Origin of the sequence: Bradyrhizobium aeschynomenes (genome assembly GCF_013178945.1) — a bacterium.
Classification (GTDB): domain Bacteria; phylum Pseudomonadota; class Alphaproteobacteria; order Rhizobiales; family Xanthobacteraceae; genus Bradyrhizobium; species Bradyrhizobium aeschynomenes.
Genome location: NZ_JABFDM010000002.1, coordinates 1 through 115,343 on the forward strand (window position 1 = coordinate 1; position 115,343 = coordinate 115,343).

The 115,343-nt window shown below is 65.1% G+C and carries 99 protein-coding genes and 1 pseudogene (1 of these 100 running past the window's edge); 35 read left to right on the forward strand and 65 right to left on the reverse strand.

Annotated elements, in window-relative coordinates:
• Positions 1–684: IS3 family transposase (locus tag HL666_RS04705; RefSeq protein ID WP_246741466.1), on the forward strand; the 684-nt coding region annotated here is incomplete at its 5' end.
• Between the two features lie 168 nt (positions 685–852).
• Here the strand turns inward: HL666_RS04705 and HL666_RS04710 are convergent.
• From HL666_RS04710 to HL666_RS04730, 5 genes are all read right to left on the reverse strand, one after another.
• Positions 853–1,326, reverse strand: coding sequence for a hypothetical protein (locus HL666_RS04710; protein ID WP_246741467.1), 474 nt, complete (start codon positions 1,324–1,326; stop codon positions 853–855).
• A 340-nt stretch (positions 1,327–1,666) separates the two neighbouring features.
• Positions 1,667–1,849, reverse strand: a complete 183-nt coding sequence (locus HL666_RS04715) for a helix-turn-helix domain-containing protein (RefSeq protein ID WP_172180929.1) — start codon at positions 1,847–1,849, stop codon at positions 1,667–1,669.
• Between the two features lie 251 nt (positions 1,850–2,100).
• Positions 2,101–2,589, reverse strand: a complete 489-nt coding sequence (locus HL666_RS04720) for an SEL1-like repeat protein (protein WP_172180213.1) — start codon at positions 2,587–2,589, stop codon at positions 2,101–2,103.
• Positions 2,590–2,592: 3 nt separating this feature from the next.
• Positions 2,593–6,165: an RHS repeat-associated core domain-containing protein gene (locus HL666_RS04725; protein ID WP_246741468.1), complete on the reverse strand. Its 3,573-nt coding sequence runs from the start codon at positions 6,163–6,165 to the stop codon at positions 2,593–2,595.
• A 132-nt stretch (positions 6,166–6,297) separates the two neighbouring features.
• Positions 6,298–9,150 carry an FG-GAP-like repeat-containing protein gene (locus HL666_RS04730; protein ID WP_246741469.1) on the reverse strand — a complete coding sequence of 951 codons (2,853 nt, stop codon included), beginning with the start codon at positions 9,148–9,150 and terminating at the stop codon, positions 6,298–6,300.
• A gap of 806 nt (positions 9,151–9,956) precedes the next feature.
• On the opposite strand from HL666_RS04730, the gene HL666_RS04735 reads away from it, so the two are divergent.
• Together HL666_RS04735 and HL666_RS04740 are read left to right on the forward strand one after the other, a co-directional pair.
• On the forward strand, positions 9,957–11,573 hold the full coding sequence (locus tag HL666_RS04735) for an IS1182 family transposase (protein WP_210261754.1): 1,617 nt from the start codon (positions 9,957–9,959) through the stop codon (positions 11,571–11,573).
• Positions 11,574–12,135: 562 nt separating this feature from the next.
• Entirely contained in the window at positions 12,136–12,486 is a 351-nt protein-coding gene (locus tag HL666_RS04740) for a EutQ-related cupin domain-containing protein (protein ID WP_172180933.1), read from the forward strand.
• Positions 12,487–12,893: 407 nt separating this feature from the next.
• Here HL666_RS04740 and HL666_RS04745 read toward each other — a convergent pair whose 3' ends face one another.
• The 8 genes from HL666_RS04745 to HL666_RS04780 all read right to left on the reverse strand — a co-directional run bounded on the left by HL666_RS04745 (position 12,894) and on the right by HL666_RS04780 (position 20,755).
• The gene (locus tag HL666_RS04745; RefSeq protein WP_172180215.1) at positions 12,894–13,292 is read right to left on the reverse strand and encodes a type II toxin-antitoxin system VapC family toxin; all 399 of its coding nucleotides are present in this window, start codon (positions 13,290–13,292) and stop codon (positions 12,894–12,896) included.
• On the reverse strand, positions 13,289–13,555 hold the full coding sequence (locus tag HL666_RS04750; RefSeq protein ID WP_172180216.1) for an AbrB/MazE/SpoVT family DNA-binding domain-containing protein: 267 nt from the start codon (positions 13,553–13,555) through the stop codon (positions 13,289–13,291). Before HL666_RS04750 ends, HL666_RS04745 begins: the two co-directional genes overlap by 4 nt.
• Before the next feature lie 161 nt (positions 13,556–13,716).
• Positions 13,717–15,321 (reverse strand): glutamine-hydrolyzing GMP synthase, encoded by a 1,605-nt coding sequence (gene guaA, locus HL666_RS04755; protein ID WP_172180218.1) that lies wholly within the window; start codon positions 15,319–15,321, stop codon positions 13,717–13,719.
• A 478-nt stretch (positions 15,322–15,799) separates the two neighbouring features.
• Positions 15,800–17,098: an RsmB/NOP family class I SAM-dependent RNA methyltransferase gene (locus HL666_RS04760; protein WP_172108238.1), complete on the reverse strand. Its 1,299-nt coding sequence runs from the start codon at positions 17,096–17,098 to the stop codon at positions 15,800–15,802.
• A gap of 13 nt (positions 17,099–17,111) precedes the next feature.
• Positions 17,112–17,444 carry an MAPEG family protein gene (locus HL666_RS04765; protein ID WP_172108236.1) on the reverse strand — a complete coding sequence of 111 codons (333 nt, stop codon included), beginning with the start codon at positions 17,442–17,444 and terminating at the stop codon, positions 17,112–17,114.
• Positions 17,445–17,594: 150 nt separating this feature from the next.
• On the reverse strand, positions 17,595–18,617 hold the full coding sequence (gene curA, locus HL666_RS04770) for an NADPH-dependent curcumin/dihydrocurcumin reductase (RefSeq protein WP_172180219.1): 1,023 nt from the start codon (positions 18,615–18,617) through the stop codon (positions 17,595–17,597).
• A 150-nt stretch (positions 18,618–18,767) separates the two neighbouring features.
• Complete coding sequence (gene guaB / locus HL666_RS04775; RefSeq protein WP_172180221.1) at positions 18,768–20,255, reverse strand: IMP dehydrogenase; 1,488 nt, start codon at positions 20,253–20,255, stop codon at positions 18,768–18,770.
• Between the two features lie 251 nt (positions 20,256–20,506).
• Positions 20,507–20,755: a hypothetical protein gene (locus HL666_RS04780; protein WP_172180935.1), complete on the reverse strand. Its 249-nt coding sequence runs from the start codon at positions 20,753–20,755 to the stop codon at positions 20,507–20,509.
• 135 nt (positions 20,756–20,890) lie between these two features.
• Here HL666_RS04780 and HL666_RS04785 point away from each other — a divergent pair, with 135 nt between their 5' ends.
• Entirely contained in the window at positions 20,891–22,378 is a 1,488-nt protein-coding gene (locus tag HL666_RS04785) for a DHA2 family efflux MFS transporter permease subunit (RefSeq protein WP_172180223.1), read from the forward strand.
• Positions 22,379–22,390: 12 nt separating this feature from the next.
• On the opposite strand, the gene HL666_RS04790 is transcribed toward HL666_RS04785, so the two are convergent.
• Entirely contained in the window at positions 22,391–23,581 is a 1,191-nt protein-coding gene (locus HL666_RS04790; protein ID WP_172180225.1) for a sialate O-acetylesterase, read from the reverse strand.
• 120 nt (positions 23,582–23,701) lie between these two features.
• On the opposite strand from HL666_RS04790, the gene HL666_RS04795 reads away from it, so the two are divergent.
• The gene (locus HL666_RS04795; protein ID WP_210261756.1) at positions 23,702–25,126 is read left to right on the forward strand and encodes an O-antigen ligase family protein; all 1,425 of its coding nucleotides are present in this window, start codon (positions 23,702–23,704) and stop codon (positions 25,124–25,126) included.
• On the opposite strand, the gene HL666_RS04800 is transcribed toward HL666_RS04795, so the two are convergent.
• The gene (locus HL666_RS04800) at positions 25,111–26,169 is read right to left on the reverse strand and encodes an acyltransferase family protein (RefSeq protein ID WP_172108224.1); all 1,059 of its coding nucleotides are present in this window, start codon (positions 26,167–26,169) and stop codon (positions 25,111–25,113) included. The genes HL666_RS04795 and HL666_RS04800 overlap by 16 nt on opposite strands.
• A 361-nt stretch (positions 26,170–26,530) precedes the next feature.
• Between HL666_RS04800 and HL666_RS04805 the strand changes: the two genes are divergently transcribed.
• Positions 26,531–27,064, forward strand: coding sequence for a DUF1003 domain-containing protein (locus HL666_RS04805; RefSeq protein WP_172108222.1), 534 nt, complete (start codon positions 26,531–26,533; stop codon positions 27,062–27,064).
• A 99-nt stretch (positions 27,065–27,163) separates the two neighbouring features.
• Here HL666_RS04805 and HL666_RS04810 read toward each other — a convergent pair whose 3' ends face one another.
• The 12 genes from HL666_RS04810 to HL666_RS04865 form a co-directional block, all read right to left on the reverse strand.
• Positions 27,164–29,131: a glycosyltransferase family 2 protein gene (locus tag HL666_RS04810; RefSeq protein ID WP_172180227.1), complete on the reverse strand. Its 1,968-nt coding sequence runs from the start codon at positions 29,129–29,131 to the stop codon at positions 27,164–27,166.
• Entirely contained in the window at positions 29,131–30,348 is a 1,218-nt protein-coding gene (locus HL666_RS04815) for a hypothetical protein (RefSeq protein WP_172180229.1), read from the reverse strand. Before HL666_RS04815 ends, HL666_RS04810 begins: the two co-directional genes overlap by 1 nt.
• Positions 30,345–31,817 (reverse strand): HlyD family secretion protein, encoded by a 1,473-nt coding sequence (locus HL666_RS04820; protein WP_172180231.1) that lies wholly within the window; start codon positions 31,815–31,817, stop codon positions 30,345–30,347. Before HL666_RS04820 ends, HL666_RS04815 begins: the two co-directional genes overlap by 4 nt.
• Before the next feature lie 226 nt (positions 31,818–32,043).
• Positions 32,044–32,679 carry a hypothetical protein gene (locus HL666_RS04825; protein ID WP_172130737.1) on the reverse strand — a complete coding sequence of 212 codons (636 nt, stop codon included), beginning with the start codon at positions 32,677–32,679 and terminating at the stop codon, positions 32,044–32,046.
• Positions 32,663–33,973, reverse strand: coding sequence for a hypothetical protein (locus tag HL666_RS04830; protein WP_172130739.1), 1,311 nt, complete (start codon positions 33,971–33,973; stop codon positions 32,663–32,665). Before HL666_RS04830 ends, HL666_RS04825 begins: the two co-directional genes overlap by 17 nt.
• A 408-nt stretch (positions 33,974–34,381) precedes the next feature.
• Complete coding sequence (locus HL666_RS04835; RefSeq protein ID WP_172108210.1) at positions 34,382–35,881, reverse strand: tripartite tricarboxylate transporter permease; 1,500 nt, start codon at positions 35,879–35,881, stop codon at positions 34,382–34,384.
• On the reverse strand, positions 35,881–36,369 hold the full coding sequence (locus HL666_RS04840; protein WP_172108208.1) for a tripartite tricarboxylate transporter TctB family protein: 489 nt from the start codon (positions 36,367–36,369) through the stop codon (positions 35,881–35,883). The genes HL666_RS04835 and HL666_RS04840 overlap by 1 nt, the downstream gene beginning before the upstream one ends.
• A complete protein-coding gene (locus tag HL666_RS04845) occupies positions 36,366–37,334 on the reverse strand; it encodes a Bug family tripartite tricarboxylate transporter substrate binding protein (RefSeq protein ID WP_246741470.1) in 969 nt (322 codons plus the stop codon). Before HL666_RS04845 ends, HL666_RS04840 begins: the two co-directional genes overlap by 4 nt.
• 202 nt (positions 37,335–37,536) lie before the next feature.
• Entirely contained in the window at positions 37,537–37,899 is a 363-nt protein-coding gene (locus HL666_RS04850; RefSeq protein WP_172108206.1) for a hypothetical protein, read from the reverse strand.
• A gap of 82 nt (positions 37,900–37,981) precedes the next feature.
• On the reverse strand, positions 37,982–38,260 hold the full coding sequence (locus tag HL666_RS04855; RefSeq protein WP_172130741.1) for a DUF3551 domain-containing protein: 279 nt from the start codon (positions 38,258–38,260) through the stop codon (positions 37,982–37,984).
• 102 nt (positions 38,261–38,362) lie between these two features.
• Positions 38,363–39,058, reverse strand: a complete 696-nt coding sequence (locus HL666_RS04860; protein ID WP_172108202.1) for an RlmE family RNA methyltransferase — start codon at positions 39,056–39,058, stop codon at positions 38,363–38,365.
• A 110-nt stretch (positions 39,059–39,168) separates the two neighbouring features.
• Complete coding sequence (locus HL666_RS04865) at positions 39,169–40,242, reverse strand: Ppx/GppA phosphatase family protein (RefSeq protein WP_210261757.1); 1,074 nt, start codon at positions 40,240–40,242, stop codon at positions 39,169–39,171.
• 200 nt (positions 40,243–40,442) lie between these two features.
• On the opposite strand from HL666_RS04865, the gene HL666_RS04870 reads away from it, so the two are divergent.
• The 14 genes from HL666_RS04870 to HL666_RS04935 all read left to right on the forward strand — a co-directional run bounded on the left by HL666_RS04870 (position 40,443) and on the right by HL666_RS04935 (position 53,355).
• The gene (locus HL666_RS04870) at positions 40,443–42,818 is read left to right on the forward strand and encodes a xanthine dehydrogenase family protein molybdopterin-binding subunit (protein WP_172180232.1); all 2,376 of its coding nucleotides are present in this window, start codon (positions 40,443–40,445) and stop codon (positions 42,816–42,818) included.
• Between the two features lie 536 nt (positions 42,819–43,354).
• On the forward strand, positions 43,355–43,639 hold the full coding sequence (locus tag HL666_RS04875) for a RebB family R body protein (RefSeq protein ID WP_172108198.1): 285 nt from the start codon (positions 43,355–43,357) through the stop codon (positions 43,637–43,639).
• A gap of 73 nt (positions 43,640–43,712) precedes the next feature.
• Positions 43,713–43,982 carry a RebB family R body protein gene (locus tag HL666_RS04880; RefSeq protein ID WP_172108196.1) on the forward strand — a complete coding sequence of 90 codons (270 nt, stop codon included), beginning with the start codon at positions 43,713–43,715 and terminating at the stop codon, positions 43,980–43,982.
• 70 nt (positions 43,983–44,052) lie between these two features.
• The gene (locus HL666_RS04885; protein WP_172108194.1) at positions 44,053–44,322 is read left to right on the forward strand and encodes a RebB family R body protein; all 270 of its coding nucleotides are present in this window, start codon (positions 44,053–44,055) and stop codon (positions 44,320–44,322) included.
• Between the two features lie 73 nt (positions 44,323–44,395).
• Entirely contained in the window at positions 44,396–44,668 is a 273-nt protein-coding gene (locus tag HL666_RS04890) for a RebB family R body protein (RefSeq protein ID WP_172108192.1), read from the forward strand.
• A 67-nt stretch (positions 44,669–44,735) separates the two neighbouring features.
• Positions 44,736–44,957 (forward strand): RebB family R body protein, encoded by a 222-nt coding sequence (locus HL666_RS34110; protein WP_210261758.1) that lies wholly within the window; start codon positions 44,736–44,738, stop codon positions 44,955–44,957.
• 1 nt (position 44,958) lies between these two features.
• Positions 44,959–45,591 carry a RebB family R body protein gene (locus tag HL666_RS04900; RefSeq protein ID WP_172180234.1) on the forward strand — a complete coding sequence of 211 codons (633 nt, stop codon included), beginning with the start codon at positions 44,959–44,961 and terminating at the stop codon, positions 45,589–45,591.
• Positions 45,592–45,692: 101 nt separating this feature from the next.
• Positions 45,693–46,037 (forward strand): hypothetical protein, encoded by a 345-nt coding sequence (locus HL666_RS04905; protein WP_172108188.1) that lies wholly within the window; start codon positions 45,693–45,695, stop codon positions 46,035–46,037.
• A 4-nt stretch (positions 46,038–46,041) separates the two neighbouring features.
• On the forward strand, positions 46,042–47,097 hold the full coding sequence (locus tag HL666_RS04910; RefSeq protein WP_172180236.1) for a hypothetical protein: 1,056 nt from the start codon (positions 46,042–46,044) through the stop codon (positions 47,095–47,097).
• A 20-nt stretch (positions 47,098–47,117) separates the two neighbouring features.
• Positions 47,118–47,810, forward strand: a complete 693-nt coding sequence (locus HL666_RS04915) for a hypothetical protein (RefSeq protein WP_172108184.1) — start codon at positions 47,118–47,120, stop codon at positions 47,808–47,810.
• Positions 47,811–47,841: 31 nt separating this feature from the next.
• On the forward strand, positions 47,842–50,259 hold the full coding sequence (locus HL666_RS04920) for a hypothetical protein (RefSeq protein ID WP_172180238.1): 2,418 nt from the start codon (positions 47,842–47,844) through the stop codon (positions 50,257–50,259).
• 98 nt (positions 50,260–50,357) lie between these two features.
• The gene (locus HL666_RS04925) at positions 50,358–51,671 is read left to right on the forward strand and encodes a flavin monoamine oxidase family protein (protein WP_172130747.1); all 1,314 of its coding nucleotides are present in this window, start codon (positions 50,358–50,360) and stop codon (positions 51,669–51,671) included.
• Positions 51,672–51,724: 53 nt separating this feature from the next.
• Complete coding sequence (locus tag HL666_RS04930) at positions 51,725–52,609, forward strand: hypothetical protein (RefSeq protein ID WP_172180242.1); 885 nt, start codon at positions 51,725–51,727, stop codon at positions 52,607–52,609.
• Between the two features lie 104 nt (positions 52,610–52,713).
• Positions 52,714–53,355: a hypothetical protein gene (locus HL666_RS04935; RefSeq protein ID WP_172108176.1), complete on the forward strand. Its 642-nt coding sequence runs from the start codon at positions 52,714–52,716 to the stop codon at positions 53,353–53,355.
• A 934-nt stretch (positions 53,356–54,289) separates the two neighbouring features.
• Here the strand turns inward: HL666_RS04935 and HL666_RS04940 are convergent.
• Together HL666_RS04940 and HL666_RS04945 are read right to left on the reverse strand one after the other, a co-directional pair.
• Entirely contained in the window at positions 54,290–55,882 is a 1,593-nt protein-coding gene (locus HL666_RS04940) for a helix-turn-helix domain-containing protein (protein ID WP_210261759.1), read from the reverse strand.
• Between the two features lie 341 nt (positions 55,883–56,223).
• A complete protein-coding gene (locus HL666_RS04945) occupies positions 56,224–57,018 on the reverse strand; it encodes a hypothetical protein (RefSeq protein ID WP_172130749.1) in 795 nt (264 codons plus the stop codon).
• A 123-nt stretch (positions 57,019–57,141) separates the two neighbouring features.
• Here HL666_RS04945 and HL666_RS04950 point away from each other — a divergent pair, with 123 nt between their 5' ends.
• The 3 genes from HL666_RS04950 (at position 57,142) to HL666_RS04960 (ending at position 60,769) form a co-directional block, all read left to right on the forward strand.
• Positions 57,142–57,636, forward strand: a complete 495-nt coding sequence (locus tag HL666_RS04950) for a YaiI/YqxD family protein (RefSeq protein WP_172108170.1) — start codon at positions 57,142–57,144, stop codon at positions 57,634–57,636.
• A 4-nt stretch (positions 57,637–57,640) separates the two neighbouring features.
• Complete coding sequence (locus HL666_RS04955) at positions 57,641–59,452, forward strand: ABC-F family ATP-binding cassette domain-containing protein (protein WP_172130752.1); 1,812 nt, start codon at positions 57,641–57,643, stop codon at positions 59,450–59,452.
• Positions 59,453–59,689: 237 nt separating this feature from the next.
• Complete coding sequence (locus HL666_RS04960; protein ID WP_172180246.1) at positions 59,690–60,769, forward strand: D-TA family PLP-dependent enzyme; 1,080 nt, start codon at positions 59,690–59,692, stop codon at positions 60,767–60,769.
• Between the two features lie 267 nt (positions 60,770–61,036).
• On the opposite strand, the gene HL666_RS04965 is transcribed toward HL666_RS04960, so the two are convergent.
• From HL666_RS04965 to HL666_RS05005, 9 genes are all read right to left on the reverse strand, one after another.
• On the reverse strand, positions 61,037–62,266 hold the full coding sequence (locus HL666_RS04965) for a BaiN/RdsA family NAD(P)/FAD-dependent oxidoreductase (protein WP_172180248.1): 1,230 nt from the start codon (positions 62,264–62,266) through the stop codon (positions 61,037–61,039).
• A 149-nt stretch (positions 62,267–62,415) separates the two neighbouring features.
• Positions 62,416–63,333 (reverse strand): SDR family NAD(P)-dependent oxidoreductase, encoded by a 918-nt coding sequence (locus tag HL666_RS04970; RefSeq protein ID WP_172180250.1) that lies wholly within the window; start codon positions 63,331–63,333, stop codon positions 62,416–62,418.
• Between the two features lie 136 nt (positions 63,334–63,469).
• Positions 63,470–63,946 carry a MaoC family dehydratase gene (locus HL666_RS04975; RefSeq protein WP_172180252.1) on the reverse strand — a complete coding sequence of 159 codons (477 nt, stop codon included), beginning with the start codon at positions 63,944–63,946 and terminating at the stop codon, positions 63,470–63,472.
• Between the two features lie 6 nt (positions 63,947–63,952).
• A complete protein-coding gene (locus HL666_RS04980; RefSeq protein WP_172180254.1) occupies positions 63,953–65,680 on the reverse strand; it encodes an AMP-binding protein in 1,728 nt (575 codons plus the stop codon).
• Positions 65,680–66,570: a 3-hydroxyisobutyrate dehydrogenase gene (gene mmsB, locus HL666_RS04985; protein WP_172130762.1), complete on the reverse strand. Its 891-nt coding sequence runs from the start codon at positions 66,568–66,570 to the stop codon at positions 65,680–65,682. The genes HL666_RS04980 and mmsB overlap by 1 nt, the downstream gene beginning before the upstream one ends.
• A gap of 27 nt (positions 66,571–66,597) precedes the next feature.
• Positions 66,598–67,674: an enoyl-CoA hydratase/isomerase family protein gene (locus tag HL666_RS04990; protein WP_172130764.1), complete on the reverse strand. Its 1,077-nt coding sequence runs from the start codon at positions 67,672–67,674 to the stop codon at positions 66,598–66,600.
• Positions 67,671–68,816, reverse strand: a complete 1,146-nt coding sequence (locus HL666_RS04995; RefSeq protein ID WP_172130766.1) for an isobutyryl-CoA dehydrogenase — start codon at positions 68,814–68,816, stop codon at positions 67,671–67,673. Before HL666_RS04995 ends, HL666_RS04990 begins: the two co-directional genes overlap by 4 nt.
• Before the next feature lie 169 nt (positions 68,817–68,985).
• A complete protein-coding gene (locus HL666_RS05000) occupies positions 68,986–70,482 on the reverse strand; it encodes a CoA-acylating methylmalonate-semialdehyde dehydrogenase (RefSeq protein WP_172108150.1) in 1,497 nt (498 codons plus the stop codon).
• Positions 70,483–70,647: 165 nt separating this feature from the next.
• Entirely contained in the window at positions 70,648–71,304 is a 657-nt protein-coding gene (locus HL666_RS05005) for a TetR/AcrR family transcriptional regulator (RefSeq protein ID WP_172108148.1), read from the reverse strand.
• Positions 71,305–71,455: 151 nt separating this feature from the next.
• Between HL666_RS05005 and HL666_RS05010 the strand changes: the two genes are divergently transcribed.
• From HL666_RS05010 to HL666_RS05020, 3 genes are all read left to right on the forward strand, one after another.
• Entirely contained in the window at positions 71,456–72,226 is a 771-nt protein-coding gene (locus tag HL666_RS05010; RefSeq protein WP_172130768.1) for an enoyl-CoA hydratase, read from the forward strand.
• A 139-nt stretch (positions 72,227–72,365) separates the two neighbouring features.
• Positions 72,366–73,553: a thiolase family protein gene (locus tag HL666_RS05015; protein WP_172130770.1), complete on the forward strand. Its 1,188-nt coding sequence runs from the start codon at positions 72,366–72,368 to the stop codon at positions 73,551–73,553.
• A gap of 87 nt (positions 73,554–73,640) precedes the next feature.
• Positions 73,641–74,924: an MFS transporter gene (locus tag HL666_RS05020; protein ID WP_172180256.1), complete on the forward strand. Its 1,284-nt coding sequence runs from the start codon at positions 73,641–73,643 to the stop codon at positions 74,922–74,924.
• 2 nt (positions 74,925–74,926) lie between these two features.
• Here the strand turns inward: HL666_RS05020 and HL666_RS05025 are convergent, their stop codons facing one another.
• Both HL666_RS05025 and HL666_RS05030 read right to left on the reverse strand, forming a co-directional pair.
• Positions 74,927–76,486, reverse strand: a complete 1,560-nt coding sequence (locus HL666_RS05025) for an acyl-CoA carboxylase subunit beta (RefSeq protein ID WP_172180258.1) — start codon at positions 76,484–76,486, stop codon at positions 74,927–74,929.
• Positions 76,416–77,399, reverse strand: a complete 984-nt coding sequence (locus HL666_RS05030) for an IclR family transcriptional regulator (protein WP_172108138.1) — start codon at positions 77,397–77,399, stop codon at positions 76,416–76,418. Before HL666_RS05030 ends, HL666_RS05025 begins: the two co-directional genes overlap by 71 nt.
• Positions 77,400–77,768: 369 nt before the next feature.
• Here HL666_RS05030 and glsA point away from each other — a divergent pair, with 369 nt between their 5' ends.
• Positions 77,769–79,631, forward strand: a complete 1,863-nt coding sequence (gene glsA / locus HL666_RS05035; RefSeq protein WP_172180260.1) for a glutaminase A — start codon at positions 77,769–77,771, stop codon at positions 79,629–79,631.
• 655 nt (positions 79,632–80,286) lie between these two features.
• Here glsA and HL666_RS05040 read toward each other — a convergent pair.
• The 4 genes from HL666_RS05040 to HL666_RS05055 form a co-directional block, all read right to left on the reverse strand.
• Entirely contained in the window at positions 80,287–80,643 is a 357-nt protein-coding gene (locus tag HL666_RS05040) for a Zn-ribbon domain-containing OB-fold protein (protein ID WP_172180262.1), read from the reverse strand.
• Positions 80,640–81,776 carry a thiolase family protein gene (locus HL666_RS05045; RefSeq protein WP_172180264.1) on the reverse strand — a complete coding sequence of 379 codons (1,137 nt, stop codon included), beginning with the start codon at positions 81,774–81,776 and terminating at the stop codon, positions 80,640–80,642. Before HL666_RS05045 ends, HL666_RS05040 begins: the two co-directional genes overlap by 4 nt.
• 217 nt (positions 81,777–81,993) lie before the next feature.
• A complete protein-coding gene (locus tag HL666_RS05050; RefSeq protein ID WP_172180266.1) occupies positions 81,994–83,160 on the reverse strand; it encodes an acyl-CoA dehydrogenase family protein in 1,167 nt (388 codons plus the stop codon).
• 4 nt (positions 83,161–83,164) lie between these two features.
• Positions 83,165–84,370 carry a CaiB/BaiF CoA transferase family protein gene (locus tag HL666_RS05055; RefSeq protein ID WP_172130782.1) on the reverse strand — a complete coding sequence of 402 codons (1,206 nt, stop codon included), beginning with the start codon at positions 84,368–84,370 and terminating at the stop codon, positions 83,165–83,167.
• Positions 84,371–84,634: 264 nt separating this feature from the next.
• Between HL666_RS05055 and HL666_RS05060 the strand changes: the two genes are divergently transcribed.
• A complete protein-coding gene (locus tag HL666_RS05060; RefSeq protein WP_172130784.1) occupies positions 84,635–85,060 on the forward strand; it encodes a GFA family protein in 426 nt (141 codons plus the stop codon).
• Between the two features lie 630 nt (positions 85,061–85,690).
• Here HL666_RS05060 and ybaL read toward each other — a convergent pair.
• Positions 85,691–87,433, reverse strand: a complete 1,743-nt coding sequence (gene ybaL / locus HL666_RS05065) for a YbaL family putative K(+) efflux transporter (RefSeq protein WP_172180267.1) — start codon at positions 87,431–87,433, stop codon at positions 85,691–85,693.
• A gap of 164 nt (positions 87,434–87,597) precedes the next feature.
• Between ybaL and HL666_RS05070 the strand changes: the two genes are divergently transcribed.
• Positions 87,598–88,161 (forward strand): DinB family protein, encoded by a 564-nt coding sequence (locus tag HL666_RS05070; protein ID WP_172180269.1) that lies wholly within the window; start codon positions 87,598–87,600, stop codon positions 88,159–88,161.
• 138 nt (positions 88,162–88,299) lie between these two features.
• Here HL666_RS05070 and HL666_RS05075 read toward each other — a convergent pair whose 3' ends face one another.
• Together HL666_RS05075 and HL666_RS05080 are read right to left on the reverse strand one after the other, a co-directional pair.
• Positions 88,300–88,857: a GNAT family N-acetyltransferase gene (locus tag HL666_RS05075; RefSeq protein WP_172108123.1), complete on the reverse strand. Its 558-nt coding sequence runs from the start codon at positions 88,855–88,857 to the stop codon at positions 88,300–88,302.
• Positions 88,858–88,889: 32 nt separating this feature from the next.
• Entirely contained in the window at positions 88,890–89,495 is a 606-nt protein-coding gene (locus HL666_RS05080; protein WP_172180271.1) for a CGNR zinc finger domain-containing protein, read from the reverse strand.
• Positions 89,496–89,569: 74 nt separating this feature from the next.
• Between HL666_RS05080 and HL666_RS05085 the strand changes: the two genes are divergently transcribed.
• Positions 89,570–90,475 carry an EamA family transporter gene (locus tag HL666_RS05085; protein ID WP_172180273.1) on the forward strand — a complete coding sequence of 302 codons (906 nt, stop codon included), beginning with the start codon at positions 89,570–89,572 and terminating at the stop codon, positions 90,473–90,475.
• 77 nt (positions 90,476–90,552) lie between these two features.
• Here HL666_RS05085 and HL666_RS05090 read toward each other — a convergent pair whose 3' ends face one another.
• The 6 genes from HL666_RS05090 to HL666_RS05115 all read right to left on the reverse strand — a co-directional run bounded on the left by HL666_RS05090 (position 90,553) and on the right by HL666_RS05115 (position 97,732).
• The gene (locus HL666_RS05090; protein WP_172180275.1) at positions 90,553–91,722 is read right to left on the reverse strand and encodes an acetyl-CoA acetyltransferase; all 1,170 of its coding nucleotides are present in this window, start codon (positions 91,720–91,722) and stop codon (positions 90,553–90,555) included.
• Between the two features lie 74 nt (positions 91,723–91,796).
• Positions 91,797–92,780 carry a D-erythronate dehydrogenase gene (denD, locus tag HL666_RS05095; RefSeq protein ID WP_172130791.1) on the reverse strand — a complete coding sequence of 328 codons (984 nt, stop codon included), beginning with the start codon at positions 92,778–92,780 and terminating at the stop codon, positions 91,797–91,799.
• Positions 92,781–93,050: 270 nt separating this feature from the next.
• Positions 93,051–93,959, reverse strand: coding sequence for a carbohydrate ABC transporter permease (locus HL666_RS05100; RefSeq protein ID WP_172180277.1), 909 nt, complete (start codon positions 93,957–93,959; stop codon positions 93,051–93,053).
• Entirely contained in the window at positions 93,956–94,909 is a 954-nt protein-coding gene (locus tag HL666_RS05105) for a carbohydrate ABC transporter permease (protein ID WP_172108111.1), read from the reverse strand. The genes HL666_RS05100 and HL666_RS05105 overlap by 4 nt, the downstream gene beginning before the upstream one ends.
• A 348-nt stretch (positions 94,910–95,257) precedes the next feature.
• Positions 95,258–96,580 (reverse strand): ABC transporter substrate-binding protein, encoded by a 1,323-nt coding sequence (locus HL666_RS05110; protein WP_172108109.1) that lies wholly within the window; start codon positions 96,578–96,580, stop codon positions 95,258–95,260.
• A 90-nt stretch (positions 96,581–96,670) separates the two neighbouring features.
• Complete coding sequence (locus HL666_RS05115; RefSeq protein WP_172108107.1) at positions 96,671–97,732, reverse strand: ABC transporter ATP-binding protein; 1,062 nt, start codon at positions 97,730–97,732, stop codon at positions 96,671–96,673.
• Positions 97,733–98,037: 305 nt separating this feature from the next.
• Here HL666_RS05115 and gntR point away from each other — a divergent pair, with 305 nt between their 5' ends.
• The 4 genes from gntR (at position 98,038) to HL666_RS05135 (ending at position 102,872) form a co-directional block, all read left to right on the forward strand.
• The gene (gntR, locus tag HL666_RS05120) at positions 98,038–99,117 is read left to right on the forward strand and encodes an HTH-type transcriptional regulator GntR (protein ID WP_172180279.1); all 1,080 of its coding nucleotides are present in this window, start codon (positions 98,038–98,040) and stop codon (positions 99,115–99,117) included.
• 176 nt (positions 99,118–99,293) lie between these two features.
• The gene (locus HL666_RS05125) at positions 99,294–101,117 is read left to right on the forward strand and encodes an IlvD/Edd family dehydratase (RefSeq protein WP_172180281.1); all 1,824 of its coding nucleotides are present in this window, start codon (positions 99,294–99,296) and stop codon (positions 101,115–101,117) included.
• Between the two features lie 141 nt (positions 101,118–101,258).
• Complete coding sequence (locus HL666_RS05130; RefSeq protein ID WP_172108101.1) at positions 101,259–101,993, forward strand: SDR family oxidoreductase; 735 nt, start codon at positions 101,259–101,261, stop codon at positions 101,991–101,993.
• A gap of 132 nt (positions 101,994–102,125) precedes the next feature.
• A complete protein-coding gene (locus HL666_RS05135) occupies positions 102,126–102,872 on the forward strand; it encodes an SDR family NAD(P)-dependent oxidoreductase (RefSeq protein ID WP_172130796.1) in 747 nt (248 codons plus the stop codon).
• Between the two features lie 118 nt (positions 102,873–102,990).
• Here the strand turns inward: HL666_RS05135 and HL666_RS05140 are convergent, their stop codons facing one another.
• On the reverse strand, positions 102,991–103,287 hold the full coding sequence (locus HL666_RS05140) for a hypothetical protein (RefSeq protein ID WP_172130798.1): 297 nt from the start codon (positions 103,285–103,287) through the stop codon (positions 102,991–102,993).
• Positions 103,288–103,670: 383 nt separating this feature from the next.
• On the opposite strand from HL666_RS05140, the gene HL666_RS05145 reads away from it, so the two are divergent.
• Positions 103,671–105,134 carry a hypothetical protein gene (locus tag HL666_RS05145; protein ID WP_172130800.1) on the forward strand — a complete coding sequence of 488 codons (1,464 nt, stop codon included), beginning with the start codon at positions 103,671–103,673 and terminating at the stop codon, positions 105,132–105,134.
• Between the two features lie 252 nt (positions 105,135–105,386).
• Here HL666_RS05145 and HL666_RS05150 read toward each other — a convergent pair whose 3' ends face one another.
• The 11 genes and pseudogenes from HL666_RS05150 to rpsK all read right to left on the reverse strand — a co-directional run.
• On the reverse strand, positions 105,387–106,925 hold the full coding sequence (locus HL666_RS05150) for an amidohydrolase family protein (protein ID WP_172180283.1): 1,539 nt from the start codon (positions 106,923–106,925) through the stop codon (positions 105,387–105,389).
• Between the two features lie 23 nt (positions 106,926–106,948).
• Positions 106,949–107,737 carry an ABC transporter ATP-binding protein gene (locus tag HL666_RS05155; RefSeq protein WP_172180285.1) on the reverse strand — a complete coding sequence of 263 codons (789 nt, stop codon included), beginning with the start codon at positions 107,735–107,737 and terminating at the stop codon, positions 106,949–106,951.
• Positions 107,737–108,621 (reverse strand): ABC transporter permease, encoded by an 885-nt coding sequence (locus HL666_RS05160; protein WP_172131098.1) that lies wholly within the window; start codon positions 108,619–108,621, stop codon positions 107,737–107,739. The genes HL666_RS05155 and HL666_RS05160 overlap by 1 nt, the downstream gene beginning before the upstream one ends.
• Positions 108,622–108,985: 364 nt before the next feature.
• Positions 108,986–110,041 carry an ABC transporter substrate-binding protein gene (locus tag HL666_RS05165; protein WP_172180287.1) on the reverse strand — a complete coding sequence of 352 codons (1,056 nt, stop codon included), beginning with the start codon at positions 110,039–110,041 and terminating at the stop codon, positions 108,986–108,988.
• 277 nt (positions 110,042–110,318) lie between these two features.
• Positions 110,319–111,626 carry a chloride channel protein gene (locus HL666_RS05170; protein ID WP_172108087.1) on the reverse strand — a complete coding sequence of 436 codons (1,308 nt, stop codon included), beginning with the start codon at positions 111,624–111,626 and terminating at the stop codon, positions 110,319–110,321.
• A 20-nt stretch (positions 111,627–111,646) separates the two neighbouring features.
• Positions 111,647–111,938: pseudogene (locus HL666_RS05175) on the reverse strand (DUF1330 domain-containing protein).
• 21 nt (positions 111,939–111,959) lie between these two features.
• Complete coding sequence (locus HL666_RS05180; RefSeq protein WP_172180289.1) at positions 111,960–112,754, reverse strand: SDR family NAD(P)-dependent oxidoreductase; 795 nt, start codon at positions 112,752–112,754, stop codon at positions 111,960–111,962.
• Positions 112,755–112,952: 198 nt separating this feature from the next.
• The gene (locus HL666_RS05185; RefSeq protein WP_172180291.1) at positions 112,953–113,399 is read right to left on the reverse strand and encodes a hypothetical protein; all 447 of its coding nucleotides are present in this window, start codon (positions 113,397–113,399) and stop codon (positions 112,953–112,955) included.
• Between the two features lie 168 nt (positions 113,400–113,567).
• Positions 113,568–113,981 (reverse strand): 50S ribosomal protein L17, encoded by a 414-nt coding sequence (rplQ, locus tag HL666_RS05190; RefSeq protein ID WP_006611863.1) that lies wholly within the window; start codon positions 113,979–113,981, stop codon positions 113,568–113,570.
• 163 nt (positions 113,982–114,144) lie between these two features.
• Positions 114,145–115,176 carry a DNA-directed RNA polymerase subunit alpha gene (locus tag HL666_RS05195; protein ID WP_006611862.1) on the reverse strand — a complete coding sequence of 344 codons (1,032 nt, stop codon included), beginning with the start codon at positions 115,174–115,176 and terminating at the stop codon, positions 114,145–114,147.
• Between the two features lie 120 nt (positions 115,177–115,296).
• A protein-coding gene (rpsK, locus tag HL666_RS05200) for a 30S ribosomal protein S11 (RefSeq protein WP_006611861.1) crosses the window boundary here: on the reverse strand, positions 115,297–115,343 show its 3' portion. It continues 343 nt past the right edge of the window; only the last 47 of its 390 coding nucleotides appear in the window; its start codon lies beyond the right edge, outside the window — the gene reads right to left on this strand; it ends in the stop codon at positions 115,297–115,299.

Here is a 115,343-nt window from a genome sequence, read left to right on the forward strand (position 1 = left end):
CAGAGGAGGCCGCAAGCGGGCCCTCGGCACGCGAGCGCCGATGACGCTGCCACTGCTCGCGAACGATGGCGCCACGGGCAGAACAAGACGCGTCGGGTCTATCGCGAGTTGGGCCTGCAATTACGCAGCAAGACGCCGAAGCGTCGAGTCAGGGCCAAGCTGCGGGATGATCGCAGGCCGGCGACGCGATCGAACGAGACCTGGGCGATGGACTTCGTCCACGATCAGTTGGCAACCGGACGTAAGCTTCGGGTGCTCACAATCGTCGACATCTTCTCCCGGTTCTCGCCGGCGCTGGTGCCGCGGTTCAGCTTCCGCGGTAGCGATGTCGTGGGGATACTGGAAAGAGTCTGCAATGAAGTGGGATTCCCGGCGACGATCCGTGTCGATCAAGGCACCGAGTTCGTATCGCGAGATCTCGACGTCTGGGCCTATCAACGCTGCGTCACGCTCGACTTCTCACGGCCCGGCAAGCCCACCGACAACGCGTTCATCGAGGCGTTCAACGGACGCTTCCGGGAGGAATGTCTCAATGCCCATTGGTTCCTGACGCTTGCGGATGCCGAGGAAAAGGTGGAGACTTGGCGCAGGTACTACAACGAAGAACGGCCGCACGGCGCGATCGGCAACAAGCCGCCGATTCTGCTGCAGAACCACGCTGGCGCAACCAGCCCGCCACCGTGATCAAGGGGCGCAAAACTCTAGTTCTGAGTGGTCCAAAGTCCGGCCTCACTGCAAGGGGCGCAAAACTCTACTTCTGAGTGGTCCAAAGTTCGGCCTCACTGCAAGGGGCGCAAAACTCTAGTTCTGAGTGGTCCAAAGTTCGGCCTCACTGCACAGCAGCGCAAGACTCTAGCCAAAAATGGTCCAGTTTTCCGGCCTCAGATCAACCACAGCCGCATTGTTGGCCCGCAGCGCCGCCTGGAACAGATCGATGACCGCCGCCCGCGCCACCGGCCGCGGCGTCTGGATCGTGACCCGCCCCTCGATCGCCGGATCGACCGTGTATTTGACCCCGAGAATATCCCCGAGCACAGTCTTCGCCGCCTGCGGCACCGGAACCCCGGCGAGATTGATGGTGACGCCGTCAGCGACATCCTCCGCCCCGCGCGGCACGGCCCCGGTCGGCGGCTCCCCAACAAAGCGCCCGGTGCCTTCCATCACGGTGGCAGGGCCGCCCTTGTTGTCATCGAGCAGCGGCGAGCCCGAGATTCTGCCGGCCCGAGCATTCCCCGAAGGCGCCCGCATCGCCGCCTGCGCCTGCGCCGCCGATCCCGCCTCCGCAGCACTCGTGCTCCAGGCGAACGACGACGTGCCCTCCTCCATCGTCTGGCACGCCGATAGCGCCAGCATCATCGCAAGCATCATCCACCTGCGCCTGCAAGCCTCGCTACGCACGGCTGTTCACCCCACCCCGAAGCAGTCAGGGCTGCTCAACAACTAACAGGTAGAGTCTAGAGGGTTTTGGGAGCGAGAGATATTGCTGGCAGGACACGCAAGTGAGTCATACACATGCTTTGATACACGAATTTGCGTCATATGCCACAATCTGCAATTAAAGATTGCGCCACGTCAAAAGGAGATTTCGCTCAGCCCTCACCTGCTCATCGACCACCACGAACGCCCGCAGCCGCCACCTCATCAACTAATTAAGCGCACTATCACCTTAACTCCCTACACGCTCCAGCTTGCGCGGGCCGGGCTTGCGACTGCGCTTGCGGTTCAAGCCCTCCGCCCCGTCCGCCTTCCAGGCCTTGATCCACTCGTGTAGAACCTTTTGAGCAATGCCGAGTTCCCTGGCGACCGGCAGAACGCCTTCGCCCCGCTCAACTCGCTTGATCGCCGAGATCTACAAGGAGCGGCTACACTGGGCGCTCGGATATCGATCTCCCCTTGAGTTCGAACCTGCATTCACGCAGAACAACACACGATGAACTTCACCCTCTATCAATGAAGCTATCGCGCCTCAATTGAGGGTGCAGCGCAACACTGACACCGCAATCCGAGTCGCTGGTATCTGTGCGCTATTCGGGAGCAAAACCAATGGAACAACGAGACGATCACGATCCGCTCTACGTAGCTTTTCCAGGTGACGCGCTATCAGAGTTCTTCGTCTCGAAGAATCTGCTTCGCCTCTTCGTCATTGAGCGCAGCAGCTTTCCTCACCCAATAGATAGCTCGTTCCGGATCCTTTGAGGCACCATTTAGGCCATGAGCGTAATTTACGATCATTTCCCGAATGGCCGCCAGATGACCCGCTTCCGCAACTCGCTCCTTCAACTCGAAGGCTCGAAAGTAGCGCTCCTTGGCGGTCCCAGCCCCAAGTCCGCGCCCAAGAGCCCCCGAAAGATAGAGAAGCGAATCGAAGTCCGTGGGACCGATTGCCCGTTCGGCCTTTTCCATCCAGTGCAGACTGGAAGAATTGTCCCCCTTGTTTTGCAGATACTCCGCCATCTCGATCATGGCCAAAATAGAGCCTTTTGCAATGAACTGCTCCAAATAGGCAACAGCCCTTTCCTCTTCACCTTGCCAGAGAAGCTCCCGAGCTTCTCCTACATCAAAGCCAACTGCGTCCGAGAGGATCAGCACGGGTTACTCCGTCGATTGGCCTAGACCACCGCGAATACCGCGGGTTACGCTCCGCACATTAATTCGACCATTTAGTCTCTGCTGGGCAACATAGTCCATTACCTGCCGATTAAAATCAAGCGCCTTCAATCGCTCGACGACTTCGTGGGCCTGCTCGACGTTCATTTGATTTGCTGAAGTAATGTTTTTCTCAGCGAAATAGCGCTGCACAGTCTCTCGGCCACTACTGTTGTTGTACTCATCATGCGCGTTTCCTGTTCGATAGCGATTTGGGTGTTCTCCTTCCCAAACTACATCTCCTCCAATGGTCGTTGACGAAAAAACAGCGAGAGCATCCGTACTTATAAGGTCCCTGAATTCGTGAGCCCACTGCTTTGCGAAAATATGATGCCCCTTAGCCAAAGCGTAGAGTCTCCGCAGCTCTGGCTTTTCGAGGAGATGGTTGAATAGATATCCGAAAGCACTGGTGATGGCTCCATTCTCAAACTTACCGCCACCTGCAACGGACGCGAGACCACCCGCCGTAGCTGCCACAATCGTGCCGCCAATGCGCTGGTCGATATCGGTCTGAGCATCCGGGAACAATTTACTGTTTAGGGGCGCCAAAGCTGATCCGACCGCTGCTGATAGAGCACCGGATTTGCACTCGCCGCCTGATGCGGCCGACGAGGCACAGCCAACCAGTGCATGACCGGCAACATTCTCGGCGTATTTCAGGGTACCAAAGTCAGGATTGTGAGTAGTGAGCTCCCCTACCCCGTAAAAGGCTGCGGCCGTTACGCCTGCTATGAGCCCGGCCTTTAGGACCTGACCTATATTGCCGCCAGATAATCCCGTCGCGATCATTGCGCCACCAGCGGCGGATGTAACGGCGAGGCCGAACGAGCCGGCTGCCAGCCCTAGCCCCAGCCCGGGAAGCACAGCGTTGAGCATGATCGTCGCGCCGATCTGCAAGATGGCCCTGGCAATGGCATTGGTCTGGAAGAAGTGCGTCACCGCCTTCCAGGCACCGCTCACGGCCTTGCCAATCGCATTCCAGAAGCAGCCGAGGAAGCAGTGCCCGGAGGGATCGGTGAACGTCAGCGGGTCGTTGCCGACATAGGAATAGCGGTTCCAGCCCTGGGTGCTGAACGGGCTCTCCGTGACCGTGTCAGCACTCGTGAACCGCGCCAGCAGCGGATCGTAGATCCGGCCGTTCATGTGGATCAGGCCGGCGACCGACAGCTCCTCGTGGTCGGTGAAGCCCCGCGTGGTCTGGCTGGTGATGCTGCCCGTGGTGTCATCCGTGCCGTCGACGTTGCGGCGCTTGCCCCAGGCGTCGTAGCTCAGGCGTTCGACCAGGAGGCCGTTCTGGTCCGAGATCGCCGAGATCGAGCCGAGATGATCGGTGTGGAAGTAGCGCGTGGTGACGGTCGTGCTGCCGCCAGAGGTCTGCGCCACGCGCATGCCGACGCGGGCGTTGCCGACCATCAGATAGTCGGTCCATTTCTGCGTCACGGTGCCGGGGTTCTGCACCTCGGCCGCGACGCCGAAGGCGCCGATGTAGAGCGTGGTGCCTTCCGGGGTCACCTGCTTGACGCGCTGGTGGTCGGTGTCGTCGACGAAGGAGATCGTGCGCGACCCTTGCGTGATGCTCGCCGGCTTGTTGTAGGAGGTGTAGACGATGCTGCGGCCGAGGCCAGAGGTCTGGTTGCCGTTGGCATCGTAGATGAAGCTGGCGATGATCGTGCCGGCGATGCCGGTGACGGCATGCGGCCGCGGCTGGCCGGCCGCCGGATAGGTGTAGCTGCCGACATCCGACTTGGTCAGAATGTTGCCGATCGGGCTGTAGGAGAACGTCTTGACCAGCGGCGTGGTGTCGACGTTGGTCGTCGAGGACGTCAGCCGGCTCAGCGCGTCATAGGCGAAGGTCTCGCTGAGGTTGGTGTTGGCGTCGCTGCGCGAGGTCAGATTGCCGAGCCGGTCATAGCCGAAGCTCTGGTTCTGCACGGCGCCGCTGGTGCCGGTGGCGATGCTGGTCAGCCGGCCCGTGAGCGGGTCGAAGCCCCTGGTGGTGGTGAGGCCGTTGCCCGCGGTCTGCTGGGTGAGGTGCCCGTCCGCGTCCATCGCATAGGCTGTCCAGAACGACTGGCTCGTCGCGTCGTCCTGCAGCTGGTTGGCGAAGCCGAGGCTGTTGTAGCCGAAGCGCGCGGTAAAGCCGGAGGGATAGCTGACCTTGGTGAGCCGGCTATTGGCGTCATAGGTCGCGCCTATCGTGTAGGTCGCGCCATCGATCGTGGTCGCGACCTGCAGCGGACGGCCCAAACTGTCATAGCTGACGCTGCGGGCAAAGCCGTTGCCGGAACCTAAGGTGATGCCGGTCGACGCCAGCTTGCCGATGCCGTTGGCGGCGGTGTCGTAGGTCCACACCGAGGTCATGTCCGGCTCGACCCGCTGCACCATGCGGCCGAGGATGTCGTAGCTCAGGCTGACCACCTGGCCCTTGGCGTCGGTCTGGGTGACCAGCTGCCCCAGCGTGTTGTAGGTGTAGGTCCAGACGCCGAGATCCGGATCGGAGCTCGCAACCTTGCGGCCGCGCAGATCGTAGCTCGCGGTGACGACGTTGCCGACCGGGTCGGTGGTCTGCACCATGTTGCCAACGGCGTCATAGGCCGCCGTCAACGTCTGGTTCAGCGCGTCGGTCACCGACACGACCTGGCTCTGGCTGTTCTTGACGGTCGTCCGGGTCTGGCCGAGCGGGTTGGTCTCGACCGTGGTCAGGCCGTGATAGGCCATCTGCGATACGCTGCCGTCCGGCTGCGTCGTCGAGACCACGCGGCCGAGCGTGTCGTAGGAGAACGTGGTGTAGCGCGGCGTGCCGCCGGTCGCAAAATACGGCCGGCTGGTCTGGGTGACCCGGCCCATCGCGTCGTAGCTCTTGGTCGCCTGGACGACGCTGCCGTCGAAGCCTTGCGTCTGCCGGCCGATCTCGCGCTCCAGCGCGTCGAAATACACGGTCGCCGTCGGTACGATCACCGTGCTGCCGTCAACGGCATAGGATGTCTCCTGGGTCAGATAGCTCGCCCCGGAGAGACACGTCGCAGTCCCGCCATTGACGCCGCTGCAGAACTGATAGCTCCAGCGGGTGATCGTGCCGTCCGGCCGCGTCTCCTGGATCTTGCGGCCGAACGAATCGTAGCTCCAGGTCGTCGTAAGCCCGTTCGGTCCGGTATGGCTGATCGGCTGGCCGAAGCGCGGATCATACTGGAAGCTCTCGCTCTGCCCGAGCGCATTGCTGTTGGAGGTCGCGAACTGCCCACGCGCATCATAGGCACTCGTGCTCGAGCGGCCGGCGATGTCGGCGCCGCTGACCGTCACCAACTGCTTGTGGCCGAACGCGTCGTAGACATAGTCTGTCTGCAGCCGCAGCGCCGGCGTGTCCGGCTCAACGACTTCCTGGGTCAGCAGACCCGAGGCGGCTTCATAGGCGAAGGACGAGGTGCGCGTGATGCTGCTCGCCGCCCACGCCGGCGCCGCAAGCGTCAGCGCGATGACTGCCGCCACCTGCGGCAATAGTGTTCTGATCGAGATCGTCATGGCGCCAAGCCCCCAAGTCGCCGATTGAAGCTGCTGAAATCTGGCCGGTCACCCCTGACCGGCCCTACGCAGGACACAGATTCCCCCGCGGCGTGGACGAGCCCACGCCACAAACCTTCCGCTGACGTGCTGCTAGGGCGTGACGCTGGTGACGGACGCTCGGGTGAGCCGGCCGAGATACCAGAGCGACGGATCGTTGCTGTAGGTGTTGACCGTCGTCTTGCTGTAACCGTCCGGCGTCGACACGGTGACCCGCGTCGCATTGCCATAGGCGTCATACTGGTTCGCCGTGGTCACCGTCGGCAGCGCCGAGCCGTCGAGATCCGTCCCGCTCGCCAAGTTCTGCGCCAGTGAGACGCGGTAAGGCGCACTCGACGGGCTGATGGCCGTCGTTCCCGCCGCGTTGCTGAACTGGTAGGTGTTGGTCGATTGCCCCAGCGTCTGCGTGCCCAATGTCCGCGTCGTCGATGCCACCATGCCGACATAGGGGAAGTCCTGCCGAAAATTCGTCGTGTCCGCGATCCCGGTCTGCAGATCCTTCACCGTCATCTGGCGGAAGCCGAGCATGCCGCGACCGGACAGATCCGCCTTGGCGCCGGCATAGACATAGGTCGAGCTATAGCTCCCACCGACGCCGTTCGACGTATCGACACGCGAGACGACATACAGCGGAACCTGCAGCTCAAGTGCGGGGTAGGTCGCAGTCGAGTCCTTGCTGTAGACTACACTATTCGTCATCGACGAATAGGTCACCGAGGTCTGCATGCCGAGACCACTCGTTATCCCGGTGATGACATCTCCGGGGCCGCCATTTGCGAACACGGTGTAGATGTGCGTCGACTCCATGAAAGCGAAGTCGCTACGACCGTCACCATTGTAGTCGCCTGAAAACATGAAATAATTCGTCGTCGGCGGCGCACCGAAATTCCAGCTGTTCGGCATGGCCAACGTATTGTAGTTGAACGTGCCGTCGCCCTTGCTGATGAACTCGTAGATGTATGGCCCATTGCCGCCGATTAGCGCGAAATCCGCATTGCCATCACCATTGAAGTCGCCGCCAACCGGCACGAAACCAGCTGCCGTCGGCGAACCAAAGTTCCAGATGCCGACGGGAATGGTGATGAAGTTGAACTGCCCATCTCCCTTGCTCTGAAACTCATAGAGATAGGCCCCCTGCGACATGACCAAATCGGTCTTGCCGTCGCCATTGAAATCACCCGTGATCGGCATGAAGCCGGCCGTGGGCGGGTTACCGAAGGCCCAACCATTGGAAATGGAAACGGTGTTGTAGGTGAACGAGCCGTCACCGTTGCTCAGGAACTCATAAAGATAAGTGCTGCCCATCATTATGAAGTCCGACTTTCCGTCGCCGTTGAAGTCGCCGGAGATGGGCGTAAAGTTGTCCGAGGGATGAGTTCCGAAGTTCCAGATACCGATATTAATCGTGTTCCCTGTGAAAGTGCCGTCCCCCTTGCTCATGAATTCGTAGAGATATTGTCCGCTCATCAGCAGAAAGTCGGTCCTGCCGTCACCGTCGAAATCTCCGATGACCGGCGTGTAGACCGCCTGCGGCGGGCTCCCAAAGTTCCAACCATTCGGACAAGCCACGGCGCTGCCGTTGAACGTGCCATCTCCCCTTCCGATGAAGACGTAGAGATACGCTCCACCTATCAGTACCATGTCGGACTTGCCGTCACCATTGAAGTCGCCGGAGATCAACATGTAGTTGGCAGCCGGGTTTGTGCCAAAATCCCAATTATTCGGCGTCCCCGAATTTGCGATCGTGTAAGTCCCGTCTCCGTTGCTGAGAAAGCCGAAGAGATGCGAACTGTAGAACATCATGATGTCGCTTTTGCCGTCTCCGTTGAAGTCGGCAAAAATCTGCTGGAGTCCGGGATTTCCGCTGGCCGCCCCCGGTCCTTGCGTGCCACCGCCCACCGATGCCGGCGTTCCGAAGCTCTCTCCGTTGGTGATGTACATCACCTGGCCGGAAAAGGACGCACCTCCCCCGCTTGCCCATTGAAAGCTGATCGCCGGGAGACAGGCTCCATCGGCCGCGCACACCTTGACCGAATTAATCTCGGAGACATTGCTCGTCGGGCTCTGTTGATAGGAAATCTGGTAATCTGCGACCAGGCCCGAACCGGCGTAGGTCTTCACGTTCGTGAGGCGCACCGTCGTCTGAGCCAGCGATCCCGCGTGATAACCCTTAATGGGATCCGGACGGGTCGCGTAAACGAACTGAACCGAGTTGTAGGGCGCGAGCGCGACCGAAGCATTTCCCGTATAATCGATGCGCGACGGATACACTTGGCCGTTGGTCGCGTCGTTGACATAGGAGACCGTCAGGTAGTTACCCTTACTGTCCGCCAGTTTATTCAGTCCCCAGCTCCTGGCCGTTGTCTTACCCTGCGCCAGGACCAGAGAATCGGTCGTGCGGCCAAACTCCAGCGCTTGGCCGGACTTTGTCCGGACTTCGAACCACGATGGTCCGGTGCCCGCAGACCCATGCGAAACGATTTTGGAATAGGACTCCACCTCGGTACGGTACTCGGCGCCATCGGCGCCATAGGTCCCACTCACCACGATCAGCCGCTGGCCATCGAGACAGAACCTGTCTCCAGAATCGAAGTTGACTCCGCCCAGCACACCATCCTGGGCCAGCGTCCGAGCACAACGTCCGATCGAAGGCACCCCTCCCAGCGACCATCCGGCCCCGAGCAGACCGTTTGCACCCTGGCTGCTGTAGTCCAGCGACAACGATGGGCTCAGCCCAGCCGTTGCAGGTGGAACGGCAATCGGAACGGAGTAGGTCGCCGCACCACTCTGGCTGACGGAGAAGCCGCCGGGCAACGACATTCCGCCAGCTAAACCTAAGATTGAATATGAGATCAAAAAAATGGCGCCAATGGCGAAGCGCGCAGCGCTCGCAGTTAACTTCCGCGCGCGATCGCCCTGATCGCGCCGTGTGGAATCACCGAACATCTCTGCCCCCGCAGCCTGCGTCCCATTCGAAGTACAGCAGATGTCATTCGCAGTCCGCAATCAACGTGATTCAAGCGCCCCTTCACAGCACGCTTGTGATTTCTTGCGACGTCTGCAACCAGGAAAATCGGCGTAGGTCTACGCTCCACATTTGCGAGCACAGATTCGCCGTTTTCGACGACCGGCCGTACAACGCTAGGCATTGCGGGGAACCCATCCACTTCTCATCGCGAGCAGCAGGCGCGCGAATCAGCTCTGTAATCAGCGTGGCCTCACGCGCGGTGTCTCCTCATCGACAAGAGCCTGGCGCGCGCGGGACCGTTTTTCACAGTCGTCACAATCGGATCGGCGGACATGCGACTTTTCTAAAAGGAATCCAATTTACACTTTTCCGAATTCATGCTTATCTCCATCCCATCCTGGGCCTCCGAGAGGGGTGCTTCGCGATCGTCACGAGACGTTGGGTCTGGGGATGCGGTGGCTGCAGGCTTGCTGCAGCGAGCCTGAACGGCTCGCCGACGAACAGCCGTTTGCGGACGTGAAGACGCGTGGTCCTGGCACCCCGAAGCTGGCGCCAAGCCTCGAGGGGGATGATGATCTCCTCAGGCAACGGTGGCTCTCTGTCTTGCCCCCGTCGCCAGCGGATCATCATCCCCACCAGCTTGGCATCAGCACCGCGATGCCAGGACCACACCATTTCGCCGACGGGCGCGTTGCTCCGCAGCCGGGTGTCACAGCCCGTGCCGACGAACGGAGCGAGGCGACGGCTGGGCAAGAACTCAGTGTTCACGGTAAGATTTGGGGGCATGACGAATCGGCCGTTCAAGAGCGGCGAGAGCCGCGATCAAGAGAGCCTGCTTCCGCCTCGGATTGAGGATTATGTCGGGCCGGACAATCCGGTTCGTGCGATTGACGGCTACGTCAACGCTCTCGATCTGGCCAAGCTTGGCTTCCGCCACGCCAAGCGGAGGGGATCGGGTGTCGGGCAGCCACCGCACCATCCGGCGGACCTGCTGAAGCTTTATCTCTATGGTTATCTGAACCAGATCAGATCGTCGCGCCGGCTCGAGCGTGAAGCCGGTCGCAATCTGGAGCTGATCTGGCTGTTGAGGAACCTGAAGCCCGGCTATCGGACGATTGCGAACTTCCGCAAGGAGAACTGGGCTGCCTTGAAGGCGGCGAACCGTAGCTTCGTCCTGTTGCTGCAGGAGATCGGGTTGATCGGCGGAACCATGGTCGCGGTCGACGGCGCGCTGTTCCACGGCAATGCCAGCAAAGACAGCATCTTCACGCGCGGGAAGCTCGCCAAACAGATCGCCAAGCTCGATGAGGAGATCGAGGCGTACGGCAAGTCTCTCGACACCAACGACGCGGCGGAAGCCAAGCGGCCCGGCGACGGCAAGGATGGCAACAAGGATGGCGGCGATGTCGGGGACAAGATCAAGGAGCTGATGGCCAGGCGTGAACGCGCACAGTCCGATCTGGAGAACCTGGACAAGGGCGACAAGGGACAGGTGTCGAAGACCGATTCCGATGCGCGGCTGCTGAGCAAGGGCGACCAGACGATCGCAGGCTACAATGTCCAGAGCGTCGTGGACGACAAGCATAAGCTGATCATCGCCAGCGAGGTCGTCAATCGCAGCGATACAGGACACCTTCATATGATGGCGAAGGCGGCCAAGGAGGACCTCCAGGTCGAGGCGCTGCAGATACTGGCAGATGTCGGCTATTACAACAGCGAGGATATCAAGGCTTGCGAGGATGACGGCGTCACCGCCTATGTCCCGCTGCATCACGGCAATGGCAAGAAGCACGGTCGCTTCACGCGAGGTGACTTCACCTACAATTCCGCGACCGACACCTACCAGTGTCCCGCAGACCAAGCGCTGCATGCAACAAAGAAGCTCTGGAAGAATACGAGCGGCAGGATGGAACGCCGCTACCTTGCCTCCGTGGCGACTTGCGGCATCTGCCCCCTCAAGGCGTCTTGTCTCTCTGCGAAGGAAAAAAGCCGCCGCGTCTCTCGATGGGAGCACGAAGAGGTGCTGGATCGTCACCGCCAGAGGATGGCGAGCGAACAGGCCGGCCAATTGATGCGCCGCCGCTCGGCCATCGTCGAGCACCCGTTCGGCACGCTCAAGTGCCGCGCCGGCTATCAGCACTTCCTTGTCCGCGGCTTCGACAAGGTTCGCGGGGAATGGAGCCTCATGGCGCTCTGCTACAATCTCACCCGCGCCCTCAACATTCTCGGCTTCGACGACTTCCTCGCCCGCATCGCCGAATGGGCTCTTGCAGCTCTACATGCCACTTTCGGCGAAGCGAGGGGCGCATGGGAGGCGGTTTCGCTTGCCCTGATCCGATTCTGGACCATGATGCAGTCATGGCTCGAAATTGCACCGCGCCGAGCCCTCTCACCCCCCTAATTCGGATTCTTGCCCAGCCTCGACGTGGCAAGGGATGAGTGCGCGACAAACTGGCACGACGGGCAGTTGGCGAATGCGGGGCATGCGAGGATTGCTCGTCGGGCAGATGGTCGTTCGCACAACGACCGAATGACGGTGAGTCACTTTCCTCTCTCGCCATGGTCGTGGCCGTGCTCGTCACGGCCATCCACGTCGGCGTCATTGCGAAGGACGTGGATGCCCAGGTCCTCATCGCGCGCCCGCGCCAAATGCAGCCTGCGACGGGCGGCCTCGATCGCGAAACTGATGAGTTTAATGCACTGTCAGCGTAATCCCCGGCTGTGACACGCTGTGGTCGGAGGACATGCAGCATGGCGTAGCGCTGGAGGGGAGACTACGGATCGCCAATCCGTTCGTGGCGTGCGGTATATGACAATAAAGTGCACTGTCATGTAATCGTGCGACAAACTGGCGCGACGCGCATTTTGCGCTTTGCGCCAGCCGTCGTGCCTCGAACCAAACATTCGCTTCAGCGTTGATTGCCACCGCTTCAAACCATCCGCCGGATAATGCAGGTGATGCCATGACGGTTCGCAAATTTGCCACGACCGACGCAACGTTCGAACGCTCACCTGGACAGGATGGCGACGTGTTCGCGGGCAATGTGGTCGACCAGCGACATGGTGCGCCGATCACGATCGGCTACGGGCGCTACGGACCCAATCAACGCCTTGTCGAGACGCTCGCCGTCGACGATGTCATGATCGTGCTTGAGGGCCGGCTGTCGGTCTCGACCGGCGGCGGTACCGAAACCGCCGGTTCCGGCGAGATCATCCATATGCCGAAAGGCGAGCAGGTCACGATCCGATCGCATGAGGAGGGAGCGCTGACCGCTTACGTGACTTATCCGCATTGGCAGGAGGCACAGTCCTGATTGGTCGCCAGGCGCTACCCTCGCCCTGCTTCCGATGCAGGCTCGGTTTATAGTCCAAGATCATAGGAGGGGTTTGAGTTCGCAGTTAAGTGCACTATCACCGTGATCCCGACCTCGTCGGTCGAAGAAGAGGCGCAGGGAAGACCGGGTACCGACTGATACCCGCGGTCCGCGCGCGACAAAAAGCATGCGGCAGCATAACAGGTTCAGCCCAATATCCGGCCTTCCCTGCGCGACGGTTTAACGGATTATAGGCGCTCTCCCCGGGGGATCGGCTGTCTTGCCCCCGTCGCCAACGGATCATCACCGCTGCAAAGGGCTGGCCGACCGAAGTACAGTGTGCGTTACGAATTACACGTTGACGCTGCATAAAACTCATCTCTGTGACCGCCAGCACAACAGCGAATCTAGACCAGCAACTGTGCGACCTCACCCTGCTTCGCCAACAATGCGACCGCTTTCTTGTCGAATGACACGAAGGTTTCGCCGCCCAGCCATTTGCCTTCATGCGCAATGATGGCGTCAGCGAAGTCGCCTCCCGCCTCGAGAAGCGTCAGCCCCGCTTCCACTGCGGGCCGGTTCATGGCGACGTTGCCTGCATCGAGCAGCGCCCGGATGCTGCGCGCCACGTCCTCTTTCGGCAGTCTGGCGCCCTGCCGCAGGATCCAGACCAGTTCACACAAGGTCGGGAGCGACACCGCGATCAGCGTCGCGCTCCTGAGCAGGTCCCGCGCCGTCTGGCATTGTGCCGCGTCGTCCTGCAGGATCGCGCGCGCCAGCACATTGGTATCGGCGGTGATCTTCACTGATCGTCCAGCTTGCCGGCCCAACCTGCCGCCGCGATCTCGTTCATGTCCTCGATCGTCAGTGGCTTTTTCAATTTCACTTTGCCGTCCAAGGCATGCAAAAAGCCGTCAATCGTCCCCATCGGCCGCGCGGCGCGCAGCCGCAACTCGCCGCCCGGCAGCTTTTCAAACACGATCCGTTCCCCCGGCTGGATCCCGAGGTGCTCCAGCAGGTCCCGTTTGAGCGTGACCTGCCCTTTCACAGTGACTGCTAGCGACGCCATCGCGGCCTCCATGTCTCGCCCCATCGTAATGTATATTTTCATTACCTTCAAGGACATCGCCGCGCGTCGCCTCGGACCGCAAGACCGAGATGACTGGGACAAGCCCGGCCATGACGATGTGGAGACAGCGATCTCAACCACAATTTAGTTAGTTGGCGACCTCACTCCCACTCAATCGTCCCCGGCGGCTTGCTCGTCACGTCGTACACCACCCGGTTCACGCCCTTCACCTCGTTGATGATGCGCGTGGCAACCGCGCCCAAGAACTTCATATCAAACGGATAGAAATCCGCCGTCATGCCGTCCGTCGACGTGACCGCGCGCAGGCCGACGACGTAATCGTAGGTGCGGCCGTCGCCCATGACGCCGACTGTCTTGACGGGGAGCAGTACGGCAAAAGCCTGCCAGATGGTGTCGTAGAGGCCTGCCTTGCGGATCTCGTCGATGTAGATGGCGTCGGCTTTGCGCAGGATGTCGAGCTTGTCTGTCGTGATCTCGCCGGGGCAGCGGATGGCGAGGCCAGGGCCCGGGAACGGGTGGCGGCCGACGAAGACGTCGGGCAGGCCGAGCTCGCGGCCGAGCACGCGGACCTCGTCCTTGAACAATTCGCGCAGCGGCTCGACCAGCTTCATGTTCATGCGGGCCGGGAGGCCGCCGACATTGTGGTGCGACTTGATCGTCACCGAGGGGCCGCCGGTGAAGGAGACGCTCTCGATCACGTCGGGATAGAGCGTGCCTTGCGCCAGGAAATCGGCGCCGCCGATCTTCTTGGCCTCGGCCTCGAACACGTCGATGAAGAGTTTTCCGATGGTCTTGCGCTTCTGTTCGGGGTCGGTGACCCCTGCGAGCTCGCCGAGGAAGAGTTGTGAGGCGTCCACATGCACCAGCGGGATGTTGTAGTGGTGCCGGAACAGATCGACGACGGTCTCGGCCTCGTTCAGGCGCAGCAGGCCGTGATCGACGAACACGCAGGTGAGCTGGTCGCCGATCGCCTCGTGGATCAGCACCGCGGCGACCGCGGAATCGACGCCGCCGGAGAGGCCGCAGATCACCTTGCCCTTGCCGACTTGCGCGCGGATCTTCTTGATCTCCTCGGCGCGGAAGGCGTGCATCGTCCAGTCGCCGCCGAGGCCGGCGATGTTGCGGACGAAGTTGCGGATCAGCCTGGCGCCGTCGGGCGTGTGCACCACCTCGGGGTGGAACATCAGGCCGTAGTACTTGCGCGCCTCATCCTGGATCACGGCGAAGGGCGCGTTCGGCGAGACGCCGGCGACCGAGAAGCCCGGCGGCATCTGCGTGATGCGGTCGCCATGGCTCATCCACACCTGGTGCTGCTCGCCCGGCTGCCAGACGCCGTCGAACAGCAGGCTCGAGGTCTTCACCTCGACGTCGGCGCGGCCGAACTCGCGGTGGTGGCCGCCCTCGACGGTGCCGCCGAGCTGGGCGGCCATCGTCATCTGGCCGTAGCAGATGCCCATCACCGGCACGCCTGAATCGAAGATCAGCTGCGGGGCGCGCGGCGAGCCTTCCTCGTGGACGGATTCGGGGCCGCCGGACAGGATCACGGCCTTCGGGTTCATCTGCCGGAAGGCGGCCTCCGCCTTCTGGAACGGCACGATCTCGCAATACACGCCGTCCTCGCGCACCCGGCGCGCGATCAGCTGCGTGACCTGGCTGCCGAAATCGACGATCAGGATCTTGTCGTGGAGCGCGGCCACGGAGGTGTCGGTGGCGGCGCTGGCGGGGGTGTTGGGCTGGGCTGTCATGGCAAGGAATTACGCCGCGGCGGGGAGTCTCGCAACCCTTTGGGAGCTGCCATGCGCCCTCCTCCACGTCATTCCGGGGCGCGCGGAGCGCGAACCCGGAATCCGGAGATGAGGGGGCAAGACAAGCTCGGGATTCCGGGTTCGATGCTTCGCATCGCCCCGGAATGACAGTGTGCCTGTGACAACGCCGTCATACGCCGCGAAAGCGGGTTATACAGGACGCCGTGGCGTCTCGGTCGGCCACGACCGGCGGTGGAATACTGGGTCCCCCGCTTTCGCGGAGGACGACAGCGGAGGGTGGCGCGGCCGCCTGCCCGTCATGGCGAGTGGCCGTAGGGTGGCGCGACCGCCTCCCCCGTCATTGCGAGCGAAGCGAAGCAATCCAGGGTGGCGAGCGGGACTCTGGATTGCTTCGCTTCGCTCGCAATGACGACGGAAAGAGCTTTGACGCGGAGAGACCTTCGATGGCGGAGAGAGCTTATGCCTTCTTCATGACCGAGACGAAGAAGCCGTCCGTGCCGGTGCGGCGGGGGGTCATCAGCCAGCCCTCCTCCGACTTCAGTGCGGCCTCGGCGAAGGCCTCGGCCTTGTCCCAGAGGACGGTGGCGGTCTGGTCGGGGGGCTGGATGGTGAAGGCCGGGTGGCGGGCGACGAAGGCGCGGACCTGGTCGCCGTTTTCGGGCTGCAGCACCGAACAGGTGATGTAGGCGATGCGGCCGCCGGGCTTGACCAGGGCGGCTGCGCGATCAAGCACTTCGGCCTGGTCCTTGAGGCGGATCTCGAGCGCGCCGGGGCGCATGCGCCATTTGGCGTCGGGGTTGCGGCGCCAAGTGCCGGTGCCCGTGCAGGGGGCATCGATGACGACGAGGTCGGCCGAGGCCTTGATGTCGGCGAGCGGGTCGGCGTCGCCTTTCGGGCTGCGGACATCGGCATTGTGGACGCCGGCGCGCGAGAGCCGCTCGTGGATGGGGGCGAGCTGGCGCTTGTCGTGGTCGGTGGCGATCAGGCGGCCCTTGCCGCCCATCATCGCGGCCAGCGCCAGGGTCTTGCCGCCGGCGCCGGCGCAGAGGTCGATGACCTGCTCGCCGGGCTTGGCGGCGGTGAAGAGTGCTGCGAGCTGCGAGCCCTCGTCCTGGACCTCGATGGCGCCCTTGATGAAATCCTCCTCGGCATGGACACCGGGATTGCGGGCGTCGGCGCCGAGCGTGATGCGCAAGCCCAGAGGCGACCACGGGGTCGGCACGGCGCCGAGATGCTTCAGCGAGGCCTGCACCTTCTCGCGCTTGGCCTTCAGCGTGTTGACGCGCAGGTCGAGCGGCGCGCGGCTGGCCATCGCCATGGCCTCCGCGACGCGGTCGTCGCCGAACACGGCCGTGAGATACGGGTCGAGCCAGTCGGGATAGTCGCCGGCGACCGGCGGCGGCGCGCCTTCGGTGGTGCGCGAGGCCAGCGCCTTCTCCTCGGTGGCCGTGAGCGGCGGCGGCGCGAAGCGGCTGCCGTCGCACATCGCGGCGATGGTCGGCACGTCCAGCCCGCGCTCGAGCTTGAGCATGCCGAGCACCCGCGCCCGCGCCGTGTCGTCCTGCATCACCCAGGCGCTGGAGGCACGGCGGCGCAGTACGTCCCAGACCAGGCCGGCGATGGCGGCGCGGTCGCCGGAGCCGGCGAAGCGGTGGCTGGTGCCCCAGTCCTTCAGCGCCTTCGCCGCCGGCGCCCGCTGGGCTTCGATGGACTCGATGATGTCGATGGCGGCGGACAGCCGGGCGGCGGGGGTCATCAGGACTTCCGTTCTAGATCAGGAGAAGCATCTTCAGCGCGAAATACAGCCACATCGCCAGCAGCACCAGCGCCGAGGCGGTCCAGGCAAGCCCGCGCTTGTCTGCCCCGCGGATAAAGCCGGCATTGACGAAGCGGGTGACGACGAACACCCAGGACAACAGCACGATCACCAGATCGGCATGGCGCAGCGGCAGCGCGATCGCGATCAGGGCGTAGAACAAGGTCGGCAGGCCGAATTCGTCGGCGGCATCCGTGGCTTGGCCGCGTCTCTTGTTCCAGAACAGCAGCGCGAAAGTGAGCGCGACCTCGACGAAGACGGGCAGCAGCACCATGGGCAGCGACATCGAAAATCCCCCTTGAATGGCGAGGGCCCGGCATGGCGCCGGGCCCTCTGATGAATCGGTTCCATCAGGACTCCCGATAAGGGGCTGTGGTTCCCGTGATTTTACGGCCGCGCTGAACTTTCACATCAAGTGTGGCGTCAGGCCTTGGGCTTAGGCTTTGTCCTGCCCGACCCGCACCAGCTGCTTGCCGAAGTTGGCTCCCTTGAGCAGGCCCATGAAGGCCGTGGGCGCGTTCTCTAGGCCCTCGGTGACGTGCTCCTTGTACTTGACCTTGCCGTCGCGGACCCAGGCCGACATGTCCTTGAGGAAGTCGCCATGGCGGGAGGCGAAGTCGGAGACGATGAAGCCGCGGATGGTGAGCCGCTTGGTCAGCACGTTGCGCATCAGCGCGCCGGCCCATTTCGGCGAGGCGGACTGGGTATCGTTGTAATGCGCGATCAGGCCGCAGACCGGCATGCGGGCGAAGGCGTTGAACAGCGGGAACACCGCCTCGAACACCGGGCCGCCGACATTCTCGAAATAGACGTCGATGCCCTTCGGGCAGGCCTCTTTCAGCTTGGCGGCGAGATCGGGGTCGCGATGGTCGAGGCAGTCGTCGAAGCCGAATTCTTTTTTCACATAGTCGCATTTGTCCTTGCCGCCGGCGATGCCGATGGCGCGGGCGCCCTTGATCTTCGCGATCTGCCCGACCGCCGAGCCGACCGCGCCGGAGGCGGCGGCAACCACCACGGTCTCGCCCGGCTTGGGCTGGCCGATGTCGAGCAGGCCGGTATAGGCGGTCATGCCGGGCATGCCGAGCACGCCGACGGCGGTCGAGATGGGCGCGAGGCTCGGGTCGACCTTGGCGAGACCCTTGCCGTCGGAGATCGCGTGCGTCTGCCAGCCGGCGCGCGCCAGCACGATGTCGCCGGCCTTGAAGCCGGGATTGTTGGAGGCCACCACCTCGCACACGGTCCCCGCCTCCATGACGCCGCCGACCGGCACCGGCTGCGCGTACGACGGCCCGTCGCTCATGCGCCCGCGCATGTAGGGATCGAGCGACAGCCAGATCGTGCGCAGCAGCACCTCGCCGGCGCCGGGCGTCGGGATAGCGTGCTCCTCGAGGCGGAAATCGCTGGGCTTGGGCTCGCCGACGGGACGCGCGGCGAGCACGATGCGCTTGGCTTGGGACATGGTGTTTCCTCTGTTGTTGGTTGGGACAGCTTATACGTGCCCCAGGGCACCGTCATTGCGAGGAGCGAAGCGACGAAGCAATCCAGGGCTGCGTGCGCCGCCCCTGGATTGCTTCGCTTCGCTCGCAATGACGGAGAGAGCGGGGAAAGCTTACGCCCCGCCCGGATAGTTCGGGCTTTCGCGCGTGATCGTCACGTCGTGGACGTGGCTTTCCCGCAGGCCGGCGCCGGTGATGCGGACGAATTCGGCCTTGCCGTGGAACTCGCCGAGATCCTTGGCGCCGACATAGCCCATGGCGGCGCGGAGACCGCCGGCGAGCTGGTGCATGACGTTGCCGACCGGGCCCTTGTACGGCACCTGGCCCTCGATGCCCTCGGGCACGAGCTTCAAGGTGTCCTTGATGTCCTGCTGGAAGTAGCGGTCGGCCGAGCCGCGCGCCATCGCGCCGACCGAGCCCATGCCGCGATAGGCCTTGTAGGAGCGGCCCTGCCACAGGAACACTTCGCCGGGCGTCTCGTCGGTGCCGGCGAGCAGCGAGCCGACCATCGCAACATCGGCGCCGGCGGCGAGCGCCTTGGCGAGATCGCCGGAGAACTTGATGCCGCCGTCGGCGATCACGGGCACGTCGGCCTTCTTGGCCGCCTCCACCGCATCCATGATCGCGGTGAGCTGCGGCACGCCGACGCCGGCGACGATACGGGTGGTGCAGATCGAGCCCGGGCCGATGCCGACCTTGACGGCGTCAGCGCCGGCATCGATCAGCGCCTGAGCGCCGTCCCGGGTGGCGATGTTGCCGGCGATCACCTGCACCGCATTGGAGATGCGCTTGATGCGGTTGACCGCCTCCAGCACGCGCGATGAATGGCCGTGCGCGGTGTCGACCACGACGAGGTCGACGCCGGCCTCGATCAGCTTCTCGGTGCGCTCGAAGCCACCCTCGCCCACGGTCGTCGCTGCGGCGACGCGCAAGCGCCCCTGCGCGTCCTTGCAGGCGAGCGGATGCGCGACCGCCTTCTCCATGTCCTTGACGGTGATCAAGCCGACGCAGCGGTACTGATCGTCGACGACGAGCAGCTTCTCGATGCGGTGCTTGTGCAGGATCTTCTTGGCCTCGTCCTGGCCGACGCCCTCGCGCACGGTGACGAGGTTCTCGTGCGTCATCAGCTCGGAGATCTTCTGGCGCGGATCGGTGGCGAAGCGCACGTCGCGGTTGGTGAGGATGCCGACCAGCTTGCCGGGGATGCCCTTGGCTCCGCCGGTCACCACGGGAATGCCGGAGAAGCCGTAATCCTTCATCAGCGCCAGCGCGTCGGCGAGCGTCGCGTCCGGGGAAATGGTCAGCGGGTTCACCACCATGCCGGATTCGAACTTCTTGACCTGGCGGACCTGGGCGGCCTGGCCCTCGGGATCGAAATTGCGGTGGATGACCCCGACACCGCCGGCCTGCGCCATCGCGATCGCCATGCGCGCCTCGGTGACGGTATCCATGGCGGACGCCATGATCGGAATGTTCAACGGGATCTCACGCGTCACGCGCGAGCGGATGTCGACCTCGGAGGGAAGCACATCGGAGAGGCCCGGCTTCAAGAGCACGTCGTCGAAGGTGAAGGCTTCGCGAAGTGTCTGCACGGTCGCCATCGTCAACTCCTTGTCTGCGACCATAACGGCCGCGATGGGATTTAAGGATGAGCGGCGCCGCCGTCGAGACCATGCCTCGCCGTCGAATCGGAGCCCATCGGTGGGGTTGACGCGGGTCGATAGCATGGGCCTGTGACGAATCAAAGGGCCGATCCGCCATCCTCCCGCGATTGCGAATGACCGCCCGGATCGGCCCCTGAGGCGCAACAAAAGGTCGTCTAAGCCCCAATTCCGGGGCAGAAGTTCCGCCGTCAGCGCCAGGCGCCCGGCGGGGGGCCGTAACGGCGGATGGCGTCGACCACCTCGCGGTGGCGCCGGTCCTTCCGCCGCATGTGCACGGCGATCAAGGCGTGCGCCGAGGGCACCAGCAGCAGCACGTGGAAGAACAGGCCGAGCACCAGGCAGACCACTGAGAGCAGCAGGTTGAAGATCGCCGCGAACGGCTGCCCGTTGAGCAGCAGACCCAGCGGCGGCACCAAAGCGGCGAGCAGGTAGATCATCGGCGCATCTCCCATCAGCGACGCGACAGCGTCGCGCTGCATTTGGGGGGCCATGCCGCCCACGCAATGGCCCCCTTCGTCGCAGGGTGTTAAAGCCGCCGCGCCGGCCCGCCTCTGTCCTCTCCCCAGGATTCGATGAACAAGCAACGAATCATTCCGCTGATCGTCGCCACCGCCCTGTTCATGGAAAACATGGACTCCACGGTCATCGCGACCTCGCTGCCGGCGATCGCCAAGGATATCGGCACCAGCCCGCTGACCTTGAAGCTCGCGATCACGTCCTACCTGCTATCGCTCGCGGTGTTCATCCCGGCGAGCGGCTGGACCGCCGACCGGTTCGGCGCGCGGCGCGTGTTCTCGAGCGCCGTCGCGGTGTTCATGATCGGCTCGATCGGCTGCGCGCTGGCCAACTCGGTCGAGAACTTCGTGTTCGCGCGCATCCTGCAGGGCATGGGCGGGGCGATGATGACGCCCGTCGGACGCCTCGTGCTGCTGCGCTCCGTCGACAAGAGCGCGCTGGTCGGCGCGATGGCCTGGGTGACCATCCCCGCGCTGATCGGTCCCGTGATCGGGCCGCCGGTCGGCGGCTTCATCACCACCTATTTCTCCTGGCACTGGATCTTCCTGATTAACATCCCGATCGGCATCGTCGGCATCATCATGGCGCTGCGCTTCATCGATCCGATCAAGAGCGACAATCCCGAGCCGTTCGATCTCTATGGCATGGTGCTCGCCGGCATCGGCCTCGCCGGCCTCGCCTTCGGCCTCTCCGTGGCCGGCCTCAACCTGCTGCCCTGGTCGGTGGTCGGCAGCCTCGTCGCGATCGGCGCCATCTCGATGACGCTCTATGTCCGCCACTCCTGGCGGACCAATTCGCCGGTGCTCGATTTCTCCCTGCTGCGGCTGCCCACGTTGCGGGCCTCGATCGTCGGCGGCTTCATGTTCCGGCTCGGCATCGGCGCCCTGCCCTTCCTGCTGCCGCTCTTGATGCAGCTCGGCTTCGGCCTGTCGCCGTTCCAATCCGGCCTCGTCACCTTCGGCTCCTCGGCCGGCGCGATGGGCATGAAGGCGCTGGCGGCGCGGCTGATCAAGACCTTCGGCTTCCGCCATCTGATGACGGTCAACGCGGTCGTCAGCTCGGTCTTCCTCGCCGCCTGCGCGCTGTTCACGCCGGCGACGCCGCTGCTGCTGATCGTGATCATCCTGTTCGTCGGCGGCTTCTTCCGCTCGCTGCAGTTCACCGCGATCAACACCGTGGCCTATGCCGAGGTCGAGACCGCGCAGATGAGCCGCGCCACCACGCTCACCAGCGTCAACCAGCAGCTGGCGATCTCGGCCGGCGTCGCGGTCGGCGCGTTCTCGGTGGAGACCACGATGTGGGCGCATGGCGCGAGCCAGCTCACCGCCACCTCGTTCGCGCCGGCCTTCATCGTCGTCGCCATCACCTCGGCGCTGTCGTCGATCTTCTTCTGGCAGATGCCGGATGACGCCGGCAGCGAGATCTCGGGCCGCAAGGTCGCCGCGATCGCCAGCCGCAAGGGCGCCGAGAAAGGCGCCGAGAAGGCGGCAACGAAGTCGGCCAGCGAGACCACCCACGACGCGCGGGATCAGAAGCTGGGCTGATCGTCCAGCGGCTCAGGGCTTCCGCGCACCGGATTTCCAATAATCAGCCAGGCGATCGGCCCACATCTTTGCGTGCAGCTCGGTGCCGGCGCGGCTCATGTGGCAGCGGTCGTGGCGCAGCGGAAGGCCGATCCGGTCGGTGTCCGGCCCCGGATAGACGCCGAGCGCAGGGTTTGGCACGGCGGCCTGCGCCGACCGGATGATCTCGTCGGGCATGCTGCCGCAGAGCGTCGCCGTCGCCACGAAGATCGGTGCGGTCACGTCGGCCGCGCGCAAGCCCGCGATGATCTCGAGATCGTTGCGCAAATAGGACAGCCGCGCCGCCTCCTTCATCTTCGCGGTGACCTGCAGCTGCGTGCCGTCCTCCGCGCCATTGGTCGAGAACGCGAAGGCGTTGCTCTCGCCCTGATGCCAGAGCACCGCGCTCGGCTCGAGACCGGCGTCGCGCAAGCCGGCCAACGTCGACAGCAGCACCTCGAAATATTTGCCGCCGCGGGCGCGCCACTCCTCGACATAGGTGCCGCCGATCGCGGCGGGCGCGATCACCACCGTCTTCGCAAGCCCGCGATCGATCAGTTCGTCGCCCAGCCGCGTGGCGACGTTCTCGCCGTCGCCCGTCGTTCCCAGCAAGGGATTGTGCGCAAGGTAGCAGCGGCCGTCGAAGCGATCGAAATTGTAGAAGCGGTGCCGCGGCTGATAGAGCTGTCCGCTTGGATCGGGCGCGCCGGCATTGGAGATGTTCGACTGCCCGGCGGTCAGCAGCACCACCAGTCCGTCGCGGGGAATGGCGTTGCAGGGAACCGGCGTGGCCGCGGCGCGCGCCTCCTCGTTGTCAGGCAGGAGACAGCGCGAGGCGTTGCCGCCCGCGATGAAATCCGCATCCGACCCATACAGCACCTGCGCGAGCTTGCGCCCCTTCAGCAGGCTCTGCACCTCCGGGTCGCTGCTTGCCCCGTCGATGCGGCGATCGATGTCGTCGAAGGCGGCGGCGCGCGCGCCCACCTGCGCCACCAGGGCCTGAAAGCGCGGTCGCGTCGAGATCGGGCCGACGGGGCAGGCAGCACAATTGCCGTCACGCGACTTGGCCGCGGTGGTCGGCTGGCAGACATCACGTGGCGGCAGCACCTCCGCTGCACCGGCGGTGGCACTCAGCAGGACGAGCCACGCTCCGACAGATGCGCCGATCGCGCCCCACGTCATCATGACCGGATCACGTCCTCTTTGCGCGGAAGTACCAGGAACCGCACGCGCTCTCGCATGCGCTGGCACTGCCTTCATCCGGAAATTCATCGCGAGCCGCCTTTTCCATTATAGTCCGCTGCCATGAAGGAAAGCCGAATCGACGCGCGGCCGCTCGCTGCCCTGGCAATGGATTGCTGGCCGACCGCACTGCTGCTGTTGGCAGCGGCGCTCGCCGGTCCCGTCCTCGGCGGACTGGTCAGACCGGCCTTCATCCTCGGCTGCGCCGTCGCCGGATGGTTTGCGTGGCGCCGCAGTGCCGCCGCTCACGTGCAGTCGGCGATCATCATGTTCGCCTTCGCCCCGTTCGTGCGTCGCCTGGTCGACGCCTCCGCGGGCTTCGACTCCTCGGGCATCATGCTGAGCGGCCCGCTGCTGTTCATCCTCATGCCGATCCCGAGCCTGATCCTCTCGCCCGCGGACAGAACCGGGCCGAGCAATCCGTGGCTGGTGCCGCCGTTCATCATCCTGGCCTGCATCCTCTACGGCGGCGCGCTGTCGATGTTCCAGAACGACTGGTTCAATGCCGCCAATGGCGGCATGAAATGGGCCGCGCCGGTGCTCTATGCGATCGCGCTGCAGCAGCAGGCACGATCCGACACTGTCCTGATCGATGCGATCACGCGCGTGTTCATGCTCGTGTTGCCGCTCACCGGCCTTTATGGCATCTGGCAATATGTCGACCCGCAAAACTGGGATCGCTTCTGGATGGTGAATGCCAGCATCACCTCCGCCGGCTATCCGCTGCCCTACATGGTGCGCGTGTTCAGCACGATGAACGGGCCTGCAAGCTATGCGACCTTCACGGCCACCGGCCTGCTGCTGGTCGGCTTCCTGCGACCGGGCTGGCTGGCGATGATCGCGATGGCCCCGGCGGCGCTCGGCCTGTTGCTGTCGCTCTATCGCACCAGCTGGATCACGCTCGCTGTCGGCGTCCTGTTCTGCCTGTTCTTCCCCGCGACGCGAACGCGCTCTCTGTCGCTGACGATCGGACTGCTGGCCGCGGTGGTCGTCACCGTCCTGTTCACGCCGTTTGCGGATGTCATCACCTCCCGTTTCGAGTCGCTCGGCAGCGTGTCGCAGGACAGCAGCGGCAGCGAGCGACTCGACGAGTTCGTGATGCTTTGGAACGCGCCGAACAGCATGGTGCTGGGATCGGGCTTCACCATCACAGACGTCGGCGTCGCCGGCGCGATGCCGATCGACGGCCAGATCATCGCAAGCTGGGTGACGATGGGCATTCCGGTCGGACTGATCTGCCTGACGGCCTACATCTGGGTCGGTCTCGGCGCGACCGGCGCAGCCTGGCGAATGCCGACGCGGGAGGGCGTGGTGCTGGGCGCTCTCGCCATCAGCGCGCTGCTGATCCAAATGCCGCTGACCAGCATCTCCTCGGGCGAGGTCTCTGCGCTGTTCTGGATGCTGGTCGCGATGGCCTGTCCGATCGATCAGACGGCCGGCCAGGCCCGGCGCGCCTTCAGCCCGCGAGGGCATCAGACCGGTGCCTGATCGGACGTGGCGACCCGCGGCGCGATCGGCACCGGTTGCGGCTTGCGCCGGCCGGGGGCCGCGAGGCCGAACACCGTCAGCAGATGCAGCCGCCGCAAGGCGGCATGAGCGATCAGGGGGAGCACGACGCCGGCTGCGGTTCCTGCCAGCAGATAGAGCCAGGGCCACGCTGGGACATGCGCCTTGAGCATGATGATGCGCATGCCCGAGCCGGCGAGGATGTGCAGCACATAGATCGTCATCGACGCGATGCCGACGGCGGCGAGCCAGCGGTGATGCGCGGGGTCGAGCAGCCGGCAGAACAGGACCGTACCGGCAATCCCGAGCACGCAGGCCGGCAGCGAGGCGAGGCCGTTGGCGTCCATGCCCGACAGATGACCTCCGAGCGCCACCGCGACCGCAAAGGCCGCTCCGATCGCGATCAGCAAGGACCAGCCCTGCGGGCGCCACTCCGCCATCGAGCGCGCGCCATACAGGCCCGCGACATAGAACGGCAGGTGGTGCAAGGTCAGGGCGAGATCCGGCCGGATCGGAAGCATGAGGAAGACCGCGAAGCCGGCGACCGCCAGTGAGACCAGCACCGCCCGTGAGGGGACGAACACCGCAACCAGATGGCAGATCATGAGCGCGTAGAGAAACCAGAATTGCGCGATCGGACGAAACCAGATCGCGGCGAGATCGCTCGGATAGATCGGAATGTTGGCGTCCCGCGCCAACAGCATCGTCGTCCCGCCCTGGATCAGCGACCACAGCACGTAGGGATAGGCGATCGTCCACAGTTTGGATTCCAGGAAGGGGCGCGCGCCCTTCCGCAAGCTGTGCTGCACGTTCAGGCCGGCCAGGAAGAAGAACAGCGGCATGTGGAACGTGTAGAGCGTGTAGTCCATCCAGCGCGCCAGCGCGCCGTCCGGGAAGATGCCAGGGCGTACGAGGCCGCCCAGCACGTGGCCATACACCACCAGGATCACGCCGAGACCGCGCGCGTAGTCGATCCACACCATGCGCGTGGTCTCAGGCGTCGCCTTTTGCGGTCCAGCATCCATACCTGATGTGCCCTGCCCTCTGTCGCGCAGCTCGCGTCCGCTTCGAGAGCGCCTGCAAGACCGCGCGGCTTTCGGGCAAAATCATAGCCCACAGGGCTTTGCCCTGCCGTTCAGGGCACCCGGCATTTTGGTGTTAGTCTTAATCGATCAATAAGCCTAACGAGGGGGCATCGGACCTACGGCGAATAGACATACGGAACCGAGGAGTTTGGCACCGCCGGCGTCCTGCCAATCCTGTTCGTGCGCCGTCGAGACACTGGCGGTTGGAACCGAGGCACGGCCATCCCGTGAGCTCGCATACCGCCTGCATCATGGACTTTCTCCCATGGGAACGCACCTTCCGCCGCTTCGTTGGCCTGGCATGACCCGAGAGCTCGCTCCCAATCCAGCGCCCAGCCCAGGGCTCACCCCTGCCCTCGAACGCAACATCCAGGCGCTGGTCGACCGGCGCAAGCGCGAGCTCAGCGAGGCGACCACGCAGCAGAAGGTCGCCGACGGGATCACGCGGTTCACCGGATCGATGATCTTCGTTTACCTGCACCTGGCGGTATTCGGCTTCTGGATCGTCGCCAACTTGCACCTTGTGCCCGGCGTGCCCGCCTGGGACGAGAGCTTCGTCGTGCTGGCGATGATCGCCTCGGTGGAGGCGATCTTCCTGTCGACCTTCGTGCTGATCTCACAGAACCGGATGGCCGGCGAAGCCGACAAGCGCGCCGACCTCGACCTGCAGATCAGCCTGCTGACCGAGCACGAACTGACGCAGGTGGTAACGCTGTTGAACCAGATGGCGAAACAGATGGGGGTCGAGCCGGACGCCAAACCAGAGCTGCGCGACGCCTCGAAGGACATCGCGCCGGAAAAGGTGCTGGACAAGATCGAGGACGCGCAGCGGTGACAGCCCGGCTGGGGCGCCGCCATCAGTCGATCGGCCAGTCTCTCTCCGCCCGTCATTCGGGGGAAAGCGCGAAACTCCAGAATGACCTATCATCGGGAATCACCGTCCGACGAAGCCGCGGCGGGCCAGGCCTGCGAGGGCGCCGCGCAGGCGGGCGCGGCCGGTGATGACGCCGCAGGAGGAGCTGAACAGGCGGATCACGAGCTGCCTTCGCTGCGCTTCCGTCGGTTGCAGACGCAGATGCGTCGTCGTCTTTGAGACAGCATCGACGGTGGCGTCGATCCAGCCGAGATCATCGAGATGCAAGGGCATCGCACTGCCGGGGCGACAATGGCGCGAGCCCGTCACACGCGCGGAGGAGAGCGACAGGGCGTCGATGCGGCACGGCACGACTTGACCCTGATGCGCCAGCCACGCTGCTTCGTCGCTCGGGAACAGATCCTCGGCTCGCGGCAGCTCGAAGCACACAAGAAACGCGATGAAGGCGATCAGCATCGCGATGCCTGCCCATAGTAGGTTGAAATAGTCGATCGACGAGATTTCGCTGGCGGCGCTCGGCGACACGAAGGCCCAGACGATGGCGGCCGCCGAACTCGCGGCGATCAGGCCGAAGATGGCGGCCAGCTTGCCATGCACGCGCGGCTGCGAGCGGTCGCCGCCTTTGTCGGTGACCTTGAACGGGCGGCCGAAAGGCCGGACCATTGCACTGATCAGAGTGGCGGTGACGGCGAAGCACGTCACCGCATGCGTCGCCTCCATGAACAGCGGCAATGTCTTCGAACGCGAGATCCAGCCCATGTAGATGATGGTGCCGAGCAGCGCCGGCACGCCATAGCGCAGGAAGGACAGATAATCGGCCTCGAAGGCTGGGAGTCCGCCGAACCAGTAGACCGGCGGCGCGATTAGCAGCAACACCATGAACGGCTTGCAGAGCCAGTTCAGCACGCCATGCAGGAACTGCCAGCGCTGCGTGAAGCTGTAGCCGCGGCTGCGCATCGGACCGTCGCGCAGCAACGCGACCTGGATCGTGCCGAGACACCAGCGCGCCCGCTGGGTGATGTATTCGGGGACGCCTTCGGCCGATAGACCGAAGCTGAGCGGCTCGTTGAGCCAGACGGTGCGATGGCCGCGCTTGAGCAAGGTGTAAGTGAGATTGAGATCCTCGGAGATCGCCGCATGCGGGAAGCCGCCGGTCTCCGCAAGCCGCTCGCGGCGGACCACGAAGGAGGTGCCGACGCAGAACGCGCAGCCCCACGCATCCTTCGCCGGCTGGAACACGTCGAAGAAGAAGCGCTGGTCGTCGACCCAATGACCTGAGGCCAGCAGATTGTGCTGGATCGGATCCGGGTTGTAGTAGAACTGCGGCGTCTGCACGACGGCGATGTCGGGCTCGGACAGCAGCAGCCCCACCGTGCGCTGCAGGAAATCGCGGCGCGGGGCAAAATCCGCGTCGAGCACCAGGATCACCGGCGCGTTCGACTGCTGCGCCGTCGCCGCAAGCGCGTTGTTGAGATTGCCGGCCTTGGCGCCCTTGTTATCAGGCCGCGTCAGGTGACGCGCGCCGACCTCGTCGCAGAAGGCGCGGAGCCAGTCGCGACGGGTGTCGTCGAGCACCCAGATCGTCTTGTCCACATAGTCGAGCGCCAACGCGGCGAGGATCGAGCGCTCGACGATCTCCTTGGGCTCGTCATAGGTGCAGATGAAGACGTCGACCGCCGGCTGCTGTCCCTTCTCCATCAATGCGCGGTGCGCGGCGTCGGCCTGCGCCGAGCGATCGACGCTGCGGGTCAGGATCAGCATCGACATCAACGTATAGAGGATGGCGATGATCTCGAGCGTGATGAACAGTCGCGGCCACACCGCCTGGAGGGTGAGATCGAACGCCGGCAGCGTGTCGTGCCAGCGCCACAACGTGTAGACCACGAGGAACGATGCGGCGGTGGCACCGAACAGGACGCGGTCCCGCATCCGCGCCGGATCGAGCAGCCGGGCCATCACCAGGAGTCCCAACAGGACGCCGACGTCGGTGCTCAGCACCGACGCATCATTGCTCGCAGTCGGAAACATCAGGGCAGCCTCGCGCCGGTGAAGGGATTCCAGCCGGTCTCCGCCAGCACGGCCCATGCGGTGGCGCCGAGATGCGGCCGCTTGTAGTAGAAGAAATCCGGGATGGTGGTCGTCCCGCTCGGGTCGATCGACAGGCCGGTCGTGAGCCGCGCGCCACGCGTGGCATTCAGCAGCCCCGACGCGGTGTGGTCGGCACGCAAGCCGGTGAGCAGCCGCTGGCTAGCGGCGGGATTGCCGACCATGCGATAGGCCAGCGCCGCCTGCGCCGTGCCCTCGACCCAGAGACCGTCACGATCGCCGTTGAAGTCGAAGCCGCCATCGACCGCGAGCCTGCGTTCGGCAAAGCCGAGCGCGTTGCGCCAGTTCGGCGCATCCGGCACCGCCATCCACGGCCACAGCTGCACGTCGAGCGCGAGCAGGCCGGCGTCGGCATCGCTGCCGTCCGGCTTGGTGCCGAGCAGGAAGTGATCGCCGCGGAAGCTGCGGTCGAGCAGCCGGCGCGCCTTCTGCGCTGCGTCCTGATAGCGCGGATCTGATGTCAGGCGAAACAGCCAATCGGCGACCGCGTGGACATCGGCGTTGTGCTCGGTCGACATCCAAGTCAGCCGGACCTGCTGCGGATCGTAGCCGTGAAAGCCGCCGCTGAAGCCGTCCGTGCCATTGGTCGCATTGGTGATGATCCAGTCCATCAGGCGCCGTGCGCTCGACAGATAGTCATCTTCGCCGGTCGCCTGATGCAGCGTCAGCAGCGCCAGCGCCGCCCAGGCGACGTTGCCGGTCGAGGTGCCGTCCTGCGCGGCATCCTCGCCCCAGATGTTCTTCTGGCCGTCCCACCATCCCGGCAACAGCGCAGCACCGGCGCCGACCGGGCCGGCGCGATAGGCATTGCGGAGCCGGCCGTCGTCGAAGGTGCGGTCGTGGGACGCGGCATGCACCAGCGCATTGCCGATCGCCCGCGCCTGATCGATGCGGCCGCATGCGACCAGCGCGATCGCAGCGAGCGCATTGTCGTAGACGAAAGCCGTCGTGGACAGGCCGAGCGGAAGTCTCTCCTCGTCAGCACCGGGCTCGTAGCTGCGGATGAATACCCCGCCCCGGCCCGCCAATTTTGGCTCTATCGCCTGCAGCAGACCGGAGCAGAACGATGCCTGGGCATGCGCAGGCAGCGTCGCGCCGAGCAGCGTCATCGCCGCCACCGTCATTGCTATAAGCCTCATTGTGCCGACACCGTCCCGGTCGTCGGCAGCCACTGTTCGTCCAGGTCAGGCTGCCGCACACTGGACGATCGCAACGCGGAATCCAGCTTGGCGACGCCGGCTCGCCGCGTCGCCTCGCCGGGCTCGGAGGGATCGAGATCAGTCAGCGAGGCGACGAGATGGCCGAGCCGGCGCCACGTCACCGACATCGACGGCACGATGCCGTTGTCACGGGTGACCGTCACCCACTGCCCCACCGTGCAGGCCGGCGTCGCTGCGGACGCAGGCTGTGGTGCCACGCTGTCGGACGCCGCATCCGGCGTGATCATCAGATACAGCTCGCGTCGCTCGGTCTGCGGAAACGGCACGGCGAAGCGCTCGTCGACCTTGTCGCTGGTCTTCGGCAGCACGGCGCTGACGACGCCGCTGTGGAAGCCGCCGCCGTCGATGCGCACCTTGGTGCCCGGCTTCATCGTTTCACCCTGGCGATAGGAGAAGATCGCGACCACGAACCGCTTGTCGCAGTCGACCACCGAGGCGATCGTATCGCCAGCGCTGACGTGGCGGCCGGTCTCGGCGCCCACCGCGAGCACCTTGCCGGGACCGGGCGAAAGCACGTCCGCCGAGGCGAGCCGTGCCAGACGCTCGCGCTCGGACTTGATCAGCCGTTCCAGATCCTCGAGTACGGCGGATTGCTGCTTCTCCTCGATCTGCATCCGCCTGGCATCCAGATCGATGTCCCGGCGTTTCTGGCCGAGCATGTTGAGCGCGACCAGATCCTCGCCGACATAGATGCCGGCGTTGAGAGCCTTCAATTGCGTCTGCTTCTGGTTCAGCTTGGCATTCTGCGCATCGGTGTCGTGCAGGGCCGCCGCATATTGCTGCTCGGTCGGCTTCACCATGTCCAGGCTGGCGGCGTCGCGGGCGACCATGCGGTTTTGGCGGTCGACGATGGCCTTCTTCTCGCTGCTCTGCGCGTTGGACTGCGCGACACGCGCGCGCAGTTCCTCGATCTGCGACTGCAGTTGCACCTCCAACTGCTCGGCCTGACCGTCGATCTCCTGATCGAGCGAAGCGACATAGGTGATGTCGGATTGATGCTTGGCGCGGGTCGCGTCGAGCTTCTGGCGCGCGTCTGCTGCTTTTTCCTCCAACGAGATGAGCGTGGTGCGATCCAGGCGCGAATTGGTGATCTGAGCGAGGCGATCGCGCGCCCGAACCTCGCCCCCGGGCGTCGCCGAAAGCATCTCGACCTGCCCCGCGATCGGTGAGGTCAGCAGCATGACCGGCGCATCGACGACGGCGCGGTCCGACTGGTCGGCGACGATCGGTGGCACCACGGCCGTCAGCATCAGCGCCGACAGGATGCCGGCAACAACGACGGCGGAGGCGCGCAGGATCACGGGATGCCGATGCTGCGCGGGCGTCTTGTCAGGTACTGGATGCGGCGGAGCGGCTGGCTTGAAACCGTCATCGAAGCGATCGGTCATCGGGTCTCTTTCGGTTTGGGTTGACGCCCCGAAAGACGCTTCCTCAGCTGATCCGGGGTTCCACGCCCCAGTCTCGATGGTTCAAGCGCAAACCAGATCGCGCTGACATCGTTTCAAGCCGAGGCCGATCTTCGCCCCTTCTGCCGGTCACGTTATGTTGCGGTGCGAAGGCGCGGTTCCCGCTTGCGCGCCAGACGCAATCCTCACTGGAGGCGGCCGGGGCTTGCTAGCGATTGCATGCCAGCATCTGGCTGTCGGAAGGAGACGTAAAGCCGAGAAGCTGCTGAACCGCGTTTCGCATTTGATCAAAGTCTATCTCGGGTCTCCCGCTGCTCCTAACACAAAGCAGCAGCACGCGGCCGCGCAGACGTTGCATCAGCTCCGGATAAACTTCCTCGAGATAGCGAGGGTATCTTTCGAACACGCGTGAATAGATCAGAACCTTGACGTCATGACGGACAAGGCTTGCAAGAAAACGACCGAAATTCGTATCACGTTGGGAGATCCGCAAACGCTCGTTCCATCCCTGACGATCTGCTGTTCTGGAATTCTCGAAACAGGAGAAATGAACGATGATCGCGCTGGGCGAAGCACTCAACAGACGTGACGTGTCGGCCGCCCCCCAATCGGGAGACAGGGGCGACGAAGGAATGGCGCGGACAGCGCCCCCTATCGCATTGACCTCATCGCTGATCTGAATGTTGACATATTGATGGTAGTGGCGATCACCCGGGCAACTCGCGATCAGCACCTTGACTGACGGTTGAATGAACGATTGAGCGGTGCACCGCGCGGTAAGCGTCAGAGATATTGCGAATACCGCCAGGAATACGGCGCAGGTTTGCTCAACGCGGTAGGTCACTGAACAAATCCCTGATCTCCCGCCGCAGGTAAAGAGCGATGGTTTGCTGATCGACGGCCGACGCCGGCTTCTGCCCGGCCAGGATGGCATCCACCTCGGTCTTGTCGGACGTTTTCAGATAACGTGCCAATGCATCGACAGTCAGGTCGCCCTCAATCATATCGTGCAGATCGGACCGCGCCCAGCGCGGGGTGCCAACATCAGCATTTGCAAAAAACTGTTCTCCCTGCCGCTGGACTGCAACGACGGCTCTCTCTGACATCAATCCTGAGACAATTGCGACGAAGGAAACAAAATAAGGATTGATGGGACTTTCTCCTCCCAGCTTGGACGGATCGGCAACGATGACAACGCCGGCTTTTGCAAGCACGAAGATGGCGAGCGCCGTGACCGCGCCAAAGCCAAGTCGCAAGAAGTAGTTGCCCGGCGAAACGCGACCCTCAGCGCTGAAAAACGACGACGCGATCTGCAGCGAACCACCGAGGACCCCCATCAATACGACCAGGCACAACGTCAAGATGTCAGGTTGCAAAGTAACGATCTTCCTGAACATTTCGCCGAAGAATGTCGTCGGACTCAGTTCGTAGAGTGCGTTCTCGATTCGACCTTTCGTCGTGGCATCGAGCGCGGGCTGACCAAAGGAGATGATGCCATCGATGGAGCTTCTCGTAGCGGCGATTTCTTCCGCCAGCCTCTTCACCTCGGCGCTGGCGGCATCGTAGTCCTTGTCCCTACGATTTGCCTCGACCAGAGTCGCCTCGTGTGCTTCATATTTGGATCGGAAATCGGAAAGACTGTCTTTGAAATCGGCAAATTTGGATTGTTCTCTTGTGAACCGATCGGCGATTTTCGACAGGTCGTCCAGCCTGCCGACATCGTCAGCCAGGCCGGGGACCACATCAGAGGCCTGCTGGGCGAGATTGCGCGCAGCGCTCAAGGCCCGCAATTTGGCCGCGGCCAATTCCGGCGCTAGCTTTATCTGAGCGTATTGGGCTTCCGCGACCAGACGTTCCGCCTTTCTCAGAATGTCACGCCGCTCGACCTCAAGAGCCTGCAGACTCTGCCATTGCGCTTGCACCGCATCTAATCGCCATATGCTGACGTTGATGCCGTTGACCAGAACACTGGCGAGACGGCCCTGCGACAGCGTCGCGGCTAGAAAAATGACAGCGAGCGCGCAAACGAGAGCTGAGAACGACAGCAGAGCCACGGCGCCTGCGCGACGATAGCTTCCTTGATCGGCGGGACTTTGTTGAAAAGAGCGATTCTCCAACGAGACGACCTGATCTGACACCGCAAACCCCATCACTCAAATTAAATAAACCGGTCACGCTTTTCGTGCGAACCTATCTCGCGTTCAAAAATTCAGCCTGAATGCGTCCAATTGCCATTGGACCGGTTGGAGAGCAGAACAATAAATCGATTGCCTTCTGAGTCGAGGAAGAAGCAACTTCAACGTAGTACTCCGCCACGACTGGCGCGGAGCATGATGTCGGCAGGTTTCCGACTATCCGAGCAAATTATTCCGAATGTAGTATCTAAATGCTCGTAGATTTCTTCGGCTACTCGCCTAAAAGTTTAACCTCGAACCGTGTTCTCGGCAAGGCCATCCTCATCTCGAATATGAGCTCGCGACAAGGATCACGACAACGCGTGGCGCTTCACAGACCCGCCGCCGGCAGCTCGGCTCGCTGCTGAGCCCTCAATCCTCATTCGCCTTGAAGCGCCCGAGTCCTTTCAGGACGAACGGCGCAAGCAGCGCAATCAGCGCGACGACCAGCAGCGTCGCCGAGATCGGCGATTGCAGCAACGTCATCGGGTCGCCGAGGCTGATCGCCAGCGCGCGCCGCAGCTGGCTCTCGGCGATCGGCCCGAGGATGAGGCCGACGACGACGGGCGCGATCGGGAAATCGAAACGGCGCATCAGGAAGCCGAGCACGCCGAAGCCGGCCAGCATCGACAGTTCGACCACGGACGGCTTCGCGGCGATCGTGCCCATGGTCGCGAACACGAGAATGCCGGCGTAGAGCCACGGCGTCGGGATCTTCAACAACCGCACCCACAAGCCGATCAGCGGCAGGTTCAAGACCAGCAGCATCGTGTTGGCGATGAACAGGCTCGCGATCAGGCCCCAGACGAGATCCGGGCGCTCGGCAAACAGCAGCGGGCCCGGATTGAGGCCGTATTGCTGGAAGCCGGCGAGCATCATCGCGGCGGTCGCCGAGGTTGGCAGGCCCAAGGTCAGCAGCGGCACGAGCGTGCCGGCGGCCGATGCGTTGTTGGCCGCTTCGGGGCCGGCAACGCCTTCGATCGCACCCTTGCCGAACTCATCCGGATATTTCGTCAGCCGCCGCTCGGTCGAATAGGACAGGAAGGTCGGAATCTCGGCGCCGCCCGCAGGCAAGGCGCCGATCGGAAAGCCGAACATGGTGCCGCGCAGCCACGGCTTCCACGACCGCTTCCAGTCCTCGCGCGTCATCCACAGCGAGCCCTTGATGGCCTCGATCTTCTCCTCGGTGTGATGCCGGCGCGAAGCGACGTAGAGCGCCTCGCCGACCGCGAACAGGCCGACTGCGAGCGTCGTGACCTCGACGCCGTCGAGTAGCTCCGGAACGCCGAAGGCGAGCCGTGCCTGTCCGGTGAGCTTATCGATGCCAACAAGGCCGAGCGTCAGACCGATGAACAAGCTGGTGAGGCCGCGGATCGGCGAGTCGCCGAAGGTCGCGGAAACCGTGATGAAGGCGACGCACATCAGTGCGAAATAATCCTCAGGGCCAAAGCGCACGGCGATGTCGACCAGATAGGGCGACAGGAATGCAAGGCCGATGGTGGCGATGGTGCCCGCCACGAACGAGCCGATCGCCGAGGTCGCCAGCGCCGGGCCGCCGCGGCCGGCCTTGGCCATCTTGTTGCCTTCGAGCGCGGTGGCCATCGAAGCGCTCTCGCCGGGCGTGTTGATCAGGATCGCGGTGGTCGAGCCGCCATACATGCCGCCGTAATAGATGCCCGCGAACATGATCAGCGAGCCGCCGGGATCGAGCTTGTAGGTGACCGGCAGCAGCAGCGCGACCGTGAGCGCCGGCCCGATGCCCGGCAGCACGCCCACCGCCGTGCCGAGGAAGACGCCGATCAGCGCATAGAGCAGGTTCATGGGCTGGGCGGCGATCGCCATCCCATGCGCGAGCGCGGCGAAGGTATCCATCACAACAATCTTTCGAGCGGACCGGCGGGAAGGCTCAGGGTGAGGAGACGGTCGAAGGCGACGTAGATGAGCGTCGTCAGCACGGCGCCGATGACGAGATCCATGACGAAGGCGCGGCGGCCGAACGCGGCCGATGTCGTGACGAACAGCGCCGTCGTCGCCAGGATGAAGCCGCCGCCGAAGCCGATGATGCCGATGAGCAGCGCGAGGCCGACGAGGATCAGCAGCACCGCGAACGGATCGGAGCTCTCGCGCGGCGGCAGATTGCCCCTGAGGGCATCGATCAGATTGGCCAGCGCCAAAATGCCGAGCCCGATCGCGATCACCACCGGCATCACCTGCGGCCCCATGCCGTACATCGTGGTCGCAGGGATCTGATTGGCATCATAGACCAGCACCAGCGCGACCGCCGCAAGCAGCGCTGCGATCACGATTCCGGCCTTGTCGACGCCGCGCGCCGGAGCTTCCGTGCCGACGCCGTCGGTCATGATTTGACGAGACCGACCGACTTCAGCACGTCGGTGACGCGGACGTTCTCCTTCTTGAGAAACTCGGCGAATGCGTCGCCCGGAAGGTAGGCATCATCCCAGCCCTTCTGCTTCAGGATTTCCTTCCACGCATCCGACTTGACCATCTTCTCGACGGCCTCGCTGAGCGTCTTCTTCTGCTCCGGCGTGATGCCGGGCGCGGCCACGACCGAGCGCCAGTTGGCGAGCACGAGGTCGATGCCCTGCTCCTTGAAGGTCGGGATGTCGACACCGGGAATGCGCTTCTCGGAGGACACACCGATCGCGCGCAGCTTGCCGCTCTTGATCTGCCCGTCATACTCGGAGAGCCCGGAAATGCCGGCGGTGACCTTGCCGCCGAGGATGGCCGCCAGCGACTCGCCGCCGCCCGAGAACGGGATGTAGTTGACCTTCTTGGCATCGGCCCCGACGGCGCCCGCGAACAGCGCGGCCATCACGTGATCGACGCCGCCCGCAGAGCCGCCCGCGAACGTGACCTTGGCGATGTCGGCTTTCAGGGCCGTCGCGAGATCCTGCGCCGTCTTGATCGGCGAATTGGCCGGCACGACGATGACCTGGATCTCCTCGGTCAGCCGCGCGATCGGCGTCACCTGCTCCAGGGTCACCGGCGACTTGTTCATGGCGAGCGCGCCGACCATGACGAAGCCGTTCACCATCAACTGGTTGCCGTCGCCCTTGGCGCCGTTGACGAATTGCGCGATGCCGACCGTGCCGCCCGCCCCCGCCACATTGGTGACCTGGACGCTGCGCGCCACGCCGGATGCGACGAAGGCCTGCTGCATCGCGCGCGCCGTCTGGTCCCAGCCGCCACCGGGCGCGGCGGGCGCCATCACCTTGAGCTCGAGCTGCTGGGCAATCGCCGGAGCACCGGCCAGCGACGTCAACACGATGGCTGCGCCAAACAGGCGCTTACGGAACGAATTCAAGGCAATCCTCCACGGTGGGCCGAACGAGCGGCTCGCGCTTCTTCTCTTGGCTCTCAGGTTCTTGGCTCAGAGGTGCGACATTTCAGCGGGAAACCCGGCCCCTGTCCAGACAGGAATGGTTGTCGCGCGCATCCGGACCATCGAGCCAGCCTGCGCGCCCGCAGCGGTTGCGAATGCGGCAGCGAATTCTGGTTCGCGGAGACTATCCGCAGGTCCACACCATCCCGATCGGGGTCCGTGTCCAGCACGGACCGAAGCTGCCGCCGTTGTATTGGCCGCGGTAGAAGCCGGGACGGCCGAAATAGTGCCACTCGCCGTTGTAGAGCATGTATTTCGGCGTGCCGTCGATATACCAGTGGCGACGGCTGCCGCGTGGCGGCCCGTTACGCATCGCCTCCTTGTCGGCATAGAGCGGCAGGCTGTTGTTCGGCGGCTGCTTGTAGCCCGGCAGGAAGCCGTAACCCTGCCAGCGGTGCGCCTTGCGCTTGTGCGACGGCGCGGCCATCGCAACCGCGGGCAGCAGCAGCAGGAGCATCACGAGCGAAACGATAAAACGATGCGGCATTGCGGCAGCCCGATTGCGATGATGTCCCGGATCCTGAGCTTGATCGCGCGGCACGGCAACGGCCGTTCCGTCATGAAATGTTTCAGCGATGCCGCCGATGCGCGCGGCGCGGCGGCGGCTGCGGCGGCGCGTAGAACGGATTGAGGTCACACATCGCCGCCCGGCCCGAGGCGGTCGCGCGGCATTGCGGCAGCGACGTATAGCTGCAGTCGATCCACTCGCCACCGCCAAACCGGCCGCCTTCATAGACCTTCATGCACACAGGATAGCGCGGATCGTAGGCCTGGGCGTGAGCAGCGCCCGATAAGACGGACCCGACCGCCAAACCCAGCGCGAGGGCGCTCCAGTTGAGGACACGCATGCAGGACCTCCGGACTCGACGTCTCGCCGGCCCAGGCCGATTCCCGAGACGGTGATTGCCCCTGCTCTGTATCGCCAGGGCGCCAAGGCCGCAATGACGCCATTACAACAGGTCGGTCTGCTCTCCGCCGCGAAAGCCCGTCGCCAGCACGTAGCGCTCGGAGGAATCCTGCCGGCTGGCAGCCGGCTTGACGTGACGGACGCTGGCGTAATCGCGCTTGAGCTGCGCCAGCAGCTCGGCGTCGGCGCCGCTCTGGAACGTCTTGGCGAGAAACGCGCCGCCGGGCTTCAACACCTCGCCGGCAAAATGCGCGGCGAGCTCGACGAGGCCGACGATGCGCAGCTGGTCGGTCTTGCGATGGCCGGTGGTGTTGGCCGCCATGTCGGACATCACGACATCGGCGCGCCCGCCCAGCATCGCGCGGAGCTTCTCGGGCGCATCCTGGGCGTGGAAGTCGAGCTGGGCGAAGGTCACGCCGGGAATCTCACCCATCTCCAGCAAGTCGATCGCGATCACCTTGCCCTTTCCCGCCTCGGCCCCGACCCGCCGCGCCGCGATCTGGCTCCAGCCGCCTGGTGCGGCGCCCAGATCGACCACGGTCATGCCGGGTTTCAGCAGGTGATGCTTGTCGTCGATCTCGAGCAGCTTGTAGGCGGCGCGCGAGCGATAGCCGTCGCGCTTGGCCTGGGCCACATAGGGATCGTTGAGCTGCCGCTCCAGCCAGAGTTTCGAGGACAGCTTGCGCTTGCCCCCGGTCTTGACCTGCACATGCATGCGGCCGGTGGTGTCTTTTGCCATGTTTTTCTCGATGTCGTGACCAGATGCCGACGACGAAGGATCGGTCGATGATCAGGGTCCGGCAGCAACTATTTGGTTCACCCTCCCCCCTCCAGGGGAGGGGCAAGGCGCTACGCGGTCCTCAGCGCGCCGTCCTCGCGCATCATCTCGACCAGCATGCCTTCGCGTAGGCCCCGGTCGGCGACACGCAGCCGTGGCAGCGGGAAAGCGTCGCGGATGGCATCGAGAATGGCGCAGCCGGCCAGCACCAGGTCGGCACGGTCGATGCTGATGCAATTGTTCTCGGCGCGCTCCTGGTAGCTCATGGCCAGGAGCTTACCGATGGTCGTCGTGATGTCGGCATCGTTGATCCAGATGCCGTCGACTCGGCGACGATCATAGCGCGCGAGGTTGAGATGGATGCCCGCGAGCGTCGTCACCGTGCCGGAGGTGCCGAGCAGATGCATGCCGGCGAGATCGCCGCCATTCTCGGCCGCGAACGGACCGACATGCTCGGCCACCGCATCGACCATGGCGGCGTAGATCGCCGGCGTCACGTCACGACCGCCGAAGCGCTCGGCTAAGGTCACGACCCCGAGCGGGATCGACATCCAGGCCTTGATGCGCGGCTCGGCGTTGCGATCTGACGGATCACGCTCGATCCTGACCAGCTCGCTGGAACCGCCGCCGATGTCGAACAGGATCGCCCCGCGACCACCGGGATCGAGCAGCGGCGCGCAGCCCTTCACGGCCAGCGCCGCCTCCGTCTCGCGGTCGATCACCTCGAGCTCGATGCCGGTTTCCGCCGCCACCCGGCTGCGGAACCCTTCGGCATTGGCCGCCGCCCGACAGGCCTCGGTCGCGATCAGGCGCAGGCGTCGCGCCTTTTTCGACTGAATCTTGTCCCGGCAGATGGACAGCGCGGCGATGGCCCGATCCATCGCCGCATCGCTGATGCAGCCGGTGGTCGAGATGCCCTCGCCCAGCCGGACAATGCGCGAGAACGAGTCGACCACGCGAAAACTGTCGCCCGAAGGACAGGCGATCAGGAGCCGGCAATTGTTGGTTCCGAGGTCCAGGGCCGCATACACGCTGCTGCCATTGCTGGCGCAGGCTGTCGTCGCGACGTCCAGACCCGGACGCAAGCCGGGCTCCAGGTTCCCGCGCGGCGTGGGACTCTCCCGCAGCCGCGTGTCATTGATCATTCAAATGTCTTTCCGCTGGCCGAACCGGCCCAGATGGAAGTTCTCTTTCCCGAGACATTATCAGTGGATAGCGCCGGCGCAACAGCCCCTCCGTCAGGCGTGATGCACCATTCCTAATCAACCGTTGTCCGGCCGCGGGCGCTGCACTATCTGGGAACAGCCCGCATTTGCGACCAATCCAGCCCGTTGGGTCCTCATCCATGCAAGATCACACCTCCCCCGCCTCCCTCGAAAACGCAATTGCGCTGCAGAAATACGGCGTTGGGCAGCCGGTTCGGCGCAAGGAGGATGACACGCTGGTGCGCGGGCACGGCAAATATACCGACGATTTCAACCTGCCCGGCCAGGCGCATGCCTGGATCGTGCGTTCCAGCCACGCTCACGGCATCATCAAGGGCATCGACACCACGGCAGCCAAGGCCATGCCGGGCGTGCTCGGCGTCTGGACCGGCGCCGACCTGGCGGCGGCCGCTTACGGCCCGTTCACCTGCGGCCTGCCGCTGAAGAGCCGGGACGGTTCGCCTCTGCTGCAAACCAACCGCGCCGCACTGACCACCGACAAGGTGCGTTTCGTCGGCGATCCCGTCGCCTTCGTGGTGGCGGAGACCGCGGCGCAGGCCCGCGACGCGGCCGAAGCGGTCGAGGTCGATATCGAGCCCCTGCCCGCTGTCACCAATGCCGAAGAGGCGACCAAGCCGGGCGCGCCGCAGCTCTATGATCACATCCCGAACAACGTGGCGCTCGACTACCACTATGGCGACACCGCCAAGATCGACGAGGCGTTCGCCAAGGCGGCGCACGTGACCAAGCTCGACATTGTCAACACCCGCGTCGCCGTGGTGTCGATGGAGCCGCGCGTGGCGCTGGCCGCGTTCGACGGCAAAAGCGAGCGATTCACCTTGCAGGTGCCGACGCAGGGCGTGTCGGGCAACAAGGCGACGCTGGCCAAGATCCTCAACGTTGCGCCGGAGAAGGTTCGCATCCTCACCACCAACGTCGGCGGCTCGTTCGGGATGAAGAACGTCTCCTATCCCGAATATATCTGTATCCTGCATGCGGCCAGGGAGCTGGGGAAGCCGGTGAAGTGGCGGGACGAGCGCACCACCGCTTTCCTGTCGGACAGCCAGGGCCGCGACCAGATCATCCATGGCGAGCTGGCGCTCGACGCCGACGGCAAGTTCCTTGCTGTTCGTCTGTCCGGCTACGGCAATCTCGGCGCCTACATCATGGGCGTGGCGCCGCTGCCGCTGTCGCTCAACACCGGCAAGAACCTCGCCAGCGTCTACAAGACGCCGCTGCTCGGCGTCGACATCAAGACCGTGCTGACCAACGTCACCCTGATGGGCGCCTATCGCGGCGCCGGCCGACCCGAAGCCAACTATTTCATGGAGCGGCTGATCGATACCGCGGCGCGCGAGATGGGCATTGACCGTCTCACCATCCGCAAGCGCAACTTCATCAAGCCGAGCCAGATGCCGTTCCCGGCGGCGTCGGGCGTGACCTATGACTCCGGCGACTTCGCCGCGGTGTTCGAAAAGGCGCTGCAGGTCTCCGATTATGCTGGCTTCGCCAAGCGCAAGCGCGAGAGCCGTAAGGCCGGCAAGCTGCGCGGCATCGCCGTCGGCTCCTATCTCGAGGTGACCGCGCCGCCGAGCGGCGAGCTCGGCAAGATCACTTTCGATGCCGATGGCGGCGTGACGCTCACGACCGGCACGCTTGATTACGGCCAGGGCCATGCGACGCCGTTCGCGCAGGTGCTGTCGGCCCAGCTCGGCGTTCCCTTCGAGAAGATCAGGCTGGAGCAGAGCGATTCTGATCTCGTGCGGTTCGGCAACGGCACGGGCGGGTCGCGCTCGATCACGGCGACCGGCCAGGCCATCGTCGAATCTTCGCAGCTCGTCATCGCCAAGGGCAAGCAGGCGGCGGCGCATCTGCTGGAGGCGTCGGAAGCCGACATCGAATTCGTGGGCGGCCAGTTCACCATTGCGGGGACCGATCGCAGCATCGACATCATGGAGCTGGCGCGGCGCATGCGCGAGGGGAAAATGCCCGAGGGCGTGCCGGCCTCGCTCGACGTCGACCACAATTCGACGGCGACGGAATCGACGTTCCCGAACGGCTGCCATGTCTGCGAGGTCGAGATCGAGCCGGACACCGGCGTGGCGCAAATCGTCGGCTACACCGCGATCAACGACTTCGGCACCGTGATCAACCCGATGATCGTCGCCGGGCAATTGCATGGCGGCGTGGCGCAGGGCATCGGCCAGGCGCTGATGGAGCATCTTCGTTATGACGAGAGCGGCCAGCCGATCACGGGATCACTGATGGACTATGCGCTGCCGCGCGCTTCCGACGTGCCGATGATGACGGTCGACAACCATCCGGTGCCGGCCAAGAGCAATCCGCTGGGCACCAAGGGCTGCGGCGAAGCCGGCTGCGCCGGATCCATGGCAAGCGTGATCAATGCAGTGATCGACGCGCTATCGGATTACGGCGTCAAGCATCTGGACATGCCGCTGACGACCGAGAAGCTGTGGCGCGCGATCCAGGACGGCAAGACGAAGACGGCAGCGTAGTCGCCGCCGCATTGCAGGGAAGCGGGCGGGGCCGTTGCACGAAGCCCCCGCCGCATTGATCCCTGACCTCTCCTCCGTCATGGCCGCATTGCCGGCGCAGCGGCGCAGCGAAACAATCCAGAATGTTGCCAGGGCCGCAGTCTGGATTGCTTCGTTGCGCTCGCAATGACGGGGCATCCGGAAGGCCGCTTCGCGAACACGACGGCCGCCTCATTCGGGACCTGCTCTCGCTGACACCGATTATGGGCTTGGGCGGCTGATCCCGGATTCCGAGGGGGCCATGCCACCGAAATCCCCGTCGTGCGCGTGCGGGCAGATCGCTGAATTGCGGCAGAATCGACGAAACGACCCGGCCTTTTTCTCCCGGATTTGTCCCTGAGTTCCATCCCTTTCGACTATCGCGCGAGTTCCGCTCTCCCTAGGGTTGTTGCAACGCCGGTTGGCATCCTCGGGACACGCCCGGACGCCGGTGCCACGCCGAACGACGCGCGACGCGTCACGAGGTGGATCTCGGTTCAAACAGGGAGAAGGACGAGATGGCTTTCCCGACGTCGGTCAATGACCAGATCACCGATTCCGTCACCCAGGCCAACACCAAGGTCCTCGGTGATGCGCCCGCGATCGCGATGGGCAACCTCTATCAGGCCACGGCGCAGGCGCTGGCCAACGCCGCGCACAACGCGACCAATGCGCAGCAGCAGAGCTACGTGACGACCCAGGCCGCGACCACCATGGGCGTCGCCACGCTCTACTCGCTCGACACCGCGACCACCGGCGTCGCAACCGCCGACATCCTCAACACCGGCGTCAAGGGCCTCTGACCAGCTGACGCGCGCTCCGCACCAGTTTGCTTCCCGACCACCTCGATCGCCTTCCACCTGAAAGGACCAAGCCATGGCATTCCCGACCTCAGTCAACAATCAGATCACCGATTCCGTCACCCAGGCCAACACCAAGGTGCTCGGCGACGCGCCGGCGATCGCGATGGGCAACCTGTTCCAGGCGACCGCGCAGGCGCTGGCGAACGCCGCCCACAACGCCACCAACTCGCAGCAGCAGAGCTACGTGACCGCGCAGGCGGCAACGACCATGGGCGTCGCCACGCTCTACTCGCTCGACACCGCCGCCACCGGCGTCGCCACCAAGGACATCCTGTCGTCCTGACGCAGCACGAGCGCGGGACCGGTCACGCCCGATCTTGGCACGCGCCTAACGATCCCAGGGAGCTGGTGAGATGGCATTTCCCACGGCAGTCAACAGTCAGATCACGGACTCCGTGACCCAGAGCAACGTCCAGGTGCTCGGTACGGCACCCGCGATCGCGATGGGCAACCTGTACCAGGCGACGGCGCAGGCGCTGGCGAATGCGGCGCATAACGCCACCCTGGCGCAGCAGCAGATGTACGTCACTGCCCAGGCAGCGACGACGGCAGGCGTCGCGCTGCTGTATTCGCTCGATACGGCGTCGACCGGACTGGCGACGTCGACCATCCTGAAGAGCTAGGCATCGTCCCGCGTGACGCCTGGCCGATCGAGAGACGACCCTACGGCAACAGCACTCGCAAAGGAGAGACATCATGGCATTCCCGACCGCCGTCAACAGTCAGATCACCGACTCCATCAGCCAGGTGAACACCAAGGTGCTCGGTGATGCGCCGGCCGTCGCGATGGGCAATCTGTTCATCGCCACCAGCCAGGCGCTGTCCAACGCGGCCCACAACGCGACCAACAACCAGCAGCAGTCCTACGTGACGATGCAGGCCTCGACCACGCAGGGCATCTCCACGCTGCTGACGCTCGATACCGGTACGACCGGCATCGCCACCGAGAAGGTGCTCGGCCTGGTGTAGCAGGCCGTCCATCGACGGTGCCGCCGGCTAGCCGCAGGCGTGCGCGCTGCCAACGGAGCGGTCCGCCGTGCCAGCTGCATCCGCATCGCTGACGGCCGTGGTCGACGGCAACATCGTCAATGTCGGGCTCGCGCCATCGGTCGCCATGGGCATGACCTACGTGGCGATGGCCGACAGCCTCGGGCTCGCGATGGCGAACGCCGCGGCCAATCAGCAACGTGGCCAGGTCCTGGCCGGCGCGGCGCTCGCGCAGGTCCTGGCGATGATCATCGCGCAAGGGAGCTCGTGACATGAACGATCCGGGGACGGTCAACAGCCAGATCATCGACTCGACGACCGGCGTGGTCACGCTGCTCACCGGTCAGTCTCCCTCGCAGGCCTTCGGGCTGCTCGACGCCGTCATGGTCGAGACGCTCGGCATGGCGATGCACAATGCCATCGGTCGCCAGCAGGGCGCGAGCGTGATCGGCTCGGCAGCGGTGACCGCGGCCTGCGCCAAGATGCTGTCGGTGCCGTTTCCGGTCGTACCGCCGCCCGTGCCGAAACCTCCGCCGCCCTCGGTCGATCCGCTGCCCGGACCGCCGCCCAACCCATCGCCTAGCGCGGCGGTCGCCGCAGCCTTCGCCGAAGCGGAAAGCGCGGTGACGGCCCTGAAGATGCAGGCCAGCGCGGCCTCGAACCTCGCGCAGACCGCGACCGCGGATCTCAACCAGATCGTCGCCGATGCCGGCGGCACGGCGCCGGCAACGCCGCCGACGCCGAGCAGCTCGATCGCCACCGCCTATGCCGACGCCGAGACCGCGATCGATACGCTGAAGGCGCAGGCCGCGACCGCGAACAGCCTGGCGCAGACCGCGCAGGACGATCTCAACAAGCTGATCACCGAGGCTGGCGGCACGCCGCCTGCTCCGCCCAAAACCTGATCGCCTCCGGCCAGTCCCCGGGCCGGACAACCTGACGAGACCATCATGATCCGGGATGCCGCTCCCCTGCTGCGGCTGCCGGTTCGGTTGAGGAAACGCAGATGCCGAGCAATGTCGACGCCCAGATCATCGACGTGATCAACCAGGTCCAGAAGGCGACCATGGCGCCGCAGGTCGTGCTCACCAGCGGCGCCGGCAAGGCCTATCAGTCGGTGGCGCAATCGGCAGCGATCGCGATCCAGGATGCGGCCGACGCCCTGCGCAACGTCTCGACCATCGCCACCACTGCCTCCGGCGTCGCCATGGCGCAGCTGCTGGCGACCGGCGAGCCGAAATATGCCGAAGCGCTGGTGACGGCACAGGGCATGATGAAATCGGCGACGGAGGACTTCGCGCAGATCGGCGCCGCCGCCTCCACCATCCTCAAGAACTTCCCGTCGGGGTGATGTCATGACGGTGACGGTCGCAAACAGGCTGATCCAAGGCCGCGGCGGCCTCTCCGAGATCGGGGCGGTGGTCCTGGCGTTCATCGACGGCGGAGTGCAATGGCTGGACTGGGCGGTGCGCGCGCCGACCGCGAGCTACAGCTTCCCGGACGAAACCAGCATGATGGCCGAGATCCAGGACGGGCTGCACGGCTCGCCGCTGGCGCTGCTGCCGGGCCTGTGCCTGCAGGTCAGCCCGGTCAAGCTACTGACCTTCAATCTCGGCGACCTGCGCACGCTCGCCAAGGCGGAGACCGGCGCACAGGATGCCGCGACGGCGAGCCAGACCGAGAGCATCCTCAATGCCCACGGCATTCGTGGACAATCGGATCTCGCCGCGGTCCCGGCCCTGCTCGCGCAGCTCGGCGTCGCGACATCGCCCGTGTTCCAGTGCCTCGGCCTCAACGAGACCATCGCGCTGTGGGAGCTCATCGCGCTGCCGCAGCCGCAGGACGGCAACCCCGACATCCGCAACGACGCGGCGGCCTTCGCCGTGCAGCAGGCCCGCACAGCCGACGAATTTTGCGACTACTACCGCATCTACATGGCGCTGACGGCCAAGCTCAAGAGCGCCGCCAGCTCTGCCGATCAGCGCCTCTCACAGGCCAATGCCGCGGTGCAGACGCTGCTGCCGCTGATGTTCGGTGCGCTCGACTGCCCGCAGGTCAAGGGGCTGGTGCCGCCGCACGAGGTCGCGGCCGCCGTCAACAATTGGCTGCGCCAGGGCCGGCGGCTCGGCTTCGCCCGGCTGTCGGAGGGCGTCTGCCGCATCATCGAGAGCACGACCTTCACGCAGGAGACCGGCGCGGCCGCCCAGCAGGTCGTCACGCTGTATCTCGCCAACGCCCAGTCGTTTCTGTCCGCGAACCATCCCAAGACCGGCCGGATCAGCCAGGACGGCCGCTCCTGCATCCTGCCGACACAGTCGGGCAATCTCTACGCCGAGCTTTACCTGGGCGCCGACGGCGACATCACCTTGCGCCAATTCCGGCGGATCGCACCGCCCGCCGAAAAGAGCTGACATCCGAGAGGCAGGCCATCATGAGCGAGCAGCAGCAGATCCCGACCTCGCCGTCCGAGAACGAGCCCGACATCCTGCTCGACAATCCCTATGCCGGACCGATGCTGCCCGAAGCCTTCGTCGAGCAGATCGAGGAGCAGTCGGCGGCAGACCTCGCCCGCCATGCCGAGCTCGAAGCGGAGCTGATCGAGAGCGGCGCCGACGAGGTTGTCGCGGTCGAGCAGCAGCTGGAGACGGCGGAGGACGAGACCGTGAGCGAGATCGACGAGCCTGCCGCGCCTCCGCTCTCGTCCCATTCCATTCATCAGATCGAGCACCGCCTCGCCGAGGCCGCGCGGGCGATCGCCGCGGCTCAGCATGCCTTCAACGAAGCGGTCGGCCGGACGGCTGCCGCGATGGAGCGCAAGATGGCAGCGACGCAGGCGGCCATGCTGTCACGCCGGCCGCAGGTCGAGCCGCTGCCGCCTCCCATGGAATACGCCTCGCCCACGGTCGAGACCGCCGAACAGGCCGTCGCAGCCTCGATCATCGCCACGCGCCAGGCCACGGGCTTCACCGACCGGCAGCTGTCGGCCATGGCCGCCGCGGGCCGCGCCATCATCGCCGAGGCCCAGGAGGCCGCCGAGCAGAGCGTCATCGCCGCCGAACGCTCCATCGGCGCCGCGATGGCCGCGAGCCAGCCGCCGATACAGCGCACCGCAGCAGCATCCTGAGCTGGCGCGCCACGGACGGAGAACACGACGCATGCCCGGCACGCTCTGCGACAAGGATGACGCTGCCCTCGACGCCCTCGGGCTGCTGGCGAGAACGGTCACAGGGATCATCGAGCGATCGCAGCCACCGGAGCTGGTCGCAATCGACTATGTGTACGACCATCACGATCTGACGATCCGCTGGGTGCGCAAGGGGCCCGAATTGCCGCTTTACTGGCCTCCCTATCAGGAGGCCATCGCCGCGCTCAGCGCCCGCGAGAGCTCGGCCAAACAACGCCAGCTGCGCTCGGGCCTGCTGATGGAGCGATATTTCCAGATCATGCCGGGGCCGCTCCCGCGCGGCGGGGATGCGCAGAACACCCGCGACAATCTCACTGCGCAGTCGAAGCACCTGAACGCGATCGTCGACGCCTACAAAAAGGGTGGCGATCTCATCGAGATCGGAGCCCGCGCACAAAAGATCGCTTCCGAATTCGCGACGATCTGCCAATACCTCATCGACCTCGATCCGAGCATGCAGACCATCACATGTCTGCAGACCTGCCTTCAGACGTGCGAGGCGGTGCCGGTCGCATGCGCGAAGATCAAATCAGGCGCCATAGTTGACGAAGCGCGCGCCGCCGCCAGCACCTGCCTGAGAAATCTCATTGCCGTAAGGGACGCACTGCGCAGCATCATCCACGGCTTCTGCATCGTGACCAACAACGAGGCCATACCACACTTCTTCCTTCTGCGCCTTCTCGTTCCCTATAGCCTCATCGTGAAAAAGAGCGAAGACGGCATCTACCGCAGCATTGCAAGCTCCCAACTGACGAAGCTCCTGCACAATGAGCAGGAGTGGCTGTTCAAGCTGCTGCAGCGGATGATCGCTGCCTTGTCACGAGAGCTGGACGGCAAGGTCGTCTTCTTCCTCAAAGGCGGCCGCGGCCTCGCCTATCTGCTGGGTACACCCGAACGCGGCGAAAACGACTGGGACACGCAGATCCTCATCGATCCTCATCTGCCTCCGGACGAGTGGTGGAGACTCTATGAGTGGACTCGCGCCATCGTCGACAACATGCTGCTGCGCGACAACTTCGTGTTCTCCGCCAATCTGATGGCAAATGCCCAGTCCCTGGCGGAGGCTACAAAGACCTACGCAACAACCAAGGCCGTCTCGGCCGAGACCGTCGACAAGGTGATCGACAACGTCTTCGTGCTCGCCTGGCAGGACATGATCGACGAGAATGCCCTGGGTCTGGATCCCTTGCTCTCGCTGGAAAGCGTCTGGCGCGACATCGCCGACAAGCCATCGGGCAGTTGCAAGGCCGAATTGATCGATGTTGGCATTCCGCGCTACTATACGATTGAACTCCTGCAACAATGGCGGCATGTCCGTGGAGGCATCAACTCGGTCAACGGCGTTCCGTATCCCGGCGCCGGCTACTTCATCGATGACCTGATCGACGTCATCCGGGAGTCCGACGCCGGCATATCGCCCTCGTCGAACAAGCGTGAGACGCGGCTGGCGCGGCTGCTCGAGGTCCTGGGCACGGACGATGCGCAGCTCTACGTGGCATGGGAACAAGGGTTCGTAACGACCGCCGGGCTCGTCTTGTGCCAGCAGCAGGTCTCCCGTGTCGGTCTCCCGCGCATTCGGGATCTCGCGTGGATTTTGCTCGGCCAGTTCTGCGTCGCCTACGAGCTCGCACTCGATCCCGGGCTTGCCGAGGCCTTCGATGTCGTGAACAGCGCGACGCTCAAGGATCTGATCGATGGCATGTCCAGCGAGAACGAGATCAAGCAGGCAGGACTGGTTTTCAAGTGGTGTGACGCCGTCTCCGCCATGATGGTCACGCATCTCGCGGAGCGCGGGAGATTCGTCCTGAGCCAGAACGCGGCCATCTTCGGGCTCACGGCTCAGGTTGCCGTCGCACCGAAAGTGCTGGCCGTGGCGGAAGGAAGCTATGCCGCCAATCTCCACCGTCTCTTCGCGTCACCGACGATCGAGGGCAACGTCATTCCCGCCGAATTTGCCGCCATCGACCTGCACTACGAAACATGTGTGAGCGAAAGCGAGATCTCCGACTCGCAGCTGGATGGCTTTGCCCAGACGGTCGAACAGGCTGCCAGCCGAATCCCGGCCTTCGGAATCGTCGGCAAGATCGACGTCCTCAAGACCGTCAATGTGTTTGCCAAGACATCCCTGCCACTCGGCACGACCAGCTATTGCCCGCTGCTTATACGCTTCTCGCTGCGTCCGCGCCTCAGCAGCAATATCGTGCTCAACCGTGTTGGACCGCTCGCCGTCTCGGGTCTGCTCGAGCTGATACCCTGGTGCCGCGGGCGCGCAGCCGATGTCGGTGAATGGGCAACGCGCTGGAAGCTCGCAGAGACGCTCGGCACGTTGATCGCGATGGAGGCCGCGGTCCTCGCGCGACCGCCGCGGCAGCTCAGGGCGAAGCTATGAATGCGGCGACCGGGACCACGGGCCGGCATCGCGCATGAACTCAACAGGCCGGGGAGCGACATCGCTTCCCTCGATCGTTCCACCAAGGACTGACGAACATGGTCAAGGTCGTCATCATCGGCGGCGGCTGCGCAGGGCTCGGGGCAGCTCAATTGTTGCTGAAGAACAAGCAACACGTCACTCTGGTCGACGCCTACGAGCGCTTCGGCGGCCGGGCCTGGACCCGGCCGGATCAGGGGTTTCCCTTCGATCTGGGACCGCAGTTCATTCAGGACCCCGAGGTCAATCCGTGGACCGGGATCGCGAAGTCGCTGGACTTCGAGCTGCTTCCCCGCGACGACAAGGCCGCCGGGACGTACTACCGCGTCCAGCTCGACGGCGTCTGGCAGGACAGGCTTGGTACCCCTGGGATCAACGAGGTGCAAACGCTGCTGGATGAGGGCTACGCGTCGGCCGAGCAGTCCGACAACGTCCCCCCGATCGCCCAATCCCCCGGCGCGAGCGCTGATGCCGTCCTCGCGCTCGGCTCGAGCCAATATGGATCGATCGCGGAATCCGCCGAGCCCTGGCAATATATCGCGGCCGACCGGGAGCGACAGGCTGAAGGCAGCGGCAAGGTTCAGTTCGTCAAGGACGGCATCGGCACCCTGGTCAACGCGTACGGACACAGCCTGCAAAAGAGCTTTCCCGACACGCTGACGCTCCACCCCGCGACCGTCGTCTCGGCCGTCCGGCTGCGTAGCGCCGAAAATCTTGTCCGGATCTGCGCCGGCGAGCAGGTGGTCGGCGACTATGACTACTGCATCGTCACTGTGCCCTGCAGCGCAATCGCCGGCATTGCGTTCGAGCCGCCATTGACCTTCGAGCGGACCTCGGCCCTGACCTATGTGCTGCTCGGATCCTACAAGAAGGTCGCGTTCTGTCCGAAGCAGATGCCGGACGCGATCGCGCCGAGCTGCGACTACTATGTCTACGACGGCGCACTGGGAGGCTGCTGGCAATATTTCCGCCTGCCGACGGCGCCGCAGGCGTTGATCTGCGTGGCCTCCGGCAACTTCGCTCACATGCTCGACAGGATGGACGACGAGACGGTCGTTGCCGCGCTGTTCAAGGTCCTGAATGCAGCCTACGCGCCCGCGGAGATCGTCCCCCTCCAGAAACCCATGCTCACCAACTGGTCGATGCAGCCTCACATCCGCGGCGCCTACTCGTTCACCCGCTACGACGGCGGCAATGCCAACGATCCGACGGCGCTGAATGCGCGGCTGGAGCTTGGCAAGCCGCACGGCGGGGGACGAATCCTTTTCGCCGGCGAAGCGACCTGGGTGGACGCCTACGGCACGATTCACGGCGCCTTCTACTCGGGCGAACGAGCCGCAACGACGATTTTGCAGCAGGCTGGCTGGGCCTGACGCGCCAGCCGATGGACCATTGATCGACTGAAACGAAATTCCGGGAGACTTCCATGCCGAACCTTCCCATGGCCGTCATACGACGGTTGTTCAGCTACGAGCGGTCGCGGAACGGGCAGCAGGTCCCGAACACCATCAACGGACCCCTCTATCAGTATGCGTGCTGGAACTGGGTGCTCAGCGGCGGAACGCTGACCGCCGACGACTTCAAGAGCAACAGCAGCATCATCGCAAACGTGCTGAACACGGACGCGATGGGCTATCCGCTGGGCATCAAGCAGGATGCCGCTCAGCAATATCCGCAGGAGGGAAACGCCGTCGATCTCCAGCGCATGGCGGCCCTGTTGCGGGATGCAACCATGGAAGGACCTGAGCTCGAACAGGATTGCGCGCCCCAGACGGAGTTTCTCGAATGTCTCGTCCGCATCATGCTTCGCGTCAACGGGCTCGAACCAATTCCGTTCGATGCCGACAGCCGCTACAACGTGATCGTCCGCAGCAAGAACTGGTGGAACACCGATCATTGGGCTCTCAGGCTGTATCTCGGGCCGGCGGCCAAGCAGCAGATTCAGACGGTGCCGGATTGGCCGCTGATGTTCTCATGCTCGAAGGTGTGGGATGAAGACCTCGCCTTCGTCGCCGTGACGATTGCCGGACTGCATCAGAACCAGGTCGATCAACTGGCGACCGTCCCGTACTCGACGTGCCGCGGCTGGGTGATGCGGACGAAGAAGGAGGGAGGAAGCTTTCCCTTCGTCTGTCAGGCCCCGATCCGTTCCGGCTCGGGGCAGTGCGGCCGATGCGGCTTCGTCGCCTGTGAGGCGCATCTCGGAAGCTACGACGAGGCCGGCGTCTTTCACTGGGGCACGCAGGATGACGGCCACTACAAATGCCAACGCTGCGGTGAGGGCATCGTCCATGTGCTGGCGCTGGAATGACTCCGGCCGCGATCACCGATGTCGCGCCCAGCTGCAACGCAGGCGATGGCGTGCCGAGTCCCGCTTGAGACCGCAAGGCAGCTTTGCGCCTCGAGGACCAGATCATGAATGAGAAAGAATTTTGTGAAGGCCTGCTGGCCTGGGCCAACGACCGCGGCATCGCCGGCCTGCAGCTGGTGACGGCGCTCGATGATGGAGGCTACGAGGCTTGGCTACAGGCCGATCTCGCAGGATATCTCAAGGCCAAATACAAGGGACAGGTGGCCCGCGAGCAGAGCGTCTACCGTCAGGAGAGTTGGCGCGTCGATCTCCTGCTCAACCCCGAATTGTTGACGAAGTATCAAATTCTCGTCGAGATCAAGGCTCAGACGGCAAAGCAGAGTGCGCCGACCTTCATGTCGGAGGTCGAGAAGGATCTCAAAAAGCTGGACGAGGGCCGCCGCAACATCTACGTGAACAGCGGCGCCTTCATGCTCGCGGTCACCATCGAGAAGTCCGCAGATGACGGCATGGCCGGCTGGAAGCCGGACGACGTCAACTACATCTTCAACCGCGTGCTGTCGGTCGGCGGCATCGCCTTCTACCTCGCATTTTCGGACAGCGAGGGGGAATGGCGAGCCGCCAAGGAGATCGACAAATCCGCGATCGACAAATCCGCGATCGGCAAGACCACGATGGAGAGCATGCCCAAGGTCGGCACACCGCGGGTCAATCAGCAGCTCTTCGGCCCGGGTGACAGTTTCTGAGAACGTCCGCAGCTGGACGCGCAGACATCCTCTTCTCCCAGGCCGCCCTTCGAGGCCGCTGTCAGGCTCCGGACCGGTCGATGACGACCACCCGCCGGCGCCGCGCGGCCCTTCGGAGACGAACCAGGCGGCAGCGCCGCGGCTCGCTTGGCGGATCATCGTCGAACAAGCTCGATCCCGCCAATGAGCGCAAGGCGGATCTCGACGGCGACGCATCCGCGACCAGCCGCGTCGGATGCGATAGGCCCGAACCTGCGACGGACGACTTTGATCGCGATAGCGCTCCCTGATGGGCCGGGGCCCGTGGCACTGAGACAGGGCTGCGGACCGAACCGGGCGCTGGCACAGCCGCGAACACGTCCGAGAACAGGTCTTCGCCTGGGCTTCGACCTGCCACCGGCCGGGACCGACGCGACATCTCGGAAGTGCGCTCAGCGAAGATGTCGCCTCCATCCGGGCTTCGGCCGGCCGACGCTTCAGAAAGCACCTTCACAGGACGCGGTGCGGCCGGCGGTCGTGTTTGACGGGTTGCACCCTGCGGAAGCGAGCCAAGGCCGCGAACGCGACCGGGCTCCGACACATCCGATCCCAGATCCGAGAAGAGATCGCCATGTCGGCTTCGATCCGGGACGGACCGGGCCCGACGCGGCATCCCGGACCGGGTCTCATCGAACACGCCGGCAGGTTGCGGCTCAAATGCATCGAACACTGATGATCGATCGGACGATGTGGATCGTCGCGCGCCCCTGGCTTGCGATCTTGTCGAAGCTTCTGCTTCGCTGCCGTCGAACACGCTCTGGCTGGACGACATCTGCGACCTCCGGAATCTCGCGCGAGGGTTGCTTCACCGGCCATTATCCCCCTGAGCATGACGGCTGACAAGAACTCTGTGATGGCCACAATGACGATGGCCACGCGAGGCGGATGACATTTCTCACTCCGCCGCCATGCGCCGGTACTCGCGCGGGGTGCGGCCGACCTGACGACGGAAGTATTTCTCGAAATGGCTGAGATCGGCGAAGCCGACCTGCAGCGCCACGTCGGTGATCGGCTGCCGCGCATTGGTAGCCAAGAGCTCCTTGGCTTTCTCGACCCGGATGCGCGACAGCATCGCCTTGCATGATGTCTGCAGGCTATGGCGAAACAGGAAGCTCAGATGCGACTGGCTGACGTGGGCCTGTCTTGCCAGCGTGTCGAGCCGGATCGGCTCGGCGTAATGGTCGACCAGATAGATCAGGGCCTTGCGGAGGTTGGGATGCAGGCGCGACAGCGCCTTCAGGTCCTTGTTGAGCACGTGATGGACCCAGTCCTCGGGTCCACCGCCATCCGACGCCGGCGCTGGCGCCAACATCGGCTCGTGAACGGCCTCGGTGGGTGGCGGCGCCGTAACCGTCGGCGCCACCGGCGCGGCGGCCCGCTCCGCCTGTGCGTGGAGCGCCGGAAAATAGCGTCTGATGTCGTCGGCGCGGATCCTGGCCCGTCCGGTCATCACCGCCAGCCGGGCAATCACGCGCTCCACCTCGAACGCGTTCTCGGGCCAGGCATAGCTGCGGCACAGCTCGAGCATCTCCGCACTGATCTTGTCCTCTGCGCGGTGACCATGTCCTTCGAGGGCGGCGATCACCAGCGGCTCGATGTCGTCGTTGCGCTCGCGCAGCGGCGGCACACTGACCGGCAGGAAATCCAGCTCCGCCAGCAGTTGACGCGCGAAGGCACGCTCGGCCACCAGCCGGGGCAGATCGCTGCTTGCGGACGCGATCACGCGCACCCGCGTCGTGCTGGATACGTCGAGCCATTGTCCGAGTCGGGAATGCATGTATTGCGGCAGCTCGTTCTGCAGGCCTGGCGCCAGCATGTCGATGTCGCTGAAGAACAGCGTGCCGCCCTCGGCCTGCCGAAACCAGTCCTGCGGCGCCCCGCGCGGCTGGGCGCAATTGACCTGCACGAACGGCAGATCGCGGCGCGGTCCACAGCAATGGATGGCGGCCGCCAGATACGGCGTCTCGGTTCCGAATTCGCCCTGCAGCAGACAGGGCAGATCGCTGTGCGAAGCCTTCTCGACGAAGATTTCCAGGTTGCGCACGGCATCGCTGGCGCCGACCAGTAGCAGCGATCGGCCGAGGCGCTGCCGTGCCCATTCACAGACCTCGTAGCGCTTCACCACGAAGGCGAGCTGGCGCGCGCAATCCGCCAGCGCCTCCGAAAGGTCCGGCCCGCTCCGCCGTCGATCCCAGGCCAGGTTCAGGCGGCCGATCCCCACATCGGCATAGACCAGCGGCACCGTAACGGACGGCGTCGGTTCGAGCCGCCACTCCGGCGCTCGTCGCGGCTCGCGCTCGGAGGCCGCCGCAGCACCGCCGTCCCGCTCGCTGAGCCAGTCCTGCACCGTCTCGGTCCCGGATCTCGACAGCACGATGCGCCCGAGATCGGCGACCGCGATCTCAACCGTCGCTGCGCGCGACAACTCGGCCAGCCGCTGCGCATAGCTCACGAGGAAATCGGCGACCTCCAGATACGGCCGGCTCATCCTGGCCAATTCCCGCCAGGCGTGATCGCCAGCTTCGGGTCCCCCCTGGTCCTTCATGATCGTGCTGACGGCACCGGAAATGCGTGTCGACCCAACACGGCAAACTCGCCCCTGCTGCTGCAGACCCCGTCGATGCCGCTCTTGAGAAGAACACGCCTCGTCATGGCATGCCCGGATATGACGCAGCTGGCGGGCACACAGTGTTCATCGTATACGCTCACCGATCCTCGCCCCTTCACATGACGGGCAGAAGAAAGCATACACAATTTTAGATTGCGTATGAACGGCCTCACTATTAATGATCAAATCGTCTTGATAGCGGCGACGCCATGACGCAGCCGTCAAGCCTGCGCGCGCAGCTGGTAGATTGCGACGTGACGGCAATGGGCCAGCGGCCGATCGCCGTCCGCGACCACCAGCGCGTCGATCTCGACGAAGCGGTGGCCCTTCTTCTCGTAGTTGGCGACCACCCGTCCCCGCGCCGTGATCTCGTCGGTCTCGGCGATCACCGACAGCAATTGCATCCGGCTGCCGACGTGGATCCACGGGCCGAGCACGACGTTGTCGACCAGCAGCCGGTTCATCACCCGCTGCAGCATGCCGGGATGACCGAGCCGCTCGCTGGCATAGATCGGATCGCGCTCGCGGATCTCGTCGAGATACATCGTGGCCGCCTGCCCCGGCCAGGCCCGCGGTGCCGTGCCGAGCAGGCTACCGACCGCGAACGAGTCTGCGCCGATTGACGGCCGCACGGCTGCGGGTGGAACATCGCGATAGTCCGCCAGCGTCACATCCGGCGGGGCCACCGGCAGCGTTGCGGAACCGGTGGCGCAGAGCTGGCCCTGACTGATCACCTTTAGGCTGAGCCCCTCCCCCTCCTCGCTCGCCCTGACGTCGGCGATCTCGCCGTCATAGACCGGCTTGATGAAGCGCGACTCGATCAGGCCCCGTTCCAGGAACGCCCGCCCCCAGCGCGCGACCGGCTGGTGCAGCATATAGGCCAGCACCTCGACGCCGGGCACGAGGCCGCCGGCGAAGCCGAAGCGGCGGGCCACGCCGTCATCGTGCATCTTGTTCTCGGACTGCTTGGCCGTGTTGAACGCCTCGACCGCGTAAGGCGCGATTTCGCCGGACATCCTTGCCTCCCTTTGACCCTTTTCGGCGATGGTAGCGGCAGGAAAGCCCCTGGCAAGCTCAGCGTTTGGCTCGCAATTCCCGGCTCGATGGAGTACCAACCCGCCATCCCGAATGAAGGCCCGATGACGACCGAAACCGCCCCGATCACCATCTATGTCGACGCCGACGCCTGCCCGGTGAAGGACGAGATCTACCGCGTCGCGATCCGGCACGGCCTGCCGGTGATCGTCGTCGCCGGCGGCTTCATCCGCGTGCCCGACGATCCCCTGATCACGCGCATCGCGGCCGGCAGCGGCATGGATGCGGCGGACGACTGGATCGCCGAGCGCACCGGTCCCGACGACATCGTCATCACCGCGGACATTCCGCTGGCGAGCCGCTGCGTCAAGGCCGGCAGCGCCGTGATCGCGCCGAACGGCAAGCCGTTCACGGAGGCGTCGATCGGCATGACGCTCGCCGTGCGCAACCTGATGACCGATCTGCGCTCCTCCGGCGAGGTCACCGGCGGCCCGCGCTCGTTCACGCCGCGCGACCGCTCCACCTTCCTCTCCACCCTCGACACCACGATCCGCCGCGCGCAGCGCCAACGCGCCGCGCGGGTCCAGCAACAGAGCTAGCAACATGGCGCCGCCTCTCATCCAGTTGAAAGATATCCGCCTGACCTTCGGCGGCACGGCGCTGCTGCAAGGCGTCGAGCTGTCGGTCTCGCCCGGCGAGCGCGTCTGCCTGATCGGGCGTAACGGCTCCGGCAAGTCGACGCTGTTGAAGATCGCCGCAGGCCTCGTCGATTGCGACAGCGGCACGCGCTTCGTGCAGCCGGGCGCCACGGTGCGCTATCTGCCGCAGGAGCCGGATTTCTCCGGCCACGCCACCACGCTCTCCTACGTCGAGGCCGGGCTCGGTCCGGGCGACGATCACTACCAGGCGCGCTATCTCGTCGAGCAGCTCGGGCTCACCGGCGAGGAAGATCCCGCGCACGTCTCCGGCGGCGAGGCACGCCGCGCGGCGCTGGCCCGCGTGCTCGCGCCCAACCCCGATATCCTGCTCCTGGACGAGCCGACCAACCATCTCGACCTCACCACCATCGAGTGGCTGGAGAACGAGCTCGATGGCCGCCGCTGCGCGCTGGTGCTGATCAGCCACGACCGCCGCTTCCTCACCAACCTGTCTCGCGCGACGGCCTGGCTCGACCGCGGCCAGATCAAGCAGATCGACCGCGGCTTTGCGGCGTTCGAGGCGTGGCGCGACGAGGTGCTGGCCGAGGAAGAGCGCGAGCAGCACAAGCTCGACCGCAAGATCGTCAACGAGGAGCACTGGCTGCGCTACGGCGTCTCCGGCCGGCGCAAGCGCAACGTCAAGCGGCTCGCCAATCTGCATGCCCTGCGCCAGCAGCGCCGCGACTATCGCGGCACCGCGGGCGCCGCCAATCTCGCCGCCGCCGAGGCCGACAAGTCCGGCAAGCTGGTGATCGAGGCGAAGGGCGTATCGAAGAGTTATGGCGATCGCAAGATTGTCGATAATTTCTCCATCCGCATCCAGCGCGGCGACCGCATCGGCATCGTCGGCCCCAACGGCGCCGGCAAGACCACGCTGGTCAACCTGCTGACCGGCGGAAGCGAGCCCGACAGCGGCAGCATCCGGCTCGGCGTCAATCTGGAGACGGCGACCCTCGACCAGCACCGCGAGAGCCTCGACCCGCGCACCACGCTCGCGGAGGCGCTGACCGGCGGCCGCGGCGATCACGTCATGGTCGCCGGCAAGCCGAAGCACGTCGTCGGCTACATGGAGGATTTTCTGTTCTCGCGCGAGCAGATGCGCACGCCGCTGGAGGTGCTGTCCGGCGGCGAACGCGGCCGGCTGATGCTCGCGCGCGCTCTGGCCAAGCCCTCGAACCTGCTGGTGCTGGACGAACCGACCAACGACCTCGACCTGGAGACACTCGACGTGCTCGAGGACATGCTCGGCGACTACGAGGGTACAGTCATCCTGATCAGCCACGACCGCGACTTTCTCGACCGCGTCGTCACCTCGGTGATCGTGCCGGAGGGCAACGGAAAGTGGCAGGAATACGCCGGCGGCTATAGCGACATGCTGGCGCAGCGCGGCGCCGATCTAAAGCGCGAGCATGCCAAGGCGGCGGAAGAAAAGAAGGACGCCAAGCCAGCAGCCGCTCAGCCCGCGAGCGCGCCGAAGCGCAAGCTCTCCTTCAACGAGAAGCATGCGCTGGAGACGCTGCCAAAGACGATCGCGAAGCTGCAGGCAGAGATCGCCAAGCAGCAGGCCGTGCTAGCCGACCCCGCGCTCTATGCAAAGGACCGCAAAAGATTCGACGCCACCTCCCTCGCCATCGCCACCGCGCAGGCCGAGCTCACCGCCGCCGAAGACCGCTGGCTGGAGCTTGAAGTCCTACGCGAGGAGATCGAGGGCGGATGACGGTCCGGCACCGTCAACCCTCGCCACAGGCACGCTGCACCCTCTCCCCTTGTGGGAGAGGGTGGCGACGAGCGGCAGCTCGGCGCCGGGTGAGGGGTTCTCTCGGCATATTCGATCGCGGAGAGAGACCCCTCACCCGGCTTCGCTGCGCGAGGCCACCCTCTCCCACAAGGGGAGAGGGTGCACCGCCCGGATGGATAGAGCTTCGTTTCCAACTCATAAGTTGAAGGACCACGCATGACCACCCCGCTCGCCGCCAAGATCGCCCGAGAGTATGGCACGCCCTGCGCCGTCATCGACATGGACAAGGTCGAGCGCAACATCGCGCGCATCCAGACGCAGTGCGACGCCGCCGGCGTCGCCAACCGGCCGCACATCAAGACGCACAAGAGCCCGGCGCTGGCCAAGCTGCAGATCGAGGCCGGCGCGCAAGGCATCACCTGCCAGAAGATCGGCGAGGCCGAGATCATGGCGGACGCCGGCATCAGCAACATCCTGATCAGCTACAACCTGATCGGCGAGGAGAAGATGGCGCGTCTCGCCGCGCTGCAGGCCAAGGCCGATATGACCGTCGCCGCCGACAACGCGACCGTGATCGCGGGCCTGCCGCAGGCGGCGAAGCAGTCCGGCCGCACGCTCTCTGTCGTCGTCGAATGCGACACCGGCCGCAAGCGCGCCGGCGTGGAAACGCCGGCGGAGGCGATCCAACTCGCGCGGCAGATCAAGGCGAGCGAGGGACTGCGCTTCGCCGGCTTCATGCTGTACCCGACCGAGAGCGGCTGGGACGAGGCGCAGCGCTTCTACGACGAAGCACTGGCCGGCGTGCGCGCCGAGGGTCTGGAGGCCACGATCGTCTCGACCGGCGGCTCGCCGAACCTGAAGAATCTCGGCAAGCTCAAGGGCGCCACCGAGCACCGCCCGGGCACCTACATCTACAACGACCGCATGCAGGTCGCCGCCGGCGTCGCCACCTGGGACGACTGCGCGCTGCACATCTACTCCACCGTCGTCAGCCGCGCCGCGCCCGAGCGCGGCATCCTCGATGCCGGCTCCAAGACATTGACCACCGACACCGGCGGCCTCGACGGCCACGGCCTGATCCTGGAGCACCCGGAGGCGAAGATCGCCCGCTTCGCCGAGGAGCACGGCTTCCTCGACCTCTCCCGCAGCAATACCCGCCCCCATGTCGGCGACGTCGTCCGCATCGTCCCCAACCACGTCTGCGTCGTCGTCAACATGATGGAGGAGGTCGTGATGGTCCGCGGGGAAGAGATCCTGGGCACGCTGCCGGTCGCGGCGCGCGGCAAGCTGCGGTAAGGGCGCAACCCTCTACCCGTCATTCCGGGGCAGCCGCGCCAGCGGCTGAGCCCGGAATCCATACGCCCGATCGTGGTTATGGATTCCGGGCTCGCCCTCCGGGCGCCCCGGAATGACAGCGATGATCGTAGCTGGCCGCGCGGCAAATCGTAAGCTGGGCAAAGGCGGCGGCTGTAGTGCTGCGTCATACGCAAGTCGCGATGACGTGCCCACCGTATTGCCGCCGAATACGCCGATCGATGGTGGGCACGCTGCGCTTTGCCCACCCTACAAATTAAGCCACATCAACGCGCCCTTCCCTGCGGCAACGCCGGTCGCGAACGAGGCTTGCAGCAGATAACCGCCGGTCGGAGCTTCCCAGTCCAGCATCTCGCCTGCGGCGAACACGCCCGGCAGTCGCCGCAGCATGTAGTCGGCATCGAGCTCATCACGCGCGATGCCGCCGGCGCTGGAGATGGCGCGGGCGAGACCGGCGGTGCCTGTCAGCTTGATTGGTACGGCGTTGATCAGCGCCGCAAGGCGATCAGGCGACAGCGACGACAGAGCCGGGCCTTGTGTCTTCGCCGCCTCCTGCAGCAGACCGATCGCGACCGGTGACAATTGCAGCGACTTGCGCAGCACATTCGAAAACGACTGCTTGCTGCGCGGGGCCGAGAGCTTCTTGATCAGATCAGCGGCCTCGACATCGGGCCGCAGCGCGACGTGCAGCGTCGCCTCGCCATGAACAGCGATCGCCTCGCGCAACTCGGCCGACAGCGCGTAGACGGCGCCTCCCTCGACGCCGTTGCGCGTGATCACGGCTTCGCCGCGTCTGCTGTGCTCTCCGAACGACAACGCGATGCCCTTCAGCGGCTGGCCCTCGAAGCGGTCGCGGAAGATGTCGGACCAGGCGACGGTGAAGCCGCAATTGGCCGGACGGAGCGGCGCGATCGCGATGCCTTTCGCCGCGAGGATCGGCACCCAGCCGCCGTCGGAGCCGAGGCGCGGCCAGGAGGCGCCGCCGAGCGCGAGCACCGTCGCATCGGCTGCGATGGTATGTGGATCGTTTGGCGTTGCAAAGATGAGATGGCCCTGCTGGTCCCAGCCGGTCCAGCGATGCCGCAGCTCGAAGCGCACGCCCTGCGCGTCGAGCCGGCGCAGCCAGGCGCGGAGCAGCGGCGAGGCTTTCATCGCGACCGGAAACACACGGCCCGAGGAACCGACGAAGGTCGGCTGGCCCAACGCTTCGCACCACTCGCGAAGTTGTTGCGGCGAAAAAGCCTGGATGGCCGGCGCAAGCCAGGGCGCGGCTTCGCGATAACGCGACAGGAATGCCGCCAGCTCTTCGCTATGCGTGAGATTGAGGCCCCCTCGCCCCGCCATCAGGAACTTGCGCGCTACCGATGGCATCGCGTCGTAGACGGTGACGCTGGCTCCGCCCTCGGCCAGCACCTCGGCGGCCATCAGCCCGGCCGGGCCGGCTCCGATGATGGCGATGTTGGGTGCTGCTGAGGACATCGCCCAATCGGGTTCAAAGAGGACGGTAGATCAACGAAAATGGTCGTCATTCCGGGATGCGCCCCTTGGCGCAGGCCCGGAATCCATACTCCCGATCGTGGCTATGGATTCCGGGCTCGCGCTGCGCGCGCCCCGGAATGACAGCGGGACTACAGTTTGATCCCCAACCGCGCCGCTGCTTGCGACACATACTTCTGCGTCTGCTCGAACGCGCCCTGCAGCGCGCGCGCCTTCGACATGTCGCTGATCTCTTGGAAGTGCGCGGCCACCGCGTCCGGCGTCCATTCTTCCGGCGGAAGGTTGATGCCCTCGCTCTCCAGGATCTTGATCACCGCGAACGAACCTGCACCGGCGCCCATGATGGTGCGCGTCGGCGCGTCCTCGCTGAGCAGATACTCGACCGCCGGCGTGATCGATTCCGGCTTCATCAGCTGCAGCGCCTGTGGCGGCAGCAGTTCCTCGGTCATGCGGGTGGCCGCGGTGGGCGAGATGATGTTGACGCGGATGTTGGTCTTGCGGCCCTCTTCCGCCAGCACGTTCATCAAACCGACCATGCCGGTCTTCGCCGCGCCGTAATTGGCCTGGCCGAAATTGCCGAACAGACCTGACGACGAGGTCGTCAGCACGATGCGGCCGTAGTTGCGCTCGCGCATGCCGTTCCACACCGCCTTGCAGCAGTAGAAGCTGCCGACGAGATGCACGTCCAGCACCTTGGCAAAATCGGCGACCTCCATCTTTCCGAACGACTTGTCTCTGAGGATGCCGGCATTGGCGCACATGATGTCGACGCTGCCCCATTCCTTGGTGGCGCGCTCGACCATCGCGGTGACCTGCTCGAAATTCGAGACGTCGGCACCGTCGGCCATGGCGGTGCCGCCCGCCTTGCGAATCTCCTCGACCACGGTCTCGGCCGCGGTCATCGAGCCGCCGGTGCCGTCGCGGGCGCCGCCGAAATCATTGACCACGACCTTGGCGCCGCGGCTAGCCAGTCCCAGCGCATGCGCGCGTCCGAGCCCATTGCCTGCGCCGGTGACGATGGCGACACGTCCGTCGAATCTGATTGCCATGATGTTCTGCCCTGCGATTTTCAGCTCGTCATGCCCGGGCTCGACCCGGGCATCCATCCACTTCGAAAGACTCTCGATCTGGATGGATCGCCGGGTCAAGCCCGGCGATGACGAGGTTGGGTTGTGACGAAGAGTGTTAGTCCAGATAGATGAGACCGATCCAGTCGGCGACAAGCGCCGGCTTGTCCTCACCCTCGATCTCGACCGTGACGTTGGTGCGCGACTGCAATTCTTTCGGTTTGCGCAGAGTGGCTTCAGACAGCACGAAACGGCCGCGCACGCGTTTCCCGGATTTCACCGGCGAGACGAAGCGCAGCTTGTCGAAGCCGTAGTTCACGCCCATCGCGGTGCCCTCGATCGCCGGCATGACCTCGTAGGACATCACCGACAGCAGCGACATGGTGAGAAAGCCGTGCGCGATCGTGGTGCCGAACGGCGTCGCCTTGGCCGCTTCCGGATCGACATGGATGAACTGGTGATCCTCGATCACGTCGGCATAAAGATCGATCCGCTTCTGATCGAGCACGTGCCATGACGACACGCCGATCTCCTGGCCGACCAGGGCCTGATAGGCTTCAAGCGAAATTGGCGGCTTCTTCCAGATCTTGTTCATGCGTTGCTACACCTCGTGCCCGGACGGCCGCGTCTTCAGCTCCGGGAAATCCTCTTCCTTGAACTCCGTGCCGCGCAGATGATCCGTGCGGTTGTCATCGTGCTCCAGCCGCCGCAGTTGCACGCGGCGGATTTTTCCGGAGATCGTCTTCGGCAGCTCGCTGACGAGTTCGAGCCGGCGGATGCGCTTGAATGGCGCCAGACGCGCCTGCAAATGCTCGAAGATCGACAACGCCGTCGCGCGCGAGCGCTCGGCGCCGGCTGTCAGCAGCACGTAGGCCTTCGGAATCGCGAGCCGGATGGGATCCGGGCTCGGCACCACCGCAGCCTCGGCCACCGCCTCATGCTCCAGCAGCACGCTCTCCAGCTCGAACGGCGAGATCCGATAGTCGGAGGATTTGAACACGTCGTCGGAGCGGCCGACGAAGGTGAGATAACCGTCCTCGTCCTGGAACACGGCGTCGCCGGTGCGATAGCGCGCACCGTCGGCACCGGAGAGCTTGCCGTCGTCGCCCTGATAGCCTTGCATCAGGCCGGCCGGACGCTCACCCGTCAGCGCCAAGGTGATCTCGCCTTCGCTCGCGAGATTGCCGTCGATGTCGGCGACCTCGACGCGGTAGCCCGGCAACGGCCGGCCCATGGAGCCAATTTTCAGTTTCTGACCCGGCGAATTGCCGCAGATCGCGGCGGTCTCGGTCTGGCCGTAGCCATCGCGGATCGTCAGTCCCCAGGCGGCGCGGACCTGGTCGATCACTTCCGGGTTGAGCGGCTCGCCGGCACCGCAAGCCTCTCGCAGGCTCACCTTGAAGTCGGCGAGATGCTCTTGGATGAACAGCCGCCACACCGTCGGCGGCGCGCACAAGGTCGTGACGCCGCAGCGCTTGATGATCGCCAGCAGCCCCTTGGCGTCGAAGCGCGGCTGGTTGACGACGAACACGGTGGCGCCGGCATTCCACGGCGAGAAGAAGCAGCTCCAGGCGTGCTTGGCCCAGCCCGGCGAGGAGATGTTGAGATGCACGTCGCCCGGCTGCAGGCCGAGCCAGTACATCGTCGAGAGATGGCCGACCGGGTAGCTGCGATGGCTGTGCCGCACCAGCTTCGGCTTGGCCGTGGTACCTGATGTGAAATACAGCAGCATCGGATCATTGGGCTGGGTCGGTCCATCCGGCGTGAACGCCTCGGCGGCCTCGGCGGCCTGCTCGAACGGCAGCCAACCGGCTGATGTCGTCGTCCCCACGACAATGCGGACGAGATCATCCGCGCCGAGATCGGCGAACTTCGCGACCTGATCCTGCGCGGCGACCACAGCTTTGGCGCGGCCGCGCTCGAGGCGGTCGCGCAGCTCGTCGGTGGTCAGCAGCGTCGTCGCGGGAATCACGACCACGCCGAGCTTCATCGCGGCCAACATCGTCTCCCACAGCGGCACGACATTGCCGAGCAGCAGCAGCAGATGATCGCCGCGCTTCAAGCCTTTCGCGCGTAGGAAGTTGGCGACCTGGTTGGAGCGGCGCGACAGCGCGGCAAAGGACAGCTTTGTCTGACGGTCCTGCGCGGCATCGAAGATCCATAGCGCCGTGCGCTCGCGACTCTCCGGATCGGAGGCGAGCTCGGCATCGAACCAGTCGAGCGCCCAGTTGAACGGCACCGGATCGGGCCAGCGAAAGCCCTTCACCGCCGCGTCGTAGTCGGTGCGATGCGCCAGCAGAAACGCGCGTGCGTCCTTGAATGTCGTCATCAATTGGTCCCGGCGAGCTTGCGGACGTGCTGAATGATCCCTGAGAAATCGACGCCGCCATGGCCGGCGGCGTCGAACGCCTTGTAGATCTCCTGCGCGTGCTGGCCGAGCGGCGTCGCCGCGCCGGCCGTCTTGGCCGCATCCTGCGACAGCGTGAGATCCTTCAGCATCAGCGCGGTGGCAAAGCCCGGCTTGTAGTCGTTGTTGGCAGGCGAAGCCGGCACCGGTCCGGGCACCGGGCAATAGGACGTCAGCGACCAGCATTGGCCCGACGAGGTCGAGGCGACGTCGAACAGCGCCTGATGCGACAGGCCGAGCTTCTCGCCCAGCGCAAAAGCCTCGCCGACTGCGATCATGGAGATGCCGAGGATCATGTTGTTGCAGATCTTGGCCGCCTGCCCCGCACCTGCGCCGCCGCAGTGGACGATCTTCTTGCCCATCTTTTCAAGGATCGGTTTGGCCGCGGCGAACGCGCCCTCCTCGCCGCCACACATGAAGGTGAGCGTCGCAGCCTTGGCGCCGCCCGTGCCGCCGGACACCGGCGCATCCACAGCCGCAATGCCATGCTTGGCCGCCAGCGCATGTGCAGCACGCGCGCTCCCGACGTCGATGGTCGAGGAATCGATGATCAAGGCACCCGTCGCCATCGCGGGCACGACGTCGTTCCAAACCGCGAGCACGTGCTTGCCGGCCGGCAGCATGGTGACGACAGCGTCAGCGCCCGTCACGGCCGCGACGGCGCTGTCGGCGATCTCTGCACCATCGTCCTTGGCCTGCGCGCACGACGCCTCGACCAGGTCGAACGCGACCACCTTGTGGCCGGCCTTGACGAGATTGGCCGCCATCGGACCGCCCATGTTGCCGAGGCCGATGAATGCGATCGTTGCCATGGTTCGTTATCTCCCCTCGACTGCTTGTTATCTCGTTTGCGGAAATATCAGCTCGTCCGCGCCGATCTCGGCGAAATACGGCGCCAGCATCTCCGGCGTCACCTGATCGACATCCGGCGGCGACCATTTTGGATTGCGGTCCTTGTCGATGATCGCGGCACGCACGCCCTCGCGAAAATCGTCACTGCGGAAGACTTCGAGCGCCGCCCGATACTCGCGCACCAGACACTCCTGCAGCGATGTCGCTCCGCGCGCCAGCCGCAGCAGCTTGAGCGTCACCACCATGCCGCGCGGCGACTTCTCTTTCAACGTCTTCAGAGTCGACGACGCAAGCTCGGAGCCATCGGCTTCAAGCGCCGCAAAGATATCGTGCATGTTATCGTGGGCGAACCATGCGTCGATCTTCGCCTGCCGCGCAGCGACAGGCCCGGCGGTCTCACCCGCGGCAAAGCCTGCGATCAGCCGATCGATCTCGACCGAGAGCGTGCCCGGCCTGACCTTGGTCAGGACCTCACGCAGCGCCGACCATTGCTCCGTTGGCACCACCGCGTCCGCAAAGCGCGCGTGGATCGCGTCGGGACCATTCATGGTCTGCCCGGTCAAACCGAAATAGGCGCCGAGTTCGCCCGGCGCGCGCGACAACAGCCAGGTGCCGCCGACGTCTGGAAAGAAACCGAGGCCGACCTCGGGCATCGCGAGCTTGGTCTTCTCGGTCACGATGCGGTGACGGCCATGCGCCGACAAGCCGACACCGCCGCCCATGACGAGGCCATCCATGTACGCGATGTAGGGCTTCGGGAACGCCGCAATGCGCGCGTTCATGATGTATTCCTGGCGCCAAAACACTTTTCCGAGGTCGCCATTCACCTTCGAGCTCTCATAAAGCCCGCGAATGTCTCCGCCAGCGCAAAGCCCGCGCTCGCCCGCGCCTTCCAGCACGACAACCGCGACCGCAGGATCGGCCTCGAATTGATCGAGCGCCGCGTCGATGCCCATCGACATCTCCAGCGTCATCGCGTTGATCGCCTTCGGGCGATTCAGCCGGATGATGCCGGCCGAGCCTTCGCGGCAAACGATCAGGTCGCCTTCGAGCACCTCGCTCATCGCGCGCCCTCGATCAGCTTGCGTGACACGATCAGGCGCATGATCTCGTTGGTGCCTTCGAGAATTTGGTGCACGCGCAGATCACGGACGATCTTCTCGATGCCGTATTCGCTGAGGTAGCCGTAGCCGCCATGCAGCTGCAGCGCCTGGTTGGCCACCTCGAAGCCGACATCGGTGCCGAAGCGTTTGGCCATCGCGCACAGCATGGTCGCATCCGGATCCTTCCGATCGAGCGCCGCCGCTGCTCGCCACAGGAACGTCCGCGCCGCCTCGAGTTCAATCGCCATGTCGGCGATGCGGAATTGCAGCGCCTGGAATTCATCGAGCCGCTTGCCGAACGCCTTGCGCTCTTTGGTGTAGGCCAGCGTCTTGTCGAGCGCCGCCTGCGCGCCGCCGAGCGAGCACGCCGCAATGTTGAGGCGGCCGCCGTCGAGCCCGGCCATCGCGATCTTGAATCCGATACCCTCCTCGCCGAGCCGGTTGGCCACGGGCACGCGCGCATTCTCGAAGATCACGGCGCGAGTCGGCTGCGCGTTCCAGCCCATCTTGCGCTCATTGGCGCCGAACGACACGCCGGGGGTCTTGGCGTCGATCACGAGAGTCGAGATGCCGCCGGGGCCATCGGCGCCCGTGCGCACCATCGCTACGAGAATGTCGGTGGCTCCGGCGCCGGAGATGAACTGCTTCTGGCCGTTGAGCACGTAGTCGTCGCCATCGCGTACCGCGCGGGTGCGCAGCGCGGCGGCGTCCGAACCGGCGCCCGGCTCGGTCAGGCAATAGCTCGCGATGAGGTCCATCGGACAGAGCTTCGGCAGATAGTCCTGCCGCTGCGCCTCGGTGCCGAAGGTGTCGATCATCCACGACGCCATGTTGTGGATGGAGATGAAGGCCGACACCGTCGGGCAACCGGTCGCCAGCGCCTCGAAGATCAGTGCTGCATCAAGGCGCGAGAGGCCGGAGCCGCCGACATCGTCGCGGATGTAGATGCCGCCCATGCCGAGGGCCGCCGCCTCGCGCATGACGTCGACAGGAAAATGCTTCTCCTCGTCCCAGCGTAGCGCATGCGGGGCGATCTTCTCGGCCGCAAAGGCGCACGCCATGTCGCGCACCGCGATCTGATCCTCATCGAGAGCGAACTGCATTCGTTCTCCGCGTTTCCAAGTTTTTGTTCGTTGACGTGTCCTCGGCCCTCGTCATTGCGAGGAGCGAAGCGACGAAGCAATCCAGACTTATGGACGACGCCCTGGGTTGGGTTGCGTCGCTTCGCTCGCAATGACGAAAATGGGAGCCGTCATCGGCTCCCATATGTCGTCACTTCATCAGCGGGATCGAGAATTCCGCGCCTTCCTTGACGCCCGACGGCCAGCGCGAGGTCACGGTCTTGGTCTTGGTATAGAAGCGGATCGAATCCGGACCGTGCTGGTTGAGATCGCCGAAGCCGGACTTCTTCCAGCCGCCGAAGGTGTAGTAGGCGATCGGCACCGGGATCGGCACGTTGATGCCGACCATGCCGACATTGACCTTGGCCGCGAAGTCGCGCGCCGCGTCGCCGTCGCGGGTGAAGATCGCAACGCCGTTGCCGTAATCATGCTCCGACGGCAGCGTCAGTGCTTCGGCGTAATCCTTCGCGCGCACGACCGAGAGCACCGGGCCGAAGATCTCTTCCTTGTAGATCCGCATGTCCTTGGTGACGTTGTCGAACAGACAGCCGCCCATGTAGAAGCCGTTCTCGTAGCCCTGCATCTTGAAGCCGCGGCCGTCGACGGCGAGCGTCGCGCCTTCCTTGACGCCGATGTCGACATAGTTCTTCACGCGCTCGACTGCCTCGCGGGTCACCAGCGGGCCGAAATCGGCCGACGGATCGACCGAGGTGCCGATCTTCAAGGCCTCGACGCGCGGGACGAGCTTCTCCATCAGCCGGTCGGCCGTCGTCTTGCCGACGGGCACCGCAACCGACACCGCCATGCAGCGCTCGCCGGCCGAGCCGTAGCCGGCGCCGATCAGTGCATCGACCGCCTGGTCGAGGTCGGCGTCGGGCATGATGATAGCGTGGTTCTTGGCGCCGCCGAAGCACTGGCAGCGTTTGCCGTGGGCAGCGGCGCGCTCATAGATGTACTGCGCAATCGGCGACGAGCCGACGAAGCCCACCGCCATGATATCGGGATCCTCCAGGATGGCGTCGACCGCCTCCTTGTCGCCGTTGACGACGTTGAGAATGCCCGGCGGCAGGCCGGCCTCGATCATCAGCTCGGCGAGCTTCATCGGCACGCCCGGGTCACGCTCGCTCGGCTTGAGGATGAAGGCATTGCCGCAGGCGATGGCGGGGGCGAACTTCCACATCGGAATCATCGCCGGGAAATTGAACGGCGTGATGCCGGCAACGACACCGAGCGGCTGGCGCATCGAATAGATGTCGATGCCGGGGCCGGCGCCTTCGGTGTACTCGCCCTTCATCAGGTGCGGAATGCCGCAGGCGAACTCGACCACTTCGAGGCCGCGCTGGATGTCGCCCTTGGCGTCCGGAATGGTCTTGCCGTGCTCGCGCGCCAGCAGTTCGGCAAGTTGGTCATAGTCCCGCTGGGCGAGTTCCAAAAACTTCATCATCACGCGCGCCCGGCGCTGCGGGTTGGTCGCGGCCCAGGCCGGCTGCGCGGCCTTGGCATTCTCCACGGCGGCCCGGAGCTCGGCGCGCGAGGCCAAGGCGACCTTCGCCTGGACGTCACCGGTCATCGGCTCGAAGACGTCGGCCGTCCGTCCAGACGTACCTTTGACCTCTTTGCCGCCAATAAAATGACCGATCGAACGCATGGGTATCCTCCGCAAGGGGTAAGCAGTGCCGATTTGGCCGGCATCTTGCAGTCTTTGCGGCGTTTGGGAAGGGTCTAAGCGCTGATCGGCGCTGCGAAAATGCCGCCCCTTCACTTCCCCGTCAAACGCGCGCTCGGACGCGGCGCGCCCCCGCGGGCCACAGGCTCAGCGCTTGGCGGGCGCCGGTTTTTTTGCCGCCTTCTTCGCCGCCCCCCGCGCCGGCGGCTTGCCGGCCGGCGCACCGTCCGTGGCGATCGCCAGAGCCACCTCGCGTCCGGAGCTCAGGATCTCGTCGGATAATTCCCCGCTCCCGGTGACCCGCGCCATGACGATGGTCCCCATCAGGGTCGCGAGCATCGCGGAGGCCCGCTTGCGCGCCGTCTTGCGCGGCACGTCGACGATGTAATCGGCGAACAGCTCGATCAGCTCTTCCAGCTTCGCTGCGAAAGCCTTGCGAGTCCTGGCGCTCTCGCGCGCGATCTCGGCGCCGAGCGCCGGCACCGCGCAGCCATGGCCAGGATCATCGCGATGCTCGGGCGACAGGTAGCCGTCGACGATCGCGGCAAGCCGCTTTTGTGGCGGCAACTCGTCCAACAGCTTGCGCCAACGCTCGACCGAACGGTCGATTGCATAGCCGAAAGCCTCGACGACCAGCGCCTCGCGCGATTCGAAATGGGCGTAGAAGCCGCCATGGGTGAGCCCGGCCTCCTTCATCAGATCAGCAACACCGACCCCGTGAGCGCCCTTCTCCCGCAGCCGCACCGAGGCCTTGCGCACGATTCGCGCGTGGGTTTCCGCCTTGTGTTCCGGAGAGTAGCGCATTGCCGTCCCATTGAATGTCTGAGGTCATACAATAGCAGATCTGCGCCCTGCTCGCTGCAGCTATTTGATGAATTCGAGTTGATCTAAATCAACTTCGCTGGCCTGATTTATTCCCGCGACTTTCACCCCCAACCCCCCGATGAGGCCGGCCATGGACATGCTCAATTCTCACTGCGGCGTGAGTCGCGACGCCCGGGGCGTGGTCCGGCTGACGATCTGCAATGCCGGCACACTGAACATTCTCGGCTCAGCGGCCATCCTTGGCATACAAGCCGGGCTGCAATCTCTCGCCTCCGACGCCAGCATTCGCGCGCTCATGCTGGCGGGAGAAAGTGAGAAGAGCATGATCGGCGGCGCCGACATCAAGGAGATGGCGACCCTCGATCAAGCCTCGGCGGAGGCGTTCATCTCGCGGCTGGCCGGACTATGTGAGGCGGTGCGGAACTTTCCAGTGCCGGTGATCGCGCGAATGCCGGGCTGGTGCCTCGGCGGTGGCCTGGAAGTCGCGGCAGCCTGCGACATCCGCGTTGCCTCGCATGACGCCAGATTCGGCATGCCCGAGGTGCGCGTCGGCATCCCCTCGGTCATTCATGCCGCGTTGCTGCCACGGCTGATCGGCTGGGGCCGCACGCGATGGCTGTTGATGACAGCCGAGACGATCGATGCGCTGACCGCGCTCACCTGGGGCCTCGTCGATTTGGTTGCGGCCGAAGGAGAACTCGACAACGCGGTCGAGAAGGTCATTGCATCGCTGCTCGCCTGCGGCCCCGAAGCACTGCGGGCGCAGAAGGCCCTGCTGCGGCAATGGGAGGATCTGCCGCTGAAGGAGTCGATCGAGGTGTCGATCGGCGCATTCGGGCGATCGTTCCTGACCGACGAGCCCAAGCGGCTGATGCAGCACTTCATCGATCGCAAGCGCTAGGGCGCAATTTTCGCCAAGTTCCGACTGCAGCCCCCGGCAGGGTCGCGTCATCTTCGGAAGATGTCGAGAGGACTTGCCGGGGTTTTCTTTTCCATGGCGACATTATATGATGGTCATAATCTCAATCAGGGAGCCAGCCATGGCATCGTCCGATCCCGTCGTCATCTTGTCCGCCGCGCGCACGCCCCTTGGCCGCTTCATGGGCGAGTTGTCGCCGCTCAGCGCGCACCGGCTCGGCGCGCACGTGATCAAAGCCGCGCTGGAACGGGCGGCCGTCTCCGCTGACGCGGTGCAGGAGGTGTTCATGGGCAATGTGCTGCCGGCCGGCCAGGGCCAGGCGCCGGCGCGACAGGCCGCGCGCGGCGCCGGCCTGCCCGACGCAACCGGCGCCACCACGATCAACAAGGTCTGCGGCTCCGGCATGAAGGCAACGATGCTGGCGCACGATATCATCCGTGCCGGCTCGGCCGACATCGTCGTGTCCGGCGGCATGGAGAGCATGAGCAATGCGCCCTATCTGCTGGCCAAGGCGCGCGGCGGCTATCGCGCCGGCCACGACCGCATCCTCGACCACATGATGCTGGACGGGCTGGAGGACGCCTACGACACCGGCCGCTCGATGGGCGACTTTGGTGAGGCCACCGCCGAAGCCTATCAGTTCACCCGTGCCGATCAGGACGCCTATGCGGTGGAAACGCTGACCCGCGCCCGCGAGGCGGTCGAGAGCGGCGCATTCGCGGCCGAGATCGCACCGATCACGCTGACGGAAAAATCCGGCCCGCGGCTGGTCACCCATGACGAGCATCCGCTCAAGGTCGATCCGGCCAAGATTCCGGCGCTGAAGCCGGCCTTCCGCAAGGACGGCACCATCACGCCTGCGGCATCCTCCGCCAATGCCGACGGCGCCGCGGCGCTCGTGCTTGCAGCGAGATCACGCGCCGAGCGCGACGGCCTTCCCGTGATCGCCGAGATCAAGGGGCACGCAACCCACAGCCAGGAGCCGCAATGGTTCACGACGGCGCCGATCCCGGCGATCCGCAAGCTACTCGACAAGGTCGGCTGGCGCGTCGAGGACGTCGATTTGTTCGAGATCAACGAGGCGTTTGCTGTCGTCGCCATGGCCGCGCAGCGCGACCTCGGCATTCCCCGCGACAAGCTGAACGTCAATGGCGGGGCCTGTGCGCTCGGTCATCCCATCGGCGCCACCGGCGCACGGCTGATCGTGACGTTGCTGCATGCGATGCAGGCCCGTGGCCTGAAGCGCGGTATCGCCGCGCTGTGCATCGGCGGCGGCGAGGCAACGGCGATTGCGGTGGAGCGGCCGTGATGTCCTGAAACGAGGGACCTTCGCCATTTATGTCATCTGCGCCGTCTGCCAGACTGGGCGCCGTTTCCTAGCCTCACGAGAACCAGCATGATCTCCAATCAGCTCGCAGCAGCCCTCGGACGGCGCAACATCCACTATGGCTGGGTGATGGTCGCCGTCACCTTCTTTACAGCGCTTGTCTCCGCCGGCACGGTCGGCGCACCGGGGGTGTTCATCGTGCCCTTGCAGCAGGAGTTCGGCTGGAGCACTGCAGAGATCTCCTCGGCGCTGTCGATCCGTTTCGTGCTGTTCGGGCTCATGGCGCCATTCGCCGCCGCCCTTCTGAACCGCTACGGCCTGCGCAACATCACGTTGCTGGCGCAGTTGATCGTGGTCTCGGCGCTGCTGGCCTCGCTCGCGATGACCCAGGTCTGGCACCTCGTGCTGCTGTGGGGCGTCGTGATCGGCCTGGGCACCGGCATGACTGCGCTGGTGCTCGGCGCGACCATCGCCACGCGCTGGTTCGTCGCGCGGCGCGGCCTCGTCGTCGGCATCCTCACCGCCAGCGTCGCCACCGGGCAGCTTGTGTTCCTGCCGCTGCTCGCCAGCCTCACCGAACGGCTCGGCTGGCGCACGGCGCTGGCCCTGGTCTGCGTTGCGCTCGGCGTCTCCGCGACGGCTGTGCTGCTCTTGATGCGCGACCGCCCGAGCGATCTCGGCCTGCGCCCGTTCGGCGACACCGGCACCGAGCCGATCGCCGCGCCCGCCCCGGTCACCACGCCGATTTTTACCGCCGCGCTCGGCACCCTGCGCGATGCCGCGCGGGTGCCGGTGTTCTGGATGCTGTTCGCGACATTCTTCATCTGCGGCGCCTCGACCAACGGGCTCGTGCAGGTGCACCTGATCCCGATGTGCCTCGACTTCGGCATCCCGCAGGTCCAGGCCGCGAGCCTGCTCGCCGCGATGGGCATGTTCGATTTCGTCGGCACGATCGTGTCGGGCTGGCTGTCGGACCGTTACGACAATCGCTGGCTGCTGTTCTGGTACTACGGCCTGCGTGGGCTCTCGCTGCTGTTCCTGCCGTTCACGGACTTTTCGTTCTATGGCCTGTCGCTGTTCGCGATGTTCTACGGCCTCGACTGGATTGCGACCGTGCCGCCGACGGTGCGGCTGACGGCGCAGCGGTTCGGGCCGGAGCGCGCCAATCTGGTGTTCGGCTGGGTATTCGCCGGCCATCAGCTCGGCGCCGGCACGGCGGCGTTCGGAGCCGGCCTGTCGCGCACGCTGCTGCAGAGCTATTTGCCGGCGTTCTTCATCGCCGGCGCGCTCTGCATCATCGCGGCGCTGCTTGCGCTCGCCATCGCGCGGCAGGCGAAGCCTGCCGCGGCGTAACATCACGGCCGCGTGGTCATCGCGGTCGGCGGGCCCGGCGCGCGCAGCGGCTCGGCGAGACGGGCGAACTCGCACAGCAGCGAGCGCGTCTTGCGCGGGTCGATGATCTCCTCGACCCAGAACTTCTCGGCGGAGCGGAACGGCGAGCGCAGCTTGTTGAGACGCTCCTCGATCTCCTTCAGCTTTGCCTTCGGATCGGGCGCCGCATCGATCTCCGCGCGATACGCCGCCTCGATGCCGCCTTCGAGCGGCAGCGAGCCCCAGTGGGCCGACGGCCAGGCATAGCGCATCGAGAACCGGTCGGCCGGCTGATGCACCACACCGGCGACGCCGAAATTGTTGCGCACGATCACCGTGCACCACGGCACCGTCGACTGGTTGACCGCCGCCATCGCACGCACGCCATGGCGGATGGTCGCGGCCTTCTCGGCCTCCAGGCCGACCATGAAGCCGGGGCAGTCCATCAGATATACGATCGGCAGATGGAAGGTCTCGGCGAAGTCGACCCAGCGGATCACCTTCTGGCAGGCATCCGCGGTCCATGAGCCGCCGAAGTGATAGGGATCGCTCGCCAGCACCATCACCGCACGGCCTTCGAGCCGCGCGAGACCGACGATGAGCGGACGGCCGTAGTTCTGCGCGACCTCGAAGAACGAGCCGCTGTCGACGACGGACTCGATGATCGGCCGCATCTTGTAGACGCGACGGCGATCGCGCGGCACGGCGCTGATCAGCTGCTCGTCGGTGCGCTGCGGATCGTCGGTGCAGGGCAAGGTCGGTGACAGCTCGTAGACCGAGGACGGCAGATATGAGAGGAATCGGCGCGCGCAGGCAAACGCCTCCGCCTCGGTGTCCACGGCATGGTCGACCCCGCCGGCCTTGGTCTGGATGTCCGCACCGCCGAGCTCCATCTTGCCGAGGTCCTGCCCGAGCCGTTTCACGACCGGCGGACCGGCGACGAACATCGCCGACTGGCGCGTCATCACCGAATAGTGGCTCGCCGCCAGCCGTGCCGCGCCCAGCCCCGCGACCGAGCCGAGACCCAGCCCGACCACCGGCACCAGCGACATGTTCTCGGTCGTGTAGCGATACCAGCGATTGCCGCCGATGCCGCCGGGCAGATTGGCAGCGCCCTTGGTCTCGATGGTCTTGACCGAGCCGCCGCCGCCGGAGCCCTCGATGATGCGGATGATCGGCAGACGGAAATCGTGCGCCATCTCCTCGGCCATCAGCGGCTTCGCCGCGATCGACGCGTCGGCCGAGCCGCCGCGCACGGTGAAATCGTCGCCGACCACGACGACCGTGCGGCCGTCGACGCGGGCGCGCCCGAACACGCAATTGGCGGGCGTCACATGCTTCAGCTCGCCCTGCTCGTCATATTCGCCGAGACCGGCGACCGCGCCGATCTCGTGGAAGCTGCCGGCATCGACGACGCCGTCGATGCGCTCGCGAACGGTGAGACGGCCCTGATCGTGCTGACGCTTGACCTTGTCAGGCCCGCCCATCTCCCGCGCGAAGGCCTCGCGCCGGGCCAATTCCTCGAGCTCCGGCTGCCAACTCATTCGTTCCCCCTGCCCCGGTGATGGTCTTCTTATGATTGGTCTTCGCCGTTACAGGAAGCGGCTTCCTCTCCATCCGGCTGTTGAAGACATCGGCTTCCGCTCCTTGCAGCAAGGCTGCGATGTTGCGGCCGAGCTCGCGCATCGGCTGAGCGACCTCGTCGTGCAGACGCTGCTCGTCATACATCGCCGACAGCAGGCCGATCGTCAGCACGACGTTGGTCTGGTACTGCGGCGACCACACCGGCAGCGCGAGGCCGTTGATATGCGGGCTCCACAGGCCGCAGGCCACCACGTAGCCGTGCTCCTTCAGGAACTGCCTGTTGTGTGCGAGCCGCGGCCGCAGCAGATTCGCCGCATCCGGCATCTCGCGCTCCATCTCGGCGAGCAGCGCGTCGCCGATCTCCGGCTCGAGCGCAGCAACATACGCATGTCCCGCGGCCGTCGAGGCCATCGAGATGCGGCTGCCGGTGGTCTCGTGCAGGCCGAGCGCATTCGCGGCTCGGCCGAACTCCAGATAGACCAGATGAAACTGATCGGGGATGACGAAGCCGACGGTGCCCGGCAATTGCTCGGCGACGTCCTGCAGACGCTGGCGGATCAGGTTGCGCAGCTGAAGCCCGCGAGTCATCGAGGTGCTCATCGCAACCGCGCTCGGGCCGATGCGGTACTTCTGATCGCGCGGCAGATAGACCAGCTGGCCCATGCGCGTCAGCGTGTGCGTCAGCCGCGACACCGTCGATCGCGGCAGGCCGCAGCGGTTCGAGATTTCGAGATTGCCGAGCCGCGAATCGTGCCCCTCGAAACAGCGAAGCACGTCGAACGCTCGCGACACCACCTGAATGACCTCGCCTTCCCCGGCGAGATCTCCGGGCAGCATGCCCGCCCTGCTCAATCGCTCAGACCGTCGTCCCATGCGTTTCCCACCAATTCCGTCCTGCGGAATGATATTCCGCTTATCGAACAAGCTAGCGCAGCCGTTTTGCCGTCACAACCATAGACCCTCTCTAAAAGCTGCTGTTCTTCAGCGTGTTGGCACAAGACGCGGAATCGCGATGCAATCTGGACTGGCATGCCAGCATGACGGCGACGGCAGTTCCTATGCGCTGCACTGCGGTGCTCCGGCAGCCCGCTGGCCAGCTCCGATTGCGTGGGCCCATGCAACTGCATCGCCCAATCGGTGGGCAGCGACAGCATTTGACCAGCGTTGCGACAAGTGTGGGCTGGCTGCCCCGGCGCGGCTGCGACATAACCAGCTCCAGACCTTGTTCCCGCCGAGCTGCCCATGACCACCCGACACCCGAGGCCCATCCAGAATCCGCAGAATTGGGCGTCCGCTGCGATGCCACCACTGCAGCGCTTTCTGTCGGCCTGCCATGCCGACTTCTGGTCCGACCACGACGGCATGGTGGCCAACTACATCCCGGAACTCGGCAAGGCAGATCCTGCGCATTTCGGCATCAGCCTCGCCACGCTCGACGGTCACGTCTACGAGGTCGGCGACAGCCGCGTGCCGTTCACCATCCAGTCCATGTCGAAGCCATTCGTGTTCGCGCTCGCGCTGGATATTCTCGGCTCGGACGCGGTCGAGCGCGTCATCGGTGTGGAGCCGTCCGGCGACCCCTTCAACTCGATCCGGCTGAACGCCGACAATCGTCCGTTCAATGCCATGGTCAATGCCGGCGCCATCACCTGCAGCGGCCTGCTCCGGCAGGCGCGGCAGGCGGACGCCTTCGACACCATCCGTGATGCGCTCGGCCGCTTTGCCGGACGCAAGCTCGACGTCGACGATGCGGTGTTCGCTTCTGAATCCGCGACCGGCGATCGCAATCGCGCTATCGCCTACCTGCTGCGCACCTCTGACGTCATCAAGGAATCCGTCGACGACGTACTCGCGGTCTACTTCCGGCAATGCGCCGTGCTGATCACCGCGCGCGACTGCGCGATCATGGCCGCAACGCTCGCCAATCGCGGCGTCAACCCCGTCACCGGAGAGCAGGTGGTGACGCCTTACGCAGTGTCGCGCACGCTCTCGGTGATGACCTCCTCGGGCATGTATGACTTCGCCGGCGAATGGATCTACCGCGTCGGCATTCCCGCCAAGAGCGGCGTCGGCGGCGGCATCCTGGCGAGCCTGCCGGCCCGTCTCGGTCTCGGCAGCTACTCGCCGCGGCTCGACGGCCACGGCAACAGCGTGCGCGGCATCAAGGTGTGCGAGGCGCTGTCGGCGCATTATGGCCTGCACATGCTGAACCGCTCCGACGATGCGCGCACCACGATCATCGCCGACTACGACATCGGCGCCAATCCGTCGCGGCGCAGCCGCCGCGCCCAGGAGCGCGATATCCTGGCCGCGTATCCCGATGCCGTGCGCGTGCTCGAGCTGGTCGGAACGCTGTCGCTCTCGAACGTGGACTATGTCTCGCGGCAGCTCGCCGCCGGCGCGCGCCCGCAATTCGTGATCTTCGACCTCCACCGCGTCACCGCGATGACACAAGCGGGCCTGCGCCTGCTCGCCGAGCTGTTTCACGAGCTGGCCGACTTTCACGTCACCGTCGTGCTGTCGGGCATCCGCCGGACCTCGCCGGAATGGCAGGAGATCACCGCGCGCACCGGCGACATCAGGAACGTGCGCGACTTCTATCTGCTCGACACCTCGATCGAATGGGCCGAGGACCAGATCGTCTACCGCTATGGCGGCGCGATCGACTTTCTGGAAACCACCGAGCTCGCCGAGCAGCCGCTGCTTGCGGGGATCAGCGAAGAAGAGCGCCACGAGCTGGCGGCGCTGGCGATCATCCGCCACTATCAGCAGAGCGACCGCATTCTCAGCTCCGGCGAACCGGCACACTCGCTGTTCTTCCTGCGCTCCGGTGTCGTTCACGTTACGCTGCCCGACGGCATCCGGCTGGCGACGCTCACCGCGGGCCAATGCTTCGGCGAGATGGCGCTGCTGGACCCGGTGCGATCCGCCGACGTGACCGCCGATTTCTCGGCCACCGCCTTCGAGATCACCCTTTCGGATTTCGAGCGTTTCCGCGCGCGGCATCCGAAAGCGGGCGAGCGCGTCATGCGCAATCTGGCGCAATTGCTGGCGGAGCGTCTCACGGTCGCCAATGCCCGACTCAATCTGCTCGCTGCGGACTAAGCCGGTCATCGAAACGTCGCATTTGGAAGAAGACAAATACTCAAGGTTGCCGTTCGCAATAATTGATAGCTACGGTACTACATTTTTCATCACTCGTATTTGTACGGTCTCGCCCAAACGTTACCGGAACACGGTCGCAGGACAACCATAAGCGAGCCCAATTCGCGCCGTATTGCCCGACGATGTTCTGAACCGTCGATGAACGCCGAGTGGGGACTCGCAAAGCGAACGTCGAAGTGGGGTGTTCCGAGTAAAATTCCAGCCGCCGTCGCGTGTGTATTTGCGCAACGGAAAGTCGTGTCCAGTCCAGGGAGGAAACGGCATGAAGGAAGCCACTAAGAGGGCAACATCGGAAGCACTCGCGCACATGCTGGCGGTGACCTCGATGATCGTCATCGCCAGCGTCCTGTTCTACGGGCGATGAAGGGCTGTCTGGAGGTTCTGCGTCGCAGTTTCTTCATCGCCCGTAGGTAGGATTGTGGGCTTGATTGCTCACGCGAACGACCGAGTTGAGTTGCGTTTGAGTTAGTAAGCGTAGCGTACCAGTATTGCGTCAATCGCGCGGCGATCCGGGTCGGGACGAATTTGTAAGGCGTATCGTCCCGCCTCGGCCGTCCGCGACCGGCGTTTCTCAACGTCGCGCGGCCACACATTCTCATGTCTTCTTTCCGAAATATGGCACCGTGCCGCCCGCAAAGGCCGTGAAGCGCGCGCCGACGACGTCGCCGATCGTCAGATCTTGGTCGCCATGGGCCATCATGCGAAAGCCCTCGCGCATGTCCACCAGCACGATGTTGTAGGGCACATGCGCGCGGGTCTCCGGGGTCGCGGCGCGGCAGACCAGCGACATCGCGTAGACAGTGCCCTCTCCGCTCGCGGTGTGGTCGGTGAGCGCCAGCGAGCCGCACGCCGCACAGAAATCGCGGCGGAAGTACTGCACATGGGCGCAGCACGCGCAGCGCTGATAGCGAATCGCCGCCACGCCTTTGGTCCAATCGTCTCCTTCCCTCATCGCACCCGCTCCCAGAACATGCTGACATGGGACGACAGCACGCCGCCATCGCCGTGCAGAAGCGTCAGCGCGGCCTCGCGCACCTGGCGGCGCCCCGCCCGCCCCGTCATCTGCAGATGCGCCTCGTTGAGATGCGCCATGGCGCCGCCGACGCCGCAGTGGCCGTAGCTCAGCAGGCCGCCATGGGTGTTGAGCGGGACGGCGCCGTCGCGGCTGAAATGCCCCGCTTTGATTCGCGACGCCGCCTCGCCGCGGCCGGCAAGACCGAGATCCTCGAGCAGCATGCATAGCGTGATGGTGAAGCTGTCATAGACCGCGGCATAGTCGACATCCGCGATCGCGATGCCGGCAGCGGCCTTGGCTTTCTCGACCGCGATCTCCGCCCCGAGCTTGCTCAGAGCCGGCGCCGCGGTGACATGCTGATGCGTGTGCGCCTGGGCGCAGCCGCGCACACGGATCGCAATCGATCCGGTCGGCTCGCGGCTGACGATGATGGCTGCGCCGCCGTCGGACACCGGACAGCAGTCGAGCAGCTTCAGCGGCTTTGCGACCAGCTTCGACGCCATCACGTCGGCAACCGTGATCGGCTCATGAAACTGCGCGCCGGGATGACCCAGTGCGTGCGTGCGCATCAGCACCGCAAATTCGGCAAGATCCTCCTCGGTGACGCCGTACTCGTGCATATAGCGCGAGGCGACGAGGCCGTAGTAGGCGGGGATGGTCGGGCCGAGCGGCAGCTCGTAGTCGGGATGACCGACCTGCGCCAGCGCCTGGATCGAGGCGTCGCGGCTCTGGCCGGTCAGGCGGTTCTCGCCGGCGACGACGAGCATATTCTCGACGACGCCAGCCTCGACCAGGTGATGCGCGAGCATCACCATTGCGAGCCCCGTTGCGCCGCCGACCTGCACCGCGTGGGCATAGGACGGAGTGATGCCGAAATGCTCGGCGAACACGGTCGCGAGCATGATGTGCGGCGACACCGTCGAATAGCCGCACAGGATGCCGTCGATGTCATCACGCGTCAGCTCGGCGTCATCGAGCGCCAGCTGCGCCGCCAAGCTCATCAGGTCGAGCGACGAGCGGCCATCGTGGCGGCCGAACGAGGTCAGGCCAGTGCCGGTGATGTAGGTCATCGTGCCACGCCCTCCGTCATTCCGGGGCATCGCGCAGCGATGAGCCCGGAATCCATAGCCACCGGATGCCGTGTGAGGCCCAGATGTGATTGGCATCCCGCCTCACGACATAGGGCGGGGGTTATGGATTCCGGGCTCGCCCTTCGGGCGCCCCGGAATGACGGGTGGAGAGAGCGCGGGCATGTGGAGCGCGGACATGTCATGGCTAGGCGTGTCCTCAGTATGATTTCGGCATGCCGAGGACCTTCTCGGCGATGAAGGACAAAATCAGTTGCGGACTTATCGGCGCGATGCGCGGAATCAGGGATTCGCGCAAATATCGCTCGACGTGATACTCGCGCGCATAGCCGAAGCCGCCGTGAGTCATCACGGCCTGCTCGCAGGCGTGGAAGCCGGCTTCCGCGGCGAGATATTTCGCGGCGTTGGCGGCCGGGCCGCAGGCCATGCCCTGGTCGTATTGCCAGCCGGCCTGCAACACCATCAGCCACGCGGCTTCCAACTCCATCCAGTTCTTCGCCAGCGGATGCTGGATGCCCTGGTTCTGGCCGATCGGACGATTGAACACGTTGCGCGTCCGCGCATAGGCCGAGGCACGAGACAGCGCGAGATGGCCGAGCCCGACGGCTTCCGCAGCGATCAGGATGCGCTCCGGGTTCATGCCGTGCAGGATATAGTCGAAGCCTCGCCCCTCCTCGCCGAGGCGGTCTTCGACCGGGATCTCGAAATCCTCGAAGAACAGCTCGTTGGAGTCGACAGGCTTGCGGCCCATCTTCTCGATCTCGTGCACCTTGATGCAACTGCGGTCGAAATCCGTATAGAACAGGCTGAGTCCATGGGTCGGGCGCTTGACCTCCTCCAGCGGCGTGGTGCGCGCCAGCAGCAGGATTTTTTCCGCAACCTGGGCGGTCGAGATCCACACCTTCTGGCCGTTGACGACGTAGCGGTCGCCCTTGCGCACCGCGCGGGTCTTGAGTTGCGTCGTGTTGAGGCCGGTGTTCGGCTCGGTCACCGCAAAGCAGGCTTTCTCCCGGCCGTCGACGATCCCAGGCAGCATCCGCGCGCACTGCTCCTTGGTGCCGAACACGACGACGGGATTGAGACCGAACACGTTCATGTGGATGGCCGAGGCGCCGCTCATGCCCGCGCCCGACTCCGCAATCGTGCGCATCATGATCGCGGCATCGAGGATGCCGAGACCGGAGCCGCCATACTCCTCGGGAATGCAGATGCCGAGCCAACCGGCGTCCGCCAGCGCCTTGTGGAAGTCGGCGGGAAAACCACCCTCCTTGTCCTTCTTGAGCCAATAGGCGTCATCGAAGCGGGCGCAGATCTTGGCAACGGCGTCGCGGATCGATTCCTGATTGGCGGAGAGTGCGAAGTCCATCGGATCACTCCTTCGCAGGCGACAGCGTGGTCGCGCCGTCGCGGATCATCGCGGCGATCTCGTCCGTCGAGAAGCCGAGCTCGCGCAGGATCTCCTCGCCGTGCTCGTTCGGCCGCCCCGCCAGGTGCTGCGGCTCGGCCCTGGTCTCGGACCAGGTCGCGGAGACGCGGGTGCTGCGGATCGGGCCTTCGGTCGGATGCTGCACGACGGGAAAGAAATCGGTCGCGACGAGGTGCGGATCGTGCAGCAGGCTTTCGAGATCGTGCATCGGCATGACCGGGATGTCGGCCCTGTCGAGCAGCGCGGTCCATTCCGCCGTGGTGCGGGTCTGAAAGATGCGCGCCAGTTCGGCGTAGACGACATCGATGTTGGCGGCGCGCCGGGCGAAGCTGTTGAAACGGTCATCGGCGCGGAGGTCGGTGCGGCCGGACGCCTCGAAGAACGCCTCCCATTGCTTGTCGTTGTAGACGATCACGCAGATGTGGCCGTCGGCGGTCTTGTAGGGCCGGCGGTCCTGCGACAGGTGCCGCGCGTAGCCGCCGCGGTCGAGCGGCGGTTCGTAAGTGAGACCGCCCATGTGGTCGCCCATGATGAACGCCGACATGGTCTCGAACATCGGCACGTCCAGGCGCTGGCCACGGCCGGTGCGGTCGCGATGCACCAGGCTGGCACAGATCGCCCCGACGGCGGTGAGCCCCACGATGCGATCGACCAGCGCGTTCGGCACATAGCGTGGCGTGCCGTCGCCGGCCACCGCCATCAGGTGCGCCAGCGCCGCTCCGCCCTGGATCAGGTCGTCATAGGCTGGCTTCGCCGCATAGGGGCCGTTCTGTCCGAAGCCGAACACGCCGGCATAGACCAGTCGCGGATTGAGCGCGGAGATCACGTCATAACCGAGGTTCAGCCGCGCCATCGCCTGCGGGCGGATGTTGTAGAGCAGCACGTCGGCGTCCTTGACCATGCGCAGCACGGCCTCGCGGCCGGCCGGCTTCTTCAGGTCGAGGCAGATCACGCGCTTGCTGCGGTTGGTGTTGAGGGTCACCGGCCCCATGCCGGGATGACGCCAGGGGCCGATCTTGCGGGTGACGTCGCCCTCCGGCGATTCCACCTTGATGACATCGGCGCCGTAATCGCCGAGCGTCTGGGTGGCATAAGGCCCCATCAGCACGGTGGTCATGTCGATGACCTTGATGCCCGCAAGCGGTCCCATCGCGGCGTCGGCTCCCTCGCTCGTTGTTATGGACAGAGCTAACGGCACAGCCGGTTCCGGAGCAAGCGGGTGTGCGCGTATGGGGCCATGCGCGCGAGCGCGCTGCCGCAACATTCCGCCGCGCGGATCACGGCTGCACGCGGGCCGTTGCATCGCACCAGATGTTCCGTGCCATCAGCACCATTCTGCGATTCCCTTTCGCCGCCAAGCTGTGTCAGCATGTCCGTCCAACATCCAAGAACACCAGTGAGGGAGAACGCTGTCATGACGCTGTATCAGGGCAAATGCTTCTGCGGCACGGTCGAGCTCGAAGCCGACGGCGAGCCGGAGGCGATGGGCTATTGCCACTGCTCGTCCTGCCGCTCGTGGTCGGCGGGCCCGGTCAACGCCTTCACCTTGTGGAAGCCCGCCAACGTGCGCGTGACCAAGGGCGCGGAAGCGATCGGCACCTATCACAAGACCGACATGAGCCACCGCAAATACTGCACCAAATGCGGCGGTCACCTGATGACCGACCACCCGCCGCTCGGCATGATCGACGTCTATGCCGCGACCATCCCGACCTTGAAGTTCACGCCCGGCGTGCACGTCAACTACGCGGAGAGCGTTTTGCCGATCAAGGACGGGCTGCCGAAGCTGAAGGATTTTCCGGCCGAGTTCGGCGGCTCCGGCGAGATGATGCCGGAGTGAGTCAAGGTCCGCGTGCAACAGATGCGCAAGCATCAAGGGCCTCGCGACAGGATCTGTCCGAGCTTTGCTGATCCGACCGCCCTCTCTTGAAACAGAGGGCGCAGGGAAGGCCGGGTGCCGACTGGCACCCGTGGCCCCCGTGCGAAAGAAAAGCACGGGGAGAGAACCACAGGTTCAGCCGGACCGACCCGGCCTTCCCTGCGCGGTGGTTTTCACGCTTACTTCGCGCTCTCCTCGGTGCACCGGCTTTTGGCCACCGTCGCCCTCGGGATCATCATGCCCCTCAGGCTTGGCATCAGCGTCGGGATGCCGGGACCACGCGACTTCGCGTCCGCGCCATGCCGTTCGTCCGCGCAGACAAGCTACGCTGCGACACGTCGCGGCCACCGCCTCCCTGCCTCAACGTTCGTGACGATCGCGAAGCGCCCCTCGTGGCGAAGCAGGATGACGCGAATAAAGCATACATTCTGGAAAATAGAAATATGATTATTTTTTGCGGCAGGACTGGACAGGGCAAATCGGCTTGATGGCGCTCATGAAATCAGCCTGCCCGCGTCATTCCGGGGCAAGGCCGCAGGCCGTGAACCCGGAATCCCGAGCTTGGCTCGCATCTCACACGAGCAGCCTGGACTAGGCCTGGACCTGCACATTCTCCGCCGCTCGCTGCGGAGCCAGCTCCGGTGCCGGATCAGGCGGCCGCGTGTCCAGCTCCTCGATCATGCCGCGGGCGATCTCGCGCTCGCCCATGATGACCATGTCGGCGCCGAGCGATCTCAAATGCTCGACTTCGGCGTCCGAATGCGCGCGCGCCACGATGTGCAGAGCGGGGTTGGCGGCGCGGGCCTGCTCGACGATCTGGCCGGCCTCGAACGCCTCGGGGATGGCGATGACCAGCGCATGGGCAGCCGACGGGTTGGTCGCGCGCAGAACGTTGCTGCGGGCGGCGTTGCCGGTGATGGTCTCGATGCCCGCGTCCTTCAGTTGCTTGAGAATGTCTTCCGATGTCTCCACCGCAAGGAAGGCGTGACCGCGCTGCTGCAGCGCCTCGCCGACGAGGCGGCCGACGCGGCCATAGCCGATAACGATGGTGTGCTCGGTCAACGGAGTCACCGGGATCTCGGCCGGCTTCGGCGCCGGCGTTGCAGCAACATCGGCACGCCGGCGCTCCAGCCGCGGCAGCAGCCAGTCGAGTGCGGCGAACATCAGCGGATTGAGCATGATCGAGATGATCGCGCCGGCCAGGATCAAGTCGCGGCCGGCTTTCGGCAGCAGATTGGTGGCGCCGCCGATCTCGGCGAGGATGAAGGAGAACTCGCCGATCTGCGCGAGACTCGCGGAAATCGTCAGCGCGGTCGAGACCGGATGGCGGAACGCGACCACGATCAGGAACGCGGCGAGCGACTTGCCGAACAGGATGATGAACAGCGTCGCGAGCAGCGGCCAGGGCTCGCGGATGATGCTGGCGGGATCGAACAGCATCCCGGCGGAGACGAAGAAAAGCACCGCGAAGGCATCGCGCAGCGGCAGCGATTCCTGTGCGGCGCGCTGGCTCAGCGGGGACTCGCCGAGCATCATGCCCGCGAAGAAGGCGCCGAGCGCGAGCGACACCCCGAACAGCTTCGTCGAGCCGAAGGCAACGCCGAGCGCGATTGCCAGCACGGCGAGGCGGAACAGCTCGCGCGAGCCGGTGTGGGCGATGTAGTGTAGGATCCACGGGATCAGGCGGCGGCCGACCAGCAGCATCACCGCCATGAACACGCCGATCTTGGCGAAGGTCAGCAGCAGCACGCCGGTCAGACCGAGGCCAAACTGGGCGGCGAGCGGATCGGCGGCGGCAACGTCGCCGGTCTGCAGGCTGGCGAAGGCCGGGATCAGCACCAGCGCCAGCACCATCGCGAGGTCCTCGACGATCAGCCAGCCGACCGCGATGCGGCCGCGCTCGGTGTCCATCAGCCGCCGCTCCTGCAAGGCGCGCAGCAGCACCACGGTGCTGGCGACCGACAGCGCGAGACCGAACACGAGGCCGCCGCCGATCGACCAGCCCATGGCCCAGCTCAAGGCCATGCCCATCAGGGTCGCGACCGTGATCTGCACGATTGCGCCGGGCACGGCGATGGCGCGCACCGACATCAGGTCCTTCAGAGAGAAGTGCAGGCCGACGCCGAACATCAGGAGAATGATGCCGAGTTCGGCAAGCTCGGTGGCCAGCGCCTGGTCGGCGACGAAGCCGGGCGTGAACGGGCCTACGGCTACGCCGGCGAGGAGATAGCCGACCAGCGGGGGAAAGCGGAACCGCTGCGCGAGGGCTCCGAAGACGAAGGCCAATCCGAGGCCGGCGACGATGGTCGCGATGAGGGGCGTGTCGTGCGGCATCTCGACTTGTTGCACGGGAGGCCCGGCGATGCACCGCGACCAATTGTGGCAGAGTTCCGTCACGCGCATGGGGATGATGCGCGGAAGCGCGCGGAAATCGGTGGTGAAGCGCGCGATCCGTTCCGTATGATCGGCGACGAGCCATCACGGGGTGATCAGACGCAATGCCCGCCGATCTCGTCCAGACTTTTCGTGCCTTCGCTTACAACAACGCCTGGGCCAATCACCGGCTGCTGACCGCTTGCGGCCAGCTCAGCGCCGAGGAGTTCGCGGCCGAGCGCACCGGCTTCTTCCCGAGCCTGCAGAAGACGCTGAACCACATCTACATCATCGACCTCTTTTACGTCGACGCGCTGGAGGGAGGTTGGCTCGGCCCGATGGCCTGGCAGGACCAGGTGCCGTTCCCGCGGCTCGCCGATCTCGTGAAAGCGCAGAGCGCGATGGATCGCCGGCTGATCGGCTTCTGCGAGGCGCTGACGCCGGCCCGGCTCGATGACACCGTGCGCATCAACCGCGAGACCCGCGTGCAGAACGAGCGCTGCGACCGCCTGCTGCTGCATCTGTTCCAGCACGACATCCACCACCGCGGCCAGGCGCATGCGATGCTGTCGGCGACGGCCGTCAAGCCGCCGCAGCTGGATGAGTTCTTTCCGGCTGATGATGCGGCATTGCGGGCGAGGGATTTTGGCGAGCTCGGGTTCAGCGAGGAGAAGGTGTGGCGGAGCTGAGGACGCAGTAAGGTGGGCAACGGCGCCGCCGAGTTCTCCACCCATGCGATCGCAGTGGCGCCGTGCCCACCATCTTGCTCCGAACCCCGCCGCCCTCCGGTGGGCACGCTGCCGCCCCTGGCGGCCGCTTTGCCCACCCTACGGCACCGCTTCCGAAGCCCATGCTGCGCGTGAGAGCCGGTACATCACCTGCCTCCGCAACGGACTGTCGGCCTCGACCCGCGGATGATCGAAGTCCGACGCTTCGTCGCGGATCATGCCGAGCTTGCGCATGACGTTCTGGGAGGCCTGATTGGCCGGCGCGGCGTAGGCGATGATCTCGTCGAGCCCGAGCGTATTGAAGCCGAAGTCCAGCGCCGCGCGCGCCGCTTCCGACGCGATCCCCTGCCCCCAGGCGTGGCGCGCCAGCCGCCAGCCGATCTCGACCGCAGGCGTGAACGACGCGTCGAAGAAGACCCGGAACAGCCCGACCGCGCCGAGGAATGCGCCGGAAGCACGGGTTTCGACGACCCAGAAGCCGAAACCATGCTCGGCCTGATGCGCGATCTGGAAGTCGATCCATTGATCGCAGGCCTGCCGCGTCGGCAGGGCGCGGAGGAATTGCATCACCGCTGGATCAGCCGACATCGCGGCGAACGGCGCGCGGTCCTCGTCGCGCCATTCGCGCAGGATCAGACGCTGTGAGCTGATGGTCATGGCGAGCATCCGGGCCGACGACGGGATCAGGTTTACGGACCAGCCGTGCGCGCGCGGTGGCGCCTCGCCTTGGCGACGTTGCCACAATCGCCCATCGCACACCAGCGCCGGTTCCGGAGCCTGCTGTCGTCGAGAAACAGCCATCCGCAACCACGGTCGTCTTCACATTGCTTGATGCGGTCTGCGCGCGGTCCCGTCAGCAGCGCGGCGGCCGACAGCGCGACCGGCCTCAGCAGGTCATCGCAAGTCGCGCGCGGCGCGTCTGCCCGCCAATTTAGCCGACCGTCCTGCCATTGCAGCCGGATCGACGACGAACGCCCGACAAATTCCTCGAAGCAGGCAGCAGGCGCCGCCGGCGGCGCCCTGTTGTGGATGAGCCCGAGAAACAATGCGTAGATCGCCTCGCGCAACCGGAGCGCGGTGGCATGGGCCGCATCGGCAGCCGTCGGCTGTGTCGTCCATCGCGCAGCCACACGGCGAGCGTCGTGGGCCGACAGCAGCTCGTTGTCTAGCAGCCAGGCCAACAGCGCGTCCGGCGAGCCGAGCCGATCCTCGCTCGCGTCCCGCAGGCGCCACGCGACCGTGTTCACAAACCGGATCGCCAGCTCTTCGGCACCGTGGGTCGACGTCTTGGGCATGCGGCCTCCTCCTTGCGGAACGAACGGCTTTGCCACCGGTTCACCACTCATAACCCTTTAACAGGTTACGTCCAATGTGGACCTCCAATCTGGCCGTCCCCGCCGCGTTCGCCGCGACCTATCTGGTCTGGGGCGGAACCTATCTGGCCGTGACGGTCGCCCTCGACTCGATCCCGCCGTTTCTCTTGATGGGATCGCGATCCATTGCCGGCGGCGGACTGCTGCTGGTTGCGGCGTGGTCGGCCAACCGCACCTTTGATGGTCGGACTGCAGCGCGCGCGGCCGCATGCGGCCTGTTGCTGTTCGTCGGTTGTCACGGAACCCTGGCCTATGCGCAGCAGAGGGTCCCGAGCGGGCTCGCCGCCGTGCTGCTCGCCACCATTCCGTTCTGGCTCGCACTGATCGGTGCCGTGCTGCCGGGCGGGCATCGGCCGGAATGGCGTCAATTCGTGATGCTGGGCCTCGGCCTCACGGGCGTCGCGCTCATCGTGATGGGCGAAGGCAAGGGCGCGGCGGGCGCGATCGGCACCATGGATCTGGGGTTGCTGCTCGCATCGGCGCTGTCCTGGGCGGTCGGCTCGGTGCTCACCGAGCGCTGGTCGCCGCCGGACCGGGAGATCGCGTTCTCGGGACATGCGCTGCTCAGCGGCGGCCTCATGCTCGTGGCGATGAGTATCGGCTTCGGCGAACTCGGCCGTTTCGACATCAGCCACGTGTCGGGCATCGGCGCCGGCGCCTGGCTCTATCTCACATTGGCGGGCACGATCCTCGCCTTCGTTTCCTACATCTGGCTGCTCAAACGGGTGCCGGCGCCGCTGGCCGCGACCTACACCTTCGTCAACCCCGTGATCGCCTTGCTGCTGGGCTGGATGGTGCTTGGCGAGACCTTCGGAGTTGCGATGATGATCGGAGCGCTGCTCGTCGTCGTCTCGATCGGCGGCCTGCTGTATTCACGGGCCGCGGCAAAGCCCGCCCGCTGAAGCCCCAGGCCTGACGATCGGCACAAACGACATCGGCCCCGGATCAGCCCGGGGCCGCGCGCAGCAGGAGATCGCGATTACTTCACCGGCTCCAAAATCGACACGTAGTTCGCGACCGCGGCGCCGCCCATGTTGAAGATGCCGCCGAGTTTGGCGTTGGGGAGCTGCATGCCCTCGGGCGCGGAGCCGGTGAGCTGCATGGCGGTCATGACGTGCATGGAGACGCCGGTGGCGCCGATCGGGTGGCCCTTGGCCTTCAGGCCGCCGGACGGGTTGACCGGGAGCTTGCCGTCCTTGAGCGTCCAGCCCTCCTTGATGGCGCGGGCGCCCTGCCCGCGCGGCGTCAGGCCCATCGCCTCGTATTCGATCAGCTCGGCGACCGTGAAGCAGTCATGGGTCTCGACGAAGGAGAGATCGGACAGGGTCACGCCGGCCTTCTCCAGCGCGCGCTGCCAGGCCACCGTGCAGCCCTCGAAGGCAAGGATGTCGCGCTTGGACATCGGCAGGAAGTCCTGCGCATGCGCGGTCGCGCGCACGGTCACGGCCTTGGCGAACGACTTGGCCGTCTCGCTGTCGGTCAGCACCAGCGCCGCGGCGCCGTCGGAGACCAGCGAGCAGTCGGTGCGCTTCAGGGGGCCGGCGACGTAAGGGTTCTTCTCGCTCTCGGAGCGGCAGAACTCGAAGCCGAAATCCTTGCGCATCTGCGCGAACGGATTGGCGACGCCGTTCTTGTGGTTCTTGGCCGCGATCAGCGCCAGCGCGTCGGACTGGTCGCCATATTTCTGGAAATAGCCCTGGGCGATCTTGCCGAACACGCCGGCGAAGCCGCCGACGGTGTCGCCGTCCTCCGGCAGATAGGACGCCTTCAAGAGGTTCTTGCCGATCTCCGGCCCCGGCGTGCGCGTCATCTGCTCGACGCCCACCACCAGCACGATCTTGGCGGCACCGGCGGCGATGGCGCGGATGCCCTGGTGGACGGCAGCCGAGCCCGTGGCGCAGGCGTTCTCGACTCGGGTCGCCGGCTTGAAGCGCAGCGCCGGATCGGCCTGCAGCACCAGCGAGGCCGTGAAGTCCTGGGGCGAGAAGCCGGCGTTGAAATGGCCGAGCACGATCTCATCGACGTCGCCGGCCGCAATGCCGGCGTCGGCGAGCGCCTCATTGGCGACCTTGACGACGAGGCTCTCGACGGTCTCGGCGTCGAACTTCCCGAACGGCGTATGCGCCCATGCGACGATGCTGGCGGTCATGCTGTCTCTCCCGAATGTCTCCCTGCCCTCACATGGCGCTTTGCGCCATGTGAGTCCAGAGGCTGGTGGCGGTCTCAGGCCACGAACTTGCCGCCGAGCTCATCCTCGATGTGAATCCGGATGATGTCGTCGAATGTCTTTTCCTCGGTGGTGAAGCCGAGCTCGCGGGCCCGCTTGGCCTCGAATGTCCGCGGCCAGCCGGCGACGATGCCGACGATGAAGGGGTCGGGCTCCCGCTTGATGCGGTTGGCGACGTTGTCGCCGGCGACGCGGCGGAGCGCGGCAATCTGCTCGCCGACGGTGGCCGTCAGGCCCGGCATGGTCAGGTTCCGGCGCGGGCCGATCTTGGCGGTATCCATGGTCGCGGCATGCAGCAGGAATCCGACCGCCGAACGCGGCGTGGCGTGCCAGTGCTGGACGTCCTCGGACACCGGCAGTACGGCCTCCTTGCCAGCCAGCGGCTCGCGCAGGATGTTGGAGAAGAAGCCGGACGCCGCCTTGTTGGGCGCGCCGGGACGAATGCAGATGGTCGGCAGCCGGATGCCGACGCCGTCGAAGAAGCCGCGGCGGCTGTAGTCGGCCAGCAGCAGCTCGCCGATCGCCTTCTGGGTGCCGTAGCTGAGCAGCGGCGCATTGACGAACTCGTCGCCGATCGCCGCGGGGAAAGGCGCGCCGAACACCGCGATCGACGAGGTGAAGACGAGGCGCGGCTTGTAGCCATTGCCGATCAGCCTGACCGCGTCGAACAGCATCCGCGTGCCGTCGAGATTGATGCGGTAGCCCTTGTCGAAATCGAGTTCGGCCTCGCCGGAGACGATGGCGGCGAGATGGAAGATGACGTCGGGGCGCGGAGCGACCAGCTTCTCGGCAAAGCCAGGGACGGCGAAGTCGCCAGCGATGGTCTCGACCGCAATTGGCGTGTCGGGCTTCGATGGCGCGACAATGTCCTGCAGGGTCATACGGGTGATGGCGGTATTGCCGAGGCGGCCGTCGCGGACCAGCCGCTCCACCAGCTTGCGCCCAACCATGCCGGCGGCGCCGAGAACGAGAATATGCAAGGGATGCTCCTTGTTTCTTAGTGGTCGATTACATCACATTGGCTGGCTGCGAATGCGATCGACATTACTGCGCCCTCTCCCCTTGTGGGAGAGGGCTACACCGCAGGTGCCGCATGCTCGCTTGGGTGAGGGGTTGGTCCCACAAACTCCGCTGTTGCGGAGAGAGACCCCTCACCCGGCGGCGCGCTTCGCGCGCCACCACCCTCTCCCACAAGGGGAGAGGGTGCACCACCCGTGCGGCGCCGTGTCCGTTCTAGTGCGAAAGCCCGCCTACTCCTTCACCGCGCCGGTCATGGCCGACACATAATGCTCGACGAAGAAGGCGTAAAGGATCACGAGGGGCAGGGAGCCGACCAGGGCGCCGGCCATCAGCGATCCCCATTTGTAGATGTCGCCGTCGACGAACTCGTTGACGATCGCGACCGGCACGGTCTTGTTCGGTGTCGATTGCAGGAAGGTCAGCGCGTAGATGAACTCGTTCCAGCACAAGGTGAACGAGAAGATGAAGGCCGAGATCAGGCCGGGCACCGCCAGGGGCACCACGATCTTGACCAGGATCTGCCAGCGGCTGGCGCCGTCGATCAGGGCGCATTCCTCGAGTTCGAACGGGATCGTCTTGAAGTAGCCCATCAGGAGCCAGGTCGAGAAGGGGATCAGCAAGGTCGGATAGACCAGGATCAGGGACAGCGGCGAGTCGAACAGGCCGTAGGCCTGGATCACCGAGGCCAGCGGAATGAACAGGATCGACGGCGGCACGAGGTAGGCGAAGAAGATCAGCACGCCGACAGTGTCGGCGCCCTTGAAGCGCAGCCGCACGATCGCATAGGCCGCGAGCACCGAGGCGAAGATCGACAGCGTGGTGGCGCCGACCGCGACATACATCGTGTTCCACAGCCAGCGCGGATATTGCGTCTCGAACAGCAGTTTCGAGATGTGCTTGAAGGTCGGATGCACCACCCAGAACGGGTTGTACTTCTCCATGTCGATCAGCTGTTCGTCGGGTTTGATCGAGGTCAGCCCCATCCAGTAGAACGGGAACAGCAGCACCACGAGGATGATGAACAGCGGCAGATAGAGCGTGATCAGCCGCCGCGGCAGCGACTCCAGATAGCTCATGCCCTCCGATTCGTCGGAGCCGGCCGTGGTGGGCGCCTTGGCTTGCAGCGTGGTGTCGGTCATTGGTCTGATCCTTGCTGCCATTTGCGCCGTTGCATGCCGAACCAGGAGATCGCGATCGCCGCCGCCAGGAACGGGATCATCGCGGTCGCGATCGCGGCGCCCTCCCCGAGCCTCCCCGAGATGATGCCGCGCTGATAGCTGAGCGTCGCCATCAGATGAGTGGCATTGACAGGGCCGCCACGGGTCAGCGCCCAGATCAGCTGGAAGTCGGTGAAGGTGAACAGCACCGAGAACGTCATCACCACCGCGATGATCGGGGTCAGCAGCGGATAGGTGATGTAGCGGAAGCGCTGCCAGCTGGTGGCGCCGTCCAACGTCGCGGCCTCATACAGCGAGGGCGAGACGGTCTGCAGGCCGGCCAGCAGGGTGATCGCGACGAACGGCACGCCGCGCCAGATGTTGGCAATGATGACGGAGGCGCGCGCCCAGGAGGTGTCGCCGAGGAAGTTGATGTTCTGCGTGATGATTCCGAGCTTGATCAGCGACCAGGAGATGATCGAGAACTGCGAATCGTAGATCCACCAGAACGCGATCGCCGACAGCACCGTCGGCACGATGAAGGGGATCAGCACGATCGCGCGGATCATCGCCTTGAACGGCATGTGCCGGTTCAACAGCAGCGCCAGATACAGGCCGATCGCGAATTTGATGGCGGATGCCACGATCGTGTAGAGCAGCGTGTTGAACACCGACAGCCAGAAGATCGTGTCGTCCCACAGCCACTCGTAGTTCTCGACCCCGACGAAGACGCCGGTGCGGCCGATCTTCTCGTCGGTGAAGCTCATCCAGACGCCCAGGCCTAGCGGATAGGCCAGGAACAGGATCAGGAAGGCCGCCGCCGGCAGCATGAACCACAGCGCGATGACGTTGCGGTTGGTCTTGATCCGCACCCATGCCGATGGCTCGCTGATGGCGGCGCCTCGTGGCAACGAGGTCTGAATGGTACTCATGTATCGAGCAGCTCCAATTCCGGAGACGTAGCAGCAGGCGGCGATCAATCCGCGTCCTCGTCATTGCGAGCGAAGCGAAGCAATCCAGGGCCGAACAGAAAGTCTGGATTGCTTCGTCGCCTTTCGGCTCCTCGCAATGAAGAAAATCACGAACCCGTAGGGTGGGCAAAGGACCCGGCGCGATGCTCGCATCGTGCCGAGGCCCTGCCCACCGCCGGTGGTGCGATGCGTTCGGTGGGCACGGCGCGCGAGACATCGCGATCGCTCGCGTCGATCCCGGCGCGCCTTTGCCCACCCTACGCAGTCAACAAGCGCCGGCGTGATTGACGCACGCCGGCGCTGATTGCCTCAGCGGAAGATGCGCTTGGCCGAGCGCTCGGCGCTGGCCATCGCCGTCTTCACGTCCTCGCGGCCGGTGCAGTAGTTCGCGAACATGTCGACCACCACGAAGTCGGCGATCGCAGCCGCGGCCGCCTCACCGAGCTTGCCGAGGCCGGCCGGCGTCGTCGCGGTCGCCGCGACCTCGCGATACGGCGTGTTCTTCGGGTCGACCGTCCAGATCGGGTTGGCGTCGTAGCCCTTCAGGAAGTGCGACAGGTAGCCCTGCGCCGCCTCGATCCACGGATTGAACTGCTCCGGCTCCAGCATGAAGGCAGTGAACGCCTTGCAGGTCTGCGGGAACTTGGAGAAGTTGAACACCAGGATCGGGAAGCCGAGATGCATTTCACGAGTCTTTCCGTCCAACCCGGGCGGCAGATGCGCGTGGTTCATGTCCTCGGCGATCTGCGGCGCCTCCTTCTTGGCGGTGACGTAGATCGAGATGCCGTTGACGGTGGCGTAGAGCTGGCCGGCCAGGAACGCCTTGTTGTTCGACGAGTCGTTCCAGGACGCGGTGCCCGGCACGAAATTGTCGTACAGGCCCTTGACGTATTCGAGCGCCTTGGCGGTCTCCGGCGAGTTGATGACGACCTTGTTGTCCTTGTCGATCAGGTTGCCGCCATGCGCCCACAGCGCCCAGTGCGTCCAGCCGTTGGCGTCGCCCGAGGCGTGGCCCAGCGCCATGCCGCCCGGCGTGCCGTTCTTGTTCATCGCCTTGAAGAACTCGGACATGCCGGCGAGATCGTTCGGGAATTTCTTGAAGCCGGCCTTCTCGGCGGCCGAGATGCGGTAGTTGACGAGACCGCCGGTCGCCGCCACGGGGATGCCGATCCACTTGCCGTCGAGCATGCCGTAGGCCTTGCCCGAGTCGGTCCAGCCGCCGCACTTCTTGCCGAGGTAGTCGGCAACGTCGGTCATGTCGACGCATTTGTTGGAGAACAGGAAGGGCAGCGTGTAGAGGCCCCACACCATGTCGAGGCCCTGCCCGGTGTTGGCCGCGACGGAGGCCTTGGGCTGAACGTCGTCATAGGATTCGTTGGAGACGTTGATCGTGACGTTGTTGGCCTTCTGGAAGGCGTCGACGATCTTCATGAAGGCCACGTCCTCGGCCTCGACGAAGCGCTTCCAGCGCATCATGTTGATCTTGGCGCCGGGCTCCGGCTTGAACGGCGAGGTCTGCGCCCACGCCTTGGCGTAGCCGAGCAGATCCTCTGCCGACATCGTTGCCGCAGCCGCCAGCAGTGTCGCGCCGCCCTTGAGCAGAGAACGTCGATCGGTGGGGAAATAGGTCATCTGAAGTTTTCTCCCGTTGAGTATTGCTTGTTTTGTTCGTTGCCGATTTTTCGGTCGTTTTGGTTCTTAGTTCTGCGTCGTGCGACCGGATCAAAGTCTCCGGCCGCTGTCCTTGTCGAACAGATGCGCCGCCGACGCGCGCGGGCGCAAATGGATCTTCTCGCCGGGATTGACCTCATGGCGGTCGCGGAACACCGCGATGATGTCTTGGGTGCCGATGCGGGCGACGATCTGCGTCTCCGAGCCGGTCGGCTCGACGACCACGACCTCGGCCTCGATGCCGTCATCAGCAAGCTCGAGATGCTCGGGGCGAACGCCATACACGACCGGACGGCCGTCGGATGCCGCCGGCGCCGACAGCAGCGGCAGCTTGGCGCCGTTGTCGGTCTCGACATAGACCGAGCCGTTGGACTTGAGATGACCGTTGAGGAAGTTCATCGCCGGCGAGCCGATGAAGCCGGCGACGAACTGGTTGTCGGGTTTGTCGTAGAGATCGAGCGGCGAGCCCATCTGCTCGACGATGCCGTCATGCATCACGACGATCTTGTCGGCCATGGTCATGGCCTCGATCTGGTCGTGGGTGACGTAGACGGTGGTGGTCTTCAGCCGCTGATGCAACTCCTTGATCTCTGTGCGCATCGCGACGCGCAGCTTGGCGTCGAGGTTCGACAGCGGCTCGTCGAACAGGAACACCTGCGGATCACGCACGATGGCGCGGCCCATGGCGACGCGCTGGCGCTGACCGCCGGAGAGCTGGCGCGGATAGCGGTCGAGCAGCGGCGTCAGCGCCAGGATCTCGGCGGCGCGCGCGACGCCCTTCTTGATGTCCTCGGGCCGCGCGCCGCGCAGCTTGAGCGAGAAGCCCATGTTGTCGGCGACCGTCATGTGCGGATACAGCGCGTAGTTCTGGAACACCATCGCGATGTCGCGCTCTTTCGGCTGCACGTTGTTGACGACGCGCTCACCGATCGAGATCGTTCCGGAGGTGATGTTCTCGAGGCCTGCCAGCATGCGCAGCAGCGTCGACTTGCCGCAGCCCGACGGACCGACCAGCACGACGAACTCGCCATCCTCGATCGGGATGGTCACGCCGTGCAGGACCTCGAATCCGCCGAACGATTTGCGCACGTCGCGAATTTGCACCGACGACATCAATTTCCTCCTCATTAACCAGCTGCATTTGCTGCATGCCGGCGGCATCCTGACCGTTGTTCTCGGCCGTTCGATCTGGCCGCTTGTCGTTGCGTAGTCTTGGTCTGCTGGTCTTGTTGACCTGTTATTGGCTGTCTTCGATTTATTGACTGCCTTCGATCGTCTGGCTGCGTCCGGAACCGGCGACCAGCTTCGAAGGCATTGTCGGCAGTTTATATCGCTTCCGCAATGCTTCGCTTAGCAACCGCGTGATAGCGCTGTCAATATCGCTTGTCTGCCCGTTCGCCTATGCTATGAGCAATCGCATGGGACGGAAACGTAACGAGCCGGGCAAAGTGCGGCTGACCGAGGTTGCTGCCTTGGCGGGCGTCAGTCCGATTACGGTGTCACGTTTCTTCCGTAATCCCGACACGGTGTCGGCCGGCCGCCGGCTGCGGATCGAGAGCGCCGCCAAGGATCTCGGCTACGTTCCCAACCTCGCCGCGCGCGCGCTCGCATCGCAGCGCACCGAGGTGATCGGCGTACTGATACCTTCCCTCACGAACAACGTGTTCTCCGACGTGCTGCGCGGCATCTATGACGCGTTCGAAGGCAGCCGCTACAGCATCCAACTTGCGAATACACGCTATAGCGTGCTGCAGGAGGAGCGCCTGCTGCGGCTGTTCCTGATGCAGAAGCCGGCCGGGCTGATCGTGACCGGCGTGGATCAGACCGCGGAAGGCCGCGCCATCGTGCAGGCGGCGGACTGCCCGGTGGTCCAGATCATGGAGCTCGGCACCGATCCGATCGACATGATGATCGGCTTCTCCCACGCGGATGCCTGTCACGCTGCGATTTCGCATCTGCTGGCGCAGGGGTGCCGACGGATCGGCTTTCTTGGCGCACGCATGGACCCCAGGGTGCAGCGCCGTCTTCAGGGCTATCAGAACGCGATGAAGGAGGCGTCCGTGTTCGATCCGCGCCTGATCGTCACCACGGCGGTCCCGACCTCGACGACGATGGGCGGCAGCCTGTTCTCCGATCTCCTGCTCAAGGCGCCGGACCTCGATGCGGTGTTCTGCGCCAATGACGACCTTGCGCTCGGCGTGCTGTTCGAATGCCAGCGCCGGCACATCGCCGTGCCCGAGCAGGTCGCGATCGTCGGATTCAACGACATGGAATTCATGGCATCGGCCGTCCCGACGCTCTCCAGCGTTCGCACCAATCGCTACGAGATGGGCTTGCGCGCGGCGACAATGATCATGGACGAGATCGAAGGGCGCGCCGTGGTCGAGCGCGTGGTGGATCTTGGCTTCGAAGTGATCGAACGGCAGAGCTCGACATTGCAACGGGCTCCCGCGAGCCTGCAGCCGGCATCCGGCCGCGCCACAGGAACAAAATGGTAGCGCAACCAAAATTGGTGATCTAGAACCACGCGGCCGAACGACGCGTTGAACAAAAAAGCTTGGGCGACCGGAGGCCATTGCATCTGACCGCGGCGCTTCATCTCGCGTCATCGACGCGCAAGTGAGGCACCCCGACCAGACCGGCATCGCCACCTTTGCACTGCGGGAGGAAACGAATGACAAAATCGAACGGACATGCCGGCAACGGCGCTGACAAGAGCCGCAAGCTGCGCTCGCAGGCGTGGTTCAACGATCCGCACAATCCCGGCATGACCGCGCTCTATCTCGAGCGCTATCTCAATTACGGCCTGACCCGCGCCGAGCTGCAGTCAGGCAAGCCGATCATCGGCATTGCCCAGACCGGCAACGATCTGTCGCCCTGCAACCGTCACCACATCGAGCTGGCGCATCGCGTCCGCGAGGGCATCCGCGCCGCTGGCGGCATCGCGATGGAGTTTCCGACTCATCCGATTCAGGAGACTGGCAAACGCCCGACGGCGGCGCTCGATCGCAACCTCGCTTATCTCGGCCTCGTCGAAATCCTGTTCGGTTATCCGCTGGACGGCGTGGTGCTGACCACCGGCTGCGACAAGACGACGCCGGCCTGCCTGATGGCGGCCGCCACCGTGAACATTCCGGCGATCGTGCTGTCGGGCGGGCCGATGCTCAACGGCTGGCACGAGGGCCAGCGCACCGGCTCCGGCACCGTGGTGTGGAAGTCGCGCGAGCGGCTCGCTGCGGGCGAGATCGGCTATGAGGAGTTCATGCAGATCGTGGCGTCCTCGGCGCCGTCGGTCGGCCATTGCAACACCATGGGCACGGCTTCGACCATGAACGCACTGGCCGAGGCGCTCGGCATGTCCCTGCCCGGCTGCGCCGCGATCCCCGCGCCCTATCGCGAACGCGGCCAGATCGCCTACGAGACCGGCACGCGCATCGTCGACATGGTGTGGGAAGACCTGAAGCCGTCGGACATTCTCACGCGCAAGGCCTTCGAGAATTGCATCGTCGCCAACTCCGCAATCGGCGGTTCGACCAATGCTCCGATCCACATCAATGCGCTGGCGCGCCATGTCGGCGTCGAGCTCGACATCGACGACTGGCAGAAGGTCGGTCACGACGTGCCGCTGCTCGTCAACATGCAGCCAGCCGGCTTCTATCTCGGCGAGGAATTCCATCGCGCCGGCGGCGTCCCGGCCGTGATCGCCGAGTTGATGCGCCACAAGCGCATCCACGAGGACGTCATCACCGTCAACGGCCGCAGCATGGGCGACAATTGCCGCGAGGCGCCGAAGCCGGATAACGACGTGATCTGGTCCTACGACAAGCCGCTGGTGAAGGACGCGGGCTTCCTGGTGCTGCGCGGCAACCTGTTCGATTCCGCGATCATGAAGACCAGCGTGATCTCCAAGGAGTTCCGCGACCGCTATCTCAGCAATCCGAAGGACCCCAACGCCTTCGAAGGCCGCGCCATCGTGTTCGAGGGGCCGGAGGACTATCACGACCGCATCGATGATCCCGCGCTCGCCATCGATGAGCACTGCGTGCTTTTCATCCGCGGCGCCGGCCCGATCGGCTATCCCGGCGGCGCCGAGGTGGTGAACATGCAGCCGCCGGCGGCGCTGATCAAACGCGGCATCCTGTCCCTGCCCTGCATCGGCGACGGCCGGCAGTCCGGCACCTCGGGCTCGCCCTCGATCCTCAACGCCTCGCCTGAGGCCGCCGCCGATGGTGGCCTGGCGATCCTCAAGACCGGCGACAAGGTGCGCATCGACCTCAACAAGGGCTCAGCCAACATTCTGATCTCCGATGAGGAGGTCGCCAAACGCCATGCCGAGCTGAAGGCCAAGGGCGGCTTCCCGCATCCGGCCAACCAGACGCCCTGGCAGGAGCTCTACCGCAACACCGTCGGCCAGCAGGCCACCGGCGCCTGCATGGAGCTCGCCACGCGGTATCAGAACATCGCTGGCACTGTCGGCGTGGCCAGGCATAATCACTGAACCATCCGCTGTCATTCCGGGACATCGCGAAGCGATGGGCCCGGAATCCATAACCACGATCGGGAGTATGGATTCCGGGCTCGCCCTTCGGGCGCCCCGGAATGACGGCAACTAACAAACAAGCCATCCCAGGGAGACCCCATGTCCGACCGCCTCAAGGGCAAGCGCGCCTTTGTCACCGCCGCCGCTGCCGGCATCGGCCGCGCCTGCGCCGTTGCCTTCGCGCGGCAGGGCGCCACCGTGTTCGCCACCGATATCGACGAGAAGGGTCTCTCGACGTTGAAGGCCGAGGGCATTGCCGAGGTCGCGACGCTCGACGTGCGCAACACGGCGGCCGTCAACGCCATGGCCGAGCGGGTCGGCAAGGTCGAGATCCTGCTCAATGCCGCCGGCTTCGTGCACAACGGCACCATCCTCGACTGCTCCGATGACGACTGGGAGTTCTCGTTCGATCTGAACGTGAAATCGATGCATCGCACGATCCGCGCCTTCCTGCCGAAGATGCTGGATCAGGGCGGTGGCGCCATCGTCAACATCGCCTCCGCCGCCGGCGTGTTCAAGGCGGCGCCGAACCGCTACGTCTACGCGGCGACCAAGGCCGCGGTGGCGGCGGTGACGCGCTCGGTCGCAGCCGACTTCGTCGGTCGCGGCATCCGTTGCAATTGCATCTGCCCCGGCACGATCGAGACGCCGTCGATGCTCGGCCGCGCCGCGGCCGCCGGCCCCAACGGGCTCGAGATGTTCATTTCGCGCCAGCCGATGGGCCGGCTCGGCACGGCGGAGGAGATCGCGCATCTGGCCGTCTATCTCGCCAGCGACGAGAGCGCGTTCACCACCGGTGTCGCGCACACCATCGACGGCGGCTGGACGTTGTAAGATACTTTCGGTCATTCCGGGCGCGCGTCAGCGCGAGCCCGAATCCATCACCACGATCGGGAGTATGGATTCCGGGCTCGGCGCTTCGCGCCGCCCCGGATTGACGACAAGAATAGCGACCGGGGAAACACCATGAACCACATCGATCTCGCCAACCGCTGCGCCGTCGTCACCGGCGGCGCGCAGGGCTTCGGCCGGGCCATCACCGAGCGCTTCAAGGCCTCGGGCGCGAAGGTTGCGATCTGGGATCACGACATTGCGCTGGCCGAAAAGGCTGCGCAGGAGATCGGATCCGAGGTGCTGGCGCTGAAGGTCGACGTCACCGACAGCGCGGCCGTCGAAGGCGCGCGCGACGCCACGTTGGCCGCGTTCGGCAGCATCGACATCCTGGTCAACAATGCCGGCATCGCCGGCATCAACAAGACGGTGTGGGAGACCGATCTGGAGGAATGGCGCAAGGTGCTGCGCATCAACCTCGACGGGCCCTTCATGTGCGCCAAGGCCATCGTGCCCGTGATGCTGAAACAGGGCTATGGCCGCATCGTCAACATCGCCTCGATCGCCGGCAAGGAAGGCAATCCGAACGCGGCACACTACTCCGCCTCGAAGGCCGGCCTGATCGCACTGACCAAGTCGCTCGGCAAGGAGCTGGCGCAGCACAACATCACCGTCAATGCGGTGACGCCGGCTGCGGCGAAGACCGCGATCTTCGATCAGATGACGGAAGCGCACATCAACTTCATGCTGTCGAAGATTCCGAAGGGCCGCTTCGTTCTTGTCGAGGAATTGGCCGCCTTGGTGTCCTGGCTCGCCTCGGAGGAATGCTCCTTCTCGACTGGCGCGGTCTTCGACATCTCCGGCGGCCGCGCGACGTATTAGGAGCCCGCAGCCCGGATGAGCGCAGCGACATCCGGGGTCTCACGCGCGGCCGATGCGAACCCGGATGTCGCTACGCTCATCCGGGCTACGCAGTTGTCGTTGCAACGGCGATATCCGCCTAATTGTGCTTCTTCCAGAAGATGCGCGCGCCCTGCACCGACTGCGCGACGTTGATGCGGGCGCGCTCGAACGGCGTCACCACGCCGTCGGCCTTGGCGCGGTTCTCCAGCCGCTGCACGTGGATCTGGCCGCGGACCAGCTGCTTCGTCTCCGGATAGGTCAGCCGACCCGAGGCGATGCCGTTGTAGATGCGGTGCGACTGCGCGTTCTGCCGCGCGTCGATCAGCGGCGTGCCGGCAAAGCTCGCTCCCGACGTGATGACGAGCAGCAGTGCACCGGTGATGATGGACTTCATGTCACTCTCCTGTGGGGTGGTGTCCACCGGTGTGAGGACGTCATTGTCCGCACTCCTCCAGCGAACGGCCGACAGGATGAACGAGATGGGCGACGAGGACCGTGCGCGCGCTCACACGCGATCATGTGACGGACGCCCGATCTTCAACCTGCCGTCCGGCAGGATGTGCCATCCTGGCGCCGAGATGCTCCGGAAAAAAAATCTCGCCATGCGTGAAATGCCGGTCTTGCAAATTTCACCTTTGAGTGCATGTTCACGACGCACTACTTTTGAATGAATCATTTTTAACATCTTTGACGGCGCTTGGCGGCCGGACTTCGCGGCAGAACATCACCGCTCCACCCCCGGTCCATTCGAGCGCGCGCATCACATGGAGACTGGCCATGAAGACCATTCAGTGGCTCACCCTCACTTTCGCGACGACGATGGCGGCAAGCGGAGTTGCCGGCGCGCTCAGCCCGGCCAACGCGGCGGCGCCGCCGCCGGCCAAGAACTGCCCGGCGTTCGGCTGGTCGGAGGGACTCGGCCAGTATCTCAAGCCGGACGCCGCCTTCCCCACCTCCGATACCAAGACGATCCCGACGCCGGACTGCAACTTTCACCAATGGTCGTGGGAGGCGTTCGTCTGGGCAACCGCGCTGGTCAAGGATTCGGGATCAGGCAGCAACGTGCCGCGCTTCATGACGCTGGCGACGCCGGCCGAGCTGCTCAGCAATGCCGATGACGCCGGTGCTCCGAAGCTGCGGCCGCTGACGCTGGCGGCGCGCGCGCAAGTCTTCCATGGCGCAGCGGGCTTCACCGAAGGCGCCGGTGCGATCGTCCAGGCTGATGGTAACATGCTGGTCGCGCAGAACGGCTACCCCGTCTATGCCTCGGTTCACATGAACCAGACCTATTTCAACACCGCGCGCAAGAACCTGATCGTGACCGGCGGCTATCAGAGCCAACCGGCGAGTTCGTCCTTCGCGGTCGGTGATGCCGTGTTCAAGGCGACATGGCTGCGGCTGGATCCGAACCAGGCGCCGCCCGCCGGGGCCTACACGACGCAGGCACAGGTGCCGGTGCTGGAGAACAAGATCACGCCCGGTCAGATCACGATCCAGCCGGTGGCCGGCAAGTTCGTCACCGTGACCGTGGCGCTGATCGGACTGCACGTGGTCGGCTACACCGAGAACCATCCAGAATTCCTGTGGGGCACGTTCGAGCTGAAGAACAACTCGCCGCAGACGCCGGACAACACCTTCGAGCCGTCGGCGAGCCGCTCCGATCCGAAGAGCTACACGCTGTACAAGGGCCGCACGCCGTTCTCACAGGTCAACATCGCAGCACAGCCCGGCGCCAGCCGGCCGCAGTTGACGCTCGATCCCGCAACCCAGAAGCTCACGCCCGTGACCAATGTCGTGCTGGAGAACAAGACCGGCGGCGAGAACCAGCCGAACGGCGTCGGCAACATCTACGCGATCAATGCGCAAGCCCAGGGCTTCCTGTCGAACCTGAAGGGCCCGCAATCGACCTTCGCCAGCTACAGCCTCGACGGCACGGTGTGGATGCTGCCGAACTCCTACAATCTGAACAGCAACCAGACCAATGCCGTCGGCTCTGTCAATCTCGCCAACGCGACCGCCGAGACCTTCGTGCAGCAGGCCGACAACACGCCGATCAAGAACGTGCTGAACTGTTTCCTGTGCCACAACCCGACGTCCTACTCGTTCCAGACGCCGCCGCCGGCCAAGCTGCCGAACCGGCTGATCGCGCTCAGCCACGTGCTGTCGATCGGCTCGCCCTACGAGGTGCCGAACTCGATTTCGGGCAAGCTTCTGATGCGCCCCGATCCGTTCCGGAAGTAGTTCCTGAGAGCGCGGATTGCCGCCGGTGCCGAATGTAAGCCCGCGCTCTCTCCGGATTGTCATTCCGGGGCGTGCGCAGCACGAGCCCGGAATCCATACCCAGCAATGCGTTGTGAGGCACGGGCAGAGCTTTGTCTCGTTCCATCACATCGGACTGTGGACATGGATTCCGGGCTCATCGCTGCGCGATGCCCCGGAATGACGTGTGGAGAGACGACGCCCTTTTCCGTGATGATGACGACCACGCACCAATCAACTCCGCGTCGACGTCCGATAGAACGGCGTGTGCGCGGCCGCATCGAAATAGCCGTCATAGAATTGCTTGACGTGCGGGAACACCGCCAGGCCGAGCTCGCGGCGGGCGACCTCCTCCTCGGTGCGCGGCTTGGCCAGGATGTCGGCGATCTCGGCCAGCACCTCGTCGCGGTTGATGCGGGTGAAGCGGCCGTCGGCGTAGACGATGTCGCCGCCGACATAGACGGCCGCTACGTGCTGCGACTTGGCACGTTGCACCAGCGCATCCAGCATCGGGATATCGGGATCCTGGAACGGATACACCGCCGCGTTCCAGTCGATCAGCACGGCGTCGAACAGCCGGCCCTGCTCCAATCTGCCGATGCTGTCGCCGAACGCCGTGGTCTTGGCGCCGCCTTCGGTGGCCATGCGCACGATCTGCGGCGCGGTCGGCACCTCGTCGTCCATGCCGGGCGTGCGGTGGACACGCAGCGCCAGCTTCAATTCCTGCAGCATGTCGCGGTCCTCGTTGATGCCGGCTTCATCCAGGCCCATGCCGATGGTGATGCCCTTCTTCTCCCAGACATTGAGCGGCGCGAGCCCCGACCGCAGCCGGAAGTTCGACGAGCAATTGTGGCAGATGCAGGTGCCGGTATCCGCGACGATGTCGATGTCCTCCTCCGTCAGCCAGACGCCGTGGCCGAGCGTCATGTGCGGGCCGAGCACGCCGAGGTCATGCAGGTGCCGCACGGCGGTCTTGCCGGTGCGCCGCCGCGCATATTCCTTCTGATATGCGGTCTCCAGCAGGTGCATGTGCATCGGCACCTTGGCGGCGCGCGACTTCTCGTGCAGCGCCACGAGGCCGTCGTCGGTGCACCAGTGCAGATTGGCCGGCGCGAGCTGGATGCGGGTCAGCGTCGCGCCGGCGTTCTCGGCCGTGAGCACGTCGAACAGCTTCATGTAGTCCGCGAACGGCACCTGCTGCGCCTTCAGATGCGCGGCCAGCCGCTCGTTCCAGGGCGCGGGCAGCCGGGCGCAGAATTCTTCATCGGCCTCATAGACCAGCCGGTTCTGCTCGCGCACGGCGTAGCAATAGGAGGCGCGCATGCCGATCGCGCGATAGGCCTCGAGCACCTTGGTGGCGGCGCCGTGGATGGCGTCGAAGCCGCCGGCCATCCAGCCGTGAATGTGCTGCACGGTGGTGACGCCGGAGGCGATCATCTCGAAGGCCGAGTACAGGGTGTCGAGATAGAGATCGATCCGGCGCGCCGGCAGGCGGCTGGCGAACCACAATTCCAGCGCATGATCGGGCGAGCCGAGCTGCAACGGCGTCAACCCGACATGATGGTGGCTGTTGACGAAACCCGGCAGCATCACGTGGTTCGGATGGCGCTTGACGGTGGCCTGCGGCGCCAGCCGCTCCAGCTCGGCGAAGGATCCGACCGCCACGATGACGCCGTCGCGGGACAGCACCGCACCATCCTCGATCACGACGGGCGTGTGCCGGTCCTGGATTCCGGAGACGACCCACTTCGCCCCGACCAACACTTCAGTCATCTTAGCTCCTCCCGCTGTCCGGTTCACAGGCCCGATTGCTCGGCGAAGGCCTTGTCGACCTCGGCGGCGAGCAGCTCGGTGAAATAGTCGCGATATTCGTGATACCGCTGCGAGCGCGTCGGCCGCGGCCGCGGCAGGTCGATCGGTACGATCTCCTTGACCCGGCCCGGGCGCGCCGTGAACACGATCACGCGGTCGGCGAGGCTGATCGCCTCGTCGATCGAATGCGTCACGAGCAGCACCGAGGCGCGGCTGTCCTGCCAGATCTGGAGCAGGAAATCCTGCAGCTTGGCGCGGGTCTGGACATCGAGCGCGGCGAACGGCTCGTCCATCATCAGGACGCGCGGCTGCATCACCAGCGCGCGGGCGAAGGCGGCGCGCTGGCGCATGCCGCCAGACAGTTCGTCCGGCTTCTTGTCGAGCACATCGCCAAGCCCGACGCGGCGCAGGATCTCACGCGCCTTCTCGCGCCGACGCTCCGGCAACTCGGCGCGGATCGCCAAGCCGAAGGCGACGTTGTCGAGGATCGTCAGCCAGGGAAACAGCGAGGCCTCCTGGAAGATCAGGCCACGCTCCGGCGAGGGGCCCGCAATCGCCAGGCCGTCGTCCTCGATGACGCCGTTGCTGACGGTCTCCAGCCCCGCGATCATGTAGAGCAGCGAGGACTTGCCGCAGCCGGAGGGACCGAGCAGCACGACGAACTCGCCGGGTGCGACGTCGAACGACAGATCGTCAATGGCCCGCAGCGGCGGACGGCCCTCGACGTCCCAGGTCTTGCCGACATTGCGAATGGAGACGGCCGGACGCACCATCACATCCCTCCCCGGTTCGGCGCCACCCACCACAGCATGCGGCGCTGGATCTGGCGCAGGCCCCAGTCGCTGAGGAAGCCGAGCGCGCCGATCACGGCCATGGTGAAGAAGACGAGCTTGGCGTTGAAGGTCGCACGCGCCATCGAGATGATCTGGCCGAGCCCGGTGCCGACGCCGACGGTCTCGGCGATCAGCACCACCATCCAGGCGCCGAACAGATTGAGCCGGAGCGTCATGAACAGGCTCGGCAGGATCGAGGGCAGAATGACTCGCCAGAACATCTGTGTCTGCGTCGCCCCCATGATGCGCGCGACGTGGATGTAGTTGACCGGCACGCTCTCGATCTGCGCCGAGGTCGACAGCACGATGGTGAAGAACACGGTGATGAAGACCAGGAAGATCGCCGGCACGTCGCCGATGCCGAACACGAAGATCGCCACCGGCAGCCAGGCCACCGGCGAAATCGGCGCCAGCAGCAGCACGGTGGGCATCAGGAGGTTGCGCAGCCAGCGCACGTAGTGCAGCGCGGCGCCGACGGCAACGCCGCTGACGAAGCCGAGCGCGAGCCCGGTGAAGACGCGGAACACGGTCCAGAACATCGTGATCGCCAGCGCGCCGGCGCCGCCGCCCGAAGCGACCGAGCCGACGCGGTTGGAGCGGTCGAAGAATTTCAGCGTGCCCGGGATGTCCTGCAGGAACAGATGCGGCGGCGGCAGCAACAGCGGGTTGATCTTTTCGAAATACCAGAGCGCCTCCCAGATCGCGGCGAACAGCCCGATGGACAGCGCAGCCCAAGCGGGCGCAGCGATGTGGCGCTGGGCCTTGCGCCAGTTGCGTGGCGGAGACGCGGAAGGTGACGGCGCGTCCGTAGCCGGCGCGCCCATGGCTACGGTGTCAGTTGGCAAGCGCATGATCTCCGTCACCCTGCATGACCCTCCAAACCCTCACCCTGAGGAGCCCGCCCCAAGGCGGGCGTCTCGAAGGGCGAGGCCCGAGCTGTGGCCTCATGGTTCTCAAGGCGATGCGAGAGCATCGCCTGAACGCGCCGCGAACGACGATTTCTGCAAAGTAGCCACTGATCGGCGCGGCGCTCCTCACCATGAGGGTCAAAAGCCGAGGGCGGCGCTGCTGATTGACCATGACCAGCCTGCTCATGACGAGGAACGTTCGTGCGCCGCGAACGATGACCTCATCTCCGAAGAGCCGGCCGAAAGGCCGGCGTCTTGAAGGATGGGCCACAACGATCCCTCACGCCGATTTCAGCTTCAGCCCGTCATACAGCGCCTTGTTGTCGGCGATGACGGCCTCCAGCAGCGACCAGTCGAAGGCGCCCTGGTCGGGCAGCTTCTTGACGTAGCCGAGCTCCTTCATCGAGACGCCGCGGTCGATGATGAATTGGGTCTGGCTGCGCTGGTCGACCACGATCGGCTGCTTGGCGGACGCATCGATGGCGGCTTCCATCGACGTCTTGTAGTACTTGCCGACGGTGTCCTTCAGGGCAGCAGCCTTGTCGGCCTCGGCCTGGCTCTGCGCCACCATCAGCGCCTTGATGACCGCCTTCACCGCCGCCGGATTCTTCTCGATCAGCGGGGTGCGCGCGGCCAGCACGCAGTCCGAATAGCCCTTGCCGTAAAGATCCGTGCCGTCGGACAACACGGTCGCGCCCTTGCGCTGCTGCACGCATTGCGTCGCATAGGGCTCGATGTGGCAGATCGCGTCGAGCGCGCCGGCCATGAAGGCTTGCGCAAGCTCCGGCGAGGTGTCGAGATATTTGATGTCGACGTCCTTGAACGACAGTCCGGCCTTCTTCAGGTAGTCGTAGGGCAGCACCTCCAGCGTATCCGCCTGGAACGTGCCGAAGGTCTTGCCCTTGAGATCGGCGGCGGACTTGATGCCGTCCTTGGCGACGATGATGCAGCCCTGCACGCCGCCGCCGGCGACGATCTTCACCGGCGCGCCGGCGTCGTACAGCGTCATGAAGTTGGAGTACGGGATCATCGAGATGTCGACGAGGCCGGCGCCGAACATGGTGGTGATCTCGGTGTTCGACGGCGTCACCACGAATTCGAGCTCGACGCCGTCGGCCACCGTGAGGTTGCGCTCCTTGGCGAGGAAGATGCCCATGTTGCAGAAGCCGGAGCCATGGGTCGCCTTGATGACCGTCGCGGCCATCGCCGGCGTCGGCGTCAGCAAGGTTGCGAGATGAGCAGGAATGGCCACGGTGGCGGTAGCCGCGGCCACCGAGGTCTTGATGAAGTTGCGGCGAGAGAAGCTGCGATAAAACGTTCCGTCACGATCGCACATGCGAGTCTCCATCCATGACGACGGGATGGACCCCATGAGGGTGACGAGCTGATAGCTCCATCGACGGCGGGCGCGATCTCGACATCGTCCCACCGACCCAACGGGGATCCCGACGATGGGCACGCCAACCCATGAGAGCGAAGCTCTGCGCTGAGGTCAGTTACGCAAGCCGTGTGCCAACGCGCTGACGTTGAACTCACAGCAGAATTTGTTGTTGTGGAACGCGAGCCGCAGCGACCGCGCTCAATCAAGCATCAGCCTGCTCACGACCGCAGCATCACGGCGCCGCTTGCGCCGCCTCGGACTTCGCCACAAAGCCCTTGGCGAGCGCATGATAGAGGCCCTCCTCGCAGATCAGCCGCGACGTGCCGTAGGCGATCAGCGAAGCCATCATCAGCGGCACCACCATGGCGTGGTTGTCGGTCATCTCGGTGACGATGACGAAGGCGGTGATCGGCGCCTGCACCACGCCGGCGAAATACGCGACCATGCCGAGCAGCATGATCGGCGCCAGGGGGGTCTGATGGAACAACGAGGCGATATTGGCTCCGATCCCTGCGCCGACGGCCAGCGAGGGCGCGAAGATGCCGCCGGGAATGCCGCTGATCGCGGCGAAGGTGGTGGCGAGGAACTTCAGCACGCCGAAATCGGCCGGCAGCGGCGCGCCGGTCTCCAGCGCGGCCTTCACCTGCGCATAGCCGGTGCCGTAGATCGTGTCGCCGGAGGCGAGCCCACACAGCGCCACGGCAAGGCCGCAGGCCAGCGCGAACAGCAGCGGCCGGCCTTTGATGAACAGGCCGATCGTCCCCGGCAGCCCGCGCGACATGCTGATCAGGATGCGGCTGAACAGGCCGCCGGCAGCGCCGCCGGCCACGCCACAGACGGGCACCGCAAGCCAGTCGATGCCCTTGCCCAGCGCCATCGGCGTCGTGCCGAAATAGGCGTAGTTGCCCATCAGCGCCAGCGACGTCAGGCCCGCGGCGATCACGGTGGCGATGACGAGGCTGGAGGTCCGCGTCTCGAAGGCGCGGCTCATCTCCTCGATGCCGAACACGATGCCGGCGAGCGGCGTGTTGAAGGCCGCCGCGACCCCGGCCGCGGCGCCGGCCAGGATCAGACCAGGCTGCCGCCGGGGCGACAGCCGGCCGAGCGCGAACATGATGGAGGCGCCGACCTGAACCGTCGGCCCTTCGCGGCCGACCGAGGCGCCGCACAGCAAGCCCAGCAGGGTCAACAGTACCTTGCCGATCGCGATCCGGATCGACACCAGCGGGCTGCGCGCCCGCGTGTCCGACAGATGCCGCGCAGCGATCGCCTGCGGGATGCCGCTGCCTTGCGCGTTCGGGAAGTAGCGCTGGGTCAGATAGACCGACAGCGCAAAACCGGCGGGCGTCACGATCAGCGAGGCATAGCGCGATTTCGACAGCAACCAGTTGAAGGCAAGCTGGGCCTGATCGGCGAGCTCCGCCAGCGCGACCGCCGCCGCCCCCACCACGAGCCCGCCGGCCACGAACAGCACCCGCCGCTGCCAGCGCGCCGAGGTCAGCTTGAGCCAACGCTTGCGGCGGGGGGTGATCTTCAGCATCGGCGGGGTCGATCCGGTCTCTACGCAGGTGCAACACCCTCGACCAAAACAAGCCGACGGTCCAGCGGCTTCCAGCGCTCGCCGAGCGCTTCGGCATATTCGGGAGAGGCATACCATTCGCGCAGCCGCGCCATCGAGGGAACTTGACGATGATCAGGGTCTTGGGCGGCGGGCCGCCTTCGACGGGTTCAGCGGGACCGCCGCGGACCAGATAGCGCCCGCCGTACGGCGCGAACGCGCGGCGAGATCGCGGTAGCGCTCCATCACCTCGGCGTCACGGACCTCGACCTCGGAGATGGCGTAAGCGGGCATCTGGCCTCACCCTGTAGCCCGCTATGCAATTGTGTCGACGATGCCGCCCTCGGCCCGCAGCGCGGCGCCGTTGGTCGCCGAAGCCTGCTGCGAGGCGACGTACACGACCATATTGGCGATCTCGTCGACGCTGGCGAAGCGCTGCAGCAACGAGGCCGGCCGGTGCTGCTTGACGAACGCCGCCGCCGCCTCCTCTTCCGATTGGCCGTTCTGCCGTGCCAGATCCTTGACGAAGGTCTCGACGCCTTCGGACATCGTCGGCCCCGGCAGCACCGCATTGACGGTGACGCCGGTGCCGCGCGTGAGCTTGGCAAGGCCACGCGAGACCGCGAGCTGCGCCGTCTTGGTCATGCCGTAGTGGATCATCTCGGTCGGGATGTTCAGCCCCGATTCCGAGGAGATGAAGATGATGCGGCCCCAGTTGCGCTTCAGCATGCCCTGCATGTAGGCGCGCGCCATGCGCACGCCGGACATCACGTTCACCTCGAAGAAGCGGCTCCAGTCCTCGTCGGGAATGTCGAAGAAGTCCTTCGGCTCGAAGATGCCGGCATTGTTCACGAGGATGTCGACCTCGGGGACCGCCGTGACGATGGCATTGCCGCCGTCGACCTGCGCGACGTCGCCGACGACGCCACGCAGCTTGGCGCCGGACACCGCCTGCTTCAGCCTGGCCACAGCGTCGTCGACGCGGCCTTGGGCACGGCCGTTGACGACCACCTCGGCGCCGGACGCGGCCAGCCCTTTGGCAATGGCAAAGCCGATGCCGGCGGTGGAACCGGTGACGAGCGCGGTCTTTCCCGAGAGGTCGATGTGCATGAGCAGCTCTCCGTTGTGCTGGAGAAACGGATGTAGGTCGCCATTGCGCCGACCCCAACGCGCTGCACGCAGAGCTGATCCTTTCTGGCGGTAGCCCGGATGAGCGCGGCGATATCCGGGTTCATCACGACCGTCGGTGAGACCCCGGATGTCGCTGCGCTCATCCGGGCTACAGAGCGAGACCAGCCCCCGTCCTCTTCAGCTCGTGGCTCCCATCAGGGTCGCGACCTCACGCCGCCCTTTCAACATCTCCCCGAATTCCGCGGCGAAGCGATCCAGCTCCGCATACTCGGTGAGGAAGCGGATCGAGGCGCAGTTCTGCACGTCGAAATCTGGTGTGTGCTGAACGAGGGTCGCCAGATCGGCATGGACCAGCAAGGTGCCCTTCATGTCGTGCGGCTTGACGATGATCCGGACGTGACATTCCGCGAGGCTGCCTTTGCCGTCGTAATACCCGCCCTCGATCATCGGCGGCTTCTCCGATGACAGCGGAAACGAACGCAGCTCCTTCAGAAAGGCGTCCAGATCATTGCCGAACCACGCCTCGCCGCGCCCGGCAAACGCGCCGGCCCTCGCCACGGCGATGATCTTGCCCGTGCCGTCCTCATCCCGCTCGTAGGTGAGGCGTAGCTCTGCGGTGTTCATGCGCGGCTCCGTTGATTTTGCGTAGCCCGGATGAGCGCAGCGACATCCGGGGTCTCTCGAGCCGCAGCGATAAACCCGGATGTCGCTGCGCTCATCCGGGCTACGGGTCCACCAAAACGAAAACGGCGCCCGAAGGCGCCGTCTGGCAAACTCACATCGGAGCGCCGCTTATGCGGCTTCCGAGGTCTCCTGCACCGGGCCGGAATCCTGGCCCTTGGCATCGACGTCGCGATCGACGAACTCGATCACGGCCATCGCGGCGTTGTCGCCGTAGCGGAAGCCGGCCTTGATGATGCGGGTGTAGCCGCCGTTGCGGTCCTTGTAGCGGGGCGCCAGCACGTCGAACAGCTTCTTGACCTGGTCGACGTCGCGCATCTCGGCGATCGCCTGACGGCGCAGGGCGAGGCCACCCTTCTTGCCGAGGGTGACGAGCTTCTCGACGATCGGCCGCAGCTCCTTGGCCTTCGGCAGCGTGGTGACGATCTGCTCGTGCTTGATCAGCGCGGCGCACATGTTGGCGAACATCGCCTTGCGATGCTCGGCGGTGCGGTTGAGCTTCCGATGAACCTTGCCGTGACGCATTGTCTTAGTCCTTCATTTCATTCTGCCGCGACGGTTCGTCGGACATGTTGCTCTCAGGTGGGCTGCCTGCGTTCGCCCGGAAGGGCGAGTAACGAGTAGGGAGTAGCGAATAGTGTCGTCTCTATTCGCTACTCCCTACTCGCCATTCGCCATTCCTATTCGCTCAGTAGTGATCCTCGAAGCGCTTGGCCAGCTCGTCGATGTTCTCCGGCGGCCAGCCCGGCACTTCCATGCCGAGATGCAGACCCATCTGGGCCAGCACTTCCTTGATCTCGTTCAGCGACTTGCGGCCGAAGTTCGGGGTGCGCAGCATCTCCGCTTCCGACTTCTGCACGAGGTCGCCGATGTAGACGATGTTGTCGTTCTTCAAGCAGTTGGCCGAACGCACCGACAGCTCGAGCTCGTCCACCTTCTTGAGGAAGGCCGGATTGAAGGCGAGGTCCGGGATGATCTCCTGGGCGACTTCCTTGCGCGGCTCTTCGAAGTTGACGAACACGTTCAGCTGATCCTGCAGGATGCGGGCAGCATAGGCCACCGCGTCCTCCGGCGAGATCGCGCCGTTGGTCTCGATCGTCATGGTCAGCTTGTCGTAGTCGAGGATCTGGCCCTCGCGGGTGTTCTCGACCTTGTAGGAGACCTTGCGGACCGGGGAGAACAGGCTGTCGACCGGGATCAGGCCGATCGGCGCATCCTCGGGACGGTTGCGATCAGCGGCGACGTAGCCCTTGCCGGTCGCGACCGTGAACTCCATGCGAATCTCCGCGCCCTCGTCCAGGGTGCAGAGCGGCAGGTCGGGGTTGAGCACGACGATGTCGCCGACGGTCTGGATGTCACCGGCAGTGACGGCACCCGGGCCCTGCTTCTTCACGACCATGCGCTTCGGGCCTTCGCCCTGCATCTTGATCGCGATATCCTTGATGTTCAGCACGATGTCGGTGACGTCCTCGCGGACACCGGCGATCGAGGAGAACTCGTGCAGCACGCCGTCGATGTGCACCGACTGCACCGCGGCGCCCTGCAACGACGACAGCAGGATGCGGCGCAGCGCATTGCCCAGCGTCTGGCCGAAGCCGCGCTCCAGCGGCTCGGCGACCACCGTGGCGAAACGGGTCGCGTCGGAGCCCGGCGTGACCTGGAGCTTGTTCGGCCGAATCAATTCTTGCCAATTCTTCTGGATCGTCACTGTTTCACCCATTGGCCGGTCATGGAATCTGACTGACTGGCGTTGGAGAACCGCGCATCAGATCGCGGCAACCGAAATGTCTCAAAAGCACGACGAGGCGGACATGCTGTCCGCCTCTTTCACATCTTCACATCAGACGCGCCGGCGCTTGCGCGGACGGCAGCCATTGTGCGGGATCG

Coding starts and splice junctions, on each gene's coding strand:
- HL666_RS04710 (WP_246741467.1), bottom strand. CDS start 1,326: ATGGAGGAGGGCACGTCGTCGTTCGCCTGGAGCACGAGTGCTGCGGAG.
- HL666_RS04725 (WP_246741468.1), bottom strand. CDS start 6,165: ATGACGATCTCGATCAGAACACTATTGCCGCAGGTGGCGGCAGTCATC.
- HL666_RS04730 (WP_246741469.1), bottom strand. CDS start 9,150: ATGTTCGGTGATTCCACACGGCGCGATCAGGGCGATCGCGCGCGGAAG.
- HL666_RS04735 (WP_210261754.1), top strand. CDS start 9,957: ATGACGAATCGGCCGTTCAAGAGCGGCGAGAGCCGCGATCAAGAGAGC.
- HL666_RS04740 (WP_172180933.1), top strand. CDS start 12,136: ATGACGGTTCGCAAATTTGCCACGACCGACGCAACGTTCGAACGCTCA.
- HL666_RS04750 (WP_172180216.1), bottom strand. CDS start 13,555: ATGGCGTCGCTAGCAGTCACTGTGAAAGGGCAGGTCACGCTCAAACGG.
- guaA (WP_172180218.1), bottom strand. CDS start 15,321: ATGACAGCCCAGCCCAACACCCCCGCCAGCGCCGCCACCGACACCTCC.
- HL666_RS04760 (WP_172108238.1), bottom strand. CDS start 17,098: ATGACCCCCGCCGCCCGGCTGTCCGCCGCCATCGACATCATCGAGTCC.
- HL666_RS04765 (WP_172108236.1), bottom strand. CDS start 17,444: ATGTCGCTGCCCATGGTGCTGCTGCCCGTCTTCGTCGAGGTCGCGCTC.
- curA (WP_172180219.1), bottom strand. CDS start 18,617: ATGTCCCAAGCCAAGCGCATCGTGCTCGCCGCGCGTCCCGTCGGCGAG.
- guaB (WP_172180221.1), bottom strand. CDS start 20,255: ATGGCGACCGTGCAGACACTTCGCGAAGCCTTCACCTTCGACGACGTG.
- HL666_RS04780 (WP_172180935.1), bottom strand. CDS start 20,755: ATGATCTACCTGCTCGCCGCTTTGGTGCCGCCGCTGGGTCTGCTGCTC.
- HL666_RS04785 (WP_172180223.1), top strand. CDS start 20,891: ATGAACAAGCAACGAATCATTCCGCTGATCGTCGCCACCGCCCTGTTC.
- HL666_RS04790 (WP_172180225.1), bottom strand. CDS start 23,581: ATGATGACGTGGGGCGCGATCGGCGCATCTGTCGGAGCGTGGCTCGTC.
- HL666_RS04795 (WP_210261756.1), top strand. CDS start 23,702: ATGAAGGAAAGCCGAATCGACGCGCGGCCGCTCGCTGCCCTGGCAATG.
- HL666_RS04800 (WP_172108224.1), bottom strand. CDS start 26,169: ATGGATGCTGGACCGCAAAAGGCGACGCCTGAGACCACGCGCATGGTG.
- HL666_RS04805 (WP_172108222.1), top strand. CDS start 26,531: ATGACCCGAGAGCTCGCTCCCAATCCAGCGCCCAGCCCAGGGCTCACC.
- HL666_RS04810 (WP_172180227.1), bottom strand. CDS start 29,131: ATGTTTCCGACTGCGAGCAATGATGCGTCGGTGCTGAGCACCGACGTC.
- HL666_RS04815 (WP_172180229.1), bottom strand. CDS start 30,348: ATGAGGCTTATAGCAATGACGGTGGCGGCGATGACGCTGCTCGGCGCG.
- HL666_RS04820 (WP_172180231.1), bottom strand. CDS start 31,817: ATGACCGATCGCTTCGATGACGGTTTCAAGCCAGCCGCTCCGCCGCAT.
- HL666_RS04835 (WP_172108210.1), bottom strand. CDS start 35,881: ATGGATACCTTCGCCGCGCTCGCGCATGGGATGGCGATCGCCGCCCAG.
- HL666_RS04840 (WP_172108208.1), bottom strand. CDS start 36,369: ATGACCGACGGCGTCGGCACGGAAGCTCCGGCGCGCGGCGTCGACAAG.
- HL666_RS04850 (WP_172108206.1), bottom strand. CDS start 37,899: ATGCCGCATCGTTTTATCGTTTCGCTCGTGATGCTCCTGCTGCTGCTG.
- HL666_RS04855 (WP_172130741.1), bottom strand. CDS start 38,260: ATGCGTGTCCTCAACTGGAGCGCCCTCGCGCTGGGTTTGGCGGTCGGG.
- HL666_RS04860 (WP_172108202.1), bottom strand. CDS start 39,058: ATGGCAAAAGACACCACCGGCCGCATGCATGTGCAGGTCAAGACCGGG.
- HL666_RS04865 (WP_210261757.1), bottom strand. CDS start 40,242: ATGATCAATGACACGCGGCTGCGGGAGAGTCCCACGCCGCGCGGGAAC.
- HL666_RS04870 (WP_172180232.1), top strand. CDS start 40,443: ATGCAAGATCACACCTCCCCCGCCTCCCTCGAAAACGCAATTGCGCTG.
- HL666_RS04875 (WP_172108198.1), top strand. CDS start 43,355: ATGGCTTTCCCGACGTCGGTCAATGACCAGATCACCGATTCCGTCACC.
- HL666_RS04880 (WP_172108196.1), top strand. CDS start 43,713: ATGGCATTCCCGACCTCAGTCAACAATCAGATCACCGATTCCGTCACC.
- HL666_RS04885 (WP_172108194.1), top strand. CDS start 44,053: ATGGCATTTCCCACGGCAGTCAACAGTCAGATCACGGACTCCGTGACC.
- HL666_RS04890 (WP_172108192.1), top strand. CDS start 44,396: ATGGCATTCCCGACCGCCGTCAACAGTCAGATCACCGACTCCATCAGC.
- HL666_RS04900 (WP_172180234.1), top strand. CDS start 44,959: ATGAACGATCCGGGGACGGTCAACAGCCAGATCATCGACTCGACGACC.
- HL666_RS04905 (WP_172108188.1), top strand. CDS start 45,693: ATGCCGAGCAATGTCGACGCCCAGATCATCGACGTGATCAACCAGGTC.
- HL666_RS04910 (WP_172180236.1), top strand. CDS start 46,042: ATGACGGTGACGGTCGCAAACAGGCTGATCCAAGGCCGCGGCGGCCTC.
- HL666_RS04915 (WP_172108184.1), top strand. CDS start 47,118: ATGAGCGAGCAGCAGCAGATCCCGACCTCGCCGTCCGAGAACGAGCCC.
- HL666_RS04920 (WP_172180238.1), top strand. CDS start 47,842: ATGCCCGGCACGCTCTGCGACAAGGATGACGCTGCCCTCGACGCCCTC.
- HL666_RS04925 (WP_172130747.1), top strand. CDS start 50,358: ATGGTCAAGGTCGTCATCATCGGCGGCGGCTGCGCAGGGCTCGGGGCA.
- HL666_RS04930 (WP_172180242.1), top strand. CDS start 51,725: ATGCCGAACCTTCCCATGGCCGTCATACGACGGTTGTTCAGCTACGAG.
- HL666_RS04935 (WP_172108176.1), top strand. CDS start 52,714: ATGAATGAGAAAGAATTTTGTGAAGGCCTGCTGGCCTGGGCCAACGAC.
- HL666_RS04940 (WP_210261759.1), bottom strand. CDS start 55,882: ATGAGCCGGCCGTATCTGGAGGTCGCCGATTTCCTCGTGAGCTATGCG.
- HL666_RS04945 (WP_172130749.1), bottom strand. CDS start 57,018: ATGTCCGGCGAAATCGCGCCTTACGCGGTCGAGGCGTTCAACACGGCC.
- HL666_RS04950 (WP_172108170.1), top strand. CDS start 57,142: ATGACGACCGAAACCGCCCCGATCACCATCTATGTCGACGCCGACGCC.
- HL666_RS04955 (WP_172130752.1), top strand. CDS start 57,641: ATGGCGCCGCCTCTCATCCAGTTGAAAGATATCCGCCTGACCTTCGGC.
- HL666_RS04960 (WP_172180246.1), top strand. CDS start 59,690: ATGACCACCCCGCTCGCCGCCAAGATCGCCCGAGAGTATGGCACGCCC.
- HL666_RS04965 (WP_172180248.1), bottom strand. CDS start 62,266: ATGTCCTCAGCAGCACCCAACATCGCCATCATCGGAGCCGGCCCGGCC.
- HL666_RS04970 (WP_172180250.1), bottom strand. CDS start 63,333: ATGGCAATCAGATTCGACGGACGTGTCGCCATCGTCACCGGCGCAGGC.
- HL666_RS04975 (WP_172180252.1), bottom strand. CDS start 63,946: ATGAACAAGATCTGGAAGAAGCCGCCAATTTCGCTTGAAGCCTATCAG.
- HL666_RS04980 (WP_172180254.1), bottom strand. CDS start 65,680: ATGACGACATTCAAGGACGCACGCGCGTTTCTGCTGGCGCATCGCACC.
- mmsB (WP_172130762.1), bottom strand. CDS start 66,570: ATGGCAACGATCGCATTCATCGGCCTCGGCAACATGGGCGGTCCGATG.
- HL666_RS04990 (WP_172130764.1), bottom strand. CDS start 67,674: ATGAGCGAGGTGCTCGAAGGCGACCTGATCGTTTGCCGCGAAGGCTCG.
- HL666_RS04995 (WP_172130766.1), bottom strand. CDS start 68,816: ATGCAGTTCGCTCTCGATGAGGATCAGATCGCGGTGCGCGACATGGCG.
- HL666_RS05000 (WP_172108150.1), bottom strand. CDS start 70,482: ATGCGTTCGATCGGTCATTTTATTGGCGGCAAAGAGGTCAAAGGTACG.
- HL666_RS05005 (WP_172108148.1), bottom strand. CDS start 71,304: ATGCGCTACTCTCCGGAACACAAGGCGGAAACCCACGCGCGAATCGTG.
- HL666_RS05010 (WP_172130768.1), top strand. CDS start 71,456: ATGGACATGCTCAATTCTCACTGCGGCGTGAGTCGCGACGCCCGGGGC.
- HL666_RS05015 (WP_172130770.1), top strand. CDS start 72,366: ATGGCATCGTCCGATCCCGTCGTCATCTTGTCCGCCGCGCGCACGCCC.
- HL666_RS05020 (WP_172180256.1), top strand. CDS start 73,641: ATGATCTCCAATCAGCTCGCAGCAGCCCTCGGACGGCGCAACATCCAC.
- HL666_RS05025 (WP_172180258.1), bottom strand. CDS start 76,486: ATGAGTTGGCAGCCGGAGCTCGAGGAATTGGCCCGGCGCGAGGCCTTC.
- HL666_RS05030 (WP_172108138.1), bottom strand. CDS start 77,399: ATGGGACGACGGTCTGAGCGATTGAGCAGGGCGGGCATGCTGCCCGGA.
- glsA (WP_172180260.1), top strand. CDS start 77,769: ATGACCACCCGACACCCGAGGCCCATCCAGAATCCGCAGAATTGGGCG.
- HL666_RS05040 (WP_172180262.1), bottom strand. CDS start 80,643: ATGAGGGAAGGAGACGATTGGACCAAAGGCGTGGCGGCGATTCGCTAT.
- HL666_RS05045 (WP_172180264.1), bottom strand. CDS start 81,776: ATGACCTACATCACCGGCACTGGCCTGACCTCGTTCGGCCGCCACGAT.
- HL666_RS05050 (WP_172180266.1), bottom strand. CDS start 83,160: ATGGACTTCGCACTCTCCGCCAATCAGGAATCGATCCGCGACGCCGTT.
- HL666_RS05055 (WP_172130782.1), bottom strand. CDS start 84,370: ATGGGACCGCTTGCGGGCATCAAGGTCATCGACATGACCACCGTGCTG.
- HL666_RS05060 (WP_172130784.1), top strand. CDS start 84,635: ATGACGCTGTATCAGGGCAAATGCTTCTGCGGCACGGTCGAGCTCGAA.
- ybaL (WP_172180267.1), bottom strand. CDS start 87,433: ATGCCGCACGACACGCCCCTCATCGCGACCATCGTCGCCGGCCTCGGA.
- HL666_RS05070 (WP_172180269.1), top strand. CDS start 87,598: ATGCCCGCCGATCTCGTCCAGACTTTTCGTGCCTTCGCTTACAACAAC.
- HL666_RS05075 (WP_172108123.1), bottom strand. CDS start 88,857: ATGACCATCAGCTCACAGCGTCTGATCCTGCGCGAATGGCGCGACGAG.
- HL666_RS05080 (WP_172180271.1), bottom strand. CDS start 89,495: ATGCCCAAGACGTCGACCCACGGTGCCGAAGAGCTGGCGATCCGGTTT.
- HL666_RS05085 (WP_172180273.1), top strand. CDS start 89,570: ATGTGGACCTCCAATCTGGCCGTCCCCGCCGCGTTCGCCGCGACCTAT.
- HL666_RS05090 (WP_172180275.1), bottom strand. CDS start 91,722: ATGACCGCCAGCATCGTCGCATGGGCGCATACGCCGTTCGGGAAGTTC.
- HL666_RS05100 (WP_172180277.1), bottom strand. CDS start 93,959: ATGACCGACACCACGCTGCAAGCCAAGGCGCCCACCACGGCCGGCTCC.
- HL666_RS05105 (WP_172108111.1), bottom strand. CDS start 94,909: ATGAGTACCATTCAGACCTCGTTGCCACGAGGCGCCGCCATCAGCGAG.
- HL666_RS05110 (WP_172108109.1), bottom strand. CDS start 96,580: ATGACCTATTTCCCCACCGATCGACGTTCTCTGCTCAAGGGCGGCGCG.
- HL666_RS05115 (WP_172108107.1), bottom strand. CDS start 97,732: ATGTCGTCGGTGCAAATTCGCGACGTGCGCAAATCGTTCGGCGGATTC.
- gntR (WP_172180279.1), top strand. CDS start 98,038: ATGGGACGGAAACGTAACGAGCCGGGCAAAGTGCGGCTGACCGAGGTT.
- HL666_RS05125 (WP_172180281.1), top strand. CDS start 99,294: ATGACAAAATCGAACGGACATGCCGGCAACGGCGCTGACAAGAGCCGC.
- HL666_RS05130 (WP_172108101.1), top strand. CDS start 101,259: ATGTCCGACCGCCTCAAGGGCAAGCGCGCCTTTGTCACCGCCGCCGCT.
- HL666_RS05135 (WP_172130796.1), top strand. CDS start 102,126: ATGAACCACATCGATCTCGCCAACCGCTGCGCCGTCGTCACCGGCGGC.
- HL666_RS05140 (WP_172130798.1), bottom strand. CDS start 103,287: ATGAAGTCCATCATCACCGGTGCACTGCTGCTCGTCATCACGTCGGGA.
- HL666_RS05145 (WP_172130800.1), top strand. CDS start 103,671: ATGAAGACCATTCAGTGGCTCACCCTCACTTTCGCGACGACGATGGCG.
- HL666_RS05150 (WP_172180283.1), bottom strand. CDS start 106,925: ATGACTGAAGTGTTGGTCGGGGCGAAGTGGGTCGTCTCCGGAATCCAG.
- HL666_RS05155 (WP_172180285.1), bottom strand. CDS start 107,737: ATGGTGCGTCCGGCCGTCTCCATTCGCAATGTCGGCAAGACCTGGGAC.
- HL666_RS05160 (WP_172131098.1), bottom strand. CDS start 108,621: ATGGGCGCGCCGGCTACGGACGCGCCGTCACCTTCCGCGTCTCCGCCA.
- HL666_RS05165 (WP_172180287.1), bottom strand. CDS start 110,041: ATGTGCGATCGTGACGGAACGTTTTATCGCAGCTTCTCTCGCCGCAAC.
- HL666_RS05170 (WP_172108087.1), bottom strand. CDS start 111,626: ATGCTGAAGATCACCCCCCGCCGCAAGCGTTGGCTCAAGCTGACCTCG.
- HL666_RS05180 (WP_172180289.1), bottom strand. CDS start 112,754: ATGCACATCGACCTCTCGGGAAAGACCGCGCTCGTCACCGGTTCCACC.
- HL666_RS05185 (WP_172180291.1), bottom strand. CDS start 113,399: ATGAACACCGCAGAGCTACGCCTCACCTACGAGCGGGATGAGGACGGC.
- rplQ (WP_006611863.1), bottom strand. CDS start 113,981: ATGCGTCACGGCAAGGTTCATCGGAAGCTCAACCGCACCGCCGAGCAT.
- HL666_RS05195 (WP_006611862.1), bottom strand. CDS start 115,176: ATGGGTGAAACAGTGACGATCCAGAAGAATTGGCAAGAATTGATTCGG.